Here is a 100136-nt window from a genome sequence, read left to right on the forward strand (position 1 = left end):
GATAATACCTGTTATAAATAAGATTGACCTTCCGAATGTGGATACTGAAAATGTCCGACAAGAACTGTTTAATGTCCTTCACATAGAAGATGAACCAATCTATGCAAGTGCTAAAACTGGTGCAGGTATAAAAGAAATATTGGAAAGAATTATAAAGGATATACCACCTTCTTCCGGGAATCCAGATGAATTATTGCAGGCACTTATATTTGATTCAAAATATGATGTTCACAGGGGTGTTATTATATATGTAAGGGTATTTAACGGAAGACTTAAATCAAGACAGAAGATAAGACTTGTAGCAACAGGAAATAGTTATGAGACCATTGAGGTAGGAGTATTTGTTCCAAAGCCGCAAAAGGTGGAAACCTTAAGCACAGGTGAGGTGGGATACATCATTGCCAATATAAAGGATGCAACGCTTGTAAGAACAGGCGATACCGTAACAGATGACAAAAACCCCTGTATTACGCCTTTACCAGGTTACGAGCCGTTAAAACCATTAGTATTCTGCGGCATATATCCGGTGAATAATAAGGATTTTGAGATGTTAAAAGAGGCAATGTTCAAACTCCATCTTACGGATGCATCCTTCACATTTGAGCCTGAAAAATCCTCTTCAATAGGTGTTGGTTTCAGGTGTGGATTTATGGGGCTTTTACATATGGATATAATACAGGAAAGACTTGAAAGAGAGTTTGGCTTAAATATTGTTGCAACAACCCCCAGTGTGGCATACAGGGTATTAACAACAGATGGGAATATTATTGAGGTAGATAGTCCTTCTAAATTTCCTTCTGCACAAAAAATTAAAAAAATACAAGAGCCCATGATATTGGCGCTTTTGATAGTTCCTTCAGAAAGCATAGGACCTTTAATGCAGGAGGCTATAGAAAGAAGAGGGGTTTTACATTTAAGTGAATACATAAAGTCAGACACTGTTATGTTAAGGTTTGAATTTCCTCTTTCAGAGGTTATAGTGGATTTTTATAACAGACTAAAATCTATTACCCGTGGATATGGTTCTATGGATTATGAACGGACAGGCTACAGGGATGCCAATCTTGTAAAACTTGACATTCTTGTGCAGGGGGAGATTTTAGAGCCGCTTTCTACAATAATTGTCTGTGAGAGGGCTTATCAGAGAGGGAAAAAATTAATTGAGAAATTAAAAGAACAGATACCAAGGCATCTTTTTGAGATTCCGTTACAGGCAGCAATAGGCGGGAAAATTATTGCAAGAGAAACTATCAGGCCACTGGGGAAGAATGTAACTGCAAAGTGCTATGGAGGGGATATTACAAGGAAAAGGAAATTGTGGGAAAAACAAAAAGAGGGCAAAAAGAGGATGAAACAGTTTGGAAGAATTCAAATCCCGCAAGGTGCATTTTTTGCAGTAATGAAATAAAAAAACATGGAACAAACAAATCTTACACCCAAAGAGACTGATTATGCGGTATTGATGGTCGAAAGACAGGCAGGACTTATGGGTGTTTGGGCCGCATTTTTTATCCCTACCTCTGTGTTCATTATAGGTTTTTTACAAAAAATGGGCGCTTCTGCATGGCATATAGGTATCCTTTCTTCTCTTGGAATTTTCTTCCAGACTGCAACACTTCTCGGTTCATATATTTTTGAAAAATATGGAAAGCCCAGGGACATTATGGTTGGGTTTATATCATCAGCAATGATTGTGAGATTTTTTATAGCCCTTATCCCATTTCTTTTTTTAAGTCTCTCATCAGATGTTAAAATTTCAATAGTTCTTTTTATACTTTTTACTTCTGTTGGTATAAATGTTATTGGTAGCGCACCCTGGATACCGTGGTTGTCATCAATAGTTTCTACTGAAAACTGGGGAAAATTCTGGGCAAAACAGAATATGATAGTTATCTGCGGTGGTGTGCTCACAACACTTATTGCAACTAAAATTCTTGATATATTCTATTCAAATATAACATTTCTTTTGCTTTTTGCAATAGGAACAGTATTCGGGCTTGCCGCTGTAAAAGTTATTGCCAAAATTCCTCAGATTAATATTCAACCTGAAAAAATTGATTTTTTAAAACTTATTACACTGCCCTTCAAATCGCGTCTTTTTAAAAATTTTGCTATATATGCCAGTTTTTTCTCTTTTGCAAGGTCAATAACACTTGGTTTTGGAATTCTCTATATGTTGGATATTCTTAAATTAAGTTATTTTCAGATAGGTATATATTCTACCATTGGAGCGATTGTTTCTGTATTTGCATTTGGGTTCTGGGGACATTGGGTGGATGTATTCGGAAGTAAGCCTGTTTTGTCCATAGCAACTGTTTTACTTGGGATCTCATCTTTTCTTTGGCTTTTCAGCACAGAAAATTTTACATTTATTGTTCCTTTTATATTTCTATTAGATGCAATCTCAGCACCTGCACATACTATTGCATTTTTCAAATTCCAGATAAGTTCTTCTCCGGTAAAAAAAAGATCCGTTTATCTTTCTGCTATGACAATTATAGTCAGTATCTGCGGAGGATTTGCCCCACTTTTGGGGGGCGCTATAGCACAAAGTTTGAAGGACTGGTCTTTTAGTATAAAGTTCTGGACAGTATATAATCTTCATATACTTTTTGCAGTATCTTCAGTTTTAACATTTCTTACAATGTTCGGGTTAAAACTTGTAGAAGAAGCCAACAAATACAGAGCAAAAGATGTTATAAAAACAATATTTACAGAAGAGGGCCGACATGTTGTAAAGGCCCAAATACATTTGGTGATAAGAGGATTTGGAATTATTGGATAGATAAAGGAGATAAAAAATATGGTGTTATTAAGGCACAGCAGGATTATCTGTGGATGGATAAAAGACCTTTTCTGGGCCGGGATATATGCAAGTATTATCATTGTATTTATTGTGCAGGCATTTAAAATCCCTTCAGGTTCAATGCGTGATGCACTTTTAGAAGGAGACAGGATATTGGTAAATAAATTTATATTCGGGGTCAAAATTCCTTGGACAAACATCAAACTACCTGCAATAAGAAAACCAAAACAAGGGGATATTGTGGTTTTTTTATACGATAAAGAAGGCGTTAAAAATAGGAAAGATTATGTGAAAAGACTTATTGCAACAGGCAACCAAAAAGTTGAGATAAAAAAGGGCAGTGTTCTTATAGATGGACAGCCTGCAACACATCAAAAAGTATTAAGCCTCTGGTATAGGAATGCTGCCCCTTATGGCTTGGAGGCTCAGCCTGTTATTGTCCCGGAAGATAGTTATTATGTTTTAGGAGATAACTCATTCAGCAGTAAAGATTCCAGACACTGGGGATTTGTCCCAAATCATAATATTATAGGTCTTGCCTTTTTCAGATATTGGCCCTTACATAGAATAGGATTTTTAAAGTAGAACGAACTGTTATGGGTGGATGACTATTAGATTGTAGTTGCCTATATCCCAAATAACCTAAAAGAAGACAGTCTGAACAACCTGAATAGTAGCCTATATGGAAAGTAAATTTCAAACAGTTATAGGACTTGAGGTGCACCTTCAACTTTTAACACTTAGCAAAATGTTCTGCGGGTGCAGCACACAGTTTGGGAATGCTCCTAACACACAAACCTGTCCTGTTTGTATAGGGCTTCCGGGGAGTCTTCCGGTATTAAATAAGAAGACACTTGAATATGCAATAAAGGTGGGGATTGCCTTAAACTGTAAGATACACAACAGGCTCAAGTTTGACAGAAAGAATTATTTTTATCCCGACCTTTCTAAGAATTATCAAATCTCCCAGTATCAGATGCCTGTTGCCACAGACGGTTTTATTTACATTAAAGACAAAAAGATAGGCATAAAAAGAGTCCATTTAGAGGAAGATACAGGAAAACTTTTTCATGAAGGAATAACAGATGGAAGTCTTATAGATTTTAACAGATCCGGGATACCTCTTCTTGAGATTGTTTCTTTTCCTTCAATAAATTCCGCCTCTGAGGCATATCAATATCTTACAGAATTAAAGATGCTTTTAAAATATCTTGATGTCTCAGACTGTGATATGGAAAAGGGTTCTTTAAGATGCGATGCCAACATATCCATAATGCCAACAGGGGCAACGCAACTTGGGACAAAGGTTGAAATAAAGAATATGAATTCATTTAAAAATGTAGAAAGGGCTATGGAATTTGAAACCAAAAGACAGATAAAGTGTATTCTTGAAGGACAAAAAATAATTCAGGAAACGCGTCTTTATGACCCTGATAAAAATATTACACTTCCGATGAGGACAAAGGAAGAATCCCATGATTATAGATATTTCCCTGACCCTGACCTTGTTCCGTTTACAATATCTATTCAACACATACAAGAGATTAAAAATATTATTCCGGAACTCCCCCATGCAAAAAAGAAAAGATTTGTTCAACAATATAATATAACTGAGTACGACGCAGGTGTTTTAACTTCCGATAATATGTTAGCAGAATATTTTGAAAAGTGTGCCTCTTTTGGTGTAAATTCTAAGTATATTGCAAACTGGATGATGGGGGATTTACTGTCTATTGCAAACCAGAAAGGGAAACATATTACAGACTTAAAATTAGAGCCTGAAAAACTTTCACAGATGATACAGATGATAGAAGACGGCAGAATAACAGGTAAGGTTGCAAAAGATGTCCTTATTCATATGATAGAAAAAGGAAAGTTCGCTATTGAAATTGTCCAGGAACACAACCTGGAACAGGTTCAGGACAGGACCGAGATTGAAAAATGGGTGAAAGAGGCAATACAGGAAAATAAGAAGTCTGTTTCAGACTATTTATCCGGTAAAAACAACGCCTTTATGTTTCTTGTAGGACAGGTTATAAAGAAAAGCAAAGGCAAGGCAAACCCAAATATTGTTCACAAGATATTAACAGATCTTATAAAGACTGGTGAATCGCCTTGTTAGATAGCAACGGGTCGGGGAGTTTCCCGACCCGTCATCCTGAGGACTTTGACCCTAAACGAAGTGAAGAAGAAGGGGACGAAGAATCTCGTGAAACCCTTCAGCCCTTTAGGCTTCAGGATGAACTTTCGGAAGAAAATAGAGTAAAAAAACTCCCCGAGGGTTCAAATAACTCTGTTATCTTTCGTTATCTAACAGAGCGAGAACCTCTATGTGCCAAGTCATCAAGAAGGCTATAAATAGTAGGAATAACAATAAGAGTAAGAAGAGTGGAGGCGAATAGGCCGCCGATGATAGCCACAGCCATAGCAGAGCGCACCTCTACGCCCATAGCCCGGCCCAGGGTAAGGGGAAGCATGGCTAACATAGTGGTGGAGGCGGTCATTAATATGGCACGTAGTCTTGTGCCCCCGGCCTGGATAATAGCCTTATCGCGGCTTAAGCCTTTAGCCCGCAACTGGTTGATATAATCAATGAATACAATGGCATTATTGACCACAATGCCGGTAACCATAATCATTCCAATAAAGGAGACCAGCGAGATGGTCTTACCGGTAACAAGAAGAGCCAGCACTACACCAATCAAAGCCAGAGGAACACTGAATATAATGGCAAAGGGATGGATGAGAGATTCAAATTGGGCTGCCATAACCATATAGACCAAAAGAACAGCAAGGAGCAAAACAAAAAGAAGGCTGTAGAAAGTTTCTACCATGTCCTCATACTCACCGCCATACTCAATAAAGTAACCCGAGGGAATGGTTATTCCGGCTACCGCCCCTCGGACTTCATCCATAATCTCTCCTAAGTTGCGGCCGCTAAATTGGGCATTGACCTCAGCCACCCGCACCCTTTCCTCACGAAATATCGCTGCCGGGCCTCTTTCGGGATGAATCTTGGCCAATTCACCAAGATGAACGAGCGTCCCTCTGGGAGAAGGAACGGTAATCAGGCCAATATCGGTTAAGGTCTCTCTATCTTCTTCGCGCAGACGCAGGCGGATGTCTATCTCTTTCCCCGCCTCTCGGAAGCGGGTATCTACCCTACCCCTCATTGCCGTCTGCACGGCCTGAGCCACCTCAGCCACTCCTAATCCCTTTCGGGAAGCCCGTTCACGGTCAATTTTAATGGCAAGCTCAGGCTTTCCCGGTTTCAGGGTGGTATCTATACTATGAATTCCCTCAATACCTTTAATTCTCTCCATCACGGTCCGGGAGAGTTCTTCTAATACAACTAAATCCTTACCAAAGAGTTTTATATTTATGGGGGCCGCCCCGGCTCCACCCATTATTGCCGCCGGACCAAACTCGATAAAGGAGGTGCTTAAGCCCTCTATATCCTGGGGGAGGCGAGAGCGAATCTCAGTCAGAATCTCCTCTGTTGAACGCTTTCTCTCTTCTTTTTTTAATAGTTCTCCCATAAGCTGGGCCTCATTCACCCCTGTAATCCCAAAACCAAAAGCTAAGTCTAACTCGCCCCCGGGATGAAGACCAACAAAGACACCTGAGGCTTCTATCTCAGGAATATCAGCAATGATTGCCTCTACTGTCTGAACTACTCTGTTTGTCTCAGGCAAAGAGGTATCTACCGGCATCCGCAGAGTCCCTATGTAAATTCCACTGTCCATCCGGGGTATGAATTCAGTGCCGACAAGCAGGAGAAGTCCTAAACTGAGGACGAAGATAGCCGCCGCAGTAAGGATTACCTTTGCCCGATGCTTAAGTGCCAGGGCGAGAACCCTCATATATCTTTCTTTAAAACCAGCAAACCATCCGCCGGTTTCTTTTTCCTTTACAACTTTTTTTTCATTGTTTTTTAAGAGTTTGGAGGCTACCATAGGCACCAGAGTTAGGGCAACAAATAAAGAAACAATCAGGGCTGAGCCTACGGTTACTCCCAACGCTTGTGCCATTTTTCCTGCTATTCCCGTAGCATATGCCATAGGAAGAAAGACAACTACGGTAGTTAGTGTAGAGGCAGAAATAGCCATTGCTACTTCACTTGTCCCTATCTGTGCCGCTTCTTTTGGTTCCTTGCCCTCTTTAAGGTGCCGAAAGATATTTTCAATAACCACAATGGCATTATCAAGCAGCATCCCAACGGCTAATGCCAGGCCTCCTAAGGTCATCATATTTAGTGTATAACCGAGGGAGTAGATGGGGATAAAAGTAGCCAGTCCCGCCAAGGGGATAGCAAGAGCAATAGTAATTGTAGGACGAAGTTTTCGCAAGAAGAGAAAAAGGACAAATATTGCGGCCAGGCCTCCCCAGAGACCACTGCTTACCACCCCGGATATGGAAGCCCGGATAAACTTTGCCTGGTTAAAGAGTTCATGTAGTCTGATATCTGCAGGCAGGTCTTTTTTTAGCCGGATGAGCTCTTCTTCTACCCGCTGGGCAATGCGAACTGTATTGGCCCCGGATTCTCTATTTATGGCAATCAAGAGACCATCCCGCCTGTCTACCCGCGAGTGCCCACGCAACTCCTTATGGGTATCGGAAATAACGGCAATGTCCTCAAGATAGATGGGTTTTCCTTCCCTTAAGGAAACTACCGTCCTTCTTATCTCATACAGACCCTCAAATTCACCTACGGTGCGCACTAAAAATTCCCGGGGCCCTTCAATTAAGTGTCCTGCGGGAAGATTGAGATTCTCTCTTTCTAACGCTTGTGCTATCTCAAAGAGAGACAGGTTATGCGCTTCCAATCTACTTCCATCAACCTCTACTAAAAACTCCCGCTCCAGACCTCCGAAGAGCATTACCGAGGCTACCCCCTCTATCCGCTCCAAACGAGGCTTTATAACATCATCTATTAAGTCCCTTAAGTCAAAGAGGTCGCGCTCCCCGGTAATTCCAAACATCATAATCGGCCACATCGCTAAATCAAACTTAATCACCAGAGGTCTTTTCATATCTTCGGGCAGAAAGACTTCAATAAGACTTATCGCCTCTCTCATATCCTGGGCGGCAAAGTCCAGGTTGGTCCCCCAGACAAATTCCGCCATTACTACGGAAATCCCTTCATAAGAGACGCTACGTATCTTCTTAACCCCGCTTACTGTGGCTACCACCTCTTCAATAGGCTTGGTAACCAACTCCTCCATATCCTCCGGGACCACCCCGGGATAGGTACTTACCACCGAGACCATGGGGTATTCAATATCAGGGAACATATCAATGCCCAAACGACTCAGAGAAATTGCCCCCAAAAGAACAACCACCATAATAAGCATGGTAATGGCTACGGGACGGCGGACGGAAAAATTAGGAAGAAACATTTTTAAACCTCCGGTTTAAACCAAAAATCCAAACGGCGAATCTCAAATGACAAAATCCAAATCATTTGTCATTTGACATTTACCCTTGCTCCATCTTTAAGACCGAAATGGCCTCCAATGATTACCCTATCTTGAGGCTCAACCCCTGAGACAATCTCCATACTATCTTTGGTAACTATTCCGGTCTGTACTTTTCTTATTTTAGCCACGGAGTCCTCTACTACATAGACTATTTCCTGGCTATCTTTTACTAAAACGGCATCCCGGGGAACAATGAGCACATCTTGACGCTTATTAGTAATAAGTTTTACCCGGGCAAACATCCCTGGTTTTAGTTTATGTTCCGGATTATCAATAGTTATTTCTACCGGCGCCCGGCGCAAGACAATATCAACCACTGGACTTACGATGAAAACCTCCCCCTTAAAGACCTCCTCGGGATAGGCATCCAGGCGCACCTCGGCATTTTGACCTCTAACTATTTTTGGCAAATCCCTCTCCGGCACATCTACCCGAATTTTAACCCTATCCATATTTATTATAAGAGCTAGCGGGTTCTGGGAAGTGACACTCATTCCTCTATCTATATAGACTCTGCCTACCACTCCATCAATGGGCGACTCTACAGGAGCCTTCTCAAATTCAAAACCTACTACATCGCGGTCAATAAGAAAAAGGGTATCTCCTTTCTTTGCTAAATCACCCTCTCTGACGAGTTTTTCTACAATCTTACCAGGGACTTTAGGAAAAATAGTTACCTCATCCTCAGCCTTTATGTCACCCACAAAAGAGAGTGTCTCTCTCATAGTGCCTTTTTCTACCTCAGCCACCTTCACATAAACAGGCATTCTTTCCTTCTCAATAACCTCTTCTCCTTCCCTGCCACAACCGGTTAAGAACAGAGAACAGAGGGCAGAGAAGAGAAAACAGAAAAACCTAACTTTTGATTTCTGACTTCTAATGTGTAGAGTAGACATTTTAACAACCTCCTTATCCCCCTCCGAAAGAACCTTCCCCCTCTCCTTAATCCTCTCCCCATAGAGGGAGAGGGAAGGGTGAGGGGATCCATTTACTCTCCTCCTGTAACATAATCCAATTTAGCCCTGGCTACTATAAAATCATAAAGACTCTGGGCATAATTTAGCTGAGCCGTTGATAAGGCAACCCGGGCATCCAACAAGTCTAATTGCATCGCTTCACCCCGAATATGCCTGTGTCTTATAATCTCATATGCCTTTTCAGCTCGGATTATATTCACTTTTTGAGCCTCTACAATTCTCCGGGCAGATTCTAAATCCAAAATAGTATTTTTTACTTCAATTTTTATATTATCAGTTAGTTTATTCCTTAAGATGCGGACCCTTTCCTTTCTAACTCCTGCCTCCTTTACTTTTGCGCGGGTTAAAAAACCATCAAATATAGGCATGCTTACGGAAACAGTGGCTACCCAGTAATCATCATATTCTCCTCTACCCACAGTGAATGCCTCTTTCTGATTGGCAAAATTGGTAAAATTAAGCCCCACCTGAGGCAGATACCCTGAAAAAGCCACTCGAACTTGCGCCTCGGCTGCTTCTTCCTGCAAAATCATCTCTTTTAATGCTGGCCTTATCTGTAGGGCCCGGGCAAGTTTTTCTTCTAAGTTAATTTCCTCCTCTAAGATATAATCAAACTCTCCTTTTATTTTGATTTCCCGGGCCGGCGAAATTCCCACTAAAATTTTCAAGAAATTATAAGAGGTCTTGAGAAAGTTTTCTGCCTTTATGAGCTGAGGTCTAATATTGGCTACCTCAACCTCACTTCTTAAAACCTCATAATGCGATGCCTCTCCTTTTCGGAAACGTTTTTCCGTTACCACCAGACTCTCTTCGGCCAATCCCAGGGTCTTTTTTCTAATCTGCACAAACTCTTCAGCCAGCAGGATACCGTAGAAGGCCTGTTTTGTTTGGAAGACAATTTTGTTCTCCATCTCTTTTTGGCTTTCCTTTGTTGCCCTTAAATCCTTGCGGGCTGAATCTATAGTATTAGCCACTCTTCCTCCTGCAAAGAGCAATTGGTCTACGGAAAAACTATAACCACGATTATCTTCAAAAGGAATAAAAGGGTGGTTCTCATAACGGGCATAATAGGCACTGCCCCTTATAGACGGGAAAATAGCCGAATGAGCCTGAGTAAGCCGGGCAGAAGCCTCTTTTATCTCTTCTTTTTTAGCCAAAATATCGTGATTATTCTTCAGGGCAAGCTCTATAGCCTTTTCTTTAGATAAAATTATAACTTCTTTGTCAGCGCTCATATCTCTGCTATCAACTTTGTCGGTGGCTTTCTCTGATAAAGCAAAACAAGTTTGCGGCAAAAACAAAAGAGGAAGAATCAGGATAAGATAACTGGCCTTTTTTTTATTATGTAGATTCATTTCTTTACCTCACACTTTATCCCTTCAGAAATTATTGTCAAGACAACATTTCTTATTCCCTTTAAGGGAAATTCTTTGCTGTCGGTAACCCAGCGAATCATCAAGCCATCAAGAGTGGCTAAAATTACCGAAGCGGCACGATCTGGTTTTAGGTCTTTCCTGAATACGCCGGCCGTTATCCCTTCTTTGATATAAGAGGAAAGCGTCTTTTTGTAATCCTTATAAATCTGTCGCATCTTTAAAATAAGCGGGCTTTCCTTCTTTCTTTTTCTTATCCGGGGCCATATTTCCAAAAAGACAAGACAGAAGTCTTTAAACTCTTCAAAACTTGAAATGCTGAGATTGATAAATTCTTTAATCCTTTGCCCGGGTTCACTTATTAAAGAAACTTTCTTAATACAGGTGTTCTTAAATTCATCCATAAAATATGAGCATAACTCCAAAAACAGTTTTTCCTTACCCGAGAAATATTCATAGATAGTGCCCTTGCCCATATCGGCTGCTCTGGCAATCTCATCCATTCGGCTTGGGTAAAATCCTTTTTTAGAGAACACTCTTAAAGCAGCATTAAAAATTCTTTCCCTCTTCTTTTTCTTATCAACAACAATTGGCGACATAAAAAGACTCTCCTTTTTCGTAGTCTACAATGACCGTCTGGTCAGTCACTATAACTATACACAAAATCCGCTTCCCTGTCAAGTATTATTTTTTTTCTCTCATAATTTTTTTCTCCCCCCCCCTGCATTATTACTCTTTCTGCTATTTCTCATTATACACAGTAGCAAAACTTATAGCTATATCGTCGGTAAACCTTGTTAGAAAGTCCGGAAATATCCTTATATCCGAAACTTCACAAAACTTTTAAAAAAGCTTCGTAACCACAGATTACAAAAACCCGAGGACACAGATTTTCTTTTGAAGTAATCTGGGTAATCTGCCTGTTAATCTGTGTGATCAAGTATAGAAAGTGGTTTATACTTTCCTATACTTCAAGAAATCACTTGACACCAAAGATATTAATCGGTATACTAATAAATAGTTAGGCACACGAAGTTTTAATTAATTATAGGGGTTCTCATGAAAAAAGAGGAAGTAAGCAGATTTATTTCACAATTGGATGATTTGCTCCCCACTTTAATCAAACATTTTCAGATTTCCAATCCTTATAAATTATTTAGAGTTAAGATTACATTGCAGCAGTACTTAACACTGAATGCACTGGCTAAGAGTGGTAAGTGCATGGTAAGCGAATTAAGTAAAACTATGAATGTGGCTTTAAGCACAATGACCGAATTAATCAACCGCTTAGCAAAAAGAGGCTTTATCTGCAAGAATAGAGATATAAAAGATAATCGTATAGTCTGGGTTAATTTAACCAATAAAGGGCAGGAGATCTTTCACAGTATGACAAAAAAGAAACAGAAGCATATCTCTGACATCTTAGGGAAATTAGTCCATATTGAGCGTCAGACTCTAATTGATATATTAAAAACAGTCTCTCGGGCTGCTAATGAAATAGGAATGCAGAAGATTAATGGCTAAAATTTTTTAACACGATAGTTCGTATGACGAACCATCTGAATATGGATTTATTAATGAGACAAAAACGCGTGCTTTTTCTTACAACATCTACAGGCTCCGGACATATGAGAGCCGGTGAGGCTATAAGAGAAACTCTTTGCGGAATAAGTTCTGAGCTCAAATCAAAGGGAGAGATTTCTGCCTCGTTAATAGCCGTAATAACCGATTTTGATGCTCATCCTTATTGGTTCAGCAAATATGTTGATGAATTTATTATACCTACAGAAGAGATGAAAGAGGAATTTATCAGCTATGGAATAGAAGCGAATAGAATACATGCCTTTGGGATTCCAATTCATCCAGGTTTTTCCAAAACGCAAAATAAACTGGCTTTAAAAACAAAACTTGGAATGAGAAAAGATTTACCTACTATTCTTGTAATGGGTGGAGGCTGGGGATTAGGTCCTATTGAGAAAATAGTTCAGCATCTGAATGGTTCAAAAATGGCGCTTCAACTCATTATTGTGGCAGGGAAGAATGAAGCCTTATATGATAAACTCAAGAAAATTTCACCCGAGCCAAATATCTCCATTAAAAATTTCGGTTATGTTAATAACATTGATGAACTTATGGAAATATCCGATATAGCTATAACTAAGCCGGGAGGACTTGTTGCTTCTGAATTGCTGACTAAGGGTCTGCCGGCTGTTCTGATAGATGTTATAGATGGTCAGGAGAGGGCAAACGGCAATTATTTGATAAGTAAGGGAGTAGCATGCAGAATAAAAAAATAAACCGGCTTGAAGACACAGTCCGGAGATTATTAAACAATCCTTTGGAACTAAACCGGATGAGAGCAAAGGCAAAAGCAGTGGCCAAACCATTTGCTGCTGCGCATACAGCAAAATTAATTATAGATATTATTAATGAAAACAAAGGAGGGTAATAAAAATGATTAAGTCAAATAGCAGAGAACTGTGGAATAAAGTTTTTGCAAAGGCGGGGCATGTTTTTCTACCAGTAGGCAAAAAAGTTTTGCGTAATTCCAGGTTGAGAAAAATTGCTTTTACTAAGGCAAAAGAGCGATTGCGCAAAATGGCGCTAAATCGGGAAAGTAAACGAGCTGAAGATGGATACTATATGTTCATAGCTCTTTTACACTCTATTGAGCAAATGCTGGATAGCAACGTTTCTCCTAAATGTTTTGACGCTCTAACAGATATTTTTATGGGGAAATTATTAGGTGGAGGGGAAGCTAAACCAAAAAAGATATTTCTGGAGGAAACGGGGAGGGAAACGCCTTTTTTTGTGCTTGTATGTCCGACACAACTCTGCAATTTAAAATGTCCGGGTTGCTATACAGCTTCAGGGAAAAACGGAGATACGCTTAAGTATGAGGTATTTGATAGAATTGTGAGAGAAATAAAAGAATTGTGGGGCGCTCATTTTATTGTCCTCTCGGGTGGGGAACCGCTTCTCTATCCACGCCTGTTTGATATTGCAAAAAAGCACCAGGATGTTCTCTTTTTGATGTACAGTAATGGTACCCTTATAAACGAGAAAATGGCCCAAAGATTAGCTGAAGCCGGCAACATTACCCCGGCTATATCCGTGGAAGGATTTGAAAAAGAGACAGACGCAAGAAGGGGGGAAGGTGTTTATCAAAAGATACTTACAGCTTTTGCTAATATGAGGAATGCCGGAGTTCCTTTCGGGATTTCGGTAACTGCTACGAGTAAGAATATAGATGTGATAACCAGTGATGAGTTCTATGACTTCTACTTTGAGCAACAAGGAGTGAAATATCAGTGGCAGTTCCACTATATGCCTGTGGGAAGATCGTATACGCTTGAGCTTATGCCTACTCCCCAGCAGAGGCTTTTTACAAGAGAAAGAAAACGAAAAATGGAACGAGAAAAGGAGTATTTCATAGGTGATTTCTGGAACGATGGGCCATCATGTAGAGGATGTCTGGCAGCAGGTAGAGGTGGAGGCTATTTTAATATAACCGGATCGGGCGATTGTACGCCCTGTGGATTTCAGCCATATACAGCAGATAATATAAATGATATTTATGAAAAAGGCGGGAATTTGAATACTGTTCTCAAGTCTGATTTCTTCCGCGCAGTAAGAAAATGGCAAGACAACTATGCATACGGAAAATCTGATTTAGAGCAGGATAATCTTCTAATGACCTGTCCGATTAGAGATCATTATAAGGAATTTTATGAGCATATATTACAGAAACATCATCCCAGACCTATTTATCCCGAGGCAGGAGCAGCGTTAGAGGATGAAGAATACAGGAAGGGCATGATAGATTATGGTAAAAGCCTGAAGAGGTTGTCGGCCCCTATTTGGAACAAGGAATATCTTAACAAAAATGACAGCAGTAGATGATTCTGATTTAGCAGAGGGCATGGATAAAAAAATGGATAAGAAATTTTTGTTTGACAAGATGGTTGCCGCTGCGTATAATTAAATAGTAAATACTCTAGTAAACATCGTTCCCTCTCTCTGTCATTCCTGCATGTTTTAAGCAGGAATCTGGATTCCTGCTCACTGCCCCTGATTAAATCAGGGGGACACGGGGTTGACTGAATATTTGGCATTAAATATGAGGGCGAGTTGATGGGTTCAGGAAGAAGCAGGAAGAAACATGAGGAGGTGATAATCATGCAAGATGTTTTAAAGAAAGTATTTAATTTGGGCCTTGGGGCGATAGTCATCACCAAAGAAAAAGCAGAGGAAGTTGTGAAGGAGTTGGTTAAAAAAGGCGAGGTTGGCGAGGAAGAAAGTAGAAAATTAGTCAATAAATTGATTGAAAAGGGACAAGAGAGTAGGAAGGAGATGCAAACACAGATAGAGAAGACAGTTAAGGGTGTAATAGAAAAGCTGGATATATCAACCCGCAGTGAACTAGAGGGGCTTAAATCTGAGATTGAACGGCTAAAAGAAAACTTGGGTAAGAAAAAATAGCAGAAGAAAGCCTGCTCTTGCAAATGCTCTACTAGAACCCCGGGCCATGGTGTGTCCTATCAACTGAATTGTAGTTACTTGATTTATCAAGCTAAACGCTCTATACTTTCCTGGTATCAAGAAAATAAATCTCTCCTCTCTGTGGATAGTTGGCGGTATTCATGTTCGCCAGTTCTCCTATTCTTGGTATAGTGGGAAATGTTTATCAGAGTATTGTCTGAAATGGCGAAGTAGCTTCTGGTCGGTCTGATGGATTTCTTGATAAAGCTGAGCTAACTTCTTATTTTCCTTCCGGGGGAATTCTTCCAGATAGGCCTTTAGCGCCAGTCTATAAAACATGCTCCGGTTAAGACCTGTGCGATCTCGCATTTCTTCTACCTGTCGAACCAATGTCTTCGGTAGGCTAACAGCTACCCTCTCTACTTGAGTCATTTCCTGTTCCTCCTTCTCCTGAACAAGCGCTTAATCCATTACTACTTTCTGATTAAAGTATGACACATGTGTGAAAACTTGTCAAAAAAATCCGCGATTTTACTTTATCAGGCAAAACAGGAGGAGGGTAACTATTTCCATTAATTCCGCCGTTGCCCTCAGGACATCGCCGGTTATTCCTTCCAGCTTCCTTAAGCTAAACCAGCGAAGAGTCAGGGTGGCTAAACAAACAATTGCCATAAGGGGAATGACAAAAAACCTAAAGAGCAACAAAGAGACGATAAAAGTGATAAGGCTGGCTCTGACGAGGCTTCGATAATCATCTTGGCCGGAAGAGGAAAATCTTTCCCGGCTTATCCCCCGGGCATAAGGGGCAAGAGTTCCTATGACCACCATAGCCCAGCGGCCCATAAGGGGCATAAGAAGAAGCGCCCCCAACTCTACCCTCTCAACCAAGCTATAGAGAAGAGCAAATTTAATTAATAGCAGGAGGATTAGAGCCACAACTCCCCGGAAACCAGGACGGCTCTCTCGCATGATAGTTAGGGCTTCATCCCCATGTTTTCCGCTGAAGAACCCCTCGCAGGCAGCAACAAATCCCCCCAGGGGTAAAGCTCCGGTGAGGATAACCAAAACAATCAAAACTATAGCTTTAGCCACTAAAGGCGGAAACAAGGAGGAACTAACCAGGTTAACCAGAATTAGGATTGCCCCCAGAAGCAGTCCCACCAGGGGAAAATAGGTCATTGATTTGGTCAGGTCATTTCCGCTGACTGTCTCTTTCAGCTTTGTGGGGATAATGGTCAGAAACTGCAGAGGTTCGTTGCATAGTTCTCATTTGTGTAGTATAATTATAAAGGAAAGTCAACTGTTCAGGTGGATAGACTGTTAGACTGTAGGTGCCCACAGCCTAAATAACTTGAATACTAAGGTTACATTGATTTGGTGTTAAGCAACAGGCGACAGGGACAGGTGACTGGAAAACAGAAAAAAACGAAAACACTAAGATTCTTAGTCACACACACCTTTTGTCCGCCTACTTATAATTTATGGAAAGTCCATTAGGCAGATACAATCTCAAGATTTCCCTAAAAAGAGAGGATAACTAAGATGGAAGGACCAAGAAGGGTCAGGAAAAAAGAATTTAATGAATTGATGTGGTTCTTGGAAAGAGTCTACGGACATCCAAAAGGCTTTTTTCCGCTTCATTACCCTGCCGTCTGGAGGGAAGAGACGGTTGATTTAGAGAATATATTTATTATCAAAGAGAAAGGTAAAATTGTAAGCCATGTTGGTCTATTTCCTCTAAATGTTAGGGTAGGAAAAAAGCTCGCCAAAGTTGGAGGAATTGGTGGTGTAGCTACTCTTCCAGAATGGCGTGGAAAAGGATTAATGACTAAACTTCTCAATTACGCGGTTAAAAAAATGGAGGAAGAAAAGTACTCTTTTTCTGTGCTCTGGGGAGATAGACAACGGTATGGGAATTTTGGCTATGAATTAGCCGGAAGGCAGATAAACTTAACCTTAAATAAAAGGTCATTGGAAAAAATGCCCAATCTTTCCAATCTAAAATTAAAAAGATATGAGGGGAAAGAAATAGAGTTAAAGAAGATTATCTCTATGCATAAAAAAGAACCTTTTTCTGTCCAAAGAAAAGATAAAGATTATAAAATTTTACTGGAAAGACCGGACATAGTCACATACCTTGGTTATAAAAATAGAGAGGATGCTTACCTTATCTTGAAAGAAAATTCTGTTATAGAATTTGGTGGAAACTTGGAAGTTATATTATCTTCCATCTTTTCTCTCATCCAAACTTTCAATCTGGGAAATATCAATATATCTGTTCCATTTAAGTATCCTTTGCTTGCTCTTTTCTTAAAAGCCACCTGTGTTTTTTCTGTCTCCTCTTTTTGTATGTTAAAAATTATAGATTTAAGAAGGATTCTGGAAACTTTTATTTATCAAATAGAAGAAAGGTACTTAAAAAGTGGAATGACTCTAAAAAAAGCAATTACCCTTTATCTTTCTGGCACAGAGCAAAAAGCAACTCTTCTTTTTGATAAAGGAATAAAAATTAGTCAAAAAGAGGTAAAAGACATGGTAATACTTCCAGAGCAAGAAATGGTAAAACTTCTTTTTGGAACCCTTCCCCCTGATTCTTTTTTAAAATTAGAAAAAGAGAAACTCTTTTTAAACTTTTTCTTTCCCCTTGATTTCTACATCTGGTCACTTGATTCTGTTTAACCTCTTTTAAAGACAATTTTACAACGCTCACAGATACAGCAGGCAGGAAGGCAGAAGGTATGAACATAGTTGTTGCACTATCAGGTGGGGTCGACAGTAGCGTTGCTGCTGCACAGTTGTGTAAGAAGCAGAACAGGGTTATTGGTATTACAATGAGGCTGTGGCCTGATTGGCTTTGTGGAACTCAGCATCAGAGATCCTGCTGCGGTCTTCAATCCATACAGGATGCCCGTCTTGTTGCAGAAAAGTTAAACATCCCGTTCTATGTTCTTAATATGGGAAAGGAGTTTGAGAAAGAGGTTATTGTTCCATTCTGTGAAGAGTACTTAAAGGGGAGAACGCCAAACCCTTGTATATTATGTAATGAAAAACTAAAATTTGATAGACTGTTAAAAAAAGCAAAACAATTAGATTGTGATTATATTGCAACAGGGCACTATGCCAATGTGTCCAAAGATACAGAAACAGGCAGGTTTGTTCTTTCCTGTGGAAAAGACAAAAAAAAGGACCAGTCATATGTGCTTTTCTCATTAACGCAAGGCCAGCTTGCCCATTCAATATTCCCAAATGCAAGTTTTACCAAAAAACAGGTTCGTTCAATTGCAAAAAAATTGGGGCTTCCTATTTATAATAAAAAAGAAAGTATGGAGATTTGTTTTGCCGGAGAAGGAAAGTATCAGGATGTGGTTAAACATTATTATTCTTCTGCTGGAAGGCAGGGGAATATCACAGACACAAAAGGGCAGGTATTGGGGAAACATATGGGGATTGAAAATTGGACAATAGGACAGAGAAAAGGGCTTGGTATTGCAAAAGAGAAACCTGTGTATGTTGTCCGAATTGAACCGGAACACAATAAGATTGTGGTAGGTCCGAGAGAAATATTATGTAAAAAAGAACTTTTTGCAAAAAACATTAACTGGGTTTCTATTGAAAAGCCTGACAAGGTTATAAAGTGTAAAGCAAAGGTAAGGTCAGCGCACCCTGCCTCATCTTGCACGGTTGAGGTTGTTGACAATAAATTAGCAAAGGTCGTTTTTTCAAGAAAGCAGTTTGCAATTACACCCGGTCAAGCAGTGGTATTTTATAAAAATGGTATTGTTCTTGGAGGGGGTTGGATTGAATAAGGTAACGAGCAGGAGCGCAGTGGCAGAAATAAGGAATAAAGAAAAAAAGTTAGAAAATCTGCTAAAAAATATGGGAAGGGTTGTGGTTGCTTTTTCAGGTGGTGTAGATAGCTCATATCTGTTAAGTGTTGCAAGAAAGGTATTGGGGAAGAAAAATGTGTGTGCAATTGTGGCAAGGTCTCCGACATATACGCAATTTGAATTAAAACAGGCAAGAGAAGTTGCAAAAATGTTAGATGTTAACTTAAAAATAATAGATACATATGAAATGAAAGACCCTAATTTTTATAAAAATCCTGTGAACAGGTGTTATTGGTGTAAGAGAGAGCTTTTTTCAAAATTAAAACAGATTGCAAAAAAAGAAAACATCAGTTACATTGCAGACGGAAGCAATATTGATGATATAAAAGATTTCAGGCCGGGAAGTATTGCCGGAAAAGAATTTGTTATAAAGCATCCGCTTCAAGAAGCAGGTTTTGAAAAACGGGAGATCAGGTTTTTTGCAAAAAAAAATAAACTACCAAACTGGAATGCTCCTTCAATGGCCTGTCTTGCTTCAAGATTTCCTTATGGAAGAACGATAACAAAAAAAGAACTTAAAAAAGTTGAAAAAGCCGAAGAATTTTTGAAAAAAATTGGGTTTAACCAACTCCGTGTAAGAAATTACGGAAATCTTGCAAGAATAGAATTGCACTTGAATCAGGTTCCATTGGTTTTTAATGAAAAAATAAGAAAGGGAATAATAAAAAAACTTCATTTGCTCGGGTTTAAACATATTACAGTTGATTTGGAAGGGTATAGAACAGGAAGTATGAATTACTGATTAAACCTTTTCTTCTTAATTTTTTGTCTAACCCTGTTAGATGCAAAAATATAGAGTTTGCCTGAGCCCTCGGGGAGTTTTTTCTTTTATTTTCTTCCGAGGGCTCATCCTGAAGCCCAAAGGGCTGAAGGATCTCATAAGATCCTTCGTCGCTACACTTCTCAGGATAAGGGTCGGGAAACTTCCCGATTCCTCATATTATCCAAGATCTAGAAAGAAGAGAAAATGACTGCAATCAAACTGCCACAGCCGGAGATAAAAAAGGGAAAATCTGTTGAAGAATGTTTTAGAAATAGACGCTCCATAAGAGAATATAAAAATACGCCTCTTTCTTTGAAAGAAATATCTCAAATTTTATGGGCAGCAGATGGAAAAAATATTGAAGACTATGGAAGAACCTCTCCTTCTGCGGGGGCAACATATCCGATAGAGATTTATATTGCTTGTGGGAATGTTTCCGACATATCTTCCGGTGTCTATCATTACAATATAGGTACACATTCTCTTACACTCATAAAACAAGGAGATATTAGAAGCAGTTTAAGTGAATCTGCACTAAATCAGATAATGGTTCTTAAAGCACCTGCGACTATTATAATTGCAGGCGTTTTTGAAAAAACCACTTCAAGATATGGTGAAAGAGGAAAAAGATATGTGTTTATGGAGGCAGGACACTGTGGTCAGAATATCCATCTTCAAGCAGAATCATTAGGACTTGGGACTGTTATGGTTGGTGCTTTTAACGATGCTTCTGTGAGGAAGGTTTTAGCAATTAAAGAAGATGTTTTTTATCTTTGCCCTGTTGGGGAAAAATAAAGGCTACCAGCAACCGGTGCCCGGAGATTGGGAAAAATTTAAGTCCATTATCCACCATTTAGTTCACAGTTCATTGTCTATTATAATAAGCCCCATTGGATGTAAAGTTATCTGACGGGGTAAAAAAAGGAAAACCAACAAAATCTTTTTCAACAGGTGGTGTAATTATTAGTTTTTTTTATATCCTCCTTTTTTCTACGGTACTTCTCTATGGTTTTGCCACTTTTTTTATAATGCTGTAATCTCATTATTTCGACACTATCCTCTAACAATTCTTCTTTTTCTATTTTTTCTTTAACTGCATTTTTTATAAATCTTCCTATTTTTAATCTTTTTTTCACAGAAGTTTTTAATTTCTTCTGTGACATTCTTACTTATTCTTATTGGATAATTTCTTATTCCTGTTGTCATATTTCCCCCTTGCTCTATATTCGCAGGTGTGTCACAATTGTATAATTTTGTCAAATTTTTGTATTAAAATTTATTCCCCTTTTTATGGGGTGCCTATCTTCCTATCTCTCCCATTGGGAAACAGAAAAACCGGTGGCATATGCTGCTCTTTTCTCTTATTCCCAATGTCACATTTAAGAAGATATATTTTCGGGTAAGAATTGGTTATAATAATAGCGGATGGAAAGTAAAGAAATTTCAAAGTCTGCCAGAGGTGTGGGGCTTGCAATAGCATTAAGCAGGGGCTTAGGCTTGGTCCGAGATATAATTGTTGCAGCAGTATTCGGAAGAAGTATTTCTGCACAGGCGTTTGTTGTTGCTTTCAGGATACCAAATCTTCTCAGGGACCTTGTTGCAGAAGGTGCGGCAAATGCAAGTTTTGTTCCTGTTCTTTGCGAAGAAGAAAAAAAGTCAGAACAGAATTTTAAAGACACTGCATTTGCATTGGGAAACATTCTGTTTGTTGCCCTTATTATCTTAACAATATTGGGGATGATATTTTCACCCTTACTTGTAGGGCTGTGTGCGCCGGGGTTTTTACTTGAACCCCAAAAATATAGCCTGACTGTTAAACTTACCCTCATTCTTTTCCCGTATATCCTTCTTGTCGGTGTTTACGCATTTTTTATGTCTGTCCTAAATGTGAAACATCTTTTTCTTACAAGCGCATTAGGACCGTGTTTGATGAATATCGGTATGATTGCGGGTGCATTGTCTTCATATTTTTTATTACAGGGTTCTATATTCGGTCTTGCAGCAGGTGTGCTTGTGGGGGGGGTTTTTCAGATTCTTATACAAATTCCACAAATAAAAAAAAGTATTTTTTCGTGGAAGTTTTTCTTTGCTCCCAGTATGCCATCTGTTAAAAAAGCATTTAGACTTCTTTTGCCAAGGATATTTGGAAGTGCTGTATATCTTGCAAATACATTTGTAGATACTATATTTGCATCCCTGACATTTCTTGTTGGTCAGGCAGGTGTTATTGCAATATATTACAGTGGCCGCCTTTTTCAACTCCCGCTTGCAATTTTTGGAGTGTCCATTTCAAGTGTCAGTCTGCCGATTCTTTCTGCCTCTGCTATTGATAGTGATAAAGAGAAATTTGTTCAAGTCATTTCACATTCGTTAAGGGTTATAATCTCTGTCCTTCTTCCCTCGTCTGCTTTTTTTATAGCACTGGGGTATCCTGTAATAAAGGTTTTTTTTCAAAGAGGGGCATTTGATACATATGCTGTGAATATTACAAATGATGCTCTTATATTCTATTCAATAGGACTTTTTTCATATGGGTGCGTAAAGGTTTTGGTAAACGGGTTTTATGCGATGCAGGATACAAAAACGCCTGTCCAGATTTCTTTTATCTGCCTTATTTTAAATATAATATTAAACATAATCCTTGTTAGATTTTTGAGGATTTCTGGTATTGCACTTGCAACATCTATTTCAAGTTTTGTCAATTTTTCTTTGCTTGGAATAATATTAAGAAAAAAAATTGGAAGAATTGATGGAAAAAGGATATCTATTACATTTGCAAAAAGTCTTGTCCTTTCGGTGATTTTTGGTTTTTCTATATTTTTTTTATACATATTTTTCAAAAGTATTTTTGGCGATATAACCGGTCTTTTATTTTCTGTGCTTACAGGGATTATTTTGTTTCTCTCTTTAGGATGGTTATTAAAAATTAACGAGATATGGGAAGTTGTGCCGATATTGAAAAAAAGATAGAACAGATCTCTCATCAGCCGGGTGTATATATTTTCAGGGACCACAAAGGAGATGTTCTTTATATAGGTAAGGCTGCTGACTTAAAAGACAGGGTAAGGTCTTACCTGAGACAGCCATTGTTGCTTAAAATCTCTATTATGATGCAGAAAGTAAAGGGTGTCCATATCCTTACAACATCTGATGAAAAAGAAGCCCTGCTATTGGAAAATGCACTGATAAAACAATATAAGCCACCTTATAATATGAAGTTAAGAGATGATAAAGATTATCCTCTGATATGTATAAGTGAAGAAAAGTTCCCAAGAGTAGCAATCGGCAGAAGAAAAAGATTTTTAAAGTTAAAAGCGGAATGTTTTGGTCCTTATCCCGATGCCACTGCTTTAAGAAAAGCACTATCTACGGTAAGAAGAATAATACCGTACAGAACCTGTATAAATCTCCCCAAAAGGCACTGTATATATTATCCCTTAAAATTATGTCCTGCTCCCTGTGAAGGCAGGATTTTAAGACAGGATTATGCAAGTCTTATAAAACAGTTAAAGCTGTTTTTACAGGGCAAAAGACAGAAGGTTATAAGAAATATTCATACCCGGATGCAAAAGTTAAGTGATGAACAAAAATATGAACAGGCAAAGATTGTAAGAGACAAAATATATTTGCTTGAAAAAACTGTCCAGAGGCTAAAACAATCTTATGATGTAAGCGTCCCTTCAATACTTGGTGAATTGTTTGAAACAAAAAAAGATATAAATATTATAGAAGGGATAGATGTTTCAAATATATCCGGGGTGCATCCTGTGGGAAGTGTTGTAAGGTTTGTAAGATGCAGACCCTTTAAATCCGAATACAGAAGGTATAGAATATTATCATCAGAAAGAAGCGATGCAGGGATGCTTTCTGAGGTTGTTCATAGAAGGTACGGAAAATTATTAGAAGAAAAAAAACAGATGCCAGACCTTATTCTTGTTGATGGTGGAATTGCACAGGCAAATGCCGCAAAAAGGATTTTAAACGGATTGAGGATTTTATCTGTCTGTGTTGCAGGGCTTGCAAAAAAGCAGGAATGGTTATTTGTTCCGGGTAAAAAAGAGCCGATAGTTTTATCCAGAGATTCCGCTTCCCTGCAGGCTTTACAAATGGTAAGGGATGAAGCACACAGGTTTGCTATGAGTTATCATAAAAAAATAAGAAGCAGGTCTGCTATTCATTCAATTCTTGATGATATTTCCGGTATAGGTCCTGTACGAAAAAGTAGGATAATATCAGAGTTTGGCTCTGTTGAAGGAATTATATGTGCAGGCTATGAAAAGGTTGCAAAAACCGCAGGTTGTAGTATAGAAACTGCAAAGAAGTGGATTGAACGGATGGTTAAATTTAGTCCACAGTTCGCAGTCCATAGTCGATAGTCTATTAAAAACGGAAGGAGTGTGAAAATGGCTATAACAGGTTCTATTGTTTTATCCATCCTTGAGAGCGGATTTTCAAAATTTTCACAGCACCAGACTGTTGTAAGACAGTTGTCAAATGGCATGGATGTTATAGTGTGTTCAATGGGTGAAAACAATTCGGCATCTGTTCAGGTATGGGTTGCAGCAGGAAGCTCAACCGAATACCAATGGTCGGGGGCCGGTATATCACACCTTCTTGAACATATGATATTTAAGGGTTCATCAAAAATAACAGGAAAACAGATCGGAGACAGGGTTAAGGCTATCGGGGGTAAAATCAATGCATATACCTCACATGAAAGAACAGTATTTTTTATTGACTGTCCTAAAGAATATGTTAAAGATGCAATAGAGATTTTACATATGATACTTTCGGAGCCTTTGTTTGACCGGCAGGAACTTGAAAAGGAAAAAAATGTAATATTAAGAGAAATGGATATGAGACAGGATTCTCCTGATAGGGAAATATCTGAGACACTGTGGGAGACTGCATTCAGGGTTCATCCGTATAAGATTCCAGTGATAGGATATCCTGAACTTTTTAAGAAACTTACAAGAGAAGACCTTGTAAAATATTATAAGAATTTCTATGGCTCAGAACACTGTGTTCTTGTTGTTGCAGGTGGTATCCAGATTGAAGATGTATTAAAAAAAGCAGAAATATTTTTCAGTTTTCAAAGGTCCGGTCCTGTTAAAAATCCGGTTGCTCTGGAGCCTCCTCAACTTTCACAAAAAAAGATTCGCAAGACTATGCCTGTGGATATTGCAAGGTTCATCACTGCATTCCATGGTCCAAGTTTTTATTCACCAGACCTTTATCCGATGGATATGCTTTCTGTTATACTCGGGCAGGGTAGACCTTCAAGACTCTATCAAAGACTTATTCAAAAAGAAAATCTTGTATATTCAGTGGACAGCTGGTCTTATACACCGAAAGACCCCGGACTTTTTGGTATATATTGCACACTTGATGCAAAAAATTTCGAAAAGGTTGAAAGAATTATTTTTGAAGAAATAGAAAAAATAAAAGAACAGGGTGTAAAAGACGAAGAGATACAAAGAGCAAAAACAAAAATAGAAAGCGAATATCTTTTTTCAATCCAGACCGCACATGGAACCGCAGCAGATGTAGGTTCTAACTTTGTATTTACAGCAGACCCGGATTTTTCGGTTTTATATCTAAAAAACATAAAAAAGGTTGATGCTGTATCAATAAGAGAAGCCGTAAAAAAATACCTAACAAATGAAAGATCTGTTATTGCAGAACTCTGCTCAGAAGAAAAGAAGACAGTAGAACAGGGTAAGACTGAAAAAGAGTTTTTATCTGTGGAAGAAATAAAACTTCACAATGGGATAAGACTTGTTATCCGTCCGAATCCATATGCAAACCTAGTAAGCATAAAGGCTCTTTTCCTTGGTGGGTTAAGAACAGATGAACAGCCCGGCAGTTCCATCGTCCTTTCTTCAATGCTGGAGTCCGGAACAAGTAAATACAATGCACAGGAACTTGCACTTGAGATAGAAAAAATTGGGGGGCAGAGTTCTGTACATACAGGTTACAACTCAATAGGTTGGACAATAGAGGTTCCGCCTGACAATACAGGGAAGGCAATGGACATAATGAAGTCTGTACTTGAAGACTCAGTTTTTCCTGAGGATGAGTTCAGTTTAAAAAAATCTCAGGCAATTGCAATAGCAAAACAGGGTTATGAACAGCCCATACATATTGCTCTGAATAGATTGAGAAAAGAACTGTTTGGAAAACATCCCTACTCAAATCCTCCGGATGGGAATCCAGGTGATTTACAGGATATAAAAATAGAAACGGTTATAAAGCAGGCAGAAGACATAATAAATCCTCAAAATATGGTTTTATCAATATTCGGGAATTTTTCTAAAAAAGAAACAGAAGACAAAATAAAAGCATCTTTTGGTTCAATCAAACCTGGGAAAGAATTTAAAATTCAACAGATTCCTTTAGATTTTCCAGAAGCGCCGAAGACCATTGAAGAAGAATTTGATGGAGAAGGGGCCTGTATTGTAATAGGTTTTCCCGGCACAACAATGTATTCAGATGACAGATATATATTAGATGTGCTTGCCAATGCAATGAATGACCAGGGTGGAAGTCTTTATCATAGGTTGAGAGATGAAAAGGCACTTGCGTATAGTCTTGGCTCTGCAAATATATCCGGGATTGAACAGGGTGCATTCATATTCCATATACTTACATCTAAGGAGAATGTTAAAGAGGCACATACTGAGATACAGAGGTTTATCAATTCTTTAGCAGAACAAATAGAAGAAAAATCAATTGAACTTGCAAAGGCAGAAGCCATAGGCGCACAGGTTCTTCAAACACAGACAGAAGGTGGGCTGGGATTTGCAGTGGGTCTGGATGTCTTGTATGGGATGGGGGCAGATAATCAGGAAAAAAGTCTTGAAAAAATAAAAAGAATAAAAATAAAAGATGTAAAAGATGTAATACAAGAATATTTTAATCAGGACAGAAAGGTTACAGTTATACTAGGACCAAAGGATACCCAGAACATAGGTGACAGGTGACAGGTGACAGGTGGCTGATGGCTGATGATAAATGCCAAATGTCAAAATCCAAATGACAAAAAGTATGACCTGTTGATATCTATTTGACATTTAACATTTGTTATTTATTTGTCATTTGTATCTTATTTTTTGAGAACTGGTGTTTGTAATTTTAAGACTTGCGCTGTTTTTCCATCACCGGTCATCTGTTGCCGGTTGTATAAAATTATCCAGTGTCACAGGGGGTGGATCTAAAGATGGATGCCTGTAATTGCCAGTTATCCAAAGAACAGGAGCAGATGTATGAACAGGTCGGTATTTTTTTAAATTATATGGAGATAGAAAAAGGGCTTTCAAAAAATACGGTTTATTCATATTTTTTAGACCTTAAAAAATATATTGAATTTCTAAATAAGCAAAATTTACATTCTTTTAAGTCTGTTAAAAGGGAAAATATTGTAGATTTTTTAATGGAATTAAAACAAAAGAAGAATGCTGCCCCCACTACCATATCAAGAAGGCTTGTTGCAATAAAGATGCTTCACAGGTTTCTTGCAAGAGAAAAAATTATTGAAAACGATATAACAAGTGTGCTTGAACACCCAAAGCTTTGGAAAAAACTTCCCGATGTGCTGAAGGTAGAAGAAATAGAAAAAATATTAAACATTTTAAAGACTGATAAGCCCATTGGTATAAGAAACAGGGCAATACTTGAGGTTATGTATGCCTCGGGATTAAGAGTTTCAGAGGTTTCATACTTAAAATTGGAAGATGTGAATTTAAGTGTTGGCTTTATAAAATGTATTGGAAAAGGAAGAAAAGAAAGGATTGTTCCTATCGGCAGGATTGCATCCGAATGGATTAAAAAATACATAGAAGAAGCAAGAAACAAGCTAAATCCTGAAAATGAAGAATCTTACCTCTTCCTGTCATATCAGGGGAAAAGACTTTCAAGAATAAGCATATGGCAGATGGTCAAAGATACGGCAAAACAGGCTGGGCTTTTTAAAAAAGTAAAACCCCATACATTCAGACACTCATTTGCAACACATCTTCTTGAAAGGGGGGCAGATTTAAGAATTGTTCAAGAACTTCTGGGACATTCAAGCATATCAACAACACAGATTTATACACATGTAGAAAAAGACAGGTTAAAAGAGGTCCACAGGAAGTTTCATCCCCGGGAAAATCCCTCTCCCTGCTAACTTTCTGATCAAACCATTGAAGGCGGTTTACGATTGCGCCGATGCGTTACCCTTGCGGGGAGGCAAAAATTTATATAATTTGATTCCAGATTAGAGACTGTGTTAAATGTAAAAAATTTATGGACGAAGGGTTATAATGCTATACGGGCCTTTGCCCAAATTTTGCTTTACTTCATTTTGTAAAATTTGTTTTGTCCTTGTTCTAATGACCTTTGCATAAATAATGGTAAATATAAATAGGGTCAACTCTATTTTCTCTAAAAAACCAATGTAGTATTATTAAAAAAAGAAAATAGAGTTGACCCTATTTATCCCTGAAGATATTTTTCCATTATTTATGCAAAGGTCAATAATGAAAAAAGTATAGCAGATATACTGGTAAAAGGAGAGGTTAAGGATATTGTTGAAATCTTTATATTTTGCATTTGTTTTATTTCCAGACTCTTTCTTCCACCTTCTCTTTTATAATCTTTTCACAAGGATATATATCAATTATTATTTCATCGGGTTTAAACCAGAGTTTTATTTCTCTTCCGGCGTCCTGTTTATTGCTTGAGGTGTGTAACACATTTTCATAAACCCCTTTTGTTGTTATTCTGCCGTACTGGCCTCTGATTGACACTGAATCTGCTTCTTCAGGGTTTGTTGCGCCTGCAACTTCTTTTACCTTTTTAATGGCATCTTCTCCCCAGTATACCAGAGCAAGAATCTTTTTCCTGTTGTGTAACTCTCCCATAATGTAACTTATCAATTCTTCAAAAAAGGGCCTGTCTTTAAGATGCTGATAGTGAATCTCGGCAAGCTGACGGGAGACCCTGGCAACCTTTGCCCCTATTATCTCCAACCTTGTTTCAGAAAGCCGCGTAAGTACATTACCCGTAAGAGATTTTTTAAGTCCATCTGGTTTTATAATCACAAGTGTTTGTTGTTTCATATTATTTTATATTTCACCCTTCAACTGTTATGGCACTTACAGGACAGTCTTCAGCCGCCTGTTTGCAACACTCCTGAAAATCTTCAGGTATACTTGAGGATATTGCAACCGCAACATCATCAGTCATTGAGAAAACATCGGGGCAGGCATCTGCACAAAGCCCGCATCCTGTGCATGTATCTTTGTCAACCATTACTCTCACTTTTCCTCCTTTTTCATTTTTTGTTTTTCTTTTTTCCAATGCGGATAGTATTTTTCTATCCAGTCAATTGTTGCTTTATAGATACCTATATCATAGCCCAATTTTTCACTTTCTATCCATTTGTGTTTTAGTATTTCCTGCCTGAGAGAATTTGTTTGCTTATACAGTGCAAGCATTTTAATTCTGTTTTCTTGTTTTGCTGATGGCATATTATTTTACTCCATGAATGTCCAGGGCTCTTTATACACACCTGCTCCTGACCATATTCTGTCAAGCGAATAAAGCATCCTTGTTTCTTGAATAAATATATGGATTATAATATCGTTATAATCCATTACCACCCACTTCCCATCCCCTTTGCCTTCTATGTTTCTGACCTTATATCCTTTTGTGCCCGCTTCTTTATTTATGAGTTCTGCAAGGGATTGGCTATGTTTTATATTTTGCGATGTTGCAATTAAAAACCAATCGGTAAAACCGTTATATTTTCTCAAATCAAGCAGCATCATATTTTCTGCTTTTTTTCCAAGAAGAATATCTATAAATATTTTTACCTTTTTCGGAAAAAATCTTCCGGTCATTTTGTTTTTAAAATTCTAAACATAGATGTGCCGCAGTCCTTGCATTTACCCTTTAATGCAATTCTGCCATTCTTTAATGTAACCTGTTCTTCATCTTTCATCTGACCTTTTTTCTTACATTTTACACAATACGCTTCTATGTTTTCCATACTGACCTCCTGAAATGTGAACCGAAGTATCATAACTAATATACTGTGTCAATACCCTCTTATGTCAATCCACCTTTTTTCCTTATCTCACCCTTGCCAAGTGGTTTTTGTAGACGCACTTTCTTATCCAGTTCTTCCGCTGGTGTTCCGGGAATTATTATTTCTCCATATCTTATGGTTGTTATTGGAATAAGAAGTGACTGGTTTTCTGTGCCAATAGGTCTTTCTATGGTTCCTCCTTTTTCATCTATCATCTGTTGGTACAGTCTTCCATCAACCCTTAACATATAAGGAGATTCATCAGTAATGGTCCCCCTTACAATAATAACAGCACCTTCAAAATCGGATGTTGTTCTCCATAACACTAACCTTACCCTTTGTTCTAATAACATATTGCCTCTTTCATTTCCCTTACAGCATTTTCTATCCCAACAAATACTGCGCGGGAGATTATTGAATGTCCTATGTGAAGTTCCTGAATACCTTTTATAAATGCAATCCTTTTAACATTATAGTATGTAAGTCCGTGTCCTGCATTTACACAAAGCCCCGTTTCCAATCCCTGATTAACCGCTTTTTCAATGGTAATTGCTTCTTTTTTAGCCTCTTCACCCTTAGCATTTGCATACTTTCCTGTGTGTATTTCAATAAAATCGGCGCCAGATTTTTTTGCGTATTCTATCTGTATAGGGTCTGGGTCTATAAATAGACTAACAGCGATACCTTTGTTTTTGAGTATTTTAATAGATTCCTCTAAACTTGAAAATTCGGTAACAACATTTAATCCACCCTCTGTTGTTATCTCCTGTCTTTTTTCAGGAACAAGGGTTGCCTGTTCGGGTTTAATTTCACAAGCAATCTCCATAATATCCTTTGATAGAGACATCTCAAGATTGAACTTAACTGGAACAATTTCTCTGATAATCCTTACATCTCTATCTTGTATATGCCTTCTGTCTTCTCTTAAATGAACAGTAATAACATCAGCCCCGCCAAGCACCGCAAGCATACAGGCAAAAACAGGGTCTGGTTCAAATGTCTTTCTTGCTTGACGAATCGTTGCAATATGGTCAATATTTACACCGAGTTTTGGCATAAATCCTCCGTCCTTATAATATCTTGAAGCAGTGTAACATTTTGATATTCCCATATTAAGGATACTACTAAATCTAAATTTTGTCAAGAGCCTGTGAACATAACGAAAACTAAAAATTTGACACGGTATTAAAATTTCAGTATAATTATAACATAAGTATTCAAACAAATTTTATTAATTTTTTAAACAAGAAAGAATTTACAGAGCCATGGTGGTAAACAGAAACAAGCGGCCATTTTTCTCTTGACGGATTCTTAATTATATGCTAATATCCACATATTACTTGAGTCTGTCTCTGAGTATACCCTGTTGTATCGGAATTTCAATAAATTCCTATACAAAAGTCAGGGAGGTCTAAAGGGGAATAATCTGATTTCCCCGGGAGGCAGGAACTTTTTTCTTAAAACTAGGGATAAGAAAAAAGTTTTGTTAGAGGTGTTTTATGGCACTTAAACAAAACGGGGTTAGTTTATGAAGGCAGGCTCCTGTGCCTGCTACAGGCAGGAAATAACAAATGTAAAACAACCGAAATAGAACAAAATTTATAAAAGAGAAGGCTAAAAAATGGTAAAAAAAATAGGAATACCAAGGGCATTGCTTTATTATAAGTATTATCCTTTCTGGAAGACATTCTTGGAAGAATTAAGATGTGAGGTAATTACATCTACACATACCACTCAAAAAATTTTACAAAGAGGAGTTAAATGCAGCATGGATGAATCCTGCCTGGCGCTTAAGGTCTTTTGTGGCCATGTGTTGGATTTAATTGATAAAGGAGTGGATTATCTATTCATCCCCAGAATAGAGAGTGTAGAGAGGAAGCATTTTGTCTGCACCAAATTTTTAGGGCTTCCGGATATAGTAAGAAATTCCATAAAAAAGACCCCACCTATTTTAAGCCCAAATATTGATTTTAACCGAAGATTTCCATACCAGTCAATGTTTAGTGCAGGATGGAGGCTTACCAAAAATCCTTTTAGGATTCACACCGCTTATTGGCGGGCAAGAAAAAAAGAACAAAACTTTGAAAGGACGCTTAAAACTGCAACTTCGGTTTCTGAGGTGATGGAACTTATAGAAACAGGCCAGATCAGAAAAGTCAACACACAAACACATCCTGTTTCTAAGGGGGTGAATATCGCCGTCATAGGTCATCCATATAATGTCTATGATGACCTTGTCAATCTTGGAATTATAAAAAAATTAGAGAAAAAAGGAGTAAATGTCCTCACCCAGGAGATGGTGCCTCAGGAGGTAAGTTTTAGGGCAGCCTCCAGGGTTTCAAAAGATATTTACTGGACATATCAAAAAGAAATCTTTGGGGCAAGCCTACACTTTGTAGAGAAGGGAGTAGATGGCATCATTTTTATCATTTCATTTCCCTGTGGCCCAGATTCGCTCACTATAGAGTACGCCATCAGGCAGATCAAGAATTCTGTTCCAATCCTTTCTTTAGTGATAGATGAACACCAGACTGATACAGGAATTATGACAAGACTTGAGTCTTTCATAGATTTGATAAAAATGGGAAAAGAAAAGACAACCCCCGTTAGAAAAAACTTCTCTGATGGCGCTTCTCTGCCTGTGCCACATCTGACACAGCAGACAGGTAATGGCAAAAGTGGACTTAAGATTACATTTCCTCATATGGGGGATTACTATGTTTGCTTTAAGAGTCTCTTTGGGACCTTAGGTCATGAGGTGGTTGTTCCTCCGCCCATAACCAAAAGAACCATAGAACTGGGCTGTAAACATTCTCCCGAGTTTGTATGTTTTCCATTTAAGATCACATTAGGTTGTCTGATTGAGGGGTTAGAACAGGGTGCAGATATTCTTTTGCAGTCAGGAAGTAAAGGGTCCTGTCGGTATGGTGAGTATAAACCCGTACAGGAGCAAATATTGAAAGACTTAGGCTATAAGTTCAGGTTTATGAGGTTTAGCAGTTTTGGAGATTTTAAAGCAATAAATAAAAATGTCACAAATTTACAGATCTTGCAAAGGATAAGAATTGCCTGGGCAAAGTTAAGGGCTATAGAAAAGTTTGAAAGTGAAGTTTGGAGATTAAGTGCCTGCGAGGTAAATATTGGCGAAACCAGAAGACTGTATCAAAAATTTTTGAATTCCTGCGACCAGGCTAATACAAAAGATCAGGTAAAGAGAGTTGAAAAAGAGTACTCGGAAAGATTTAATCAGATCAAAACAGTTCCCGGGTTCAGGCCAATTAAAGTAGGCATTATTGGTGAGATATACATAGTTATAGAGCCATATAGCAACTTAGATATAGAAAAAGAGTTAGGTCAGATGCGGGTTGAGGTGGTCAGGCCGCTCTGTTTAGGCCAGACTGTAAAAGAAATGCTATGCCTGTCACTTAAAAAGACTACCTTTCAAAGAATATCACGATCTTATTTGCAATATAATTCTGGTGCCCATGCCAACGCATCAGTAGCAGAAACTATTATCTTTGCTCATGAGGGTTTGGATGGTGCAATTCATATAAAACCCCACGCCTGTATGCCCGAGGTTACCGCCATGGGCGCTCTTCATAGAGTAAGTAAAGATTACAATATCCCGATATTGTTTTTTTCTTTTGATGAGAATGCAACCTCTGTTGGAGTAAGAACACGCCTGGAGGCATTTGTGGAATTACTTAAAAGAAAGAGGGAAAGAAAATGTATCTTGGCATAGATGTTGGGTCAGTAAGCACAAAACTTGTTGTCATTGACAAGGATAGAAATGTTCTAGATGCTCTTTACATCTCCACAGGAGGAAATCCTATCCTGGCAGTAAAAAGAGGGTTAAAGACAATCCAGCAGAGACTGACAAATCCAGAAAAGATAAAAAGCGTAGGAACAACAGGCAGCGCCCGTCATCTTATCAGTATTTTAGTTAATGCCTGTGTTGTAAAAAATGAGATTATTGCCCACGCATTAGGAACCTTACACTTTATAGCAGGGGTTAGAACCATCATTGAAATAGGCGGACAGGATTCTAAAATTATAATTATAAGAGACGGTATTCCCGTAGATTTTAGTATGAATACGATATGTGCTGCCGGGACAGGCTCGTTTTTGGACCACCAGGCTACGCGCCTTGGAATTCCTGTTGAGGAATTTGGCGATTATGCCCTGAGAGCAAAAGTAAAAGTTGGTATTGCTGGAAGATGTACAGTATTTGCTGAATCAGATATGATTCACAAACAACAACTCGGATTCAGTAATGAGGATATTATCAACGGACTGTGCGAGTCTATTGTCCGAAATTATCTGAATAATGTGGGCAAGGGAAAGGAGATTTTATCCCCTATAATATTCCAGGGCGGAGTAGCAGCAAACAAAGGCGTGGTTAGAGCTTTCCAGAAGGAGTTAGAAACAGAGGTAATTGTACCTGAGTATTACAATGTAATGGGCGCCATAGGTGCAGCTATCCTGGCTATGGAAGAGACTGAGAAGAGCGGGTGCCAGACTGATTTTGATTTTAATATTGCTGATATTGATTTCAGGACCAGATCGTTTGAGTGTAGTGGATGCCCAAATTATTGTGAAGTAATAGAGGTATTAAAAGCACATATAGTTGTCCACAGAGCCGGTTCACGATGTGGAAAATGGGAGGTTCAAGATGCAGAGGAAAGACTTGTCAAGTCGGGGGTGTATGACAACAAATAAGTATAATTGTGTCTTCGAGGGGAATCCTTTTATTGTGTGCTATCATTGCAGGGCTGAATAATTACGAAAATTTAAGAAGGATAAAATATGGGAAAATTTCAAGAAAGGTATATTGTAGACGAAAAGGGACAAAAGACGGCGGTAGTTCTTCCGGTTGAAGAGTATGAGGAACTCTTAGAGGATCTCCACGATCTCGCAATCACCGCTGAACGTCGGGATGAGCCTACAATAGCTTTCGAAGAACTTAAGAAACGGTTGAAAGAAAATGGCTTTTTATGAGATTCAATGGAAGAGATCAGCCGAACGAGACTTACGGAATATCGACCCACAACAAACTCCTCGAATTATCAAGGCTGTCGAATCCCTTACAGATGATCCATTTCCGCTACAACACCGTAAACTTCGAGGCTCAGAACGAGATTATCGGATCCGAGTTGGGGATTACAGGGTGATCTGCCAAGTGGATACCAAAACGAAAATTGTGATCATTTATCATGTCCGTCATCGTAGAGAAGCATATCGCAAGTAATAAGACCATTGACCGACTTCGCCTAACAGAGCGTATCTGGTTCGGGCTAATGCCCTCACCAAATTGCTTTCGGCTGCTTCGGATACGTTCGGGACGTTAGGCGACATTCGTTGTCTCTTTACTCAAGTTTGAAAAATGTCCGAAAAAGATTTAATGGTATTTGAAAAGAGAGTTAAAAACTGGGAACTTGCACATCCCAGGCAGTGGATAGATACCTAATAAAAATATCAGAATCAATCAGAGGCAAGAAAGGAGGTGATGGAGAAAAATGTGGCTTCTGTCTGTGGGATTCTGTTGAAATAGAAGATGGAAATAAAAAACTTCTGAAGTTTTTTACTTTTGTAACCGCATCTTGGGGTTGGGACAAAAAACTTCAACCAAATTGGAGGTGTAGATTGAAAAGATTAGTTCTTTTAAGTTTAGCAACCCTTCTGTGTCTGCCTTTGGCAGTCTATGCGATAGGTATAGGCGGGGTAGAAACACAGGGAGAAGGAAAAGTTGGCATCGGCGTTGTTCAAGAATTTGTCTTTGAAAGGGATCTGGAAGACAAAAGCGTAGAGCTAAGAGTAACGACCCCTGGTGGTCTTGCTCCTGCAACCGGCACAACAAGAAGCAAAGTTGACGAAATGAGTCGCACAATGCTAAAAACAAGCTATGGACTGACCGATAATGTAGATATGTATATAAAGTTGGGCGTTGCCAGTTTTGATTCTGAACACAGAGGTAGTGGAACCTGGCGGCTTGGTGCTGCCACTGGCACATGGGTTGAGTCCGTAAAACTTGAAGGTGACGATACTCTTGCCTATGGCATTGGTATGAAAGTTACACAACCTTTGGAAAACGGCTGGCTTGTGGGTCTTAATGTTCAACATTTAAGACACGATCACGATACAAGAAGAACCGGGTCGCAAAGAGCATACAATGCTGCTGGAGTTTTAGTTTTTTCAGAAACATTTACTCCCCGAAAAGGGGAAATGAGAATTCAGGAAACACAAGTTGCGCCATATATTGCCAAGGAACTGGGTATGGGTGGTAGTTTTATACCTTATTTTGGCGTAGTGTACTCAGAGTTAAGAGGAAGATATAAAGAAAATGGAATAAGAGAGAGACATAAAGCCGATGACAACTTTGGTGTATTCTTGGGTGCAGATTACAAAATTGGCCTGGATACATTACTCAATGTTGAAGCCAGACTTATAGATCTAGATCAAACAGCATTGAGTCTTGGTGCCACTCACAAATTCTAAGCGTCTACTTATTTTGTTTTATCTTAGAGCCAGAGGCGTCTTGATTCTTCAGGACGCCTTTGGTGCACTTAAGGTAAGTCTTTTATTGACGGGAAAGAAGCGATGGTGTTATTTCAAGTCAAAAAGGCGTGGTAATCCCGGTAAATACTCAGTCAACTTGTGTTGCCTGAAGGCACAGGTGACTGTTCTTGCATTTTTCACAAAATTTTTATTATAATCTATACCCATAAATATTATCCTTCAGCAGATCTTATAAATCCTTTTTCATGGTTGGAAAACTTATCTAATTTCTTAATAAGATTTTCCATCATTTCCTGTCTTTTGAAAGTTTCTCCGGTTATTATAAGATTTATTGCTACCTTATCTTCTTTATCTAAACCTCTGGTATAATTTATCAGCATCTTGGTAAAAACATCTATATCTCTGACAGGTTCAGGAAAACGCATTCGTAAAGATGACTCAGAATTTAAAGAAATTAATTTCACTGTCTGCACAAATAATTTTAGTTTTTTCCTTGAAAGGGTCTGAAGCAATATATCAATGAATGGTTATTATAGAATCCAAAATATAGATTTACCATAGGTGCACTGTCAAAAAAGTAAGATGCACAAACATACAACCCCGTTAGAAAGTTGGGTTTTCTAACCGGGTTATAAATACAAAAATTTTTCTTGACAAAGAATATTTAAAGAGATAGAATAAATAGTCTGTCTTTTGTTTTATCTGTGGAGGGAGGATTTATGAATAAAGTAATTATAGGTGTGTTAATAGTGGTTGTTGGTGGGTTTTTGGTTTTTATAATTAAACAGAACAAAGATCTTAAATTGACAAAAGTACAATTAGATACTACAAAAAATGAAATCCAACAGGTAACAGCACAAATGTTAGAACAAAAACAAAGGGCTGAAATTGGTATTCTCCAAAAAGAAGAATTACAGAAAACATTTGACAGAGAAAGGCAAAATTTTCAGGCAAAACAAGAATTATTAAATGCGGAGAAACAATCTATGCAAAATGAAATTACAGGCCTACAGAACAGGTTGGAATCTGCAAAGGCAGATATATTAGAAATGCAGACTCAAAATCAGTTATTACAGGAAAGGGTGAATAAGTCTGAACAGGAAAAGAATGTTTTGCAACAAGAAAAGGCGGCCCTTACAGGACAGATAATAAATCTTATTTCTGAGAATGTTAAGTTAAAAGAAGAGGTCTCTGTTCTTACGCAAATAAAACAAGAGCTGGAGAAAAAGCTCAATTCTTTATCTTACTTAAGAGAGGCAATAGTAAGAGTAAAAAGAAGAATGCATGAAGAAAAGATTCGTTTGTCTAAAATCAGAGATGAGAAAGGCCTCAGAGAAGGAAACAGGGGTTATTTGGTAAGAGATGGGAGACCAACCGGAGAGGTTGTTATACAGGTATCACCTGTTTCTCCTTAAGAAATAGTATGTAGAAAAAGAACATGGAAAAACAGACAATACAATGGCATCTTATGGATGCAAAAGGAAAGGTTCTCGGAAGGTTGGCGATACAGATTGCAAAAATTTTACAGGGAAAACACAGAGTAGAGTATCAAAGACATCTTGCCGGAAATCATGATGGGGTTGTTGTAATAAATGTAGAGTCTATTACAGTTACCGGGAATAAGGATAAACAAAAAGTATATACTAAATATTCGGGATATCCGGGTGGATTGAAAAAGGTTTCATTTATGGAGATGAAGAAAAAAGCGCCCTGTGAAATTATTCGTCATGCAGTTAAAGGTATGCTTCCCAAAAATAAGTTGCAGGCAAGAATGCTCAGGCACTTAAAAATATTTGAAAAAGAAGCACCGTTGTCAGTTTTAAGTATGTGTAAATAATTAAAAAGGACTTAAAATGGAAATCTCTGTATTTACAGTAGGAAGAAGAAAAGAAAGTGTTGCAAGACTTCAACTTCAGGATGGAACCGGGAAAATACTTATAAATGGAAAAACACTTGATAAATATTTTGTAAGGGACACATTAAAAGTACTGGTAAAACAGCCGTTAGATGCTACAAAAATGCTGGATAAATTTGATATTGATGTTGATGTTTCAGGTGGCGGAATATCATCGCAGGCAGAAGCTATAAGACACGCACTGGCAAGGGCACTGGTAAAAGTAGATGAAACAATAAAACCAATCCTCCGTAAGAGCGGTTTTTTAACAAGAGATCCAAGAATGCGTGAAAGAAAAAAATATGGACAGGAAGGCGCGCGAAAAAGATTTCAGTGGACAAAACGTTAAATATGAATCCAGGGTCTTTTTTTATTACTGCTGTTTTATTCATAATACATACCTTGGTATTGGGTGTTCTTTCAGAAAAATATCTTGCAGGTAGAGTATATCCCGATATGAAAATCCCCGTTCAGGACTTGTTCTTGATGGTGTAGAACAAAAACAGCTTACCAGATTAAAATTACATTTAGGAGTATACTGAAATTCCGACATAAGGATGAAAAACTAACTCTTCCCCTTTTCTTAAAAGGGGTGGCAGACCGAAGGTCTGACGGGGTATTTAACCCCTTTCTTTAAAAGGAATACCTACAAAGCCATGGAGATATTGAATACCCCGTCTGCTACCGCAGACACCCCTTTACAAAAGGGGAATTAAATACTTGCTTAACCCTTATGTCGGAATTTCGGTTAAGAATATATAGAATTATAACATATATTGTTTTGGTGGACCCTGTTGAACCTGCCTGCCTTAAGAGAGGGAATTTTCTCTAAACGGTATAAAGCAAAAAATTAAGACTAATTTTTGCCGATAAAAGCAGAACAGGTGCTGCTGTAGCTCAGTCGGCAGAGCACGTCCTTGGTAAGGACGGGGTCATGGGTTCAATTCCCATCAGCAGCTTTAAAAAAATATAAAAGAAAAAATACTTAAAGGCAAAAAGTAAAGTGACTGGTGCCTGATGCACTGGCAAACAGGAGGTAAAAAATGGCAAAAGAAAAATTTCTCAGGACAAAACCGCATGTAAATGTAGGGACCATAGGACATGTTGACCATGGAAAAACAACACTGACAAGTGCAATAACAAAAGTATTATCTAGCAAGGGATTGGCTCAGGCAAAGACATTTGAAGAAATAGATAATGCGCCTGAGGAAAGAGAAAGAGGAGTAACAATAAATGTACACCATGCGGAATATCAAACACAGAACAGGCACTATGCACATGTGGACTGTCCAGGTCACGCAGACTATATAAAGAATATGGTTACAGGAGCGGCACAGATGGACGGAGCAGTATTAGTGGTAAGTGCAGTAGATGGTCCTATGCCGCAGACAAGAGAACACATACTTTTGGCAAGACAGGTGGGAGTTCCTGCAATGGTGGTGTTCTTAAACAAAACAGATGCAGTAGAAGATAAAGAATTAGTAGATTTAGTTGAAATGGAAGTGCGAGATTTATTAAGCAAATATGAGTTTCCTGGGGATAAGATACCGGTGGTAAGAGGAAGTGCATTAAATGCAATGAACTGTGGATGTAGCAAAGATGATTGTCCAAACTGCAAGTCCATACTGGAATTGATGTCAGCAGTAGATAGCCATATACCTGAGCCTGTAAGAATAACGGACAGGGCATTTTTAATGTCCGTAGAAGATGTATTTAGCATAAGCGGCAGAGGAACAGTAGGAACAGGAAGAGTAGAAAGAGGAATAGTCAAAGTAGGAGAAGAAGTAGAAATAGTAGGGATACAGACAGAGAGCAGAAGGACAGTAGTAACAGGGGTAGAGATGTTCAGGAAGTTGTTAGACGAAGGAAGAGCAGGAGACAACATAGGGGTATTGTTAAGAGGGATAGAAAAAAAAGACTTAGAAAAAGGGATGGTCATATCGGCACCAAATACAATAACGCCACACACACAATTCAAGGCACAGGTATATGTATTAACAAAAGAAGAAGGTGGAAGACACACACAATTTTTCAGCGGCTACAGGCCTCAGTTTTTCTTCAGGACAACAGATGTAACAGGAGTAATAACATTACCGCAAGGAACAGAAATGATAATGCCTGGCGACAATGTATCTGCAACAGTAGATCTGATAGTACCTGTGGCAATGGAAAAAGAGCAAAGATTTGCAATCCGCGAAGGAGGAAAGACAATAGGAGCAGGCGTGGTAACAGAGATAATAAAATAACAGGAGATAGTAGGTGGGAGGTAGTAGGTAGGAAAGAAATAGGGGAAAGAATGCAGGAGCAGATTATATTGGCTTGTGAAGTTTGTAAAAACAGAAATTATATATCTACCAAGAATAAAAAAAATATTCCGGATAGATTACAACATAAAAAATATTGTAGGATTTGTCGTAAACATACTGTTCATAAAGAAACCAAGTAGGGTAGGACCGTCTTGCCCTGTATTTGCAAGACAGGCGCAGTGTTTAAAGGAGCGTCGGTTAATGGTAAACCACCGGTCTCCAAAACCGGAACTGCAGGTTCGATTCCTGTCGCTCCTGCCATTCTGTAAAGTAAAAAACAAAGGGCAATGAGAGTAAGTGACAATAGATTTTTTTATTTGTCACTTATTTATAATGTGTGGCAAGAGGATTGTAATGAAAAAAATAGTCAATTTTATAGCAGAGGTAAAGGGCGAATTAAAAAAGGTTGGATGGTCAAATAAAAAAGAGTTGACATATTCAACAGGTGTTGTTACAATAATCTCTTTCTTTCTTGCTTTGATCATTGCAATTGCAGATTGGTTTTTATCACATATAATAAGAATTATTATTCGTTGAGGTAATTAAATGACACAAAAATGGTATATAGTTCATACTCAGGCTAATACAGAAGAAAAGATTGAGAGGGAAATTAAAAGAGGCATAGAAGATGGAACCTTATCCGATTGTGTTTTTGATGTTATAGTTCCAAAAGAAAAGGTTCAAGAGGTAAAATCAGGAAAGAAGATAATAAAAGATCAAAAAATCTTTTTAGGTTATGTGCTTATTAAGATGGTTGACCTGTCTTTGCTTAAAAGTGAAGATGCGAGTTTGCGGAATATTGCACAAAGAGCGTTTCTGGCTGTAAGAAAGACATCAGGGGTCTCAAGTTTTATAAGTTCAGGTAAGAAGCCGGTTGCGATATCAGAAGAAGAGGTTGAAAAAATATTAAAAAAGACAGCAGAAACCAAAGAAAAGCCTACAATTAAACAGACCTTTTCGCAGGGTGAATCGGCAAGAATTAAGGAAGGTCCTTTTGAAAATTTTATGGGTACAATTGAGGAAGTCTATCCTGGTAAGGGAAGGTTGAAGGTTATGGTTGTAATATTTGGAAGGACAACCCCAGTTGAACTGGAATATGGACAAGTGGAGAAAATATAATGGCAAAGAAAAAAATTACAGCACAGATCAAACTGCAGATACCAGCAGATGGAGCAAATCCAGCCCCACCTGTTGGTCCTGCACTTGGGCAGCATGGTGTAAATATTATGGAGTTTTGTAAAAGTTTTAATGCTGCCACAAAGGATAAGGGAGGAATGATTATTCCTGTTGTAATCTCAGTTTACGAAGATAAAAGTTTTACATTTATAATGAAAAGTCCCCCTTGTAGCGCTCTTTTAAAACAAGCCTGTGGACTTGCAAAGGGGTCCGGTCAACCCAACAAACAAAAGGTTGGCAAGATTACAAAATCACAGGTTAGAGAAATTGTAAAAATAAAAGCCAAAGATTTAAACGTATCTGATGAAGAGCAAACAATCCGTATTGTCGAAGGAACTGCAAGAAGTATGGGGATTGAGGTATCTGATTAAAGAAGGTGACTGGCATAAGAGGCAGGAGGTAGTAGGTAGTAGATAGTAGGTAGGAGGTAGTAGGTAGTAGATAGTAGGTAGTAGGTAGGAGGTAGGATAAAAAATGGGGACTGGCGACTGGAACCCCGGGCACCAGGGTATCCTTCAGAACGGGGTTTGTATCTTCGGATACTTTCCGGGTGTGGCACTTCGGAGAACGACTAACAGTGAATGTTAACATAAAAACAGTGATGAAAAAACATAGTAAAAGATACGAAAAGATACTTTCTCAACTTCCGAAAGAAGAAAAAATTTGGAAGATAGCAGATGCGGTAAAGGTTTTAAAGGAATTACCACCTGTAAAATTTAATGAGACAGTGGCTCTTTCATTTAAGACGGACATAAATCCAAAACAGTCTGACCAGAATATAAGAGGAACGGTTGTTCTACCTAATGGCTTGGGCAGGAAGGTCAGGGTTGCGGTGTTTTGTAAGGGAGAGCATGAGAAGGCAGCAAAAGATGCAGGGGCAGATGTTGTAGGTGCAACAGACCTTGTAGAAAAGGTTGCTGGCGGATTTCTTGACTTTGATGTTGCAATTGCCACACCTGAAATGATGCGCGAAATGGGAAGGCTCGGTAAAGTGCTTGGTCCAAAAGGATTGATGCCAAACCCAAAGGTAGGAACTGTTACAACAGATGTTGGAAAAGTGGTAAAAGAAGCAAAGGCCGGACGCGTTGAGTATCGTATGGATAAACAGGGCAATATCCATGTGGCAGTGGGTAAGATTTCGTTTGAACCGAGTGCAATAGTTGAAAATGCTTCAACTGTTATAGAGTCGGTTTTTAAGGCAAGACCTGCTGCATTAAAAGGACAATATATTAAAAGTATTCATATAGCAAAAACAATGGGCCCTGGTTTAAGGTTAGACATAAGTCAGTTCAAATTGTAAGAGTCTGTGAGCACAACCCCAATAGAACAGGTTCACTGGTGACAGGTAAAAGCCGTATATCGTATTCTGTATATCGTGAAAGAAACAGAGCACAGAATACGGACGACGGGTGATGGAATACGGTATACGAAATACAAGTATGAGAAGTGGTATGATAAGGTTTGATAAATCTTCTATGTTAGATGAGGTAAAGAGTTCTATTAAGGATGGGCAGGCTATATTTATTTTTAGGTATAAAGGGCTTCGCACATCAGAGCTTGAAGAATTAAGAAAAACTGTAAGGTTAAGTGGGAAAGTATTTGTATGCAAAAATTCTATCCTTAAGGTTGCATTGAAAGATATAAGCCTTGAAAAAGCCGTTCAATTTGTAGAAGGTCCATCAGCAATTGCAGTTTCAACAACAGACCCTTGTGTTTTATCAAAAGATATTATTAAGTTTGCTTCAAATCATCCTGCGTGTGTTGTTTTGGGTGGAGTGCTTGGGAAGGAAGTACTTACGGCATCTGTTGTCAAGCAATTGGCAGGCCTGCCATCAAGACAAGAGATTCTTGGACAAGTGGCATGGACAGCGCAGTCTGCTGTTTATCACTTTATCTGGACTTTAAATGGAATAATTTGTAAGTTTCTTTATGTAGTAGAACAAATTAAAAACATACCAGACCGTAAGGCAGAATAATAAAAGAAGGAGATGATATGTCAGAAATAAAGGTAGAAACACAGTCTGCATCTACAAAGGTAAATGAAATAGTAGAGGCAGTAGGTCAATTAAGTGTCCTTGAACTTTCATCGCTTGTGAAGGCTATGGAAGAAAAATTTGGTGTCAGTGCCACTATGCCGGCTATAACATCTGCGGCAGGGCCATCTGCTGAGGCAAGGCCTTCTGCTGAGGAAAAAACAGCATTTGATGTTGTTCTTACGGATGCGGGCTCTCAAAAGATAGCGGTTATAAAAGAGGTAAGGGCTATCACAAGTCTTGGTTTGAAGGAGGCAAAAGACCTTGTTGAGGGAGCGCCTAAACCGGTAAAAACAGGCGTTTCAAAAGAAGAAGCAGAGAAGATAAAGAAACAGATTGAGGCAACAGGTGCAAAGGTAGAATTAAAATAAAAGATTGAAAGGATATAAAATGCAGGAATTAAAAAGTTTTGCAAAAATACCAGAGATTATGGATTTGCCTCACTTCTTAGATATACAGACCCAGCCTTATGAGGAATTTCTTCAAGGCTTTGTTCCCAAAAACAAGAGAAAGTCAGTGGGACTGCAAGAGGTTTTTGAAGAGTTTTTTCCTATGGAACTTCCGGACAAGGGGGTCAGGCTTGAGTTTTTAAGATATTCTCTTGAAAAACCGAGCCATACAATAGAGCAATGTTTGGCCGGAGGTTTTACATATGCAAGTCCTTTGAGGGCCCGTCTGAGGTTAAGAACAGGCAAAAGAGAAGTTGTAGAAGAGGATGTATATATATGCGACATTCCCTTGATGATGCCTACGGGTTCATTTATTATAAATGGTGATGAGAGAGTGGTGGTAAGCCAGCTTCACCGTTCTTCAGGTGTTTGTTTTGAAGAGTCGCCCCATCCGTCAGGGAAGATGTTGTATATTGCCCGTATTATACCGGACAAAGGTTCCTGGATGGAGTTTGAGTTTGATATAAACGATTTGATGTATGTTCACCTTGATAGAAGAAAAAAATTTTATGTAACAACCCTGTTAAGAGCACTTGGTTTTGAAACAGATGCCGATATTCTTAAAGAATTTTATCCGATTGAAGTGTTACACCTGAAAGACACAGTTATATCAAGTCTTGTCGGAAGAGTGTGTGCGAAAGATATTATTCATAAAAAAACGCAAGAAAAGATTGTTTCAACAGGTGAGTCTATCACAGTTGAGATGGTTTCACAATTAGAAGATGCAGGTCCTGTGTTTTCAGTATTTGACCTTTCATCTAAAAGACAGCTCTATAGCACTTTGGCAAGTGATCATCTTCATACCAAAGAAGATGCTCTTGTTGAGATATACCATAAGATGCGTCCTATGGAGCCATCCACAGTTGATGGAGCAAGTGATATGTTAAAAAATAATTTTTTCAACAAGAAAAGATACCATCTTGGGAAGGTTGGCAGATTTATACTGAACAGAAAACTTAATATGAATGTTCCTTTTGATAATACAGCGCTTGATAAGGAAACAATAATCAATGTTATTAAATATCTTTTAAGTCTCAGAAACGGAGAGGGAAAAGTTGATGACATTGATCATCTCGGCAACAGAAGAGTAAAAACTGTTTGTGAGCTTGTTCAAAATCAGTTCAGGATTGGTTGCGCCAGACTTGAAAGAAATGTAAAAGATCGTATGGCGGCATATAGTAATGAAATGCTTCTTCCACACAATCTTGTTAATTCAAAAATAGTGTCTTCGGTAATAAAAGACTTTTTTGCAAGGAGTCAATTATGTCAGTTTATGGATCAGATAAATCTGCTCGCAGAACTAACACATAAAAGACGGTTAAGCGCGCTTGGCCCTGGTGGGCTTTCCAGAGAAAGGGCTGGTTTTCAGGTGCGTGATGTTCACCATTCGCACTATGGAAGGATATGTCCTATTGAAACACCGGAGGGTTCTAATGTCGGACTTATAGCATCGTTGGCAACATATGCGAGGATAAATGAGTTTGGTTTTATTCAGACCCCTTACAGGAAGGTGGTAGATGGGAAAGTAACCGGAAAGATAGAATATCTTTCAGCAGATATAGAGGACCAATATGTAATAGCTCAGGCAAACTCAAAAATAGATGAAGGCGGAAAATTTCTTGACGAAAGGGTTCTTTGTAGGGACAAGGGAAATTTTTCGCTTGTAGATCCAGAAGATATATCCTATATGGATGTTTCTCCGAAACAGATTGTAAGCGTTGCGGCAAGTCTTACTCCGTTTTTTGAACACAATGATGCGAACAGAGCGCTGATGGGTTCCAATATGCAAAGGCAGGCTGTTCCTCTTTTGCTTCCCGAAAGAGCGCTTCTTTCAACAGGTATTGAAGGCAGGATTGCAAAAGATGGTGGTGCTGTTGTAATTGCAAAAAAATCAGGTAAAGCAACAAGGGTTGAATCCGACAGGATAGTTATTGACAATGAACAGTACACTTTAAAAAAGTTTATCCGTTCAAATTCTTCTACCTGTATTAATCAAAGACCTCTGGTTAAGGTAGGTGATAATGTCAAGGCAGGGGATATTATTGCAGATGGACCTGCTACAGACAATGGCGAACTTGCACTTGGCAGGAATATACTTGTTGCATTTATGCCCTGGTACGGTTATAACTTTGAGGATGCAATCGTAATAAGCAGAAAACTTGTCTCTGATGATTTATTGACCTCTATTCATATTGAAGAGTTTGAGGTTGAGGCGAGAGAAACCAGACTTGGTAACGAAGAAATAACAAGAGATATTCCAAATGTAGCAGAGGAAGCATTAAAAAATCTTGATGAAGAGGGAATTGTCCACATAGGTGCCGAGGTATCGGCTGGCGATGTTATTGTTGGAAAAATTACACCAAAAGGTGAAACAGAACTAACACCTGAAGAAAAACTGTTAAGGGCGATATTTGGGGAAAAGGCAAAAGATGTAAAAGACTCATCACTTATTGTTCCACCCGGTGTTGAGGGGACAGTCGTAGATATAAAGGTGTTCTCAAGAAAGGATATATTAAAAGGTAAAAAGAAAAAGACATTAAAGATTGAGGAGATGCAGGCAATAGAATCTATCAGAAAGCACTATGAGACACAGATACAGCATCTTGTACTTGAAAAAAATAAAAAAGTTGCCTCCGTACTTTTGGGTAAAAAATTAACACAGAGCATAATAGATGAAGAAACAGGACAGATACTTATATCGTCGGGTAATTCCATTACAAAATCAGATTTGAAAAAAATTGAGACCGAATCCTGCGATGCATCAGATATACATATAAATAATGAAAAGGATTCTGCGGAACTTTATAAAATGGTGAAAATATTTGATGACCAGATATTAAGTTTAAGTTCGGAACAAAAAAGACAGACAGATAGAATAAAAAGGGGTGATGAACTCCCGACGGGTGTATTAAAAAGGGTTATCATATATATTGCGTCAAAAAAGAAAGTATCAGTTGGTGATAAATTAGCAGGTCGGCATGGAAACAAAGGTGTTATAGCAAAGATACTGCCTGAAGAAGATATGCCGTTTACAGCAGATGGAACACCTATTGAGATGATACTTAATCCGTTGGGTGTGCCATCTCGTATGAATGTTGGCCAGATATTAGAAACCCAGCTTGGTTGGGCAGCAAAAGCGCTTGGCATTAGATTTATAAGTCCTATATTTGATGGGGCAAAAGAAGAAGAAATTCGTGGAGAACTTAAAAAAGCAGGACTTCCAGAAGATGGGGTGATTACATTATATGATGGAAAGACAGGACAGGCATTTGTACAAAAAATAAGTGTTGGCTACCTGTATATGATGAAACTTATACATCTTGTTGATGATAAGATACACGCAAGAGCAATAGGTCCTTATTCTCTTATTACACAGCAGCCGTTGGGTGGGAAGGCACAGTTTGGTGGACAGAGATTAGGAGAAATGGAGGTATGGGCGCTTGAGGCATATGGTGCGGCACATACATTACAAGAATTTCTAACAATAAAGAGCGATGATATTCAGGGAAGGACAAAAGCTTACGAGGCAATTGTAAAAGGTGAACAGGTATTACAGCCTACAACGCCGGAGTCATTTAATGTTCTTATAAAAGAACTCCAGAGCCTTGGATTAGATATAAAAATAGAAAAAAAGAAGAAATAAAGTAAGCGGCAACTGGTACTCTGGTGCACAAGGAATATTATGGATACAGTAAATATTTTTGATAGTATTACTATAAAGATTGCATCCCCTGAAACTATAAGGGCATGGTCTTACGGACAGGTGAAGAAGCCCGAGACATTGAATTACAGAACATTAAGATCAGAAAAAGACGGACTTTTTTGTGAAAAGATATTCGGTCCTACAAAAGACTGGGAATGTTATTGCGGAAAATATAAAAGAATAAAAAATAAAGGGATAGTATGCGACAGGTGTGGTGTGGAGATTACACTTTCAAGAGTCCGAAGAGAGCGGATGGGACATATAGAACTTGCAGCTCCTGTTTCACATATCTGGTTTTTTAAGTCTCTTCCGTCAAGGATAGGGATACTTCTTGATTTAACACTAAAAGAACTTGAGAAGGTTCTTTATTATGAAGAATACATTGTTATAGACCCTAAAAGCACCCCGTTAAAGGAAAAACAGCTTCTTAATGATGAGCAATATCAGGAAGCCATTATAAGGTATGGTGCAGAAAACTTTGATGCAGGGATTGGTGCAGAGGCTGTACAACATTTTTTAAGAAGGGTTAATTTTGATAAGATTTCATTAAAGTATAAAAAACAGATTAAGGGGTCAAAATCTGATATTACAAAACAAAAAATTGCAAAAGTATTAAATATTTTAGATACCCTTAAAAATTCCGGAAATAAGCCTGAATGGATGATATTAACTGTTTTACCGGTAATTCCCCCGGACCTAAGGCCGCTTGTTCCTTTAGACGGTGGAAGGTTTGCAACAAGTGACCTAAATGACCTGTATAGAAGGGTTATAAACAGAAACAACAGGTTGAAAAAGCTTATAGAACTTTCTGCGCCAGATATTATTATAAGAAATGAGAAGAGGATGCTTCAGGAGGCAGTTGATGCATTATTTGAAAATGGCAAGCATGGTAAGCCGGTTCTTACCGCCGGGAATAGACCCCTGAAATCCCTTTCAGATATGTTAAAGGGAAAACAGGGAAGATTCAGACAGAATCTTCTGGGAAAAAGGACCGATTATTCCGGACGATCTGTTATTATCATAGGTCCTGAACTTAAACTGCACCAGTGTGGTCTGCCCAAAAAAATGGCGCTTGAACTTTTTGAACCATTTATTATACAGAAGTTAAGAGAAAAGGGATATGTTCATACAATAAGAAGTGCAAGAAAACTGGTGGATAAAAAAAAGACAGAGGTTTGGGATATACTTGATGAAGTAATCAAGGACCACCCTGTTATACTGAACAGGGCACCCACACTGCACAGACTTGGAATACAGGCTTTTGAGCCTGTTCTCATAGAAGGCAATGCAATAAAAGTTCATCCATTTGTGTGTGCGGCATTTAACGCTGACTTTGACGGTGACCAGATGGCGGTTCATGTCCCTCTTTCGATAGAGGCTCAGGTTGAGACAAGACTTCTTATGCTTGCTCCAAATAATTTATTTGCACCGTCCAGTGGCCGCCCCATAGTTGCGCCCACACAAGATACAGTTATCGGGTGTTATTTTTTAACAATACCAAAATTGGGCTGTCGAGGAGAAGGAAAAATATTTGCAAGTACAGACGAAGCAATGATAGCGTATTATGATGAAGAAGTAGAACTTCATGCAGTTTGTAAGGTAATGTTAAACGGCAATTTGATAGATACAACAGTCGGAAGAATCTTATTCAATGATATACTGCCCAAAGGTATGCCCTTTGTCAATGAACCAATGGATAGAAAGGTTCTTGGTTCTCTTATAATTAAATCTTATAAACTTTTTGGGGCTGAAAAAACAGTTCAGATGCTTGATGAATTAAAAAAAATAGGATTTGAAATGTCAACACACGCAGGGATCTCTATTTCTACATCCAGCCTCTCTATTCCTTCCAAGAAAGAAGAGGTAGTGAAGAAAGCACAAAAAGAAGTAAAAGAAGCAGAAAGCAAATACAAGGCAGGTATCATTACAGAAGGCGAAAGAAACAATAAGGTTATTGATATATGGACAAGGGTAACACAGGAAATCCAGGACCTTATATTTGAATCCTGGGATCTGTTTAACCCGGTTCGCATGATGGCTGATTCAGGAGCAAGAGGAAACCGTCAGCAGATAAGGCAGCTTGCAGGTATGAGGGGGTTGATGGCAAAGCCCTCGGGTGAAATTATAGAAATACCCATTATTGCAAATTTCAGAGAAGGACTTACAGTTCTTGAATATTTTATCTCTACACACGGGGCAAGAAAAGGGCTTGCAGACACTGCGCTTAAAACATCGGACGCCGGTTATCTTACCCGTAGGCTTGTTGATGTTGCGCAGGATGTAATTATAACAGAAGAAGATTGTGGTACCTTAAGCGGAATACTTATAAGTGCCATAACAGAGGGTGAAGATGTAGTTGTAAGTTTGAAGGAAAGAATTGTCGGAAGGATTGCACTTGATAATATTGTAGATGTTATAACGGACCAGATTATTGTATCCGCAGGTGAAGAGATAACAGATGAAAAGACTGATAAAATTGAAGAGGTTGGGATTGAAAAGATTCGTATAAGAAGTGTTCTAACCTGTCAGACAAGATTGGGTGTATGCCAAAAATGTTATGGTAGAAACCTTGCTACGCAGAGGATATCTGAACTTGGGGATGCAGTGGGCATCATTGCTGCTCAATCAATTGGAGAACCCGGCACACAGCTTACGATGCGTACCTTCCATATCGGTGGAACAGCATTCGGTATAGCAAAACAAAGTGGTATAAAGGTGAGAAATTCAGGAACTGTTAGATATCATAACCTTAAAACAGTTTCTATAAAAGGTGGCCTTTTTCGTGTAATAAACAGGATTGGTGAGATATCTATAAATGATGAAGTGGGCAGGGAATTTGTCCGATACCGTATACCGTTTGGCGCAACTGTATTTGTTCAGGACGAGGGTAAAATAGAAAAAGCAGAGGAACTTACCCAGTGGGATCCGTACACAATCTCAATAGTTTCAGAAGTATCAGGGCGTGTCCAGTATATGGATATAAGATCCGGTGTTACAATGCGTGAAGAATTAGACCCTGCCACAGGTATCACAGGCCGTATTATTACAGAACACAAGGGAGATTATTATCCACAGATATTGATAAAAGATGAAAAAAATGAGATTCTTGCAACATATCCTGTCCCAACAGGTGCTCATATAATGGTAGATGAAAAACAGGAAGTTGAAAGTGGCGATGTGATAGCAAAGACACCAAGAAAGATAACAAAGACAAAAGATATTACAGGTGGGCTTCCGAGGGTTGCAGAACTTTTTGAAGCAAGAAAGCCCAAGAACCCTGCGATAATAAGTGACATCTCAGGTGTTGTTGATTTTGGTCCTGCAAAAAGAGGACACAGAAGAATCATTGTAAAGAATCCTCAAACACAGGATGAAAGAGAATACCTTGTCCCGTCAGGGAAGCATATCCTTGTGTATAAAGGTGACAATATAACAGCGGGACAGCAATTAACAGATGGCCCTGTTGTTTTACAGGATATATTAAAAACACTTGGAGATAAGGCGTTGCAAGAATATCTTGTTAATGAAATACAGGAAGTATACCGTCTTCAGGGTGTTCGTATAAATGATAAACATATAGAAGTTATTGTTCGTCAGATGATGAGAAGAGTAAGCATTACAGACCCCGGTAATTCGGATTTTCAGGAAGGAATGCATGTTGATAAATTTAAGTTTAATGATGTGGTTACTGCATTAAAAAAGAAGAATAAAAATTTGCCTAAGGCCATGCCAACACTTCTCGGTGTAACAAAAGCATCTTTAAGCACGGAAAGCTTTATCTCTGCTGCAAGTTTTCAAGAAACGACGCGTGTTCTTACAGAGGCGGCCTTAGCCGGTAAAAAAGATTTTCTCCTTGGATTAAAAGAAAATGTTATTATGGGGCATCTAATCCCAGCAGGGACAGGGTATCACTCACATCATGAATTTGAGATAGAAAGGGAAAAATAGTAGGTAGGAGGTAGTAGGTAGGAGGTAGGAGGTAGGAGGTAGGAGGTAGGAGGTAGGAGGTAGTAGGTAGTAGGTAGGAGGTAGGAGGTAGTAGGTAGGAGGTAGGGAAAAAAATGGTGACGGATGACTGGTGACAAGCGACTGGAACCCGGGCACCAGTGCACCAGAGCACCCTCTGGGTGGGGGTAAAACATAATCCCCCGACCCATCCTTTGGATGGGTGCCCCGCCCCTCCTTTTGTAAAGGAGGAGGGGTGGATTATGGTTTGAAAAAATTTGTGTCTAATAAAAAAGAAAGAATAATATGCCAACTATAAGTCAATTGATAAGATTTGGAAGAGCAAGAATTAAAAAGAAGACAAAATCACCTGCATTAAATAAATGCCCACAGAGAAGAGGGGTTTGTCTGCAGGTAAGAACTATGACACCCAAGAAGCCAAACTCTGCTTTGCGCAAGATTACCAGAGTCAGGCTTACCAATGGTATAGAGGTTACTGCATATATACCCGGTGAAGGACACAACCTTCAAGAACACTCTATTGTATTGGTTCGTGGAGGCAGAGTAAAGGATCTTCCGGGCGTCCGATATCATACTGTAAGGGGAACACTTGACACAGCGGGTGTTGAAAACAGAAAAAAGAGCCGTTCTAAATATGGGACAAAAAGACCGAAGGAACAGGCTAAATAACGGAGCAGGGAATGAGAAGAGGTAAAATACAAAAAAGGAAGTTATTACCGGATCCTAAATATAACGATTTACTGGTAAGCAAGTTTATAAATATACTTATCTTAAAAGGTAAAAAATCAAAAGCTGAAAAAATAGTTTATAATGCGATGGAAGAGGTTTCAAAAAAGATTAATAAAGAGCCATTAGAAATTTTAAGTAAGGCGGTTAACAATGTCCGACCTCTTTTGGAGGTAAAAGCCCGACGGATAGGCGGTGCCACCTATCAGGTTCCTATTGAGGTTAACGAAGAAAGAGGAAGGGCTATTGCACTTCGTTGGATAAGAGATTTTGCCAGAGTTAAAAAAGGGATGCCAATGGAAAAAAAACTTGGGGGCGAAATTTTAGATGCATATAAAGGCGAAGGTGCTTCTATGAAAAAAAGGGCAGATACACATAAGATGGCAGAATCAAACAAGGCATTTGCACATTTTAGATTTTGAAATTGTAAATACTCAGTCAACTGTGTTACCTGAAGGCACAAAGGCGCAAGGTGACAAAGGTACAAAGCATAAGAAAAGAATCTAAAAGGACAGTCCACTTTGTGCCTGTGTGCCTTAAGTGCCTCTGTGCCTAAAATATGAACTGAATTTAGTGAATATTTACGGTTTTCCTTTATTTTAAGATTCTAAACTTGCTGAACTAATGATGGAACAAAATATCTTATTAGAATTTAACAAAAAGGAATATAAAAATATTATGGAAGTAAAATATACTTTACAAAAATTACGCAATGTAGGTATTATTGCACATATTGATGCAGGGAAAACAACTACCACAGAGAGAATTCTCTATCATGCTGGAACCATTGATAGAATGGGAAATGTTGATGATGGAACAACACAGACAGACTGGATGGTTCAGGAAAGGGAAAGAGGTATAACTATTACAAGTGCCTGTACCACCAGTTTTTGGAAAGACTGCAGAATAAACATCATAGATACACCGGGGCATATTGATTTTACCGTAGAGGTAGAAAGAAGTTTAAGGGTTCTTGACGGTGCGGTTGTGATATTCTGTGCTGTAGGAGGAGTTGAGTCTCAATCTGAAACAGTATGGAGACAGGCAGATAGGTATCATGTTCCAAGGATTGCTTTTATTAATAAAATGGACAGGATAGAAGCAGATTTTTTTGGAACCCTGAAACAGATACAACAAAGACTTGGCGCAAATGCAGCAGCGGTTGAGATACCCATAGGGGTTGGACAAAATTTAGAAGGTGTTATAGACCTTATTAAAATGAAATCTCTTATCTATGATATTAAAGACATTACAGGTAGATTTAAGGTTGGTTCAGTTTCACCTGACCTTTTAGAAATGGCAAAACTGTATCGCGCAAAACTTATTGAGTCTGTCGCAGAGACCGATAAAAATATTATGGAAAAGTTTTCGCACGATCAGGAAATAAAAGAAGGAGAACTATCATCTGCCATAAGAAGACAGACGATAGCAGGAAAGTTTGTTCCGGTTCTTTGCGGTTCATCACTTAAAAATATAGGTGTTCAACCTATTTTAGATGCAGTTGTAGACTGGTTGCCAAGCCCGGTTGATGTCCCCCCTGTTCAGGGGATTGTTCAGGGTAAAGATGTAATAGAACAAAGGAAAGCATCGGATGATGAGTATTTTTCTGCACTTGCATTTAAGATAATGATAGATCCATATGTTGGAAAACTCACATTTTTAAGGGTCTATTCAGGCATACTAAAATCAGGTTCCTACATATATAACGTAAGCAGGGACAAAAAAGAAAGAATTGGAAAACTTCTTAAAATGCATGCAAACAGGCAGGAAATAATTGAAGTGGTAAAAACTGGAGATATTGCTGCTGCTGTAGGACTAAGAGAAACAAAAACGGGTGATACCATATGTGATGAACAACATCCTGTAATCCTTGAGTCCATGCATTTGCCACAGCCTGTTATATCCCTTGCAATTGAACCTTTGACAAGACAGGATCAGGATAAACTTTCTCTTGCACTTTCAAGATTGCAGGACGAAGACCCTTCGTTTTGTGTTTCTTATAATGAAGAGACGGCACAGACGCTTATTTTGGGTTTTGGAGAATTGCATCTTGAAATAATTGTTGACAGATTGAAAAGAGAATTCAATGTTCAGACACAGGTTGGAAAACCGCATGTTGCATATAAAGAAACATTGATTAAACCTGTAAGACAGGAAGGAAAGTTTGTGCAGCAGAGCGGCGGGCGTGGACAGTATGGGCATGTCGTATTTGAGATAGAGCCCATAGAAAGAGGTTCAGGAATAGTGTTTGAAAGTGCGCTACGCGGAACAAGTATACCCAGAGAATATGTTCCCTCTATAGAACAGGGAGTAATAGAATCCGCACAGACAGGACCTTTGGGAGGATTTCCTGTTGTAGATGTAAAGGTAGTGCTTATAGATGGCTCATACCATGAAGTAGATTCTTCAACATTCGCATTCAAGATGGCAGGCTCTATCGGATTTAGCGCAGCACTTAGATCGGGGGGTTCAATGCTCCTTGAGCCTATTATGGATGTGGAGGTTGTGGTTCCTGAGGAATATTTAGGCGATGTAATTGCTGATATGGGAGCTCGCAGGGCAAAGATAGAACAACTTTCACAGAGAGGCAATGTCCGTGTTATAAGAGGATTTATTCCTCTTTCAGAGCTTTTTGGATATGCAACTGCTGTTCGTTCTGTAAGTCAGGGAAGGGCATCATATGTAATGCAGCCAGCATATTATGCAGAGGTTCCAAAAAATATAAAAGAAAAAATACTTAAAGGCAAAAAGTAAAGTGACTGGTGCCTGATGCACTGGCAAACAGGAGGTAAAAAATGGCAAAAGAAAAATTTCTCAGGACAAAACCGCATGTAAATGTAGGGACCATAGGACATGTTGACCATGGAAAAACAACACTGACAAGTGCAATAACAAAAGTATTATCTAGCAAGGGATTGGCTCAGGCAAAGACATTTGAAGAAATAGATAATGCGCCTGAGGAAAGAGAAAGAGGAGTAACAATAAATGTACACCATGCGGAATATCAAACACAGAACAGGCACTATGCACATGTGGACTGTCCAGGTCACGCAGACTATATAAAGAATATGGTTACAGGAGCGGCACAGATGGACGGAGCAGTATTAGTGGTAAGTGCAGTAGATGGTCCTATGCCGCAGACAAGAGAACACATACTTTTGGCAAGACAGGTGGGAGTTCCTGCAATGGTGGTGTTCTTAAACAAAACAGATGCAGTAGAAGATAAAGAATTAGTAGATTTAGTTGAAATGGAAGTGCGAGATTTATTAAGCAAATATGAGTTTCCTGGGGATAAGATACCGGTGGTAAGAGGAAGTGCATTAAATGCAATGAACTGTGGATGTAGCAAAGATGATTGTCCAAACTGCAAGTCCATACTGGAATTGATGTCAGCAGTAGATAGCCATATACCTGAGCCTGTAAGAATAACGGACAGGGCATTTTTAATGTCCGTAGAAGATGTATTTAGCATAAGCGGCAGAGGAACAGTAGGAACAGGAAGAGTAGAAAGAGGAATAGTCAAAGTAGGAGAAGAAGTAGAAATAGTAGGGATACAGACAGAGAGCAGAAGGACAGTAGTAACAGGGGTAGAGATGTTCAGGAAGTTGTTAGACGAAGGAAGAGCAGGAGACAACATAGGGGTATTGTTAAGAGGGATAGAAAAAAAAGACTTAGAAAAAGGGATGGTCATATCGGCACCAAATACAATAACGCCACACACACAATTCAAGGCACAGGTATATGTATTAACAAAAGAAGAAGGTGGAAGACACACACAATTTTTCAGCGGCTACAGGCCTCAGTTTTTCTTCAGGACAACAGATGTAACAGGAGTAATAACATTACCGCAAGGAACAGAAATGATAATGCCTGGCGACAATGTATCTGTAACAGTAGATCTGATAGTACCTGTGGCAATGGAAAAAGAGCAAAGATTTGCAATCCGCGAAGGAGGAAAGACAATAGGAGCAGGCGTGGTAACAGAGATAATAAAATAACAGGAGATAGTAGGTGGGAGGTAGTAGGTAGGAAAGAAATATTTTTTCCTATCTACTACCTACTATATCCTACCTCCTATATTTTTTGGGGGAAAGAGATGGCTCAAAGGATAAGGATAAAACTAAAAGCATATGACTCAAGACTTTTAGACCAATCTACGCAGGAAATTGTAAATACTGTTAAAAGAACAGGTGCAAAGATTTCAGGACCTATTCCGTTACCTACTAAAAAAGAGGTAACAACTGTTCTGCGTTCTCCTCATGTAGATAAAAAATCAAGGGAACAGTTTATAATAAGAACACATAAAAGGATACTTGATATACTTGAGTCAACACCTAAAACAATAGATGCATTAAAAAAACTTGATCTGCCAGCTGGTGTAGATGTTGAGATAAAGTAGGGTCTGCTGAAAAACTCATCAGACCTTAAAATCGGTGTAATCTTTCCAAAATCTGTGTAATCAGGGCTTACTGGATGTGTTAATATAACACAGTAAGCCCAGTCTTTAAGAGCACCAGAGCACCAGAGCACCAGTGCACCAGTTATAGAGAGATTAATTATGTCCATAGGATTACTTGGAAGAAAATTAGGAATGACACAAATTTTTGCCGAAGACGGCAGAAGGATTCCTGTTACAGTCATAGAAGCAGGCCCCTGTCCTGTCTTACAGATAAAGACAGCTCAGAAGAACGGTTATGATGCCATTCTTATCGGGTTTGGAGAAAAAAAAGAATCAAGGGTATCAAAACCGAATCTCGGTTTTTTTAAGAAGATAGGCAGGATTCCTGTTCAATTGATGAAAGAAATAAAAATACCTCAGGGCACCGAAAAACCACAGGAAGGCGTTGTATTAAGGGTTGACCAGTTTAAACCCGGTGATTTTGTAGATGTAACGGGAAAATCTATCGGCAAGGGTTTTCAGGGCGGTATGAAAAGGTGGGGATGGGCAGGAGGACCAAGTACACATGGTTCTACATCTCACAGAAGGGTAGGTTCTATAGGGTCCTCTACTACACCTGGAAGAGTTATAAGAGGGCATCACATGCCGGGTCATATGGGCAATGATACTGTTACAACACAAAGTTTAGAAGTTATAAAAGTTGATGTTGAGAATAATCTTATTGCAATAAAAGGTTCTATTCCCGGGTCTAAATCCGGATATGTTACGCTCTGCAAGGCGTTAAAAAGACTTCCCATACTTAAGGTTGCCACAGTTGCTGAGAAGCATAAGAAGGCAGATACATTGAAGGCTTCTAAGCTTATGAAGAGGATAAAAAAATAAATAAAATGGGTAAAAATGTTTGAGATAGCGGTAAAAAACATAAAAGGCGAGAATGTGGGGCAGGTTTCGCTTGATGAGGCGATATTCAATGGGAAAATAAATAAAGATGTCTTGCACGAAATACAGGTTATGGCAGAGGCTAATTTAAGGAAAGGCACTGCTTCTACCAAAACGAGGGGGGAGGTTTCCGGTGGTGGTAAAAAGCCATGGAGACAGAAAGGAACAGGAAGGGCCCGTGCAGGTTCCATAAGGTCGCCACTGTGGCGTCATGGTGGGATTGTATTCGGTCCTCATCCTCGGAATTTTCATTACAGTGTAAATAAAAAGATTAGAAAAATTGCATTAGTTTCGGCACTAAATTCAACTCTGAAAGAAAACGCCCTTTTTGTTATAGATGCTTTTAATTTAGATTCCTCAAAAACAAAGAATGCAGCAAGCGCAATATCGTCTATTGGTGTAAGGAAACCTGTTCTTTTTGTGTTTGACAAAATAACCACAGAGGTTAACAGAGTAACAAGAAATATAGAAGGTGTCCGAATTATAATATCTTCAAATCTTGATGCTTATAGTGTTTTAAGGTCAAGGTCTGTTGTTTTTACGAAAGATGCGTTAAATAGTATTATAGAGAGATTGAAGAAATGAAAGACCAGTATGCAGTTGTAAAAAGTTTATTAAGAACAGAAAAAGGGACCGAACAGAAAAAGATTAATAAGTATCTTTTTCTTGTGGATATGAAGGCTAACAAGGTTCAGGTTAAAAATGCGGTGGAAAAAATATATAGTGTGAAGGTTGAAGGGGTGAACACATCAATAATGTCTGCAAAACCTAAACGTGTCCGCAATCGTCAGGGTTGGACATCAAAATGGAAAAAAGCGGTTATTACCTTGAAAGAGGGAAACAAAATAGAAGCAGAATAATAAATAGAACCTAAGAAAAGGAAACATATGGGAATAAAAACATATAAGCCGACAACCCCTGGGTCAAGATGGAAAACAGGTTATACATTTGAAGAAATTACAAAACAGGCGCCGGAAAAATCGTTGATAACTGTTTTAAAAAAAAAAGGTGGCCGCAATATACACGGTCATATTACAATAAGACACAGGGGTGGCGGCAATAAAAGAAGGTACAGGAGTATAGATTTTAAAAGAGATAAAACAGACGTGCAAGGCAGAGTGGTAACAATTGAATATGATCCTAACCGTTCTTCAAGGATTGCACTTATACAATATCCAGACGGAGAAAAAAGATATATTATATGTCCTCTTGATCTAAAAATAGGAGATACAGTTGCATCTGGTCCTGATGTAGATATAAAGCCCGGCAACGCACTTCTGTTAAGAAAAATACCGACAGGCACAATTATTCATTGTCTTGAATTGCATCCTGGCAGTGGAGCAGCACTTATCAGAAGCGCAGGGGCATCAGCACAGATGGTTGCAAAAGAAGGTAAATATGCGCATATCAGAATGCCCTCAGGCGAGGTAAGGCTTTTTAGTCTTAATTGTTATGCAACAATAGGACAGGTAGGGAATATAGAACACGGCACAATTTCTCTTGGCAGAGCCGGTAGAGCAAGGCATATGGGAAGAAGGCCAAAAGTTCGTGGTGTTGCAATGAATCCCCATGACCATCCGATGGGCGGAGGTGAAGGGAAAGCTTCCGGTGGACAGCCAAGAAGTCCGTGGGGTCAGTATGCAAAAGGATTTAAGACAAGGAAGAAACACAAGGTTTCTGATAAATACATAGTTAAAAGAAGAAAGTAAAAGAAACAGTAGGTAGTAGATAGTAGATAGTAGGTAGTAGGTAGTAGGTAGTAGGTAGTAGGTAGTAGGTAGTAGGTAGTAGGTAGTAGATAGTAGGTAGTAGGTAGTAGATAGGAGATAGTAGGTAGGAAAAAAAATGGTAACTGGTGACCGGTGACTGGAACCCCGGGCACCAGGGCACCCTTTGGGCAGGAGAAAACATAATCCCCCGACCCATCCTTTGGATGGGTGCCCCGCCCTTCCTTTTGTAAAGAAAGGCAGGGGTGGATTATCTTTTCTAGGATTTAATGGGGAATTGACATGGCAAAAAAAATAGATACAAGAATTGTTTCAAAAGCATTTGCTCGTTATATAAGAATGACACCGAGAAAGGTAAGGGGTGTTATTGACCTTGTTCGTGGTAAAAGGCTTAAACTGGCATATTCAATACTCATCGGTGTTAACAAGTCTGCAAGGCTGCCAGTTGAAAAAGTTATAAAATCGGCGGAGACAAATGCAAAAAGGTCTTCTCCTACTATAGACACAAGCGGCCTTATTATAAAACATATATGGGCAGATGAAGGTCCCTTGCTTGGATATGGGAAAAGATTCAGGGCTGCTCCGATGGGAAGGGCTATGCAAATAAAAAAAAAGACCTGTCATATCGGGGTGGAATTAGCAGTAAAATAATAGTAGATAGTAGGTAGTAGGTAGTAGGTAGGAGATGGAGGTAAAATGTGGGACAAAAAGTAAATCCTATTGGTTTAAGATTAGGGATTGTAAAAGACTGGAGTTCTCGTTGGTTTGCGCCTGCGAAAGATTATGCAGACCTATTAAACGAGGATGTTGGTATAAGAAAATATATCTATAAGTTATTTGCTCAGGCAATGGTTGCAAAGGTTGATATAGAAAGAGCAGGCGACCGTGTGCGGATTATTATACATACTGCCAGACCGGGAATTATCATAGGAAGAAAAGGGGCAGATGTTGACAGGCTCAAGGAAGATTTACAAAAAATTACAAATAATAAAGAAGTTTATATAGATATTCAGGATGTAAAAGAGCCGCTCCTTAATGCAAGACTTGTTGCTGAAAATATTGCATATCAGATACGGAAACGTATTTCATACAAAAGAGCAATGAAAAAGGCGATACAGTTAAGTATGAATGCAGGAGCAAAAGGCATAAAAATAGCCTGTGCGGGAAGACTTGCAGGTGCCGAAATGGCAAGAGAAGAAACAAGAAAAGAAGGGAAAGTTCCTCTTTCTACATTAAGGGCTAATATTGACTATGCATGTATACAGGCGCTTACTATGTATGGAACAATAGGTGTAAAGGTTTGGATATATAGTGGAGAAATAGTGCCACAAAAAAATAGGTGAATAGGTAAAAACAAGTAGGTAGTAGATAGGAAAGAATAACCAATAACCAAGTTCTAAACACCAGGCGCTAAACAATAATCAATTTTTCAAATCCCAATTATCAAACTTTGGAATTTTTTATTTCTCAAATTGGTGTGTTTTTATGAAGGGGAGTTGATATGGCTTTAATGATGCCCAAAAGGGTAAAATATAGGAAAGCACAAAGAGGCAGAAGAAAGGGGATTGCAACAAAAGGTTCTAACATTTCATTTGGCGAGTTCGGTTTAAAAGCACTTGAAAATGGTTGGATAGGCAACAGACAGATTGAAGCGGCACGTGTTGCATTAACCCGTGCAGTAAGAAGAGGAGGAAAACTTTATGTAAGGCTTTTCCCGGATAAGCCCGTTACTAAAAAACCGGCAGAAACAAGGATGGGCAAAGGCAAGGGGGCAGTTGAAAATTGGGTTGCTGTTGTAAAAAGGGGTAAAATTCTTTTCGAATTAGAGGGTATTCCGGGTACTGTTGCAAAAGAGGCATTCAGACTTGCAGCGCACAAGTTGCCGATAAGAACATGTTTTGTTGCAAGAAAACATCTGTATAATACAAATTGAAAAAGATAAGATTGTTGTTAAATTTTTTTAAAAAATATTACCCATAAAGAATGGTAATTTTAAGAAGCAATAGAAATACCGGAAAGCAAAGAAGATAGTATGAAAGCGAAAGAAATAAGAACATTCTCCGCTGAGGAAAGAAAAAACAGGCTTGGCTCTTTAAAAAAAGAGATTTATGATATTGAATGTAGAAAAAAGACAGGTGAAGCGCAATCCAGCGGGAAGGTAAGAAACATAAGAAAGGACATTGCAAGAATTTTAACAGTAATGAATCAAAAGGAGCAAAAATGACAGGTAGGGTAAGAAAAAGAAAAGTTAAAGAGGGTGTTATTGTAAGCGACAAAATGAATAAGACGGTGATTGTTAAGGTTACAAGAAGAGCCAAACATCCTGTATATGGGAAGATTGTATCAAGGGCTAAAAATTTTATGACTCATAATGAAAACATTGCAAAATTGGGTGATAAAGTAAAAATAATGGAAACCCGCCCTCTTTCAAAAAATAAAAGGTGGCGTGTTGTAGAAGTGGTGAAAAAACTTTAATTTCATGTGGATTATAAAATGACAAATAGCGGATTTTGTTTTAAAGAGGCAATTTAAGCAATGATACAGATGAGAACTATATTAGATGTTGCAGATAATACAGGAGCAAAACGAGCCTCTATGATAGGTGTTCTTTATAAGGGAGGAAAACTTACTGGAAGAGTCGGTGATATTATTACATGCAATATAAAAGAATCTTCGCCTGATGCTGTTGTAAAAAAGGGCGAGGTTACAAGAGCAGTTATAGTAAGAACTAAAAACTGGATAAGAAGAAAAGATGGTTCTGCTGTTAAATTTGATTCAAATGCAATTGTAATTATAGATCCCCAAGGAAATCCTCGTGGAACCCGTGTGTTCGGTCCCATTGCGAGAGAAATAAGAGATAAGGAGTTTATAAAGATTGCGTCTTTGGCGCCGGAACTGGTATAAACATAAACTTAAAAAGGGAAATACTTATGTTTAAAATTAAAAAAGATGATACAGTTGTTGTTTTAAAAGGAAGGGACAGGGGAAAGACCGGAAAGGTTTTAAAAATTTTTACCTCCTGCGGAAAACCCGAAAGAGCACTTGTCCAGGGAATCCAGATTGTGAAAAGGCACTTAAAAAAAAGGAAACAGGATGAGCCAGCCGGTATAGTTGAAAAAGAGGCGCCTATAAATGTAAGCAATATTGCGCCACTATGTAGTAAATGCAAAAAACCGGCAAGGGTTGGTTTTAAGATAGAGGATTCAAAATCATCGCAAAGTGGCTCCTCCATACTTGCAAAGAAGATTCGTTATTGTAAAAAGTGCAAGGAAGCGATCATATGATGCCGAGAATACTTGAAAAATACAGGAAAGAAACAATCCCCCATTTAAGGAAAAATATAGGGATAAACAATGTAATGGCATTGCCCAAGATGTCCAAGATTGTTGTAAATGTTGGTTGTGGGGAAGGGGCAAAAGATATAAAGATACTTGAAGGCATAAGAAATGACCTTGCTACAATTACCGGACAGATGCCGGTTATAACAAGAGCGAAGAAGGCTATTGCAAATTTTAAGATAAGAGAAAAACAGACAATAGGATGTATGGTTACATTAAGAGGGGTAAGGATGTATGAGTTTTTTGACAGGCTTGTTAATGCAACGCTTCCTCGTATCAGGGATTTCAGGGGTGTTTCTGTTAAAGGTTTTGATGGACAGGGAAATTATAATCTTGGTCTGCTAGAACATACGGTATTTCCGGAGATTGACATAGACAGGGTTACAAAAGTATTTGGTATGAATATAACAATTGTTATAAAGAACGGAAGTCCAAATGGGTCATATCAATTGCTTAAATTGCTTGGTATGCCATTTCAGAAATAGGAGAATTTTATGGCAAAAAAGTCTTTGATAAATAAGGCAAATAGACTGCCAAAATTTAAGACAAGGGCGTATAACAGATGTAGACAATGCGGAAGAAGTGGCGGATACTTAAAAAGATTTAAACTTTGCAGGCTTTGTTTCAGAGAGTTAGCATCCCGGGGAGAAATTCCAGGTGTTGTAAAAGCAAGTTGGTAAAAATTCAGGAGGAATGAATGGCTTTAACTGACCCTGTGGCAGACTTTCTTACAAGAATTAGAAATGCAAGTAATGCAAGAAAAGAAAATGTTGATGTTTGTAGTTCTCGTCTTATAAGTGAAATATTAAGAATATTAAAACAAGAAAGGTATATTCTTAATTATAAGCAATTGGAAGAAGGCCAGAAAGGCTTACCACGAGTAAAAAACAGATATCGTGTATACTTAAGAATGACAAGAAAAGGGGAACCTGTAATTCAGGGTATTTCAAAAATTTCAAAACCTGGTTTAAGAATTTATGCAGATGTTAATAAATTGGCAAAAATCAGAAGGCACTTAGGTGTTGCTGTTGTATCCACATCAAAAGGAATTATGACGGATAAAGAGGCAAGGAAGAACAAAATAGGCGGAGAAGTTGTTTGCAGGATATGGTAGGGGATAGGTAAACAGGTGACAGGTGACCGGTGCACTGGTGCACTGATGCACTGATGCACTGATGCACTGGTGCACTGGTGCACTATTAAAGAGGAAGATATGTCAAAGATAGGCAAGAGACCGATTTTGTTGCCAAAGGGCGTTACAACACAGATAAAGTCTGATACTGTTGTAATAACCGGACCAAAAGGAGCGTGTGAAAAAACTCTTCCAACAGGTGTTCAAATTCAGCAGAATGAAAATCAAATTTTTATTACTACGCAAGGTACGGGCGCACAAAATGCATCACACTGGAATACAATTCAGGGGACCATCAGGAGTCATATTAAAAATATGATTCAAGGCGTATCAGAAGGTTTTCAAAAGGAACTTGATATTGTTGGTGCTGGTTACAGGGCACAGGTTTTGGGAAAAAAGTTAAATATATATTTAGGTTTCACACACCCTATCAATTATGATATACCTGCTGGCATAATCATAGAAGTTCCCAAACCTACATCAATAATTATAAAAGGGGTTAATAAGGAGTTAGTGGGCAGGGTTGCAGGAGAGATAAGAGGTGTTATGAGGCCTGAACCGTATAAAGGTAAGGGCATAAGATATAACAAAGAGATTGTCAGGAAAAAGGCTGGAAAGGCAGTAGCAGGAAAATAAAAATTAGTATCTAGTAGATAGAGGAAAAAATGGTGACTGGCATAAGAGGCAGGAGGTAGTAGGTAGTAGATAGTAGGCAGTAGATAGTAGGTAGTAGATAGTAGGTAGTAGATAGTAGGTAGGAGGTAGGATAAAAAATGGGGACTGGCGACTGGAACCCCTGGCACCAGGGTATCCTTCAGATGGGGGGGGGATTATGTTTTGAATTTATTTGTAATTTGAGATTTGTTTAAGATTTCCTCGTTAGAAGTAAAAAAACTTCTAAACGGGGTTTGTATCTTCGGATACTTTCCGGGTGTGGCACTTCGGAGAACGGTCTCTACGGTAAATATTGTTTATGGGGGCACATGAAAGTAAATAATCAAATAGGATTGCTCAGGCGCCACAAGCGTATAAGAAAAAAAATATCAGGAACTGAGAAAAGACCGAGACTTTGCGTTCATAGAAGTCATAAAAATTTATACGCTCAGATTATAGATGATACGCAAGGAAAGACACTGGTTTCATTTTCTACTTTAAGCCCTGAATTTTCTGGGCAAAAAGGTGGAAATATTAAGTCTGCAGAATCACTTGGTGAAAAAATAGCAAAGATTGCTGTGGAAAAAGGGCTCAGTGAAGTCATATTTGACAGGGGTGGCTATCTTTATCACGGGAAGATAAAGGCATTTGCAGACGCAGCTCGCAAGGCAGGTTTGAAGTTTTAAAGGGGGTTAATTTGGCCGAGGAATTAAAAATATCTGAAGAAAAAACATCCACAGAGTCCCCAACCCAGGATGCACCAGTTATAGAAGTTACTCCTAATGTTAAAAGGTCAGATTCTTTGCAGAAAGAAACAATCACGCCCTTTATGGTTAAAGAAAAAGAAGAGGAATGGATAGAAAAGGTTGTAAGTATAAACAGAACCGCAAAGGTTGTAAAGGGGGGAAGAAGAATGGCATTTAGCGCTCTTGTTGTTACAGGCAATACCCGGGGACAGGTTGGTTTTGGTGTGGGCAAGGCAAACGAGGTAGTAAATGCCATAAGAAAAGGTGGGAACGAGGCCCGTAAGTCTTTATTTAATGTTATGTTAAAAGGTACAACTATTCCTTACCAGGCAATAGGGCACTGTGGGGCTGCAAGAGTTTTAATTAAACCTGCATCAAGGGGTACCGGTGTCATTGCAGGTGGTGCCGTAAGAGCAGTTTGTGAAGTGGCGGGTATAAAAGACATACTTGCAAAATGTCTTAAATCTGATAATCCTGTAAATGTTGTAAGAGCAACGGTTGATGCATTCAAAAAAATGGGAAAGGCAGGATTAAAAGATGAAATTGAATGAGATTGCAAAAATTAAGGGTTGGAGAAAGAATGCAAAAAGGGTCGGCCGTGGGCCTGGCTCAGGGCATGGGAAAACATCCTGCAAAGGACAAAAGGGGCAGACATCAAGAGCGGGAAGAGCCACGAAACCGGGTTTTGAAGGAGGACAGACCCCTCTTATAAAAAGAATACCTAAAAGAGGTTTTACAAGTTATCCCAAAACTGTCTATCAGGTAGTAAATCTTGATAGATTGAATACATTGCAAGATAATACAGAAATTGACTTAAAAGCAATGATAGAAAAAGGATGGATAAAGCACGGTCCTGTAAAAATACTTGGGAAAGGAGAATTAACCAAAAATGTTAGTGTGCAGGCAAATGCGTTTTCAAAAAGTGCAGTGGACAAAATAGAGAAAGCAGGTGGCAAAGCTGTTGCTTTAAGGTCCATACCTCAATAAGTTTATACCAAAGTAGGATTTTCTTGGACAGGACAATAAAAGAAGATATAGGAGATAGTTTCATGGGGACAAGTTTTTTCGTCATTCCACGATTCAATAGGTCCTGCCTGCCAGTGTGCATAGCGGGGAATCCAGGCATAAAGGAGTGATATGTTTAAGGCATTTGCAAATGCTTTTAAAATAGAGGATTTAAGAAAGAAGATTATTATTACTCTTGCACTTCTGTGTGTCTTGAGGATAGGTTCTTATATCCCTGTGCCGGGTATAGACCATGTTGAGCTGGGGAAGTTTATTAGACAGTTGCAGATGGGTTTTGCCGGGCAGGCTGTATTTGGAATGATGGATCTTTTTACAGGTGGTGCAATGAGTCAGTTGACTGTATTTGCGCTTGGTATTATGCCATATATCTCTGCTTCTATTATTTTTCAACTTCTTACCGCTGTTGTTCCCTCATTAGAAAAACTTGCAAAAGAAGGAGAAAGTGGAAGAAGAAAATTAAATACGTATATCAGATATGCAGCAATCGGGATAGGCATATTTCAGGCAATGCTTATAAGTGTTGGGATTGAGAATCCAAGGAATACGGGTGGTTTCTCTCTTGTCTTAAATCCTGGATTGCCTTTTCGTTTTGTAGCCATACTTTCAATGGCGACAGGGACAACATTTATTATGTGGCTCGGCGAGCAGATACAGGAATATGGGATTGGGAATGGTATGTCGCTTATTATCGCAGCAGGCATTGTTTCAAGAATACCTGCTGCTATTGGACTTATGGTAGAGGTTGTCAGATTAGGACAGGTGCAAGCCTACACTATTATACCGCTTCTTGTACTTCTTGTTGCAGTTACAATGGCAATTGTTTTGATAACACAGGCTGCAAGAAAAATACCAGTACAATATGCAAAAAGGGTTGTTGGCAGGAAAGTGTATGGCGGAGCAAGTACATATATACCATTAAGAGTAAATCAGGCCGGTGTTATTCCCATTATATTTGCACAAACCATTATTATGTTCCCGGCTGTAATTGCCAGTTTTATTCCTAATGAGGCATTTCGTAAGTTTGCAGATTGGTTAACAAGAGGACATATACTTTATACATCTCTTTATGCAATGCTTATAATTATTTTTGCATATTTTTATACGGCAATAGTATTTAATCCCATAGATATTGCAGAGAATATGAAGAAATATGGCGGTTTTGTCCCCGGCATAAGACCGGGTAAGCCAACTGCTGATTATTTTGATTTTGTTATGACAAGGATTACACTTCCCGGAGCACTTTTCCTTGCCCTTGTTGCGATATTTCCGGATTTGATTACATACTGGTTTAGGATTCCGTATCTTCCGGCAAGCTTTTTTGGCGGCACAGGGCTTCTTATTGTTGTCGGTGTTATGCTTGATACAAGCCGCCAGATAGAAACTCACCTTCTTATGAGAGACTATGAGGGTTTTATGAAAAAGGGAAGGATAAAGGGAAGAAGATAGGATAATTTTTTAGTGAAAACAATAAAACTGATATTTTTAGGCCCTCCCGGTGCAGGAAAAGGGACACAGGCGGTTAATCTTGCAGTGCAATGGGAAACGCTTCATATATCCACCGGCGATATATTAAGAGAGTCTATAAAGAATAAAGAACCTTTAGGATTGAAAGCTAAAAACTATATGCTCAAAGGTGAACTTGTTCCGGATAACATTGTGATATCTATGGTGATGGAAAAAATAAGTAGCAATACCAATAATAAAGGATTTGTATTAGATGGATTTCCCAGAACATCCAATCAGGCTAAAAAACTTGATACTGTAATGGCAGATGAAGGGATAATTTTAGATGCTGTGGTGTATTTTGAAACATCTGAAGAAACTGTATTAAGGAGACTTTCCGGGAGAAGGGTGTGTAGAAATTGTGGTGCAAATTATCATCTAACCAATATGCTTCCCAAGATTGCAGGTGTATGTGATAAATGCAAAGGCCCACTATACCATAGAGAAGATGATAAACCAGAGGCCATAAGAAAAAGGCTTGAAGTTTATAAGAATAAAACAACACCGTTATTGAATTATTATAAAAAAAGTGGTTTATTGAAAACAATAAACGGAGATTTGGAAGTCCAAGAAGCGTTTGAAGAAATAAAAAACAAGGTAACTGGTGCCTGGTGCTCTGGTGCCTGGTGCTCTGGTTTTTTAAAAGATGATACCTGTTAAAAATAAACAGCAGATACATTTTATTGAAAATGCCTGCAAGATTGTTGTAGATACAATGAGAATGTTAAGGCATCACTTAAAACCCGGTGTAACGACCTTATATCTTGATGAAATTGCCAATAAACATATTTGTTCTTTTGGTGCTGTTTCTGCATTTTGGGGATATAGCGGAAATGAAAAACATACAATGAAACCATATCCCGGTCATATCTGCACATCTATCAATGACGAGGTTATCCATGGAATACCCAACAACAGGGTTCTTAAAAATGGGGATATAATAAGCATAGATATTGGAGTATGTTATAAAAACTGGTACGGGGATATGGCGTGGACATTCCCTATCGGGGATATAAGTAAAGAGACACAAAAATTATTAGATGTAACAAAACAGGCGTTGTATGCAGGAATAAAACAAGCAAGAAAAGAAAACAGGCTTTATGATATTTCAGCCGCAATACAGAATTGTGTTGAGAGAGAAAATTTCTCTGTTGTCCGACAATTTGTAGGGCATGGTGTGGGTAAGTCTCTTCATGAGGAACCCCAGATACCAAACTTTAAAGATAAGGGCAATGGCCCGAGATTAGAACCGGGAATGGTATTTGCAATAGAGCCGATGACAAATGCAGGTGTCTCTGATGTCCTAATACTTGATGACGGCTGGACTGCTGTAACAAAGGATGGAAAGATTTCCGCACATTTTGAACATACAGTATGTATTACAGATGAAGAACCCCAAATCTTAACACAGTGGGAATAGTAAAAGGAATCTATGCCAAAAGAAGAAGCAATTGAGGTTGAGGGCAAAATTATAGAATCTCTTCCAAACGGGATGTTCAGGGTTGAACTTGATAATGGACATCGTTTACTTGCACACCTTAGCGGGAAGATGAGACTTAATTATATAAAACTATTGCCGGGTGATCGTGTAAAAATGCAGGTGTCTCCTTACGACCTAAATAAGGGAAGGATAGTTTATAGAATATGAAATAGTAGGTAGTAGGTAGGAGGTAGGGGGGAAGTTATGAAAGTTCGATCATCAGTTAAAAGAATTTGTGAAAAATGTAAGATTGTAAGGCGTCAAGGTGTTGTAAGGGTGATATGTAAGATACCAAAACATAAACAAAGGCAGGGATAAACAATGAAACAAGATGACTGGTGCTCTGGTGCCCTATAATTGGGGGGAGAAATGCCGAGAATCTCAGGTGTTGATGTTTCAAAAGATAAAAGAATAGAAATCGGATTAATGACGATATACGGTATAGGTAGGGCTTTATCTAATCGTATATTACAGGAGGCACAGATAAATCCAGGTAAGAAAGGAAAAGAGTTATCAGCTGAAGAAGTTTCTCGCATATCTTCTATCATACAGAAGTCTTACAGGGTTGAAGGAGAATTAAGACGGGAAACATCAGGGAATATAAAACGTCTTATGGATATAGGTTCCTACAGAGGAACGCGCCATAAAAAAGGACTTCCAGTGCGTGGCCAGAGGACTCATACAAATGCAAGGACACGCAAAGGACCTAAAAGAGGCATAAGACTGAAGAAAAAAACGGTATCAGCAGGAGCGTCAAAAACATAGTATGTAGTAGATAGGTAAAAGATGTATATCGTTGTCCGTCGTACGTATACCGTATAAAGAAAAAGAAGTGGAATATAATATACGGAATACGAAATACAGGTGTTTGGGATTTGTAATTTATCAGAAAAGGGGGATTAAGTGGAAGAGCAACAAGAAAATTCTAAAAAAGTACACCCTGACACTCCTGGTGTAGGTGCCCAAAAAAAAGGGAAAAAGAAGATCACAAGGGTAGTAGGTAGCGGTGTTGCGCACATTCAGGCAAGTTTCAACAACACAATAATCAGTATTACAGATAAGACAGGCAATACTGTTGCGTGGGCAAGTGCAGGCAGTGCTGGTTTCAGTGGTTCAAGAAAATCTACGCCTTTTGCTGCACAGATTGCTGCAAGCCATGCAGCAAAAAAAGCGCTTGATTGTGGTGTAAAAGAAGTGGAGATTTGCGTAAAAGGTCCGGGCGCCGGAAGAGAGTCTGCTATAAGGGCTTTGCAGGCAGGCGGTCTTCATATAACAATAATAAAAGATAAAACACCGGTACCGCATAATGGTTGTCGTCCACCAAAAAGAAGAAGGGTGTAGATTACAGAGAGGGTATAAATGTCAAGATATACAGGACCATCCTGTCGTCTTTGCAGAAGAGAAGGGATAAAGCTTTTCTTAAAAACATCCAGATGTACAACGGGAAAATGTGCATTTGATAGAAGACAGTATATTCCCGGACAGCATGGGAAAAAGGGGAAATCAAAATTATCTAATTATGGGTTACAACTTCGTGAGAAGCAGAAACTAAAAAGGCTGTATGGTATTGGTGAGACCCAGTTTAAGAATTATTTTTTAAAAGCCGCAAAGAAAAGAGGTATTACAGGTGTAATGTTGTTGCAACAATTGGAGACCAGATTAGACAATGTTATATTCAGGGCATGTTTTTCAGGAACCCGTGGTGAAGCCAGGCAGATAGTAAGGCATGGCTTTGTTGTAGTTAACGACCAGAAGGTTAATATTCCTTCATTTCTTGTAAAACCGGGTGACAGATTCAAAATAGTGGGAAAGGAAAATGTTATAAACAAGGTAAAACAAACCGCAGAGATTGTTAAGTCCAGGGGAGTTCCTTCATGGCTTAATGTTCATCTTGATACACTTGAAGGGGAGGTATCAAGACCTCCGGACAGGGCTGATATTCAGGTTCCGGTTAATGAGCAGACGATAGTAGAATTATATTCTAAATAACCTATATAACTAAAACAGGGGGAATAATGGGAGTGGTCTGGAAAGGTTTTGAGATACCACAAAGACTTGAATGTGATGAGGATACATATACGTCAACATATGGAAAATTTATTGCAAAACCATTTGAAATAGGATATGGTGTAACAGTCGGCAATTCTCTAAGAAGAGTACTTCTTTCTTCGCTAGAAAGTTCGGCTGTTACAGGTGTTTGTATTGAAGGTGTTCGGCACGAATTTTCAACCATACCGGGGGTTACAGAAGAAGCTATACAGATTATACTTAACCTTAAGAAGCTTGTTTTAAAATCTCATTCTCCGAGTCCAAAACGGATTTATCTTAAAGCCCAAGGACAGAAAGAGATGTTTGCTTCTGATATTATAACAGATGAAACGATTGAAATATTGAATCCGGAACTTCACATTGCAACGCTGGGGAAAGATGCATCTTTGAATATGGAAATAGAAGTGGGAAGAGGAAGAGGATATGTTCCAGCAGAAAAAAATAAAAAACAACATCAGCCAATAGGTTGGATTGCTGTTGATTCTGTTTTTACCCCCGTTGTAAAGGTGAATTATTTTGTGGAGAATACCCGTGTGGGTAAGGTAACGGACTATGAAAAGTTGATACTTAATATCTGGACAAACAAGGCAATTACACCGAAGGATGCAATAGTATCTGCTGCCCGAATATTACAAAGACATTTTGATATATTTACAATCTATCAGCCCGCAGAAGAGGAGAGACTTGAGGAAAAGAAAATAGATGTTGAGACAGTGGAAAAACTTCATATGTCGGTTTCTGATCTTGAACTTTCTGTCCGAAGCACTAATTGTTTTAAAGAGGCCAATATTAAAACCATTGGAGAGCTTGTGACCAAGACCGAAGAAGAATTACTTTGTTTCAGAAATTTTGGTAAAAAGTCACTTGTAGAGATCAAAGATATATTGCAAAGCATGGGACTTTCATTGGGGATGAAAAAGGAAGAACAGGAGAATAGGTATGAGACATAGAAAGGATAATAAAAGACTTTCACGCACCACAGGACATAGAACAGCAATGGTAAGAAATATGGCAACCAGCCTTTTTGAAAATGAAAAAATTACAACAACTGTTCAGAAGGCAAAATTTTCAAGAAGGTTTATTGAAAAACTCATAACATTTGGAAAAAAAAATACACTTGCTGCAAGAAGAATGACTGAAAAAATGCTTGGTAAAAAAAACATTGTCCATATGCTTTTTAGTGAAGTTGCGCCCTTATTTGCCAATAGACAGGGAGGATATACAAGAATTGTAAAAAGCAAATTCAGGGCAGGTGATGGGGCACAATTATGTGTATTTGAACTTGTAGAAAAAAGGCAGAAGTCTATTGAACAGCCAGAGCAGGCTGTAGATAAGAAGACTGTAGAAAAACATCCCACTCAACCTACAGAAGAAAAAAAAGGTGCAATTAAAAAAATAAAGAGAATATTCCACAGAAAATAGTAGGTGGTAGATAGTAGGTAGTAGATAGTAGATAGTAGGTGGTAGATAGTAGAAAAAACAAATATCAAACTGCTCGTGTGTTCTTGAGAGAAGGTATGACCATAGCTGAAAAGATTTTGTCAAACCATTCAGGGAAAAGATTACGGGCTGGCGATATTGCCATATGTGGTGTAGATTTTTGTTTTTCTCAGGATGGGACAAGTTCGCTTGTTATAGATTCTTTTAAAAAATTGGATTTAAGTTTAGCAATGAAAAATAAGTTTGCTATGGTTATAGACCATTCAGCTCCGAGTCCAAACTTGGGTGTTTCAACTGTTCATAAAAAGATGAGGGATTTTGCAAGCCGAACAAACTCTATATTGTATGATGTCGGGTGCGGTGTTTGTCACAATGTAATACCGGAACAAGGGCACATCTTGCCCGGAGATCTTGTTATGGGAGCAGACTCACATACCTGCACATATGGGGCGCTTAATGTTTTTGCAACAGGTGTGGGTTCTACCGACCTTGCAGTAGTTCTTGGCACGGGGAAAAACTGGTTTAAGGTCCCTGAGTCTGTAAGAGTAAGATTAGAGGGTAATCTTCAAAAAGGGGTTTATTCAAAAGATGTAATTCTTTATATTGCCGGAAAATTAGGAGTTGACAGTTGCACATATCAATCAATAGAGTTTGAAGGGCCTGCAATATCTGATATGAGTATTGAGGCAAGGTTCACCATTGCAAATATGGGCGTTGAACTTGGATGCGAGTGTGCACTTATGCAGGCAGATGACAGTACCATTGAATGGACTTCAAAGCATAGCAAAAGAAAACCAAGGCCTGTTTTTCCTGATAAGAATGCAAGGTATGTTCAGGAATATGTTTATAATGTCAAAGATATCCCCCCCCAAATTGCCAAACCCCATTCAGTAGATAATGTATGTAGTATTGAAGAAGTTTTAAGTCTACCTATTCAGGTTGCATACCTTGGAACCTGTACCAACGGCAGAATTGAAGACCTGTCTATTGCTGCAAAAATATTATCGGGTAAGAAAATTTCAAAAGATGTCCGCTTTATTATTGCTCCCGCATCAAAGGATATATACATAGAAGCAATGGAAAAAGGTATCATACAAATTTTTGTTCAAGCAGGCGCAGCAATTGTAACTCCTGGTTGTGGTCCTTGCGTTGGAACACATAACGGGATTCCTTCCGACGGAGAAAATGTCATATCAACCGCTAATAGAAATTTTAAAGGAAGAATGGGCAATCCAGATGCTTTTATATATCTTGCATCTCCTGCAACAGTTGCTGCCTCTGCAATAGCAGGTAAAATACAGGACCCAAGAAAAATTTTATAGTTAAAAAAATTATTTTTTGTGTTTGACAAAATTTGTTTTTTTGGTACAATACCCCGACGGGTGGGGTTTAGATAGATATAGGGGAAAGATTATTCGGCATGAAAAAATCCATAAGCATAGATATTGGGGCCTCTTCTGTTAAACTTATTGAACTTGCAAAGACAGGCAAAGGTATAGAAGTCTTGCGTGCAAGGATAGTTGAAATAGATGTACAGCAGATTGCAGATTCAGACGACAAGGCACGGTTACAAACCCGGTTAGTTAATGATGCAATAAGGCAAATTCTTTCCGAAGAAAAAATTCGCAATCCTAAGGTTACAATTTCAATTTCAGGGCAGTCTTGCATAGTTCGTTCAATAAAACTTCCGAGGGTTTCCAAACATAAGATAGGTCAGATAGTTAAATATGAGGCTCAGCAACAGGTGCCGTTCCCGATGGACGAAGTTATCTGGGATTATGAAGTGCTATCTTCTTCATCTGCACCAGAAACAGATGTGATACTTGTTGCGGTAAAAAAAGAAGTTATACAGGATATTATGAGTCATCTTGTATCTACAAAAGTGCCGCTGGATATTGCTATTGTGGATGCTGTTCCTGTTGCTTTATACAATGCTGTTTCACACAGAAGGTCTATTGATAGGCCGCTCATTGTTCTTGATATTGGCACGCAGGCAACAAATCTTATCATAGTTGAAAACAAGAAGATGTGGGCTCGTTCTATTCCCATGGGTGGAGAAAACACCACACATGCTATTGCTGAAAAATATAATACCAGACTCAAAGAGGCTGAAGACTTAAAAAGAAAAGAAGGTGTTTTTTTGATGGATCAGGAACAGATGGGTGTGTCTTCCACAGAACAACAGGAAATTTCCAGGACCATAAGTTTTTCATTAATGGACATTCTTTCAGAGGTTTCCCGTTCCATCGGTTTTTACAAGATACAATCTCCCGGTGTTATTTTTGGCGGGATATATCTTACAGGCGGAGGATCAAACCTGAAAGGCATTGATAAGTTTTTTGAAAAAAACCTGAATATTCCAGTCATGCCCGGTGGAATGTTTGACAGTGTCTCTGTTTCTGCTAATTGTTATAAAGATTTCAAAGAAAGAACCGATTTTTCTTGCAGGTTCTCTGTCGCCTTTGGAATGGCGCTAAGAGATATTACAGATGTTCCTATTAGTATTAATCTTCTGCCTTCAAACTATGCTAATGCAAGACAGGTAAGACTCTCTGTGCCTTATTTTTTTATGGCTGCTGCACTTGCTGCTGGTATTATCTATATGGGTGGACAATTTGTGAAAGTGGACAATGAACGAAAAAATTCCGAATTAAATATGTTGAAAAAAGAAAGAACTGAACTTAAAGCGCATGAAACACGCTTTAAGGAATTAAAAAGTCAGATAGAGCCACAGATTCAAAAGGTAAAATTTTTAGAAAACATTACAAAGGCAAGACAATATTGGCTTAATACAATCATTAATATAAACAAAGATCTTCCTCAAGAGGTGTGGATAACAAATTTTATGCCTGTATTTGAGAAGGATACGATAAAAATAAGAATGAGAGCGAAAACAGACAATTCTAACCTTCAGGGTTATGCAACCGTAAGTGAGGTTCCAAATAAGCTGTCAAAAACAGGAAGGTTTCAGGATGTTGTAATATCGGATATCTCTGAGGAGGAGGTTATACCGCAGAAAAATATTGTTTTTACAATTACAGCAGAGGTTGTAAACCCTGAACTGCAAAGGGCTATTCTTTTTGTCGCAGCAGAAGAGATAGGGGTAGCGGAAAGAGAAACAGAGGTAGGTTTTCCCGGGATGCCCCCTATGCCTGGTGAAGACAGAAGAAGAAGAGAGGATGAGTTTTAGTATGATAAAAAAGTACCTATTGTCTGTTGTTCTGATGCTGTTTGTAATGATTCTTCTTTTTATTTCAGTCTGGAGTGTTATTTCCCAGTTCAGACAAAAACAGATACTTACCACTCAGATTTCAGACCTCAAGCATCAGATAGATGCAATTGGCCCTGAAAAATATTCTCCAGATGTTATCAAGATTTATCAAACAAGAATACAAGAGTCTGAAGAAATATTTAAAAGTATTGATAATTATTTTTCTAAACCCTCTATGTTTGAACCGACAGAAGTTGAAAAAAATCCCATAAGATTTATTGGAGACATGAGGGCATTTCAGGAAAGAATAAGAGCGTCTGATCTCGCAGGCATATTGCCCCCAGACCTTGGTTTTCCGAAAACTGTTCCTCCGGCAGACCAAATACCTGTTATAATAAAAGAGTTGGAAATATGTCAAGAATTATGCAGGATATGGAGTTCGGCCGGCATCAAAAAAGTGGTTTCAATGGGTAGGCACCCTGCCAGAGAAAAGCAGATACAGGGCACGCCCTATAAGTATAAGATTTATCCATCTGTGTTTGTTGTAGAAGGCACACAATCTGATATATTGAAGATGTTGATGCTTTTAAGAGAGTCTGATTTTTTATTTGTTGTAAAAAAGATTGATATGAGTTTTATTGGGGGAATATCTCCATCTACGACGACAGGACAAAAAGAAAGTGAATTTCCGCTTATCAGTTCTAGGGTGGAACTTTTGACATATGTTTTTAGCAGGGAAGCAGGACAGACAGTTGGCCTTTAGGAGGAAAGATTAATGCAAGGTTTTATTTTATCATTATCCTGTTATGCCAGGATGTTATTTTTCTTTCTTATTGCGCTCTCAATAGGGTCAGCAATTTTTTTGGTTATGTTGCCACGAAAGGAAAATCAAACTTTATCTGTGGTATCTAAACCGGGCACAGAGGATGCAAAACTTTCTGATGAAGAAGAAAAAATTTTCAAGGAAATAACACTTTTTGCCGAAAGTCTAAAAAATATATCAAAAATAGAAATCCCGTTCAAAAATATATTTAATCGCCCCGAGGATGAACCTACAGTTTTAGAACCGATACTACCTGCTCTGGAATTTATTGATATTGAAATCCACGAATTTTTAGCACAAATTTTTATTAAGGCAAAAGAAAGCCTGCCGCAGTGGCGCGGGACAATCACTATTGATGACAGGATGCTCAATGCTTTATATCCCCATGGGTTAAAAGTGAATATCAGGACGCACACAGACACACCGGTTTCAAGAGTTATACTTGATGCTATTAAAAAGACAAGACTAACAGTTCAAAGAAGAGAGGAACAGATAATGATTGTTGAGAGGATAAAACCTGAATACACCGTAATTGATATACAACAGATACTCTATCCTTTTCGGTATGTTGGTTATATACAACAACCAGATGGGACGTTGACTGTAAATATTTCAAATGTAATAAGCTCAAAACCATTTCTCAGTGTGGGTGAAGTTTTTTCATTAAAAGATGAACGGGATGTTGTATTTGAAATAGAGAAAATAACAAAAGAGGTTATAAAGGTAGTATCAAATAAAGGAGAAAGACTTACAATGTATTTGAATCAACCTGTTCAAAGAGATTTGTTTATTACAACCATACAGGGCCCAACAGGCGAAATTTTTAAAAATAAAAAAACAGGCGATACAATTGGATCTGGTAAAATAGTTGATGTAAAAGAAAATTATGTTATAATAGAAGAGGATTCGCAGAAGTATCAGTATAATAAATAATTATAAAGGAGAAAGTATGAGAAAGATGAGTCTATCTTGTTTATATGCAAGTTTATTATTTTTTATATTTATCCCCTTATTTTTATCTTCTGTCAAAGCAAGCCCCCCCTTAAGCCAGGAAATGGCAGAACAGTTTATGGAGGAAGTTATCTCCGAGAAAAAAGTAAAGAAACAGCAGCTGCAGATAGTTTCGCAAGAACATATACAGAAGGGGATATTATTACATAAACAGGAAAAATATCAGGAGGCGCTGAATGAATTCCAGGCGGCATTGCAAGCAAGCCCCGAAAACAAGGAGGCATCTTCCTGGGTTAAAAAATGCAAGGCGATAATGGAAAGGTCAGGCGCAAACTTTTATCATGAGGGCAGAGCGCTTTATAGAAACAAGCAATACAATAAAGCGCTTGAATCATTTAAGAAAGTGCCGCAGGATAATCGAATGTACAAAATAGCAAAACAATGGATTTCAAGAGCAGAAGAACAGATTAAGAAAGAAAAAGAGAGAAAATTTAAGACAGAACAAAGGTTGTCTGTAAGAAAGGCTGAAGATATAAAAAGGGATATTTTTGCAAGCGGGAAAAATGCCTTTAGAAAAGGTAATTATGAAATTGCAGAGGCAAACTTTGCAGAGCTTTTACAAAGAGAACCTGGCAACAAAGAGGCAGAAGAATGGTTAAAAATTACAAGAAGAGAAAGAGAAAAAACATTGGCCAAAATTTCTGCGAAAGATGCAGTTGCAGATATGAAAGTTGCCGAGATTAAAAAAGATGCCACAGAAAAAGAAATGATGTTAGAAGTGGAAAGGGCATATTCTCCTGAAAGAAGAGTAGGCCCAGGCATTGAAGAAATTGAAAAATTGGACCCTGATGAATTACTGAGAAAGCAGATGAAAGACAAACTTGAGGCACTTCCTTTTGTTCAGACTGTTGACTTTATAGGTGCAGATATATCAGATGTTATAAGAATGTTGATGACAATGACAGGTATAAACATAATGCTTGATGAGGTAGCGGTAAAGAGAGTGCATCCCGGAGGATTTTCTATAACATTTAAAACAGTCTCACCAATGCCGCTTTTAAGCCTTTTAGATATGGTACTAAAAGCAAGTAGATTAGGTTATAAAATAGAACCATATTATGTATGGATATCTGATAAAGAAACACTTAAAGCAGAAGAAATTATTCTGAAAACATATCAATTAAGATATGGAGCAAGAAGAGCAAGAGAGGTTGAAATAGATAGAGATAGAGAAGATAGAAGAGATAGAAGAGATGGAGAAGATAGAAGAGATGGAGAAGATAGAAGAGATAGAGGACGCTAATTCGTTATTCCTGCGAAGACAGAAATCCAGTGTTTTTACTTCTGATACCATTGGAAAGTTCAAAAATAAAATGACCCACTATCGTGTGGGTGCCCCGAAATTAAAATTATACAATCCATTTTGTGTGTGGATGCCCCAAATGTAAAATTACTTTAAAATTACTAAATTTTGTACTGTCATTTTGATATTAGATTTTTGATATTTGAATTTCAAAAAGAGGTGTGTATGAAATATTTTAGGTATATTAAAACTTATATTTGCAGGAATAAGGAACGAAATAAGAAAAAATGGCTAACAGTTTTTATGTGTTTGATGTGTGTTTTCTTTTTTATCATTGCTGCTCCGGGACAGGAACCAACAATAGAACCGGGTGAAGGGATGTCCATTGACCAGTTTCTTTTGCAGGCGCTACCACCAGAAGAAAGACGCGTTATCTCTTTTGACCCTGCAACAGGTATCCTTACAGTTAAAGATACAAAAACAAATCATGCCATTATAAGAGAACTTCTCAAAAAATTTGATGCAGCTCCAAGACAGATAATGATAGAAGCAAAATTTGTTGAAGTTTCAGTTAAGGACTTAGACGAGTTTGGTATAGAATGGTATTTTTATCGTCCAGGTAGGGTTGATGATAAGTGGGCGCATTTTGGTGTAGGAGATCCCGGTAGACCGGATACGACAGGTATTTTTTGGACAGAAGGCCTTGCAAGGTTTCCAGCAACAGCAACCGGAGCAGATCTTTTTGTTTCAATCACAAAATTAAGAGGAGATTACTTAAGAGCATATCTTCATGCACTTGAAGAACAGGGTAAAGCAAACCTTCTTTCTGCGCCCCGTGTAACAACACTTTCAGGACGGCCGGCAATCATAGAGATTATAAGGGAAATCCCTTATACAAGCGAATTTAGGACAGATAATATAGGAACCGCAGAGAATCCCATCTGGCGCAGAACATATACTACAGACATAGAAGAGATTGGCATTACTCTGGAGGTTATCCCAACTGTTGGAGAAGGAACAGATATTATTACACTTGATATATACCCTTCTGTTGATGTTTTAAAGGACCGTATTCCCATACATGCATTAATTCCTAAAGAGATGGGACAGCCTGTTATTGATACAAGAACAACAGAAACAAGTGTATATGTAAAAAGTGGGTCAACAATTATATTGGGTGGATTGATAAAGGATGAAGACCTTATTACTGAAAAAAGGGTTCCTTTAATAAGCAGTATTCCGCTTCTCGGGAATCTGTTTAAGTACAAACACAGGACCAGGGAAAAAACAAACCTTCTTATATTTATAACTGCAACCCTTATCACCGTGGATGGAGAAGAAATATGATAACAAAAATAGGCGACAGGAGACAGACAACGGGTTACAGGAAAATAAATCAATTACTAATTAAATCAAGGACAGGAATAGATTTAGTGATATTTTGTTTTATTATTTTATTTACTGCTTTTAATCCGATCTGTAATAAAGCATTTGCGCAGGAAGAAGAGGTAATCGCTGGCACAACAATAAGAGACTGGCTTTTAAGTTCTTTAGGGCCTGACCCTACAGGCAGAAGAAAAATTGTTCTTTATGAACCTACAGGACTTCTTGTTGTTACTGCAACAGCCACAGAACATGCAAACATAAAAGAACTTATTGATTTATGGGAAAAAAGGGCCGGGAAAGCACAAATTTTAATAGAGGCAAGGTTTATTGAAGTTGCACTGGCTGACCTTGCCGATATGGGTATAGAATGGCAGGATATAAGGTATCATACAAGAAAAGATAGAAGACCCCCCCTAATACCCGGCGGGGAAAGAGGATGGGATGGGAGTGACTTTTATGTGGGTCCAGGAATAGACGGGAGAGGTCCTGCCCGGACAGGAACAGGGTTTGGTATCCCCCTTGCAGGCATAGGAGGTGGACTGGGCCTTTTTTTGGGTAAGACCACACTTAATAGAACACAGGTTCAGATGTATCTTCATGCTTTGCAACGGTTAGACAAGGTAAATCTTATTTCTTCGCCAAAACTTACAACCATATCAGGACAGACAGCGAACATAGAGATTATAACGCGGCTTCCATATGCAACAAATGTAACAAGGACAAACCAGGGGACTGCAGAACGCCCAATCTGGGTAGATACATATGATATTGATGAAGAAATTGCAGGTATTATATTTGAGGTTACTCCAACTGCTGTTCTTGATTCAATGATAATAAATCTTGACTTACATCCGGAAATTAGGGCACTTATTGACAGAATTCCCGTTGTAGACAGTCCTGAATTCCCTAAAGAATTAGGTTGGCCTATTATAGATGTAAGAAGCATAGAGACGAGCATGAGCATAAGAAGCGGCCAGACGGTGGTGATGGGAGGGCTTATAAAAGATGATGATATAAGAACAGAAAGAAAGGTTCCAGTCCTTGGTAATATACCTTTATTGGGTTCATTATTTAGATATGAGACACAAGACAGAAAAAAAAGAAACCTTGTAATATTTTTAACTGCAACACTTATAACACCCGAAGGCGAACCATTTGAGGGACACTGAAAAAGGTGACAGGCGACCGGCAACAGATGCTCTGGTGCTCTGGTGCTCTGGTGCCCTGGTGTTCCAGTCACCTTAAAAAAGGAAGGAATATGAAAAAGATTACCGGGATATGTCTGATAATAGTTGGGATTTGTTGTTCGGGTTATGTCTTAGTCTCAATAGCACAACAAAGTGTTAGAAGGCCGATTATTGTAAGCACATCAGGACTGGATGTTTATAAGGACCAGTCTCTTGAAGTTAGGGGTATAATAAGCGTAAGTACAGGCGAAGCCGGTGAAGATGTTATAGACAGACTCGCAGATAGATTGAAAACAGAAGCTGAAAGGCTCGGGGCAGATGCAGTTATTGATGTAAGATATATTCTTTACCAGGGAAGACTCTATGCATATGGAACTGCAATAAGAATGAAATAAAAATTTAAGTTTCCGAGATATAGAGGTTTCTAAGGATGAAGATTTTACCCTTGACACCCTGACACCTTGTCACCCTGACACCCTCACACCTGGCCCCCCCATTTTGAATTTAATGAATATTACGATGAAATTTGTTATATCTATCTTTTTTTTTCTTTTATTTTCTTTATCCGCTGGTGCGGAACTGATAGTATTAAAAAATTATGGCTATCTTGTTGCAAAAGTTCTTGAACAAAATAATACTACTGTCTGGATTTATGTTCAGGATGTTGGAGAAATAAGTATCTTAAAAAGCAATATAAAACGGATTGAAGATTCTGATAACCTCTACAACCGCTTAAGAAAACTTGTAGAGGAAAAACAAAGGTATGAAGACGCAAAAAAAGAACTGGCAGAATATAAAAGAAGGATTTTAATTGCAGAACAGTTAGAAAAGGAAAAAACCCTCCAGCAATTTTCTCCTGTCCATACGGCTCAGGCGTATTCTTCTCTTAAAAAAATAATTAACGATACAAAACAGAGAATAGATTGTTCTCTGACAAACCTTGATGATACAAACCTTTTTTCACAATTACTTGACAGGAATATAAAAGGTATCCAGATGGATATCATCGCAAAAAGCGGAACAGATGATGTAAATATAAGGCAACTTTCAAACTTCGGTGCCAATGTTTTGCCCGTTGAGTTTGGAAGAGCCCCTGGATTTGATTTTTTTATACAGGATGGAACATTTTTTTGGGTCTCGCCTTTTGGGATGAAAAACAGCGGTCTTATGCGTGAAGATGATACCGCCATTATTTTTAAATCAGAATCCTATTCTCATGATATTCTAAACTCTCTTCGTTCCATGATTGCTCAACAAACAAAGCAGGATAAAAGCCGTGCTGGGAAAAGCAGGGTTCGGCCGGAAACACTTGAAATAAAAAGTGAAAGTGGTATTTTTATGGGCGATATATATATAGAAAGTTATATGGGAGTGAAAAAGCCCTGGCGTTCGCAGTTTCTAAGAGCATTACGTGGCGCAAAAAGAAGTATTACATTTTATGTCCCAAGTATGAATGATAAGGAACTGCGCGATCTCGTTATAAAAAAGGCTAAAGAGGGAGTGGATATAAAAGGAATATTTGAAAAAGATGATAGATCTAGGGGTTCTAACAGATTAAGAAACGCAATTGTTGACTCATTCTATAATAATTCAGGATATAAGATTGATACTACAATCTTTGTAATAGATGGGCAAATACTTGTTTTTGGCTCATATATTCTTGATAGAAAAGTATGGGAAAGGTATCCCCAATTTGTAGTGTTTTTATACGATAAGGACATAGCAGCAAGATATGAAATGTTGCTAGAAAAAATATTGATGTAAGTTGAAAAACATCTTAATAAAGAGTAAAAATAAATTTTAATAAATTTTCAAAGAACAACCGCTTTTTCAAAACTAGGCACACATAAGGATTCTCTCAGGCTTATGCAGATTTTTCTTTTATAAAGGGGTGGCAGATCAAAGGTTTGACGGAGTATTTGTAAGGCTAAAGCCTTGCCCCACATTAGTTTTTCTTTTTTGGTACGGTATTTACTGAATATTTACAATTTTGTAAGCCCTTCTGAACCCTTTACTTCTTAGTTCTTCTTTCAAGCAAATCCTCATTTAAGTTTGTTGCTTTCTGGTTAGCCCTGTTTAGAGGTTTTATACGCGCTAAAAACTTCTAACAGGGTTAGCAATCCTATAAGATAACCTTGCCATTGTTAAAAGAGTAGCTCCCTCCTGATTATATGCTAAGAAGTTTTGGTAGGTTTCCTTCACTCTTGGTAGTCGTTGATGCCTGCCTGTTTCTCAAGGGGCAAAGAACAGATAGGCTTAACAGTAGTGGAAAGATTAGGAATACTCAAAATATAGAAAGAATAATAAAATAATCTAACGATGCAAAAGCAACATAGATGGCAAAAGAAACGCTTGTTCAAGGATGGTGGAAAGAAAAATAACTTTTTTTTAATATGTGTAAATAACAATAAATGGGGTCAACTCTATTTTCTTTTTTTAATAATACTACATTGGTTTTTTAGAGAAAATAGAGTTGACCCCATTTATTGCTTAAAAGCCTTATGGATTATTTTATTGAAAATACTAATATGTTGCATATGTGTATAACTTATACAAAGTCTTGACTTTTATAAAAATTAATGGTATATTTGTAGTGGAGACTTATGCCTCATAGTACATTTAATTGGGTTGATGTATTGGTGATTATATTGCTGATAAGAGCCGGTTTTGTGGGTTGGACAAAAGGACTTACACTTGAATTTTTCAAATTTATAGGTATTGTTGTTACAATGTTTGTATCTCTGCGTTTTTATGACAATCTTTCATCATGGACCCAGACAAGATTTCTTATACCTGAAACCTACGGGGATTTTATATGGTTTATAATATTAGCGGCAACCTGTATTCTAACTATTAAATTGGCAAGCATCTTTCTTGAAAAGGTTGTCCAATTAAAATTCTCTGCAAGTATTGAAAAACCAGGCGGATTATCACTTGGCATATTAAGAGGGATATTGGGAACAAGTCTTATAATTTTTGCAATCACACTTATTCACCTTGAATATCTGCGAACCAGTGTTGAGCGCTCCTTCCTTGGATACTGGTTAAGCCGCATCCCGGTTGAACTTCATAGTTGGTTTTTTAAGGTATTTTAATTTTAGGAGAAAGGATTACTATGGACATCAAATCTCTCTATCAGTCTGCTATAAAACAGGGCATCACATGGGATCCGAGAGGCGAAAAGGCTGTATTAACCGAACTGGATAAAGTAAAAAAAGGATATGAAAAAAAAGATGAGGATGAAAAGGAGTTTTTTGATACAGAATCTCTTTATAATCCTTATTCTGACACACGCATCCTGAATGGAAGTCCTGATACACAAATTAAAAGAATACTTGTAGGGATTGATATTGATACATCAGAAATTATTCTTTCATATATTCTGTCCAGTACAGGGAAAAAAATAGACGCAATTATTTCACATCATCCGCAGGGCTGCGCTCTTGCCGGATTGCCGGAGGTAATGGGACTTCAGGCAGATTTATTAAACACATTTGGTGTTCCACTACACCTTGCCGATTTTTATACAAGTCAGAGGATATCGGAGGTTTCAAGAAAAATTATGCCTGTAAATCATACAAAGCCGGTTGATGCCGCAAGGTTATTGAACATCCCGTTCTTGTGCATTCATACGCCTGCTGATAATGCGGTATGGAATTTTTTACAAAAAAAATTTGATACAGTAAAACCGGATACCGTCGGTGATGTGCTTAAAACATTAAGACAAATACCTGAGTACAAAGAAGCAACAAAAAGAAAAGCCGGTCCAAAAATTATTACCGGAAGCCCCGATTCAAGGTGCGGCAAAATTATGGTTGATATGACGGGCGGAACAGAGGGAACGATGGAACTTTATGACAGGCTTTCAAGCGCAGGTGTTGGAACACTTGTGTGTATGCACCTAAGCGAAGAACATTTTAAAAAGGTTCAAGAACAGAAGATAAATGTCATTATTGCCGGTCATATTGCAAGTGATATTCTTGGTTTAAATTTATTGTTTGATGCTATCTTACCAAAAGATATAGAGACAATGTGTTGCTCAGGTTTCAAGAGAAATTATGAGAATTGATGACAGACTGATTGAAGATATAAGGAGCAGGGCAGATATTGTTCAAGTGATTTCAGACTGTCTGCTGTTGAAAAAAAGCGGAAGGCATTTCAAAACATTATGCCCGTTTCATAAGGAAAAAACCCCTTCTTTTCTTGTCAATCCTGAACTTCAGATATTTCATTGTTTTGGATGCGGAGCGGGTGGGAATATATTTACATTCCTTATGAAATATGAAAATATTGGTTTTATAGAGGCAGTTAAAAAGGTCGCAAAATATGTCAGTATAACCATACCTGAAAATAATAGCAATATTGCCTTGTTACCCATACACAAAATTTCAAAGGCAAACCAGACCGCAGCAGACTATTTTCAAAAAATGCTTTATTCATCAGAAGGGAGAATAGCGCATCAGTATATAAAAAACAGAGGCGCCACACAAAAAATTCTTGAAATATTTAAGATAGGTTATTGTGGATTTAACACAGAAGGATTGTTAGAGGCTGGAAAAAAAGAAGCCCTTAAATCGGATGATTTTGAACTGGCAGGAATAATAATGAAAGGACAGACAAATATCTGGAATATGAGATTCAGAAACAGACTGATGTTCCCTATAAAAGATACGCAGGGCAACATTGTTGGATTTGGCGGAAGATCACTGGATAATTCCATGGACAGGCCCAAATATATTAACTCTCCGCAAACACCCCTATACAATAAAAGTAAGATACTGTATGGGCTTGATGTTGCAAAAGATAAGATAAGGGATAAGGGGTTTGTCCTAGTTGTTGAAGGTTATATGGATATGATAAGTGTGTATCAGAACGGGGTTGGCAATGTTGTTGCATCATTGGGAACATCTTTAACACATGACCAGATTCAGGCATTAAACAGATTCACATCAAAGATTGTATTCTCATATGATTCTGATTCGGCGGGGCAGTCTGCAACACTAAGAGGACTTGATATTGCAATATCCAAAGGCTTTAAGGTCAACATAATGAGGCTTCCTGAAAATGAAGACCCTGATTTATTTATACAAAAACAGGGGAAAGACAAATTTTTAGAAACCGTAGAAACCTCAGAAGATATACTTGACTATCGGATAAGAATGGCAAGGATGAAATATCCCGGACACGACCTTCAGGATACCTTGATGGTATCTAATGAATTATTAGAAACGATTGCGCAAATAGAAAATTTTGTTTTAAGAGATTTATACATAACAAGGCTGGCTGAAAAACTTTCTATAAGCGAATCTGCTATAAGACAACAGTTTGCTAAAATTTCCCAAAAATCCCAAAGGATTATCCCAAGTGACCAGTCACCTACACAAATCAGTATTGCAGAAAAGATGTTTATAGGTCTTGCTCTTGTATTTCCCTGCTTTCGTAAAAACTGCAAAGAACAGGTTCCCTTAAATGACATAGAAAACCAAACAGTTAAAGATATATTTAAGCTTTGCATTGAAAACGAGGAACTTTGCGCCGCCTCTATACTTGGAAAAATAGATGAGGATAAAAAAGGTATTATATCTAAGATTATTCAAGAAACAAGTCAGATTCAGGATACTGAAAAGGCGATGAAAGATACTCTAAACTGGTTTAAGAAAAAGAAAAATCGGCAAAATATTATACAATCCAATATAAGGTTAAAAGAGGCTCACAACAAAGGAGAAGAAGAAAGTGTTAAAAAAATTATTTTAGATATAGAAAAATTAGTTAAAAGCAAAATATAAGTTCCTTATGCGACAGGTGGTGACTGGTGAAAGCCGTATATCATATTTCGTATACCGTTAAAAAAACGAAATATGGACAACGGGCAACGGGTGAGAGAATACGGTATACGAAATACGGGTATTTGGAATTTGTTTTGAGATTTGTCATTTGACATTTGATATTTATTTGGAATTTCGGGCACCCTCTGGGTGTGGTGTTTGGAATTCGATTTCGGGGCACCTACGATAGTGGGTCGTTTGATTTTTGAACTTTTTAACAAGGGGTATTATGAAAAAACATTTAGTCAATACAGAGTTTATACCAGAGGAAGAAAAAACAAAGGATATAGATAAACTTATACACATAGGGAAACAAAAGGGATTTCTTACATATGACGAACTAAATGATATTCTGCCACATGATGTAACATCAGCAGATGAGATAGATGAAATATTTTCAATGTTAAACCATGAAAATATAGAGGTCCTGCCCGCGCATGGAATATCTCATATTGAAGAAGGAGTCTCACACATACCTGTTCCTCTTGAAGAACTTGCTCTAAAAGAAGACCCTATAAGACTATATCTTCGTCAGATGGGGCAGATACCCCTTTTGACACGGGAACAGGAGATAAGGATAGCAAAAGAGATTGAAGAAGCAGAAAACCTTTTATGCGAAACTGTGTTGGGCTCAAAAACTGCAAAAATAGAAATACTGGCACTTTCACAGGCTATTCTTAACTTTGAGATATCCTCGGAAGGAATGTTGAACAAAGATTCAAAAGTAATTCGTTCAAAGCTTTTTAAAAATCTTCCCAGGATTGTAGGTTGGCTTAAAAGAGCTGAACACAGGAAAACAATATTTAATATAGTAACCCAGATTGGCATTGCAAAACACATTGTTGAAAAGATTACAAACGAAATACTTACAAGTTGTTGTATGCTAGAAAAAATACAAGAATCCGTTGAAAGAACAAAAAGTCGGTCTGTTTATAATAAACTGAAAAAAGAACAAAGACCAATACTTAAAAATATCGGTTGTTCTTCTGTAAAAGAAGCGCAAGAATGGGCAAACGTTATAAAGCAGAGATTTGAAAATTATAAAAAAACAAAAAGAGACCTTATAGAAGCAAACCTCAGACTTGTTGTAAGTATTGCAAAAAAATATGTAAACAGAGGACTTACATTTCTTGACCTTATACAGGAAGGCAATATAGGACTTATAAAGGCGGTTGAAAAGTTTGAATATAGGAGAGGTTTTAAGTTTTCAACATATGCAACATGGTGGATAAGACAGGCTATAACCCGTTCAATTGCAGATCAGGCAAGAACCATCAGAATACCTGTTCATATGACAGAAACAATAAACAAACTCAATAAAGCGGCAAGGGCCCTTCTTCAGGAATACGGTTGTGAACCAGCAGAAAAAGAGATTGCAGATCAAATGAAGGTCCCGGTTGAAAAAGTAAGAGGGATATTAAAGGTTTCACAGGAACCCATATCACTGCATACACCTGTCGGAGAAGATGGGAATACACATTTTGAAGATTTTATTGAAGATAAAAAGGCTATTTCACCTGCAAGTGCAACAGTATCTTCTATGTTAAAAGAAGAGATACAGAGTGTTCTTTCAACCTTGAATGAAAGAGAAAGAAAGATTCTTGAATTGAGATTCGGTTTGTATGATGGACTTCCAAAAACCCTTGAAGATGTTGGACTGATATTTAATGTAACAAGAGAAAGAGTAAGACAAATAGAAGCAAAGGCATTAAGGAAACTCAAGCATCCTACAAGAAGCAGAAGACTGCGCAGTTTTTTCGAAGTAGCCGTTGGGGAACTAAAATCATTGTGAAAAACCAAAAAAGTAAGGGCAAGAACGGAGGTAGATATGTATGAGGCTGAAATAAAAAGAATAGGTGTATATTCTACATTTAAGTTTTTTGCAGGTCTATTTATGATAATAGGTCTCTTACAAGGACTTATTGCAGGTATCAGAGGAGTAGGAATCCTGGGACCTATGCTTGGACCAATTGCTATAACAGTTGCACCTTTTCTTGAAAAAGGAACAGCAGCAGTAATATTTACCGGACTTGGTGTTGGGGCAGTGTTAGGACTTATTGCAGGTATCGGATTTACCAGTCTTGCTGTAATTTATAATTTTTTTGTCACAATTGTTGGCGGGATAAAGATAAGTATTGAAGAAAAATAATCCGAAATGACATTTTATGCGCCTGTAGCTCAGTCCGGATAGAGCAACGACCTACGAAGTCGTGTGCCCCCCGTTCAAATCGGGGCAGGCGCGCATAAAAAGATGTGATATGAAAATAACGGATGCGATAAGGTATTCCTTTTACAAAAGAGAATTTTATAATGATGCTGTAAGGGTGTCTGTAAGGTCCTGTATAGCATTTATAGTTCTTATTGCATTCTTATTATCAATCCTTATAGGTATAGGTGTATACAAATATTCAAATAAAGCGGTTAATGATTTAACCGTAATGTATGAAAATAAGCAGATTCCGAATATAACTATCAAAGACGGAAAACTGAGCACTCAACCTGAAGAAAAATTTGTAATGGACTTTCATGGTTTTAAGTTTATCATTGATACAAAAAGCCAGACTGTATTAGAAGAACAACCTGCAAATACAATCCTTCTGACAGATACAAATATGTATCAGAAGATAAGCAGTGCGGAAACAAGACAGTACGAACTAAAAAATATAGTAAAAAATTTTACTCTTAATGAAGAAACTGTTAAAAAATATAAGAGCACCGTAATGTTCTGGTTTGTATTGTTAACATGGCTTTTTTCATTTTTATACACAATCGTATCAAAAACATTTCAGGGGTTTTTCTTTGGCGTATTTACATATATAATCTCGTTTTTCTTAAATAAAAATTTAAGTTATCCACAATCTGTAAAGATTACTGTATTTTGTTTATGGCCTGCAACATTTTTTTCTACCCTCATAAACAGTTTTAGACAATTACACGGCTTCTGGTTTCTATATCTTTTTATAGTTTTGGGATACATCATTTTTGCTGTACATTCACAGAATTACCTGTCTGCCCCTAAGACAAATCGGGACAGGTAAGACTGCAACACAATAATATTTAATTGGGATAAAAAATGCGCGGTTCCATAAAAATTGCTAATATATTTGGCATATCTGTAAATATACATCTTACATTTTTTCTGCTTCCTCTGATATTCGGAGTGCTTGCGGGTCTGAAGGGAATATTTTTAATACTGTTTGTATTTTCCTGTGTAACAATTCACGAACTTATGCATAGTCTTGCTGCTATGTATTTTGGAATAAAAGTAAAAAGTATTACCCTTTATCCAATCGGCGGTATTGCCGCAATAGATAAGATGCCCGATAGACCGAGGGATGAACTTGTAATATCGCTTGCAGGTCCTGCATCAAACTTTGTTATAGCAACTGTATTATATATAATACTGAAAAACATACTCCCCTATAATTCCCTTTACAACATACTTGGAAGAATTGATACCTGGCAGAATACATTGGGTGCAACAATATGGATAAATGTTATGCTCGGTCTTTTTAATCTACTGCCTGCTTTTCCGATGGACGGCGGAAGAGTGTTCAGGGCGCTTCTTGCGCAGACGATGAATTACAGGAAAGCAACACATATTGCGGTTATTACAAGCAATGTATTTGCAGTAATATTTATTATATTAAGTTTGTGGAAAGGATATATAATGCTTGGGCTTATCGCAGTTTTCCTTTATATTGCCTCAAATCAGGAACAGACGCAGGTGGATATAAAAATGACACTGAAAGACCACCGCGTTGTTGACATACTTGATAAACAACTTTTAACTGTATCACCGCAAACATCTGTTACAGATATGCTTGCTTTGATATTTCATTCACACCAGGAGGATTTTCCAGTAGTATCTGAGAACAGGATAGAGGGTTTTGTCCCGAGAATAAAGATTATGACAGCTCTTCATTCAGGGCACACAACAAAAACAGCAGCAGAACTTATGTTAAAACAATTTCCGCAAGTGCACCCTCAGGATAATTTAATAGATGTTTATAAAATAATGCAAGGTTCAGGTTTTAAGGCGCTCCCTGTTGTGTCAGAGGGAAGTCCTGTAGGGCTTATTACATTAGAGGATATCGGAAGAATATATGCAATTATGTCAGGGAAAATGTAGTCCACAAGAGATAAAGAACAGTGAGAGGGTGAGAAAAATATTGGTTGCTCCGTCCATACTTGCCTGTGATTTATCTAATATTGGTAAGGAGATAAAAAAAGCCGAAACAGCAGGGGCAGACCTTATACATATAGACATTATGGATGGACATTTTGTGCCTAATCTTACATTTGGACCGGGGATTGTTAAAAGCATCCGTCCTTGGACAAGTCTTCCACTTGATGTCCACCTGATGATTGATAATCCAGAAAGATTTATAGGGCCATTCGCAGATGCAGGGGCTGATTTTCTCGGCGTTCACATAGAGGTATGTAAAGGAAAAAGAATGGCAAAAACACTTAAAATGATAAAAGACAGTGGGGTAAAAAAAACCATAGTTCTAAATCCCAATACAAATATAAAAACAGTTATTCCTTTCTTGCAGAATGTTCAGATGGTTCTTTTTATGACAGTATTTCCGGGTTTTGGCAGTCAAAGATTTATATCCTCTGTCCTTAAAAAAATATCTTTTTTAAGAAAACTCTGGGATGGACTTATTGAAGTAGATGGTGGAATAAATGAAGAAACCGCAAGGCTTTGTATAGATGCGGGAGCAAATGTTATTGTGGCCGGAACATATATTTTTGGAAATAAAAATATGGGAGTTGCAATAAAAAGCTTATGTAGTTATAACACATCATAAATATTCACTAAACACCGTTCATATTTTAGGCACAGAGACACACAGGCACAAAGTGGACTGTCCTTTTATCTTCTTTTTTTAATGTTTTATACCTTTGTCACTCTGTACTTTTGTGCCTTCAGGCGACGCAGTTGACTGAGTGTTTACTGGGTTACTATCAGACGGACTTGGCTGAATATTTACCAAATTTCAAAGTTCAAATGTCAAATAGATATCAACAGGTCGTACTTTTTGTCATTTGGGTTTTAGATTTGATTTGACATTTGGATTTTGATATTTGGCATTTGTCATCAGATACCAGTTGCCTGTTCTATGATGGAGGTTATGCAACGGATTTTTTAGTATGGGAAGACATGAATATAAACCTTGAAAAAGATATAGTTTCTGTTATTGCACCTATGTGCAAAAATGACGGTGTAGAGGTCGTGGATATAAATTTTAAGCAACAGGGTGCAAGACTTAATATACAGGTTCTTGTTGATACACCGGACGGAATTACTCTTAAGCATTGTGCAAGGCTGAATCGTGTAATAGGAGACAGGGTAGATAAATTAGAATCTATGTCTAATGTGTCATATATTATAGAGGTTTCATCACCCGGTTTAGATAGGCACTTAAAGACAGAAAGGGATTTTGAAAAAGTAATTGGTAAAGATATTCATATAATAACAAATAAACCGGTAGAAAATAGAAACGACTGGATTGGGATGCTTAAAAGTGTTAACGACAATGGAATTGAGATCGCTGTTAATCTTAAAAATGAACAAAAAATTATAACAGTATTAAGGCAAGACATTGTAAGAGCACAACAACATATAGGCTAATGGTTATTGGCAAAATAAATTTGAGCAGTTTAATAATGTCAAATAAATGACAAATGACAAATGTCAGATCAACCCTATTAGAGAACTTAATATCTATAAACACTTTTGGCATTAAATAACTTTCTAACATGGTTCAGGGTCAAATGTTTTCAGGGTTAAGGGTTCTAGTCATTTGAGTTTTGGATTTCATTTGTCATTTGAGCTTTGGAATTTGGATTTATATAAAAGCTCAGAGAGGAAACTAAGTGCTCATTTTCGTCTTGCATATGACCGCTAATATTTAATATTAAATACCAAATGGGATAAAGATGAATGGCGAGATTTTTACTGTACTGGATAGTATAGAAAGAGATAAGGGCATAAAACCAGAGGTTCTTATTGATGCAATTGAGTCTGCGATTGTCCTTGCAGTTAAGAAAAGTCTTCCATATGAGGAAAGAGAGATTTCTGTAAAGATAGATAGAAAAACGGGAAACTGTCAGCTTTTTATAGGAGACGAAGTTATTTACTTAAAAGATTTTGGAAGAATAGCAGTTCAAACTGTGAGACAGGTTGTTTTACAAAAGTTAAGGGAAGCTGAAAAGGATGTTATATTTGAAGATTATCGGGACAGGGTTGGAAAGATTATAACCGGTTCTGTTCATCAGATTGAAAAAGGCAATATAATAGTTGATGTTGAAAATATACAGGCGTTTCTTCCAAAGGGTGAGCAATTGCTGAAAGATGGATACAGACAGGGAGATGTTATAAGGGCTTTTGTTGTGGAGGTAAGGAAAACATTTAAACTTGCGCCCATTGTGTTATCAAGAACACATCCTGGAATGCTTGTGAAACTTTTTGAACTGGAGGTGCCTGAGGTTTATGAAGGCATTGTGCAGATTAAGGGATGTGTAAGGGACCCCGGAGACAGGGCAAAGATTGCAGTCTTGTCATTAGACCCCAGGGTTGATTGTGTTGGAGCTTGTGTTGGGAAAAGAGGTGTAAGGGTAAAAAATATCGTTAAAGAATTAAGATCGGAAAGAATAGATATTATAAGGTATAGCGATGATCCGAAAGAATTTGTGTCTGCTGCACTTGCCCCTGCAAAAGTTTCATATATAATGTTAGATCCCAATGAAAACAGGATGGATGTTGTTGTTCCAGACGATCAACTTTCTCTTGCAATCGGGAAAAGGGGGCAAAATGTTCGTCTTGCTTCAAGACTTACAGGTTGGGATATTGATATATATAGCCAGTCTGAGTTTGATACAAAAAATAATATACCGCTTGCAAGTATTGATGGTGTAAATGAAGATATAATGCAGGCTTTCAAAAAAATATCTATTACAAACCTATCTGAACTTGCAAATACATCTCTGTTGATGCTTGAAGAGATTCCACAGATAGGTAGGGAAAATGCAAAAAAAATATTAGAAAATGCAAGAAAGATTATGTCAGAGACTGTAAAAAAGGCAGAAGAACAAACTGACCCTAGAGAAACAGGCCAAGTGGAGAAGCAATGATAAAAGTTTATGAGTTTGCAACACAATTAAATTTAAGCAGTCAAGAAATCCAGAAGAGATTGAAGGCGCTCGGAATTGATATTTCAAGCCACATGTCACCTGTAACCGATGAAGCTATAAGAAAACTTAAAGCATCTTTGGAAGAAGAAGCAAGGCCAAAAATAAAACCAAAACCCAAAACTAAACCAAAAGCAAAACCTGTTGCTAAAAAACAAAAAACAACAGAAGATATTTCAGTTAAGCTTCCTAAAAAAGCGGAAATCCTTCCTATTTTGGAAAAAAAAATAGAAGAAAAACCTGCGGAAGAAAAATCTAAGGGGAAAATTGAAGAAGAGGTAAAAAAGATAAAAAGTTTCCAGAGTGTTAAGGCAACCAACCAGTGGTCCGTGGCAAAACCGGCGGGTGTATCAAAACATATTATATTTAGGCAGGCGTACCCCACAAGAAGGCCCGCTATCGTTAAAAGGCAGGTAATAAGCCCACCATCAAAACAGGAAGAAGTTAGTCTGTTTAAAAAAACTATTGAAGGTCCTCCAAAATTTCTTTCTGTTGAATTTCCAATAACCATTAAGGAGCTATCCGCAAAGATGCAGGTTAAACCCAATGATATTTTGCGTATGCTTCTTTTGGAAAACCGTATTGCTGCAAGTATAAATCAGAACATCACAGAAGACATTACCAGAATGATAGGTAGGTTGTTTAATTTTGAAATTCAAAGATCTCTTACAACCGAACAGCAGATAATAAAAGAACATGATGAAAAAGAAGATGTATCAAAATTAAAACCCAGAGCACCTGTTGTAACAATAATGGGTCATGTTGACCATGGTAAGACAAGCCTTCTTGATGCGATAAGAAAAGCAAAGGTTGTGACATCTGAGGCAGGGGGGATTACACAACATATAGGAGCATATCATGTGCAGGTAAAAGACCGTCATGTAACATTCCTTGATACGCCAGGACATGAGGCATTTACAGCAATGAGAGCAAGGGGAGCAAACGCTACCGATGTTGTGGTTTTGGTTGTGGCTGCTGATGATGGTATTATGCCGCAAACAATAGAGGCAATAAATCATGCAAAAGCCGCAGATGTTCCGATTATGGTTGCTATAAATAAGATGGACCTTCCGACTGCAAACATGGATGCTGTAAAAAAACAGCTTTCTGAAATTGGCCTTACACCTGAAGATTGGAGTGGAAAGACAATAACTGTTCCTGTTTCTGCAAAGACCGGAAAAGGGCTTGAAGAACTACTTGAGATGATTTTGCTTGAAGCAGATATGTTAGAGTTAAAGGCTAATCCGGACAAACTTGCAAGGGGTGTGATAATAGAAAGTAGACTTTCTAAAAACAGCGGACCTCTTGTAACATTCCTTGTCCAGAACGGGACATTAAAAGCATCTGATATTGTTGTATGCGGGGCATACTGGGGAAAAATAAGGGCCATTAAGGATGATAGAGGAAAACGAATTTTATCTGCAGGTCCTTCATATGCCATAGAGGTAACAGGTTTATCCGGACTTCCGCAACCTGGTGAATCGTTTTATTGCGTAGAGGATGAAAAAAAGGCTAAACAGGTATCGGACTCAAGACTACAGATATTAAGAGAAAAAGAAATGATAGGCACTCATCGTTCAACATTAGAAGACCTTTCCCAGCAGATACAATTAGGACAGATTAAAGAGTTAAAAATTATATTAAAGGCTGATGTACAGGGCTCGCTTGAGGCCTTAATCTATTCTCTTGATAAAATACAGGCAAAAAATGTAAAATTAAAAATTATACATACCGGTGTAGGAAACATTACAGAATCGGATATCACGCTTGCGATTGCTGCAAATTCTATTGTGATTGGATTTAATGTCGGGAAAGAACCCGGTGCAGAACAGATTGCAAAGAAAGAGAATGTTGATGTAAAATTATATAGAATCATATACGAATTGACGGGTGATATAAAATCTGCTATGGCAGGTCTGCTTGAAGCAAAAACAAAAGAGGTTTTTACCGGTGAAGCGATTGTTCAACAGGTGTTTAAATTTAGCAAAGGCGAGGTAATAGCAGGTTGCAGGGTTACAAGAGGAAAAGCACAGAGAGGACTTATTGCCCGTGTTTTTAGAGGGAAAGAAAAGGTATTTGAAGGCAGGATTGACTCTTTAAAGAGATTTAAAGAAGATGTAAAAGAGGTAACAGAAGGGTTTGAGTGCGGTATAGGACTGAAATGGAATGATATTCAGGCAGATGATAAGATTGCCTGTTACACAACTGAAAAAGTTGAACAAAAAATGGAATAAGAATAAGAACAAGGATGTTAACCCTGTTAGAAATAAAAAATTTCTAAACAGGGTCAAGGTGTAGATATTTCAAATATAAAATATGGGAAACAGAAAAAGAATACTAAGCGGAATGCGTCCGAGCGGCAGGCTTCATTTAGGACATCTTGTGGGAACCTTACACAACTGGATAAAATTGCAAAATGAGTATGAATGTTTTTATATGGTGGCAGATTGGCATGCTTTTATGAGTGAATACAAAAATCCGCAAGTGATAAAAGAAAATATAATAGATAATATAATAGATTGGATTGCCTGCGGTATTGACACTGAAAAAAATTCAATTTTCATACAGTCCCATATAAAAGAACATGCAGAACTACACCTTATTCTTTCTTGCATCACTCCTGTTGGATGGCTTGAAAGATGTCCCACATATAAAGAACAGATAGAACAGCTAAAAGAAAAGGATATAGGAACACATGCGTTTTTAGGTTATCCTATCCTTCAATCAGCAGATATACTTATGTATAATGCCGATTGTGTTCCTGTTGGGGAAGACCAACTTCCGCATTTAGAACTTACAAGAGAGATTGTAAGGAAATTCAATCACCACTTCGGAGATTTGTTTAAAGAACCGCAACCGCTTTTAACATCCATCCCAAAACTTCTAGGACTTGACGGAAGAAAAATGTCAAAAAGTTATAACAATGCTGTGTTTCTTTCAGATGCCCCTGATATTATCAAAAAGAAAATATCAGGGATGTTCACAGACCCTAAAAGGATATATAAAACTGACCCTGGACACCCTGATATATGCAATATATTTAGTTGGTTTAAGATGTTTAAACCGGAATTTGCCCCTGAGGTAAAATTGTATTGTGAAGGAGCAAGAGTTGGTTGTACTCAATGCAAACAGAATCTTTCAGAGGCAATAACAAAATTTCTTGAACCAATGCAGAAAAAGAGAAAAGAAATAGAAGAAAATAAAAAGAAAATAGAAACATTACTTGAAAAAGGTGAAGATATAGCAAGAAAAGTTGCAAAAGAAACTATGGAAATGGTAAGAAAAAAGGTCTGGGCCTGACCATTTTATAATAGAGCCTATGAGCTCTAACACCCTGTCACCTTGACACCACACCCAGAGTGTGCTCGAAATCCTAAATAAATGTCAAGTGACAAATCTCAAAACCCTCAATTCCAAAGAAGGAGGAGAGAGTTATTGACTGTTAACATAGGAGAAAAATGAAAGACAAGAGTATATTGCGCGAACTTGCAAAAAAATATGCTGAAATCACAGGCCTTTCGGTGCAGGAAAAGAAAAGACGGCTGTGGCGGAAATTAAATGGACTCAAACCCGAACGCCCAATGGTCATGATTGACCAGGTTTGCTGGAGCGAACTTGAAGGCTCTGACGAACTCAAACTTCAATGCAATGATCCGGAGTATCGCAATTTTGAACAGTACCTGCGGCGAAACCTTTATCAATGGCACCATTTTCCTGTAGACTCTGTTATGGAGCCATGTTTTGACGTCTACTATGCTGTGAAAAATAGTGGATTCGGCGTCTCAATCCAGGAGGAAACTATATCCACAGACCCGCACAGCGAGGTCGTAAGCCACAAATACAAGAATCTTTTCCAAACCGATGCAGACCTTGAAAAAATCAAAATCCCTGTCATAGAGCACGACAGGGCTGAGACCGACAGGCGTCTTGCTCTGGCACATGAGATCTTCGATGGAATTCTTGATGTAAATGTCAATGGTTCGGTGCCGGGTATAGGCATCTGGGATGTGATATCTACATTGATGGGAGTAGAAGATGCTCTATTAGCCTTGATAGACAAGCCGGAATTTATGCACGAGATGGTGAGGCGCTTCACCGAGGGCTATACAGCAACCTTTGACCAACTCGAGGAGCAGGGACTTCTGCCAAAACGGCAGAACCTTATTCATTGCGCCGGGGCATATACCGATGAGCTCCCAGCGCACGGATATAATTCGGACAGGCCCCGTTGCAAGGACATCTGGAACTTCGGTCTTGCTCAGATGCTCTCCACCGTCTCGCCACAGATGTTTGATGAGTTCGAGGTCGCATACACGAGCAAAATTTGCAAACGTTTCGGACTCATCTATTACGGATGCTGCGAACCTCTTGACGGCAAGATGAACGAGGTGAAGAAGATGCCAAACGTTCGCAAGGTATCAATGAGCCCATGGGCAAACCACGCCAGAGGAGCCGAGGAGATCGGTGTAAAGTTTGTTTTCTCTAGCAAACCTAACCCGGCTCATATCGCCATGGAGAACTTCTGCGAAGATCTTGTCAGAAAAGAGCTTTTAAGTATCCTTGAACATTGCAGACGGAACTCGTGCCCCCTCGAATTTATTCTCAAGGACATAAGCACCGTGAGAAACCAACCAGACAGACTTGACAGGTGGGCAAAAATCGCAATGGAGGTCGCAGAAGGATGAACCCACCTGTTTTATGAAAGATAAGTTTCAGGTGAGATGTAAATACTCAGTCAACTGTGTTGTCTGAAGACACAAAGGACAGGCTATTAGGCTGTAGGCTATGGGCTGTTAGAAAGGAGAACAATAATTATGGCTCTCAAAAAATGCAAGGAATGTGAAAATCAAGTTTCAACAAGCGCTAGAACATGTCCCAATTGCGGAGCTCAAACCAAAGGAAAGGGGAATGGCTCCATGTGGCCAGCACAGAAAGCCTGACCTGTTATGCCGCTCATTCCAAACGTGGTACGGTATAGTGTACGGTGTGGTAGGATAGGGACGAATAGCAAGGTTTGTGTAATGTGCCCCTTGCACAGCAACAGGTAAGTTTTTCCAAAAATTGTGCTTGACAGGTTTAATGAAATGTGGTATATTGAACCTAGCTTTTGGAGAAACTAAACTGTTGACTAACGATACATTAAGTTGTATACTTAATGTATGGAAATAAAGTTACATAAGAATGCCACTACAACTTTAGCGGTAAGGAAAG

Annotated in this window: 105 protein-coding genes and 3 tRNA genes (1 of these 108 running past the window's edge); 92 read left to right on the forward strand and 16 right to left on the reverse strand. The window is 38.2% G+C overall.

Going from position 1 to position 100136, the window contains the following annotated elements; all coding sequences use genetic code 11:
* The 4 genes from B9J78_00435 to B9J78_00450 all read left to right on the forward strand — a co-directional run.
* Positions 1-1408: the 3' portion of an elongation factor 4 gene (locus B9J78_00435; GenBank protein MBA2123406.1), read on the forward strand. It extends 380 nt beyond the left edge of the window; 1408 of the gene's 1788 nt are visible here — the last part of the coding sequence; the start codon falls outside the window, past its left edge; its stop codon occupies positions 1406-1408.
* A 6-nt stretch (positions 1409-1414) separates the two neighbouring features.
* A complete protein-coding gene (locus B9J78_00440) occupies positions 1415-2785 on the forward strand; it encodes a hypothetical protein (GenBank protein MBA2123407.1) in 1371 nt (456 codons plus the stop codon).
* An 18-nt stretch (positions 2786-2803) separates the two neighbouring features.
* Entirely contained in the window at positions 2804-3391 is a 588-nt protein-coding gene (locus B9J78_00445; protein MBA2123408.1) for a signal peptidase I, read from the forward strand.
* Between the two features lie 97 nt (positions 3392-3488).
* Positions 3489-4928 (forward strand): glutaminyl-tRNA synthase (glutamine-hydrolyzing) subunit B, encoded by a 1440-nt coding sequence (locus B9J78_00450; protein ID MBA2123409.1) that lies wholly within the window; start codon positions 3489-3491, stop codon positions 4926-4928.
* Positions 4929-5112: 184 nt separating this feature from the next.
* Here the strand turns inward: B9J78_00450 and B9J78_00455 are convergent, their stop codons facing one another.
* The 4 genes from B9J78_00455 to B9J78_00470 all read right to left on the reverse strand — a co-directional run bounded on the left by B9J78_00455 (position 5113) and on the right by B9J78_00470 (position 11235).
* Positions 5113-8205 carry a hypothetical protein gene (locus B9J78_00455; protein ID MBA2123410.1) on the reverse strand — a complete coding sequence of 1031 codons (3093 nt, stop codon included), beginning with the start codon at positions 8203-8205 and terminating at the stop codon, positions 5113-5115.
* Positions 8206-8273: 68 nt separating this feature from the next.
* Positions 8274-9182: a hypothetical protein gene (locus B9J78_00460; protein MBA2123411.1), complete on the reverse strand. Its 909-nt coding sequence runs from the start codon at positions 9180-9182 to the stop codon at positions 8274-8276.
* A 92-nt stretch (positions 9183-9274) separates the two neighbouring features.
* Positions 9275-10618 (reverse strand): hypothetical protein, encoded by a 1344-nt coding sequence (locus tag B9J78_00465; GenBank protein ID MBA2123412.1) that lies wholly within the window; start codon positions 10616-10618, stop codon positions 9275-9277.
* Positions 10615-11235 (reverse strand): hypothetical protein, encoded by a 621-nt coding sequence (locus B9J78_00470; protein ID MBA2123413.1) that lies wholly within the window; start codon positions 11233-11235, stop codon positions 10615-10617. The genes B9J78_00465 and B9J78_00470 overlap by 4 nt, the downstream gene beginning before the upstream one ends.
* Positions 11236-11695: 460 nt before the next feature.
* On the opposite strand from B9J78_00470, the gene B9J78_00475 reads away from it, so the two are divergent.
* From B9J78_00475 to B9J78_00490, 4 genes are all read left to right on the forward strand, one after another.
* Positions 11696-12160, forward strand: a complete 465-nt coding sequence (locus B9J78_00475; protein ID MBA2123414.1) for a hypothetical protein — start codon at positions 11696-11698, stop codon at positions 12158-12160.
* A 23-nt stretch (positions 12161-12183) separates the two neighbouring features.
* Complete coding sequence (locus B9J78_00480; GenBank protein MBA2123415.1) at positions 12184-12933, forward strand: hypothetical protein; 750 nt, start codon at positions 12184-12186, stop codon at positions 12931-12933.
* 157 nt (positions 12934-13090) lie between these two features.
* Positions 13091-14539 carry a hypothetical protein gene (locus B9J78_00485; protein MBA2123416.1) on the forward strand — a complete coding sequence of 483 codons (1449 nt, stop codon included), beginning with the start codon at positions 13091-13093 and terminating at the stop codon, positions 14537-14539.
* 231 nt (positions 14540-14770) lie between these two features.
* Positions 14771-15118, forward strand: coding sequence for a hypothetical protein (locus tag B9J78_00490; GenBank protein MBA2123417.1), 348 nt, complete (start codon positions 14771-14773; stop codon positions 15116-15118).
* 177 nt (positions 15119-15295) lie between these two features.
* On the opposite strand, the gene B9J78_00495 is transcribed toward B9J78_00490, so the two are convergent.
* Both B9J78_00495 and B9J78_00500 read right to left on the reverse strand, forming a co-directional pair.
* Positions 15296-15550 carry a hypothetical protein gene (locus B9J78_00495; protein ID MBA2123418.1) on the reverse strand — a complete coding sequence of 85 codons (255 nt, stop codon included), beginning with the start codon at positions 15548-15550 and terminating at the stop codon, positions 15296-15298.
* Between the two features lie 99 nt (positions 15551-15649).
* Entirely contained in the window at positions 15650-16366 is a 717-nt protein-coding gene (locus B9J78_00500; GenBank protein ID MBA2123419.1) for a hypothetical protein, read from the reverse strand.
* A gap of 294 nt (positions 16367-16660) precedes the next feature.
* On the opposite strand from B9J78_00500, the gene B9J78_00505 reads away from it, so the two are divergent.
* The 4 genes from B9J78_00505 (at position 16661) to B9J78_00520 (ending at position 20563) form a co-directional block, all read left to right on the forward strand.
* Entirely contained in the window at positions 16661-17797 is a 1137-nt protein-coding gene (locus B9J78_00505; protein MBA2123420.1) for a hypothetical protein, read from the forward strand.
* Positions 17798-17856: 59 nt separating this feature from the next.
* Complete coding sequence (locus tag B9J78_00510) at positions 17857-18924, forward strand: tRNA 2-thiouridine(34) synthase MnmA (GenBank protein MBA2123421.1); 1068 nt, start codon at positions 17857-17859, stop codon at positions 18922-18924.
* The gene (locus B9J78_00515) at positions 18890-19747 is read left to right on the forward strand and encodes a TIGR00268 family protein (protein ID MBA2123422.1); all 858 of its coding nucleotides are present in this window, start codon (positions 18890-18892) and stop codon (positions 19745-19747) included. The genes B9J78_00510 and B9J78_00515 overlap by 35 nt, the downstream gene beginning before the upstream one ends.
* A 225-nt stretch (positions 19748-19972) precedes the next feature.
* Positions 19973-20563, forward strand: a complete 591-nt coding sequence (locus tag B9J78_00520; GenBank protein MBA2123423.1) for a nitroreductase — start codon at positions 19973-19975, stop codon at positions 20561-20563.
* Positions 20564-20712: 149 nt separating this feature from the next.
* Here B9J78_00520 and B9J78_00525 read toward each other — a convergent pair whose 3' ends face one another.
* Complete coding sequence (locus B9J78_00525; GenBank protein ID MBA2123424.1) at positions 20713-20931, reverse strand: hypothetical protein; 219 nt, start codon at positions 20929-20931, stop codon at positions 20713-20715.
* A 262-nt stretch (positions 20932-21193) separates the two neighbouring features.
* Between B9J78_00525 and B9J78_00530 the strand changes: the two genes are divergently transcribed.
* From B9J78_00530 to B9J78_00545, 4 genes are all read left to right on the forward strand, one after another.
* Positions 21194-22738: a murein biosynthesis integral membrane protein MurJ gene (locus B9J78_00530; protein MBA2123425.1), complete on the forward strand. Its 1545-nt coding sequence runs from the start codon at positions 21194-21196 to the stop codon at positions 22736-22738.
* Positions 22705-24144, forward strand: coding sequence for a hypothetical protein (locus B9J78_00535; protein MBA2123426.1), 1440 nt, complete (start codon positions 22705-22707; stop codon positions 24142-24144). Before B9J78_00530 ends, B9J78_00535 begins: the two co-directional genes overlap by 34 nt.
* Before the next feature lie 27 nt (positions 24145-24171).
* Positions 24172-26751, forward strand: coding sequence for a hypothetical protein (locus B9J78_00540; protein MBA2123427.1), 2580 nt, complete (start codon positions 24172-24174; stop codon positions 26749-26751).
* Positions 26752-27029: 278 nt separating this feature from the next.
* Positions 27030-27935: a site-specific tyrosine recombinase XerD gene (locus tag B9J78_00545; GenBank protein ID MBA2123428.1), complete on the forward strand. Its 906-nt coding sequence runs from the start codon at positions 27030-27032 to the stop codon at positions 27933-27935.
* A gap of 430 nt (positions 27936-28365) precedes the next feature.
* Here B9J78_00545 and B9J78_00550 read toward each other — a convergent pair whose 3' ends face one another.
* The 6 genes from B9J78_00550 to B9J78_00575 all read right to left on the reverse strand — a co-directional run bounded on the left by B9J78_00550 (position 28366) and on the right by B9J78_00575 (position 30897).
* Positions 28366-28869 carry a hypothetical protein gene (locus B9J78_00550; GenBank protein MBA2123429.1) on the reverse strand — a complete coding sequence of 168 codons (504 nt, stop codon included), beginning with the start codon at positions 28867-28869 and terminating at the stop codon, positions 28366-28368.
* A gap of 13 nt (positions 28870-28882) precedes the next feature.
* On the reverse strand, positions 28883-29071 hold the full coding sequence (locus B9J78_00555) for a ferredoxin (GenBank protein MBA2123430.1): 189 nt from the start codon (positions 29069-29071) through the stop codon (positions 28883-28885).
* Positions 29068-29280, reverse strand: coding sequence for a hypothetical protein (locus B9J78_00560; GenBank protein ID MBA2123431.1), 213 nt, complete (start codon positions 29278-29280; stop codon positions 29068-29070). The genes B9J78_00555 and B9J78_00560 overlap by 4 nt, the downstream gene beginning before the upstream one ends.
* Positions 29281-29286: 6 nt before the next feature.
* A complete protein-coding gene (locus B9J78_00565) occupies positions 29287-29652 on the reverse strand; it encodes a ribosome silencing factor (GenBank protein ID MBA2123432.1) in 366 nt (121 codons plus the stop codon).
* A 208-nt stretch (positions 29653-29860) separates the two neighbouring features.
* The gene (locus B9J78_00570; GenBank protein ID MBA2123433.1) at positions 29861-30193 is read right to left on the reverse strand and encodes a hypothetical protein; all 333 of its coding nucleotides are present in this window, start codon (positions 30191-30193) and stop codon (positions 29861-29863) included.
* On the reverse strand, positions 30184-30897 hold the full coding sequence (locus B9J78_00575) for a pyridoxine 5'-phosphate synthase (protein MBA2123434.1): 714 nt from the start codon (positions 30895-30897) through the stop codon (positions 30184-30186). Before B9J78_00575 ends, B9J78_00570 begins: the two co-directional genes overlap by 10 nt.
* Positions 30898-31461: 564 nt before the next feature.
* On the opposite strand from B9J78_00575, the gene B9J78_00580 reads away from it, so the two are divergent.
* The 5 genes from B9J78_00580 (at position 31462) to B9J78_00600 (ending at position 36335) form a co-directional block, all read left to right on the forward strand.
* Positions 31462-33582: a hypothetical protein gene (locus B9J78_00580; GenBank protein ID MBA2123435.1), complete on the forward strand. Its 2121-nt coding sequence runs from the start codon at positions 31462-31464 to the stop codon at positions 33580-33582.
* On the forward strand, positions 33567-34559 hold the full coding sequence (locus tag B9J78_00585) for a 2-hydroxyglutaryl-CoA dehydratase (protein MBA2123436.1): 993 nt from the start codon (positions 33567-33569) through the stop codon (positions 34557-34559). Before B9J78_00580 ends, B9J78_00585 begins: the two co-directional genes overlap by 16 nt.
* Positions 34560-34646: 87 nt before the next feature.
* Positions 34647-34838, forward strand: a complete 192-nt coding sequence (locus B9J78_00590; protein ID MBA2123437.1) for a prevent-host-death family protein — start codon at positions 34647-34649, stop codon at positions 34836-34838.
* On the forward strand, positions 34825-35088 hold the full coding sequence (locus B9J78_00595; protein MBA2123438.1) for a hypothetical protein: 264 nt from the start codon (positions 34825-34827) through the stop codon (positions 35086-35088). The genes B9J78_00590 and B9J78_00595 overlap by 14 nt, the downstream gene beginning before the upstream one ends.
* Before the next feature lie 203 nt (positions 35089-35291).
* Positions 35292-36335 (forward strand): hypothetical protein, encoded by a 1044-nt coding sequence (locus tag B9J78_00600; GenBank protein ID MBA2123439.1) that lies wholly within the window; start codon positions 35292-35294, stop codon positions 36333-36335.
* Positions 36336-36568: 233 nt separating this feature from the next.
* Here B9J78_00600 and B9J78_00605 read toward each other — a convergent pair whose 3' ends face one another.
* On the reverse strand, positions 36569-36868 hold the full coding sequence (locus tag B9J78_00605) for a hypothetical protein (GenBank protein MBA2123440.1): 300 nt from the start codon (positions 36866-36868) through the stop codon (positions 36569-36571).
* Positions 36869-37075: 207 nt separating this feature from the next.
* On the opposite strand from B9J78_00605, the gene B9J78_00610 reads away from it, so the two are divergent.
* From B9J78_00610 to B9J78_00680, 15 genes are all read left to right on the forward strand, one after another.
* Complete coding sequence (locus B9J78_00610; protein MBA2123441.1) at positions 37076-37771, forward strand: hypothetical protein; 696 nt, start codon at positions 37076-37078, stop codon at positions 37769-37771.
* A gap of 23 nt (positions 37772-37794) precedes the next feature.
* On the forward strand, positions 37795-38193 hold the full coding sequence (locus B9J78_00615) for a 50S ribosomal protein L13 (protein MBA2123442.1): 399 nt from the start codon (positions 37795-37797) through the stop codon (positions 38191-38193).
* A gap of 16 nt (positions 38194-38209) precedes the next feature.
* Positions 38210-38599: a 30S ribosomal protein S9 gene (locus tag B9J78_00620; protein MBA2123443.1), complete on the forward strand. Its 390-nt coding sequence runs from the start codon at positions 38210-38212 to the stop codon at positions 38597-38599.
* 537 nt (positions 38600-39136) lie between these two features.
* Positions 39137-39209, forward strand: a tRNA-Thr gene (locus B9J78_00625).
* A gap of 84 nt (positions 39210-39293) precedes the next feature.
* Entirely contained in the window at positions 39294-40496 is a 1203-nt protein-coding gene (locus B9J78_00630) for an elongation factor Tu (GenBank protein ID MBA2123444.1), read from the forward strand.
* A gap of 50 nt (positions 40497-40546) precedes the next feature.
* A complete protein-coding gene (locus B9J78_00635; protein MBA2123445.1) occupies positions 40547-40696 on the forward strand; it encodes a 50S ribosomal protein L33 in 150 nt (49 codons plus the stop codon).
* 47 nt (positions 40697-40743) lie between these two features.
* Positions 40744-40817: transfer RNA gene (locus tag B9J78_00640), tRNA-Trp, on the forward strand.
* A gap of 36 nt (positions 40818-40853) precedes the next feature.
* Entirely contained in the window at positions 40854-41093 is a 240-nt protein-coding gene (locus B9J78_00645) for a preprotein translocase subunit SecE (GenBank protein ID MBA2123446.1), read from the forward strand.
* A gap of 9 nt (positions 41094-41102) precedes the next feature.
* A complete protein-coding gene (locus B9J78_00650) occupies positions 41103-41675 on the forward strand; it encodes a transcription termination/antitermination factor NusG (protein MBA2123447.1) in 573 nt (190 codons plus the stop codon).
* A complete protein-coding gene (locus tag B9J78_00655) occupies positions 41675-42103 on the forward strand; it encodes a 50S ribosomal protein L11 (GenBank protein ID MBA2123448.1) in 429 nt (142 codons plus the stop codon). Before B9J78_00650 ends, B9J78_00655 begins: the two co-directional genes overlap by 1 nt.
* A 230-nt stretch (positions 42104-42333) precedes the next feature.
* Positions 42334-43032, forward strand: a complete 699-nt coding sequence (locus B9J78_00660; GenBank protein MBA2123449.1) for a 50S ribosomal protein L1 — start codon at positions 42334-42336, stop codon at positions 43030-43032.
* Between the two features lie 112 nt (positions 43033-43144).
* A complete protein-coding gene (locus tag B9J78_00665) occupies positions 43145-43708 on the forward strand; it encodes a 50S ribosomal protein L10 (GenBank protein MBA2123450.1) in 564 nt (187 codons plus the stop codon).
* A 17-nt stretch (positions 43709-43725) separates the two neighbouring features.
* A complete protein-coding gene (locus B9J78_00670) occupies positions 43726-44136 on the forward strand; it encodes a 50S ribosomal protein L7/L12 (protein ID MBA2123451.1) in 411 nt (136 codons plus the stop codon).
* A gap of 19 nt (positions 44137-44155) precedes the next feature.
* The gene (locus tag B9J78_00675; protein ID MBA2123452.1) at positions 44156-47857 is read left to right on the forward strand and encodes a DNA-directed RNA polymerase subunit beta; all 3702 of its coding nucleotides are present in this window, start codon (positions 44156-44158) and stop codon (positions 47855-47857) included.
* A 39-nt stretch (positions 47858-47896) separates the two neighbouring features.
* Positions 47897-51865 carry a DNA-directed RNA polymerase subunit beta' gene (locus B9J78_00680; protein MBA2123453.1) on the forward strand — a complete coding sequence of 1323 codons (3969 nt, stop codon included), beginning with the start codon at positions 47897-47899 and terminating at the stop codon, positions 51863-51865.
* On the opposite strand, the gene B9J78_00685 is transcribed toward B9J78_00680, so the two are convergent.
* The gene (locus tag B9J78_00685) at positions 51830-52021 is read right to left on the reverse strand and encodes a hypothetical protein (protein MBA2123454.1); all 192 of its coding nucleotides are present in this window, start codon (positions 52019-52021) and stop codon (positions 51830-51832) included. The genes B9J78_00680 and B9J78_00685 overlap by 36 nt on opposite strands.
* A 147-nt stretch (positions 52022-52168) precedes the next feature.
* On the opposite strand from B9J78_00685, the gene B9J78_00690 reads away from it, so the two are divergent.
* The 9 genes from B9J78_00690 to B9J78_00730 all read left to right on the forward strand — a co-directional run bounded on the left by B9J78_00690 (position 52169) and on the right by B9J78_00730 (position 59656).
* Positions 52169-52552, forward strand: a complete 384-nt coding sequence (locus B9J78_00690) for a 30S ribosomal protein S12 (GenBank protein MBA2123455.1) — start codon at positions 52169-52171, stop codon at positions 52550-52552.
* Positions 52553-52563: 11 nt separating this feature from the next.
* Positions 52564-53031: a 30S ribosomal protein S7 gene (locus tag B9J78_00695; GenBank protein MBA2123456.1), complete on the forward strand. Its 468-nt coding sequence runs from the start codon at positions 52564-52566 to the stop codon at positions 53029-53031.
* Positions 53032-53287: 256 nt separating this feature from the next.
* The gene (locus B9J78_00700; GenBank protein MBA2123457.1) at positions 53288-55363 is read left to right on the forward strand and encodes an elongation factor G; all 2076 of its coding nucleotides are present in this window, start codon (positions 53288-53290) and stop codon (positions 55361-55363) included.
* Between the two features lie 41 nt (positions 55364-55404).
* The gene (locus tag B9J78_00705) at positions 55405-56607 is read left to right on the forward strand and encodes an elongation factor Tu (protein ID MBA2123458.1); all 1203 of its coding nucleotides are present in this window, start codon (positions 55405-55407) and stop codon (positions 56605-56607) included.
* A gap of 98 nt (positions 56608-56705) precedes the next feature.
* The gene (locus tag B9J78_00710) at positions 56706-57008 is read left to right on the forward strand and encodes a 30S ribosomal protein S10 (GenBank protein MBA2123459.1); all 303 of its coding nucleotides are present in this window, start codon (positions 56706-56708) and stop codon (positions 57006-57008) included.
* A 159-nt stretch (positions 57009-57167) separates the two neighbouring features.
* A complete protein-coding gene (locus B9J78_00715) occupies positions 57168-57890 on the forward strand; it encodes a 50S ribosomal protein L3 (GenBank protein MBA2123460.1) in 723 nt (240 codons plus the stop codon).
* Positions 57891-57905: 15 nt separating this feature from the next.
* Entirely contained in the window at positions 57906-58532 is a 627-nt protein-coding gene (locus B9J78_00720; protein MBA2123461.1) for a 50S ribosomal protein L4, read from the forward strand.
* On the forward strand, positions 58529-58807 hold the full coding sequence (locus B9J78_00725; protein ID MBA2123462.1) for a 50S ribosomal protein L23: 279 nt from the start codon (positions 58529-58531) through the stop codon (positions 58805-58807). Before B9J78_00720 ends, B9J78_00725 begins: the two co-directional genes overlap by 4 nt.
* Positions 58808-58834: 27 nt before the next feature.
* A complete protein-coding gene (locus tag B9J78_00730) occupies positions 58835-59656 on the forward strand; it encodes a 50S ribosomal protein L2 (GenBank protein ID MBA2123463.1) in 822 nt (273 codons plus the stop codon).
* Here the strand turns inward: B9J78_00730 and B9J78_00735 are convergent.
* Positions 59640-59837: a hypothetical protein gene (locus B9J78_00735; protein ID MBA2123464.1), complete on the reverse strand. Its 198-nt coding sequence runs from the start codon at positions 59835-59837 to the stop codon at positions 59640-59642. The genes B9J78_00730 and B9J78_00735 overlap by 17 nt on opposite strands.
* A 119-nt stretch (positions 59838-59956) precedes the next feature.
* Between B9J78_00735 and B9J78_00740 the strand changes: the two genes are divergently transcribed.
* The 47 genes from B9J78_00740 (at position 59957) to B9J78_00970 (ending at position 99610) form a co-directional block, all read left to right on the forward strand.
* Positions 59957-60325, forward strand: coding sequence for a 50S ribosomal protein L22 (locus tag B9J78_00740; GenBank protein ID MBA2123465.1), 369 nt, complete (start codon positions 59957-59959; stop codon positions 60323-60325).
* Between the two features lie 47 nt (positions 60326-60372).
* Positions 60373-61017, forward strand: a complete 645-nt coding sequence (locus B9J78_00745; protein ID MBA2123466.1) for a 30S ribosomal protein S3 — start codon at positions 60373-60375, stop codon at positions 61015-61017.
* Positions 61018-61175: 158 nt separating this feature from the next.
* On the forward strand, positions 61176-61607 hold the full coding sequence (locus B9J78_00750; protein MBA2123467.1) for a 50S ribosomal protein L16: 432 nt from the start codon (positions 61176-61178) through the stop codon (positions 61605-61607).
* 99 nt (positions 61608-61706) lie between these two features.
* A complete protein-coding gene (locus B9J78_00755; protein MBA2123468.1) occupies positions 61707-61898 on the forward strand; it encodes a 50S ribosomal protein L29 in 192 nt (63 codons plus the stop codon).
* Positions 61895-62149, forward strand: a complete 255-nt coding sequence (locus tag B9J78_00760; protein MBA2123469.1) for a 30S ribosomal protein S17 — start codon at positions 61895-61897, stop codon at positions 62147-62149. The genes B9J78_00755 and B9J78_00760 overlap by 4 nt, the downstream gene beginning before the upstream one ends.
* 60 nt (positions 62150-62209) lie before the next feature.
* The gene (locus B9J78_00765) at positions 62210-62578 is read left to right on the forward strand and encodes a 50S ribosomal protein L14 (protein ID MBA2123470.1); all 369 of its coding nucleotides are present in this window, start codon (positions 62210-62212) and stop codon (positions 62576-62578) included.
* A gap of 26 nt (positions 62579-62604) precedes the next feature.
* Entirely contained in the window at positions 62605-62958 is a 354-nt protein-coding gene (locus B9J78_00770; protein MBA2123471.1) for a 50S ribosomal protein L24, read from the forward strand.
* A complete protein-coding gene (locus B9J78_00775; protein MBA2123472.1) occupies positions 62958-63497 on the forward strand; it encodes a 50S ribosomal protein L5 in 540 nt (179 codons plus the stop codon). The genes B9J78_00770 and B9J78_00775 overlap by 1 nt, the downstream gene beginning before the upstream one ends.
* A 9-nt stretch (positions 63498-63506) precedes the next feature.
* Positions 63507-63692 carry a type Z 30S ribosomal protein S14 gene (locus B9J78_00780; GenBank protein MBA2123473.1) on the forward strand — a complete coding sequence of 62 codons (186 nt, stop codon included), beginning with the start codon at positions 63507-63509 and terminating at the stop codon, positions 63690-63692.
* A 17-nt stretch (positions 63693-63709) separates the two neighbouring features.
* Positions 63710-64126 carry a 30S ribosomal protein S8 gene (locus tag B9J78_00785; GenBank protein ID MBA2123474.1) on the forward strand — a complete coding sequence of 139 codons (417 nt, stop codon included), beginning with the start codon at positions 63710-63712 and terminating at the stop codon, positions 64124-64126.
* A gap of 99 nt (positions 64127-64225) precedes the next feature.
* A complete protein-coding gene (locus B9J78_00790; GenBank protein ID MBA2123475.1) occupies positions 64226-64780 on the forward strand; it encodes a 50S ribosomal protein L6 in 555 nt (184 codons plus the stop codon).
* A gap of 347 nt (positions 64781-65127) precedes the next feature.
* Positions 65128-65484: a 50S ribosomal protein L18 gene (locus B9J78_00795; GenBank protein ID MBA2123476.1), complete on the forward strand. Its 357-nt coding sequence runs from the start codon at positions 65128-65130 to the stop codon at positions 65482-65484.
* Positions 65485-65627: 143 nt separating this feature from the next.
* Positions 65628-66095, forward strand: a complete 468-nt coding sequence (locus tag B9J78_00800; protein MBA2123477.1) for a 30S ribosomal protein S5 — start codon at positions 65628-65630, stop codon at positions 66093-66095.
* A complete protein-coding gene (locus B9J78_00805) occupies positions 66082-66531 on the forward strand; it encodes a 50S ribosomal protein L15 (protein ID MBA2123478.1) in 450 nt (149 codons plus the stop codon). Before B9J78_00800 ends, B9J78_00805 begins: the two co-directional genes overlap by 14 nt.
* Positions 66532-66681: 150 nt before the next feature.
* Positions 66682-68016, forward strand: a complete 1335-nt coding sequence (locus B9J78_00810) for a preprotein translocase subunit SecY (GenBank protein MBA2123479.1) — start codon at positions 66682-66684, stop codon at positions 68014-68016.
* A gap of 21 nt (positions 68017-68037) precedes the next feature.
* Entirely contained in the window at positions 68038-68733 is a 696-nt protein-coding gene (locus B9J78_00815; GenBank protein ID MBA2123480.1) for an adenylate kinase, read from the forward strand.
* Entirely contained in the window at positions 68720-69493 is a 774-nt protein-coding gene (locus B9J78_00820) for a type I methionyl aminopeptidase (GenBank protein MBA2123481.1), read from the forward strand. Before B9J78_00815 ends, B9J78_00820 begins: the two co-directional genes overlap by 14 nt.
* 12 nt (positions 69494-69505) lie before the next feature.
* A complete protein-coding gene (locus B9J78_00825; GenBank protein MBA2123482.1) occupies positions 69506-69721 on the forward strand; it encodes a translation initiation factor IF-1 in 216 nt (71 codons plus the stop codon).
* Between the two features lie 36 nt (positions 69722-69757).
* Entirely contained in the window at positions 69758-69871 is a 114-nt protein-coding gene (locus B9J78_00830) for a 50S ribosomal protein L36 (GenBank protein ID MBA2123483.1), read from the forward strand.
* Between the two features lie 51 nt (positions 69872-69922).
* On the forward strand, positions 69923-70318 hold the full coding sequence (locus tag B9J78_00835; protein MBA2123484.1) for a 30S ribosomal protein S13: 396 nt from the start codon (positions 69923-69925) through the stop codon (positions 70316-70318).
* 138 nt (positions 70319-70456) lie between these two features.
* Positions 70457-70894 (forward strand): 30S ribosomal protein S11, encoded by a 438-nt coding sequence (locus B9J78_00840; GenBank protein MBA2123485.1) that lies wholly within the window; start codon positions 70457-70459, stop codon positions 70892-70894.
* Positions 70895-70912: 18 nt separating this feature from the next.
* Entirely contained in the window at positions 70913-71542 is a 630-nt protein-coding gene (locus tag B9J78_00845) for a 30S ribosomal protein S4 (GenBank protein MBA2123486.1), read from the forward strand.
* A 26-nt stretch (positions 71543-71568) separates the two neighbouring features.
* Entirely contained in the window at positions 71569-72552 is a 984-nt protein-coding gene (locus tag B9J78_00850) for a DNA-directed RNA polymerase subunit alpha (GenBank protein ID MBA2123487.1), read from the forward strand.
* Positions 72542-73024, forward strand: coding sequence for a 50S ribosomal protein L17 (locus B9J78_00855; GenBank protein MBA2123488.1), 483 nt, complete (start codon positions 72542-72544; stop codon positions 73022-73024). The genes B9J78_00850 and B9J78_00855 overlap by 11 nt, the downstream gene beginning before the upstream one ends.
* A 95-nt stretch (positions 73025-73119) precedes the next feature.
* Complete coding sequence (locus tag B9J78_00860) at positions 73120-74364, forward strand: 3-isopropylmalate dehydratase large subunit (protein ID MBA2123489.1); 1245 nt, start codon at positions 73120-73122, stop codon at positions 74362-74364.
* Positions 74365-74462: 98 nt separating this feature from the next.
* Positions 74463-76232 carry a hypothetical protein gene (locus tag B9J78_00865; protein ID MBA2123490.1) on the forward strand — a complete coding sequence of 590 codons (1770 nt, stop codon included), beginning with the start codon at positions 74463-74465 and terminating at the stop codon, positions 76230-76232.
* Position 76233: 1 nt separating this feature from the next.
* Positions 76234-77016 carry a hypothetical protein gene (locus B9J78_00870; GenBank protein MBA2123491.1) on the forward strand — a complete coding sequence of 261 codons (783 nt, stop codon included), beginning with the start codon at positions 76234-76236 and terminating at the stop codon, positions 77014-77016.
* Positions 77017-77028: 12 nt separating this feature from the next.
* Positions 77029-78009, forward strand: a complete 981-nt coding sequence (locus B9J78_00875; protein ID MBA2123492.1) for a hypothetical protein — start codon at positions 77029-77031, stop codon at positions 78007-78009.
* A 16-nt stretch (positions 78010-78025) separates the two neighbouring features.
* Complete coding sequence (locus B9J78_00880) at positions 78026-79330, forward strand: hypothetical protein (protein MBA2123493.1); 1305 nt, start codon at positions 78026-78028, stop codon at positions 79328-79330.
* A gap of 225 nt (positions 79331-79555) precedes the next feature.
* A complete protein-coding gene (locus B9J78_00885; GenBank protein ID MBA2123494.1) occupies positions 79556-80677 on the forward strand; it encodes a hypothetical protein in 1122 nt (373 codons plus the stop codon).
* A complete protein-coding gene (locus B9J78_00890) occupies positions 80674-81885 on the forward strand; it encodes a hypothetical protein (protein ID MBA2123495.1) in 1212 nt (403 codons plus the stop codon). The genes B9J78_00885 and B9J78_00890 overlap by 4 nt, the downstream gene beginning before the upstream one ends.
* A 5-nt stretch (positions 81886-81890) precedes the next feature.
* On the forward strand, positions 81891-82298 hold the full coding sequence (locus B9J78_00895; GenBank protein ID MBA2123496.1) for a hypothetical protein: 408 nt from the start codon (positions 81891-81893) through the stop codon (positions 82296-82298).
* A 112-nt stretch (positions 82299-82410) separates the two neighbouring features.
* Positions 82411-83667: a hypothetical protein gene (locus B9J78_00900; protein MBA2123497.1), complete on the forward strand. Its 1257-nt coding sequence runs from the start codon at positions 82411-82413 to the stop codon at positions 83665-83667.
* 839 nt (positions 83668-84506) lie between these two features.
* Positions 84507-84998, forward strand: a complete 492-nt coding sequence (locus B9J78_00905) for a hypothetical protein (protein ID MBA2123498.1) — start codon at positions 84507-84509, stop codon at positions 84996-84998.
* A 20-nt stretch (positions 84999-85018) separates the two neighbouring features.
* On the forward strand, positions 85019-85972 hold the full coding sequence (locus B9J78_00910) for an NGG1p interacting factor NIF3 (GenBank protein ID MBA2123499.1): 954 nt from the start codon (positions 85019-85021) through the stop codon (positions 85970-85972).
* Positions 85962-87689, forward strand: a complete 1728-nt coding sequence (locus tag B9J78_00915) for a DNA primase (GenBank protein MBA2123500.1) — start codon at positions 85962-85964, stop codon at positions 87687-87689. Before B9J78_00910 ends, B9J78_00915 begins: the two co-directional genes overlap by 11 nt.
* Before the next feature lie 268 nt (positions 87690-87957).
* The gene (locus B9J78_00920) at positions 87958-89520 is read left to right on the forward strand and encodes an RNA polymerase sigma factor RpoD (GenBank protein ID MBA2123501.1); all 1563 of its coding nucleotides are present in this window, start codon (positions 87958-87960) and stop codon (positions 89518-89520) included.
* 36 nt (positions 89521-89556) lie between these two features.
* On the forward strand, positions 89557-89877 hold the full coding sequence (locus B9J78_00925) for a hypothetical protein (protein ID MBA2123502.1): 321 nt from the start codon (positions 89557-89559) through the stop codon (positions 89875-89877).
* Positions 89878-89895: 18 nt separating this feature from the next.
* Positions 89896-89970: transfer RNA gene (locus B9J78_00930), tRNA-Arg, on the forward strand.
* Between the two features lie 16 nt (positions 89971-89986).
* Positions 89987-90766, forward strand: a complete 780-nt coding sequence (locus B9J78_00935) for a hypothetical protein (protein MBA2123503.1) — start codon at positions 89987-89989, stop codon at positions 90764-90766.
* Positions 90767-90801: 35 nt separating this feature from the next.
* Positions 90802-91860, forward strand: coding sequence for a hypothetical protein (locus B9J78_00940; GenBank protein ID MBA2123504.1), 1059 nt, complete (start codon positions 90802-90804; stop codon positions 91858-91860).
* The gene (locus tag B9J78_00945) at positions 91835-92542 is read left to right on the forward strand and encodes a ribulose-phosphate 3-epimerase (GenBank protein MBA2123505.1); all 708 of its coding nucleotides are present in this window, start codon (positions 91835-91837) and stop codon (positions 92540-92542) included. Before B9J78_00940 ends, B9J78_00945 begins: the two co-directional genes overlap by 26 nt.
* Before the next feature lie 353 nt (positions 92543-92895).
* The gene (locus B9J78_00950; GenBank protein ID MBA2123506.1) at positions 92896-93366 is read left to right on the forward strand and encodes a hypothetical protein; all 471 of its coding nucleotides are present in this window, start codon (positions 92896-92898) and stop codon (positions 93364-93366) included.
* Between the two features lie 308 nt (positions 93367-93674).
* Positions 93675-94868: a hypothetical protein gene (locus B9J78_00955; GenBank protein MBA2123507.1), complete on the forward strand. Its 1194-nt coding sequence runs from the start codon at positions 93675-93677 to the stop codon at positions 94866-94868.
* On the forward strand, positions 94865-97159 hold the full coding sequence (locus tag B9J78_00960; GenBank protein ID MBA2123508.1) for a translation initiation factor IF-2: 2295 nt from the start codon (positions 94865-94867) through the stop codon (positions 97157-97159). Before B9J78_00955 ends, B9J78_00960 begins: the two co-directional genes overlap by 4 nt.
* Before the next feature lie 82 nt (positions 97160-97241).
* Positions 97242-98225, forward strand: coding sequence for a tryptophan--tRNA ligase (locus tag B9J78_00965; protein ID MBA2123509.1), 984 nt, complete (start codon positions 97242-97244; stop codon positions 98223-98225).
* A gap of 158 nt (positions 98226-98383) precedes the next feature.
* Positions 98384-99610, forward strand: coding sequence for a hypothetical protein (locus B9J78_00970; protein MBA2123510.1), 1227 nt, complete (start codon positions 98384-98386; stop codon positions 99608-99610).
* Positions 99611-100136: the final 526 nt, after the last annotated feature.

The organism is bacterium Unc6 (genome assembly GCA_013626165.1).
GTDB classification, from domain to species: domain Bacteria; phylum Omnitrophota; class Gorgyraeia; order Velesiimonadales; family Velesiimonadaceae; genus Velesiimonas; species Velesiimonas alkalicola.

Bases quoted from the DNA above. Each gene is read 5' to 3' on its own strand.
- B9J78_00495 (MBA2123418.1), bottom strand. From the start codon at position 15,550: ATGACTCAAGTAGAGAGGGTAGCTGTTAGCCTACCGAAGACATTGGTT.
- B9J78_00950 (MBA2123506.1), top strand. From the start codon at position 92,896: ATGAATATAAACCTTGAAAAAGATATAGTTTCTGTTATTGCACCTATG.
- B9J78_00515 (MBA2123422.1), top strand. From the start codon at position 18,890: ATGGTATTGTTCTTGGAGGGGGTTGGATTGAATAAGGTAACGAGCAGG.
- B9J78_00535 (MBA2123426.1), top strand. From the start codon at position 22,705: ATGGGAAGTTGTGCCGATATTGAAAAAAAGATAGAACAGATCTCTCAT.
- B9J78_00875 (MBA2123492.1), top strand. From the start codon at position 77,029: ATGCAAGGTTTTATTTTATCATTATCCTGTTATGCCAGGATGTTATTT.
- B9J78_00490 (MBA2123417.1), top strand. From the start codon at position 14,771: ATGGGTTCAGGAAGAAGCAGGAAGAAACATGAGGAGGTGATAATCATG.
- B9J78_00595 (MBA2123438.1), top strand. From the start codon at position 34,825: ATGGCTTTTTATGAGATTCAATGGAAGAGATCAGCCGAACGAGACTTA.
- B9J78_00705 (MBA2123458.1), top strand. From the start codon at position 55,405: ATGGCAAAAGAAAAATTTCTCAGGACAAAACCGCATGTAAATGTAGGG.
- B9J78_00470 (MBA2123413.1), bottom strand. From the start codon at position 11,235: ATGTCGCCAATTGTTGTTGATAAGAAAAAGAAGAGGGAAAGAATTTTT.
- B9J78_00885 (MBA2123494.1), top strand. From the start codon at position 79,556: ATGAAATATTTTAGGTATATTAAAACTTATATTTGCAGGAATAAGGAA.
- B9J78_00525 (MBA2123424.1), bottom strand. From the start codon at position 20,931: ATGTCACAGAAGAAATTAAAAACTTCTGTGAAAAAAAGATTAAAAATA.
- B9J78_00700 (MBA2123457.1), top strand. From the start codon at position 53,288: ATGGAAGTAAAATATACTTTACAAAAATTACGCAATGTAGGTATTATT.
- B9J78_00845 (MBA2123486.1), top strand. From the start codon at position 70,913: ATGTCAAGATATACAGGACCATCCTGTCGTCTTTGCAGAAGAGAAGGG.
- B9J78_00860 (MBA2123489.1), top strand. From the start codon at position 73,120: ATGACCATAGCTGAAAAGATTTTGTCAAACCATTCAGGGAAAAGATTA.
- B9J78_00520 (MBA2123423.1), top strand. From the start codon at position 19,973: ATGACTGCAATCAAACTGCCACAGCCGGAGATAAAAAAGGGAAAATCT.
- B9J78_00910 (MBA2123499.1), top strand. From the start codon at position 85,019: ATGGACATCAAATCTCTCTATCAGTCTGCTATAAAACAGGGCATCACA.
- B9J78_00945 (MBA2123505.1), top strand. From the start codon at position 91,835: ATGCAATTATGTCAGGGAAAATGTAGTCCACAAGAGATAAAGAACAGT.
- B9J78_00920 (MBA2123501.1), top strand. From the start codon at position 87,958: ATGAAAAAACATTTAGTCAATACAGAGTTTATACCAGAGGAAGAAAAA.
- B9J78_00655 (MBA2123448.1), top strand. From the start codon at position 41,675: ATGGCAAAGAAAAAAATTACAGCACAGATCAAACTGCAGATACCAGCA.
- B9J78_00670 (MBA2123451.1), top strand. From the start codon at position 43,726: ATGTCAGAAATAAAGGTAGAAACACAGTCTGCATCTACAAAGGTAAAT.
- B9J78_00590 (MBA2123437.1), top strand. From the start codon at position 34,647: ATGGGAAAATTTCAAGAAAGGTATATTGTAGACGAAAAGGGACAAAAG.
- B9J78_00695 (MBA2123456.1), top strand. From the start codon at position 52,564: ATGAGAAGAGGTAAAATACAAAAAAGGAAGTTATTACCGGATCCTAAA.
- B9J78_00915 (MBA2123500.1), top strand. From the start codon at position 85,962: ATGAGAATTGATGACAGACTGATTGAAGATATAAGGAGCAGGGCAGAT.
- B9J78_00835 (MBA2123484.1), top strand. From the start codon at position 69,923: ATGCCGAGAATCTCAGGTGTTGATGTTTCAAAAGATAAAAGAATAGAA.
- B9J78_00510 (MBA2123421.1), top strand. From the start codon at position 17,857: ATGAACATAGTTGTTGCACTATCAGGTGGGGTCGACAGTAGCGTTGCT.
- B9J78_00710 (MBA2123459.1), top strand. From the start codon at position 56,706: ATGGCTCAAAGGATAAGGATAAAACTAAAAGCATATGACTCAAGACTT.
- B9J78_00530 (MBA2123425.1), top strand. From the start codon at position 21,194: ATGGAAAGTAAAGAAATTTCAAAGTCTGCCAGAGGTGTGGGGCTTGCA.
- B9J78_00465 (MBA2123412.1), bottom strand. From the start codon at position 10,618: ATGAATCTACATAATAAAAAAAAGGCCAGTTATCTTATCCTGATTCTT.
- B9J78_00680 (MBA2123453.1), top strand. From the start codon at position 47,897: ATGGATACAGTAAATATTTTTGATAGTATTACTATAAAGATTGCATCC.
- B9J78_00440 (MBA2123407.1), top strand. From the start codon at position 1,415: ATGGAACAAACAAATCTTACACCCAAAGAGACTGATTATGCGGTATTG.
- B9J78_00575 (MBA2123434.1), bottom strand. From the start codon at position 30,897: ATGCCAAAACTCGGTGTAAATATTGACCATATTGCAACGATTCGTCAA.
- B9J78_00795 (MBA2123476.1), top strand. From the start codon at position 65,128: ATGAAAGTAAATAATCAAATAGGATTGCTCAGGCGCCACAAGCGTATA.
- B9J78_00765 (MBA2123470.1), top strand. From the start codon at position 62,210: ATGATACAGATGAGAACTATATTAGATGTTGCAGATAATACAGGAGCA.
- B9J78_00890 (MBA2123495.1), top strand. From the start codon at position 80,674: ATGATAACAAAAATAGGCGACAGGAGACAGACAACGGGTTACAGGAAA.
- B9J78_00620 (MBA2123443.1), top strand. From the start codon at position 38,210: ATGGAAATCTCTGTATTTACAGTAGGAAGAAGAAAAGAAAGTGTTGCA.
- B9J78_00760 (MBA2123469.1), top strand. From the start codon at position 61,895: ATGACAGGTAGGGTAAGAAAAAGAAAAGTTAAAGAGGGTGTTATTGTA.
- B9J78_00755 (MBA2123468.1), top strand. From the start codon at position 61,707: ATGAAAGCGAAAGAAATAAGAACATTCTCCGCTGAGGAAAGAAAAAAC.
- B9J78_00540 (MBA2123427.1), top strand. From the start codon at position 24,172: ATGGCTATAACAGGTTCTATTGTTTTATCCATCCTTGAGAGCGGATTT.
- B9J78_00560 (MBA2123431.1), bottom strand. From the start codon at position 29,280: ATGCCATCAGCAAAACAAGAAAACAGAATTAAAATGCTTGCACTGTAT.
- B9J78_00855 (MBA2123488.1), top strand. From the start codon at position 72,542: ATGAGACATAGAAAGGATAATAAAAGACTTTCACGCACCACAGGACAT.
- B9J78_00825 (MBA2123482.1), top strand. From the start codon at position 69,506: ATGCCAAAAGAAGAAGCAATTGAGGTTGAGGGCAAAATTATAGAATCT.
- B9J78_00925 (MBA2123502.1), top strand. From the start codon at position 89,557: ATGTATGAGGCTGAAATAAAAAGAATAGGTGTATATTCTACATTTAAG.
- B9J78_00485 (MBA2123416.1), top strand. From the start codon at position 13,091: ATGATTAAGTCAAATAGCAGAGAACTGTGGAATAAAGTTTTTGCAAAG.
- B9J78_00585 (MBA2123436.1), top strand. From the start codon at position 33,567: ATGTATCTTGGCATAGATGTTGGGTCAGTAAGCACAAAACTTGTTGTC.
- B9J78_00460 (MBA2123411.1), bottom strand. From the start codon at position 9,182: ATGTCTACTCTACACATTAGAAGTCAGAAATCAAAAGTTAGGTTTTTC.
- B9J78_00780 (MBA2123473.1), top strand. From the start codon at position 63,507: ATGGCAAAAAAGTCTTTGATAAATAAGGCAAATAGACTGCCAAAATTT.
- B9J78_00940 (MBA2123504.1), top strand. From the start codon at position 90,802: ATGCGCGGTTCCATAAAAATTGCTAATATATTTGGCATATCTGTAAAT.
- B9J78_00610 (MBA2123441.1), top strand. From the start codon at position 37,076: ATGAATAAAGTAATTATAGGTGTGTTAATAGTGGTTGTTGGTGGGTTT.
- B9J78_00665 (MBA2123450.1), top strand. From the start codon at position 43,145: ATGGAATACGGTATACGAAATACAAGTATGAGAAGTGGTATGATAAGG.
- B9J78_00775 (MBA2123472.1), top strand. From the start codon at position 62,958: ATGCCGAGAATACTTGAAAAATACAGGAAAGAAACAATCCCCCATTTA.
- B9J78_00770 (MBA2123471.1), top strand. From the start codon at position 62,605: ATGTTTAAAATTAAAAAAGATGATACAGTTGTTGTTTTAAAAGGAAGG.
- B9J78_00630 (MBA2123444.1), top strand. From the start codon at position 39,294: ATGGCAAAAGAAAAATTTCTCAGGACAAAACCGCATGTAAATGTAGGG.
- B9J78_00750 (MBA2123467.1), top strand. From the start codon at position 61,176: ATGGCTTTAATGATGCCCAAAAGGGTAAAATATAGGAAAGCACAAAGA.
- B9J78_00900 (MBA2123497.1), top strand. From the start codon at position 82,411: ATGAATATTACGATGAAATTTGTTATATCTATCTTTTTTTTTCTTTTA.
- B9J78_00675 (MBA2123452.1), top strand. From the start codon at position 44,156: ATGCAGGAATTAAAAAGTTTTGCAAAAATACCAGAGATTATGGATTTG.
- B9J78_00580 (MBA2123435.1), top strand. From the start codon at position 31,462: ATGGTAAAAAAAATAGGAATACCAAGGGCATTGCTTTATTATAAGTAT.
- B9J78_00960 (MBA2123508.1), top strand. From the start codon at position 94,865: ATGATAAAAGTTTATGAGTTTGCAACACAATTAAATTTAAGCAGTCAA.
- B9J78_00480 (MBA2123415.1), top strand. From the start codon at position 12,184: ATGACGAACCATCTGAATATGGATTTATTAATGAGACAAAAACGCGTG.
- B9J78_00810 (MBA2123479.1), top strand. From the start codon at position 66,682: ATGTTTAAGGCATTTGCAAATGCTTTTAAAATAGAGGATTTAAGAAAG.
- B9J78_00660 (MBA2123449.1), top strand. From the start codon at position 42,334: ATGAAAAAACATAGTAAAAGATACGAAAAGATACTTTCTCAACTTCCG.
- B9J78_00820 (MBA2123481.1), top strand. From the start codon at position 68,720: ATGATACCTGTTAAAAATAAACAGCAGATACATTTTATTGAAAATGCC.
- B9J78_00870 (MBA2123491.1), top strand. From the start codon at position 76,234: ATGATAAAAAAGTACCTATTGTCTGTTGTTCTGATGCTGTTTGTAATG.
- B9J78_00635 (MBA2123445.1), top strand. From the start codon at position 40,547: ATGCAGGAGCAGATTATATTGGCTTGTGAAGTTTGTAAAAACAGAAAT.
- B9J78_00800 (MBA2123477.1), top strand. From the start codon at position 65,628: ATGGTTAAAGAAAAAGAAGAGGAATGGATAGAAAAGGTTGTAAGTATA.
- B9J78_00475 (MBA2123414.1), top strand. From the start codon at position 11,696: ATGAAAAAAGAGGAAGTAAGCAGATTTATTTCACAATTGGATGATTTG.
- B9J78_00905 (MBA2123498.1), top strand. From the start codon at position 84,507: ATGCCTCATAGTACATTTAATTGGGTTGATGTATTGGTGATTATATTG.
- B9J78_00715 (MBA2123460.1), top strand. From the start codon at position 57,168: ATGTCCATAGGATTACTTGGAAGAAAATTAGGAATGACACAAATTTTT.
- B9J78_00455 (MBA2123410.1), bottom strand. From the start codon at position 8,205: ATGTTTCTTCCTAATTTTTCCGTCCGCCGTCCCGTAGCCATTACCATG.
- B9J78_00790 (MBA2123475.1), top strand. From the start codon at position 64,226: ATGTCAAAGATAGGCAAGAGACCGATTTTGTTGCCAAAGGGCGTTACA.
- B9J78_00935 (MBA2123503.1), top strand. From the start codon at position 89,987: ATGAAAATAACGGATGCGATAAGGTATTCCTTTTACAAAAGAGAATTT.
- B9J78_00785 (MBA2123474.1), top strand. From the start codon at position 63,710: ATGGCTTTAACTGACCCTGTGGCAGACTTTCTTACAAGAATTAGAAAT.
- B9J78_00570 (MBA2123433.1), bottom strand. From the start codon at position 30,193: ATGTTATTAGAACAAAGGGTAAGGTTAGTGTTATGGAGAACAACATCC.
- B9J78_00850 (MBA2123487.1), top strand. From the start codon at position 71,569: ATGGGAGTGGTCTGGAAAGGTTTTGAGATACCACAAAGACTTGAATGT.
- B9J78_00650 (MBA2123447.1), top strand. From the start codon at position 41,103: ATGACACAAAAATGGTATATAGTTCATACTCAGGCTAATACAGAAGAA.
- B9J78_00955 (MBA2123507.1), top strand. From the start codon at position 93,675: ATGAATGGCGAGATTTTTACTGTACTGGATAGTATAGAAAGAGATAAG.
- B9J78_00970 (MBA2123510.1), top strand. From the start codon at position 98,384: ATGAAAGACAAGAGTATATTGCGCGAACTTGCAAAAAAATATGCTGAA.
- B9J78_00730 (MBA2123463.1), top strand. From the start codon at position 58,835: ATGGGAATAAAAACATATAAGCCGACAACCCCTGGGTCAAGATGGAAA.
- B9J78_00720 (MBA2123461.1), top strand. From the start codon at position 57,906: ATGTTTGAGATAGCGGTAAAAAACATAAAAGGCGAGAATGTGGGGCAG.
- B9J78_00965 (MBA2123509.1), top strand. From the start codon at position 97,242: ATGGGAAACAGAAAAAGAATACTAAGCGGAATGCGTCCGAGCGGCAGG.
- B9J78_00445 (MBA2123408.1), top strand. From the start codon at position 2,804: ATGGTGTTATTAAGGCACAGCAGGATTATCTGTGGATGGATAAAAGAC.
- B9J78_00805 (MBA2123478.1), top strand. From the start codon at position 66,082: ATGAAATTGAATGAGATTGCAAAAATTAAGGGTTGGAGAAAGAATGCA.
- B9J78_00545 (MBA2123428.1), top strand. From the start codon at position 27,030: ATGTATGAACAGGTCGGTATTTTTTTAAATTATATGGAGATAGAAAAA.
- B9J78_00690 (MBA2123455.1), top strand. From the start codon at position 52,169: ATGCCAACTATAAGTCAATTGATAAGATTTGGAAGAGCAAGAATTAAA.
- B9J78_00565 (MBA2123432.1), bottom strand. From the start codon at position 29,652: ATGACCGGAAGATTTTTTCCGAAAAAGGTAAAAATATTTATAGATATT.
- B9J78_00740 (MBA2123465.1), top strand. From the start codon at position 59,957: ATGGCAAAAAAAATAGATACAAGAATTGTTTCAAAAGCATTTGCTCGT.
- B9J78_00725 (MBA2123462.1), top strand. From the start codon at position 58,529: ATGAAAGACCAGTATGCAGTTGTAAAAAGTTTATTAAGAACAGAAAAA.
- B9J78_00615 (MBA2123442.1), top strand. From the start codon at position 37,795: ATGGAAAAACAGACAATACAATGGCATCTTATGGATGCAAAAGGAAAG.
- B9J78_00865 (MBA2123490.1), top strand. From the start codon at position 74,463: ATGAAAAAATCCATAAGCATAGATATTGGGGCCTCTTCTGTTAAACTT.
- B9J78_00830 (MBA2123483.1), top strand. From the start codon at position 69,758: ATGAAAGTTCGATCATCAGTTAAAAGAATTTGTGAAAAATGTAAGATT.
- B9J78_00450 (MBA2123409.1), top strand. From the start codon at position 3,489: ATGGAAAGTAAATTTCAAACAGTTATAGGACTTGAGGTGCACCTTCAA.
- B9J78_00505 (MBA2123420.1), top strand. From the start codon at position 16,661: ATGGAAGGACCAAGAAGGGTCAGGAAAAAAGAATTTAATGAATTGATG.
- B9J78_00550 (MBA2123429.1), bottom strand. From the start codon at position 28,869: ATGAAACAACAAACACTTGTGATTATAAAACCAGATGGACTTAAAAAA.
- B9J78_00880 (MBA2123493.1), top strand. From the start codon at position 78,026: ATGAGAAAGATGAGTCTATCTTGTTTATATGCAAGTTTATTATTTTTT.